Source organism: Sphingobium sp. PNB, assembly GCF_019873065.1.
GTDB classification, from domain to species: Bacteria; Pseudomonadota; Alphaproteobacteria; order Sphingomonadales; family Sphingomonadaceae; genus Sphingobium; species Sphingobium fuliginis.
Genome location: NZ_JAINEZ010000007.1, coordinates 1 through 97,062, shown reverse-complemented (window position 1 = coordinate 97,062; position 97,062 = coordinate 1). Strand labels below are relative to the sequence as shown.

The 97,062-nt window shown below is 64.5% G+C and carries 87 protein-coding genes; 52 read left to right on the top strand and 35 right to left on the bottom strand.

Annotated elements, in window-relative coordinates:
- Positions 1–82: 82 nt before the first annotated feature.
- The 3 genes from K7W03_RS04550 to K7W03_RS04540 form a co-directional block, all read right to left on the bottom strand.
- Positions 83–1,261: a mandelate racemase/muconate lactonizing enzyme family protein gene (locus tag K7W03_RS04550; protein ID WP_222885714.1), complete on the bottom strand. Its 1,179-nt coding sequence runs from the start codon at positions 1,259–1,261 to the stop codon at positions 83–85.
- A complete protein-coding gene (locus K7W03_RS28200) occupies positions 1,258–2,913 on the bottom strand; it encodes a GMC family oxidoreductase (protein WP_222885713.1) in 1,656 nt (551 codons plus the stop codon). The genes K7W03_RS04550 and K7W03_RS28200 overlap by 4 nt, the downstream gene beginning before the upstream one ends.
- 117 nt (positions 2,914–3,030) lie before the next feature.
- A complete protein-coding gene (locus K7W03_RS04540) occupies positions 3,031–3,918 on the bottom strand; it encodes an SMP-30/gluconolactonase/LRE family protein (protein WP_222885712.1) in 888 nt (295 codons plus the stop codon).
- A 231-nt stretch (positions 3,919–4,149) separates the two neighbouring features.
- On the opposite strand from K7W03_RS04540, the gene K7W03_RS04535 reads away from it, so the two are divergent.
- Genes K7W03_RS04535 through K7W03_RS04525 form a run of 3 tightly spaced genes read left to right on the top strand, consistent with a single transcriptional unit; the run spans position 4,150 to position 8,092 of the window.
- Positions 4,150–5,640, top strand: a complete 1,491-nt coding sequence (locus tag K7W03_RS04535; protein ID WP_025551945.1) for an aldehyde dehydrogenase — start codon at positions 4,150–4,152, stop codon at positions 5,638–5,640.
- A gap of 21 nt (positions 5,641–5,661) precedes the next feature.
- On the top strand, positions 5,662–6,408 hold the full coding sequence (locus K7W03_RS04530; RefSeq protein WP_044660641.1) for a cyclase family protein: 747 nt from the start codon (positions 5,662–5,664) through the stop codon (positions 6,406–6,408).
- A complete protein-coding gene (locus K7W03_RS04525; protein ID WP_222885711.1) occupies positions 6,401–8,092 on the top strand; it encodes a thiamine pyrophosphate-binding protein in 1,692 nt (563 codons plus the stop codon). The genes K7W03_RS04530 and K7W03_RS04525 overlap by 8 nt, the downstream gene beginning before the upstream one ends.
- Positions 8,093–8,411: 319 nt before the next feature.
- Here the strand turns inward: K7W03_RS04525 and K7W03_RS04520 are convergent, their stop codons facing one another.
- Positions 8,412–9,350: a LysR substrate-binding domain-containing protein gene (locus K7W03_RS04520; RefSeq protein ID WP_222885710.1), complete on the bottom strand. Its 939-nt coding sequence runs from the start codon at positions 9,348–9,350 to the stop codon at positions 8,412–8,414.
- Positions 9,351–9,557: 207 nt separating this feature from the next.
- On the opposite strand from K7W03_RS04520, the gene tcuA reads away from it, so the two are divergent.
- The 12 genes from tcuA to K7W03_RS04460 all read left to right on the top strand — a co-directional run bounded on the left by tcuA (position 9,558) and on the right by K7W03_RS04460 (position 25,217).
- Positions 9,558–11,087 (top strand): FAD-dependent tricarballylate dehydrogenase TcuA, encoded by a 1,530-nt coding sequence (gene tcuA, locus K7W03_RS04515; protein WP_222885709.1) that lies wholly within the window; start codon positions 9,558–9,560, stop codon positions 11,085–11,087.
- Positions 11,088–11,111: 24 nt separating this feature from the next.
- Positions 11,112–12,518, top strand: coding sequence for an MmgE/PrpD family protein (locus K7W03_RS04510; RefSeq protein WP_222885708.1), 1,407 nt, complete (start codon positions 11,112–11,114; stop codon positions 12,516–12,518).
- A gap of 1 nt (position 12,519) precedes the next feature.
- Positions 12,520–13,941 carry an MmgE/PrpD family protein gene (locus tag K7W03_RS04505; protein WP_222885707.1) on the top strand — a complete coding sequence of 474 codons (1,422 nt, stop codon included), beginning with the start codon at positions 12,520–12,522 and terminating at the stop codon, positions 13,939–13,941.
- Positions 13,938–15,410, top strand: a complete 1,473-nt coding sequence (locus K7W03_RS04500; RefSeq protein ID WP_222885706.1) for an aldehyde dehydrogenase family protein — start codon at positions 13,938–13,940, stop codon at positions 15,408–15,410. Before K7W03_RS04505 ends, K7W03_RS04500 begins: the two co-directional genes overlap by 4 nt.
- 163 nt (positions 15,411–15,573) lie before the next feature.
- A complete protein-coding gene (gene cphA / locus K7W03_RS04495) occupies positions 15,574–18,351 on the top strand; it encodes a cyanophycin synthetase (RefSeq protein ID WP_222885705.1) in 2,778 nt (925 codons plus the stop codon).
- Positions 18,344–19,228, top strand: coding sequence for an isoaspartyl peptidase/L-asparaginase family protein (locus K7W03_RS04490; protein WP_222885704.1), 885 nt, complete (start codon positions 18,344–18,346; stop codon positions 19,226–19,228). The genes cphA and K7W03_RS04490 overlap by 8 nt, the downstream gene beginning before the upstream one ends.
- Entirely contained in the window at positions 19,221–20,045 is an 825-nt protein-coding gene (locus K7W03_RS04485; RefSeq protein ID WP_044660649.1) for a cyanophycinase, read from the top strand. The genes K7W03_RS04490 and K7W03_RS04485 overlap by 8 nt, the downstream gene beginning before the upstream one ends.
- The gene (locus K7W03_RS04480; RefSeq protein WP_226869692.1) at positions 20,038–21,048 is read left to right on the top strand and encodes a methyltransferase; all 1,011 of its coding nucleotides are present in this window, start codon (positions 20,038–20,040) and stop codon (positions 21,046–21,048) included. Before K7W03_RS04485 ends, K7W03_RS04480 begins: the two co-directional genes overlap by 8 nt.
- A 289-nt stretch (positions 21,049–21,337) precedes the next feature.
- Entirely contained in the window at positions 21,338–22,339 is a 1,002-nt protein-coding gene (locus K7W03_RS04475; protein WP_222885703.1) for an SDR family oxidoreductase, read from the top strand.
- 4 nt (positions 22,340–22,343) lie between these two features.
- Positions 22,344–23,258 carry an NAD(P)/FAD-dependent oxidoreductase gene (locus tag K7W03_RS04470; RefSeq protein ID WP_222885702.1) on the top strand — a complete coding sequence of 305 codons (915 nt, stop codon included), beginning with the start codon at positions 22,344–22,346 and terminating at the stop codon, positions 23,256–23,258.
- A gap of 664 nt (positions 23,259–23,922) precedes the next feature.
- On the top strand, positions 23,923–24,474 hold the full coding sequence (locus K7W03_RS04465) for a hypothetical protein (protein ID WP_048577638.1): 552 nt from the start codon (positions 23,923–23,925) through the stop codon (positions 24,472–24,474).
- A gap of 113 nt (positions 24,475–24,587) precedes the next feature.
- Positions 24,588–25,217: a TetR/AcrR family transcriptional regulator gene (locus K7W03_RS04460; protein ID WP_167706830.1), complete on the top strand. Its 630-nt coding sequence runs from the start codon at positions 24,588–24,590 to the stop codon at positions 25,215–25,217.
- Positions 25,218–25,338: 121 nt separating this feature from the next.
- Here K7W03_RS04460 and K7W03_RS04455 read toward each other — a convergent pair whose 3' ends face one another.
- Positions 25,339–26,310 carry a TauD/TfdA dioxygenase family protein gene (locus K7W03_RS04455; RefSeq protein WP_025550697.1) on the bottom strand — a complete coding sequence of 324 codons (972 nt, stop codon included), beginning with the start codon at positions 26,308–26,310 and terminating at the stop codon, positions 25,339–25,341.
- Positions 26,304–28,292, bottom strand: coding sequence for an FAD-dependent oxidoreductase (locus K7W03_RS04450; RefSeq protein WP_061934519.1), 1,989 nt, complete (start codon positions 28,290–28,292; stop codon positions 26,304–26,306). Before K7W03_RS04450 ends, K7W03_RS04455 begins: the two co-directional genes overlap by 7 nt.
- A 104-nt stretch (positions 28,293–28,396) precedes the next feature.
- Between K7W03_RS04450 and K7W03_RS04445 the strand changes: the two genes are divergently transcribed.
- The gene (locus K7W03_RS04445) at positions 28,397–29,296 is read left to right on the top strand and encodes a LysR family transcriptional regulator (protein WP_222885701.1); all 900 of its coding nucleotides are present in this window, start codon (positions 28,397–28,399) and stop codon (positions 29,294–29,296) included.
- A gap of 140 nt (positions 29,297–29,436) precedes the next feature.
- On the opposite strand, the gene K7W03_RS04440 is transcribed toward K7W03_RS04445, so the two are convergent.
- On the bottom strand, positions 29,437–30,279 hold the full coding sequence (locus K7W03_RS04440) for a LysR family transcriptional regulator (protein WP_222885700.1): 843 nt from the start codon (positions 30,277–30,279) through the stop codon (positions 29,437–29,439).
- An 84-nt stretch (positions 30,280–30,363) separates the two neighbouring features.
- On the opposite strand from K7W03_RS04440, the gene K7W03_RS04435 reads away from it, so the two are divergent.
- The 3 genes from K7W03_RS04435 (at position 30,364) to K7W03_RS04425 (ending at position 35,770) form a co-directional block, all read left to right on the top strand.
- On the top strand, positions 30,364–31,218 hold the full coding sequence (locus tag K7W03_RS04435) for a sterol desaturase family protein (RefSeq protein ID WP_137708914.1): 855 nt from the start codon (positions 30,364–30,366) through the stop codon (positions 31,216–31,218).
- A gap of 194 nt (positions 31,219–31,412) precedes the next feature.
- Positions 31,413–32,687 carry a hypothetical protein gene (locus K7W03_RS04430; RefSeq protein ID WP_222885699.1) on the top strand — a complete coding sequence of 425 codons (1,275 nt, stop codon included), beginning with the start codon at positions 31,413–31,415 and terminating at the stop codon, positions 32,685–32,687.
- A gap of 509 nt (positions 32,688–33,196) precedes the next feature.
- Complete coding sequence (locus K7W03_RS04425; RefSeq protein WP_137708916.1) at positions 33,197–35,770, top strand: TonB-dependent receptor; 2,574 nt, start codon at positions 33,197–33,199, stop codon at positions 35,768–35,770.
- Positions 35,771–35,826: 56 nt separating this feature from the next.
- On the opposite strand, the gene K7W03_RS28195 is transcribed toward K7W03_RS04425, so the two are convergent.
- A complete protein-coding gene (locus K7W03_RS28195; protein ID WP_025550599.1) occupies positions 35,827–36,654 on the bottom strand; it encodes a helix-turn-helix domain-containing protein in 828 nt (275 codons plus the stop codon).
- A gap of 420 nt (positions 36,655–37,074) precedes the next feature.
- Between K7W03_RS28195 and K7W03_RS04415 the strand changes: the two genes are divergently transcribed.
- From K7W03_RS04415 to K7W03_RS04385, 7 genes are all read left to right on the top strand, one after another.
- Positions 37,075–37,929: an SDR family NAD(P)-dependent oxidoreductase gene (locus tag K7W03_RS04415; RefSeq protein ID WP_222885698.1), complete on the top strand. Its 855-nt coding sequence runs from the start codon at positions 37,075–37,077 to the stop codon at positions 37,927–37,929.
- A complete protein-coding gene (locus tag K7W03_RS04410; protein WP_061934501.1) occupies positions 37,926–38,357 on the top strand; it encodes a carboxymuconolactone decarboxylase family protein in 432 nt (143 codons plus the stop codon). Before K7W03_RS04415 ends, K7W03_RS04410 begins: the two co-directional genes overlap by 4 nt.
- Before the next feature lie 81 nt (positions 38,358–38,438).
- Positions 38,439–40,763 (top strand): TonB-dependent receptor, encoded by a 2,325-nt coding sequence (locus tag K7W03_RS04405; protein ID WP_222885697.1) that lies wholly within the window; start codon positions 38,439–38,441, stop codon positions 40,761–40,763.
- An 85-nt stretch (positions 40,764–40,848) separates the two neighbouring features.
- A complete protein-coding gene (locus K7W03_RS04400) occupies positions 40,849–41,853 on the top strand; it encodes a phytanoyl-CoA dioxygenase family protein (protein ID WP_222885696.1) in 1,005 nt (334 codons plus the stop codon).
- A gap of 156 nt (positions 41,854–42,009) precedes the next feature.
- A complete protein-coding gene (locus K7W03_RS04395) occupies positions 42,010–42,390 on the top strand; it encodes an SMP-30/gluconolactonase/LRE family protein (RefSeq protein ID WP_222885695.1) in 381 nt (126 codons plus the stop codon).
- 61 nt (positions 42,391–42,451) lie between these two features.
- Positions 42,452–43,063: a TetR/AcrR family transcriptional regulator gene (locus K7W03_RS04390; RefSeq protein WP_222885694.1), complete on the top strand. Its 612-nt coding sequence runs from the start codon at positions 42,452–42,454 to the stop codon at positions 43,061–43,063.
- Positions 43,064–43,342: 279 nt separating this feature from the next.
- Positions 43,343–44,425: a phosphotransferase gene (locus tag K7W03_RS04385; protein ID WP_222885693.1), complete on the top strand. Its 1,083-nt coding sequence runs from the start codon at positions 43,343–43,345 to the stop codon at positions 44,423–44,425.
- Here K7W03_RS04385 and K7W03_RS04380 read toward each other — a convergent pair.
- Positions 44,422–45,360, bottom strand: a complete 939-nt coding sequence (locus tag K7W03_RS04380; RefSeq protein WP_222885692.1) for an SDR family NAD(P)-dependent oxidoreductase — start codon at positions 45,358–45,360, stop codon at positions 44,422–44,424. The two genes, K7W03_RS04385 and K7W03_RS04380, sit on opposite strands and share 4 nt — an antisense overlap.
- Positions 45,361–45,530: 170 nt before the next feature.
- Here K7W03_RS04380 and K7W03_RS04375 point away from each other — a divergent pair, with 170 nt between their 5' ends.
- Positions 45,531–46,433, top strand: coding sequence for an NADP-dependent oxidoreductase (locus K7W03_RS04375; RefSeq protein WP_222885691.1), 903 nt, complete (start codon positions 45,531–45,533; stop codon positions 46,431–46,433).
- Positions 46,434–46,470: 37 nt separating this feature from the next.
- On the opposite strand, the gene K7W03_RS04370 is transcribed toward K7W03_RS04375, so the two are convergent.
- Positions 46,471–47,259, bottom strand: coding sequence for an SDR family oxidoreductase (locus K7W03_RS04370; RefSeq protein WP_222885690.1), 789 nt, complete (start codon positions 47,257–47,259; stop codon positions 46,471–46,473).
- A 130-nt stretch (positions 47,260–47,389) separates the two neighbouring features.
- Entirely contained in the window at positions 47,390–48,019 is a 630-nt protein-coding gene (locus tag K7W03_RS04365) for a TetR/AcrR family transcriptional regulator (protein WP_061934486.1), read from the bottom strand.
- Between the two features lie 83 nt (positions 48,020–48,102).
- Between K7W03_RS04365 and K7W03_RS04360 the strand changes: the two genes are divergently transcribed.
- Both K7W03_RS04360 and K7W03_RS04355 read left to right on the top strand, forming a co-directional pair.
- On the top strand, positions 48,103–48,717 hold the full coding sequence (locus tag K7W03_RS04360; protein WP_222885689.1) for an EthD family reductase: 615 nt from the start codon (positions 48,103–48,105) through the stop codon (positions 48,715–48,717).
- 11 nt (positions 48,718–48,728) lie between these two features.
- Positions 48,729–49,523, top strand: a complete 795-nt coding sequence (locus K7W03_RS04355) for an SDR family NAD(P)-dependent oxidoreductase (protein WP_061934482.1) — start codon at positions 48,729–48,731, stop codon at positions 49,521–49,523.
- Here K7W03_RS04355 and K7W03_RS04350 read toward each other — a convergent pair.
- Complete coding sequence (locus K7W03_RS04350) at positions 49,516–49,689, bottom strand: hypothetical protein (RefSeq protein ID WP_222885688.1); 174 nt, start codon at positions 49,687–49,689, stop codon at positions 49,516–49,518. The two genes, K7W03_RS04355 and K7W03_RS04350, sit on opposite strands and share 8 nt — an antisense overlap.
- On the opposite strand from K7W03_RS04350, the gene K7W03_RS04345 reads away from it, so the two are divergent.
- Positions 49,688–50,662: an SDR family NAD(P)-dependent oxidoreductase gene (locus tag K7W03_RS04345; RefSeq protein WP_025552002.1), complete on the top strand. Its 975-nt coding sequence runs from the start codon at positions 49,688–49,690 to the stop codon at positions 50,660–50,662. The genes K7W03_RS04350 and K7W03_RS04345 overlap by 2 nt on opposite strands.
- A 182-nt stretch (positions 50,663–50,844) precedes the next feature.
- Here the strand turns inward: K7W03_RS04345 and K7W03_RS04340 are convergent, their stop codons facing one another.
- From K7W03_RS04340 to K7W03_RS04310, 7 genes are all read right to left on the bottom strand, one after another.
- Entirely contained in the window at positions 50,845–51,366 is a 522-nt protein-coding gene (locus K7W03_RS04340) for a MarR family winged helix-turn-helix transcriptional regulator (RefSeq protein ID WP_061934563.1), read from the bottom strand.
- A gap of 42 nt (positions 51,367–51,408) precedes the next feature.
- Positions 51,409–52,632 (bottom strand): cytochrome P450, encoded by a 1,224-nt coding sequence (locus K7W03_RS04335; protein ID WP_226869691.1) that lies wholly within the window; start codon positions 52,630–52,632, stop codon positions 51,409–51,411.
- 134 nt (positions 52,633–52,766) lie between these two features.
- Complete coding sequence (locus K7W03_RS04330) at positions 52,767–53,084, bottom strand: 2Fe-2S iron-sulfur cluster-binding protein (RefSeq protein ID WP_099186904.1); 318 nt, start codon at positions 53,082–53,084, stop codon at positions 52,767–52,769.
- Between the two features lie 21 nt (positions 53,085–53,105).
- Positions 53,106–54,347 (bottom strand): cytochrome P450, encoded by a 1,242-nt coding sequence (locus K7W03_RS04325; protein WP_099186903.1) that lies wholly within the window; start codon positions 54,345–54,347, stop codon positions 53,106–53,108.
- Between the two features lie 54 nt (positions 54,348–54,401).
- A complete protein-coding gene (locus K7W03_RS04320; protein WP_025551994.1) occupies positions 54,402–55,016 on the bottom strand; it encodes a TetR/AcrR family transcriptional regulator in 615 nt (204 codons plus the stop codon).
- A gap of 43 nt (positions 55,017–55,059) precedes the next feature.
- Positions 55,060–56,655 (bottom strand): GMC family oxidoreductase, encoded by a 1,596-nt coding sequence (locus K7W03_RS04315; RefSeq protein WP_099186902.1) that lies wholly within the window; start codon positions 56,653–56,655, stop codon positions 55,060–55,062.
- Positions 56,652–57,788, bottom strand: coding sequence for a serine hydrolase domain-containing protein (locus tag K7W03_RS04310; RefSeq protein WP_222885687.1), 1,137 nt, complete (start codon positions 57,786–57,788; stop codon positions 56,652–56,654). Before K7W03_RS04310 ends, K7W03_RS04315 begins: the two co-directional genes overlap by 4 nt.
- A 90-nt stretch (positions 57,789–57,878) precedes the next feature.
- On the opposite strand from K7W03_RS04310, the gene K7W03_RS04305 reads away from it, so the two are divergent.
- The gene (locus K7W03_RS04305) at positions 57,879–58,631 is read left to right on the top strand and encodes an enoyl-CoA hydratase/isomerase family protein (protein ID WP_222885686.1); all 753 of its coding nucleotides are present in this window, start codon (positions 57,879–57,881) and stop codon (positions 58,629–58,631) included.
- A gap of 45 nt (positions 58,632–58,676) precedes the next feature.
- Here the strand turns inward: K7W03_RS04305 and K7W03_RS04300 are convergent, their stop codons facing one another.
- A complete protein-coding gene (locus K7W03_RS04300; protein ID WP_222885685.1) occupies positions 58,677–59,969 on the bottom strand; it encodes a cytochrome P450 in 1,293 nt (430 codons plus the stop codon).
- A 474-nt stretch (positions 59,970–60,443) separates the two neighbouring features.
- Between K7W03_RS04300 and K7W03_RS04295 the strand changes: the two genes are divergently transcribed.
- The 3 genes from K7W03_RS04295 to K7W03_RS04285 all read left to right on the top strand — a co-directional run bounded on the left by K7W03_RS04295 (position 60,444) and on the right by K7W03_RS04285 (position 63,568).
- Positions 60,444–62,201, top strand: a complete 1,758-nt coding sequence (locus tag K7W03_RS04295) for an N-acyl-D-amino-acid deacylase family protein (RefSeq protein WP_222885684.1) — start codon at positions 60,444–60,446, stop codon at positions 62,199–62,201.
- A 69-nt stretch (positions 62,202–62,270) separates the two neighbouring features.
- Positions 62,271–62,819, top strand: a complete 549-nt coding sequence (locus tag K7W03_RS04290) for a nuclear transport factor 2 family protein (protein WP_171009950.1) — start codon at positions 62,271–62,273, stop codon at positions 62,817–62,819.
- Positions 62,820–62,884: 65 nt separating this feature from the next.
- Positions 62,885–63,568 (top strand): SDR family NAD(P)-dependent oxidoreductase, encoded by a 684-nt coding sequence (locus K7W03_RS04285; protein ID WP_222885683.1) that lies wholly within the window; start codon positions 62,885–62,887, stop codon positions 63,566–63,568.
- A gap of 57 nt (positions 63,569–63,625) precedes the next feature.
- Here K7W03_RS04285 and K7W03_RS04280 read toward each other — a convergent pair whose 3' ends face one another.
- Positions 63,626–64,804: an acetyl-CoA C-acyltransferase gene (locus K7W03_RS04280; RefSeq protein ID WP_222885682.1), complete on the bottom strand. Its 1,179-nt coding sequence runs from the start codon at positions 64,802–64,804 to the stop codon at positions 63,626–63,628.
- Between the two features lie 166 nt (positions 64,805–64,970).
- Here K7W03_RS04280 and K7W03_RS04275 point away from each other — a divergent pair, with 166 nt between their 5' ends.
- Genes K7W03_RS04275 through K7W03_RS04265 form a run of 3 tightly spaced genes read left to right on the top strand, consistent with a single transcriptional unit; the run spans position 64,971 to position 67,263 of the window.
- Positions 64,971–65,741, top strand: coding sequence for an enoyl-CoA hydratase/isomerase family protein (locus K7W03_RS04275; RefSeq protein ID WP_222885681.1), 771 nt, complete (start codon positions 64,971–64,973; stop codon positions 65,739–65,741).
- A 5-nt stretch (positions 65,742–65,746) separates the two neighbouring features.
- Positions 65,747–66,106 carry a Zn-ribbon domain-containing OB-fold protein gene (locus tag K7W03_RS04270; protein ID WP_140043478.1) on the top strand — a complete coding sequence of 120 codons (360 nt, stop codon included), beginning with the start codon at positions 65,747–65,749 and terminating at the stop codon, positions 66,104–66,106.
- Positions 66,103–67,263, top strand: coding sequence for a thiolase (locus tag K7W03_RS04265; RefSeq protein ID WP_222885680.1), 1,161 nt, complete (start codon positions 66,103–66,105; stop codon positions 67,261–67,263). The genes K7W03_RS04270 and K7W03_RS04265 overlap by 4 nt, the downstream gene beginning before the upstream one ends.
- A gap of 30 nt (positions 67,264–67,293) precedes the next feature.
- On the opposite strand, the gene K7W03_RS04260 is transcribed toward K7W03_RS04265, so the two are convergent.
- The gene (locus K7W03_RS04260) at positions 67,294–67,929 is read right to left on the bottom strand and encodes a TetR/AcrR family transcriptional regulator (protein ID WP_061934455.1); all 636 of its coding nucleotides are present in this window, start codon (positions 67,927–67,929) and stop codon (positions 67,294–67,296) included.
- A gap of 111 nt (positions 67,930–68,040) precedes the next feature.
- Here K7W03_RS04260 and K7W03_RS04255 point away from each other — a divergent pair, with 111 nt between their 5' ends.
- Positions 68,041–68,901, top strand: coding sequence for a TauD/TfdA dioxygenase family protein (locus K7W03_RS04255; protein WP_222885679.1), 861 nt, complete (start codon positions 68,041–68,043; stop codon positions 68,899–68,901).
- 4 nt (positions 68,902–68,905) lie between these two features.
- Here K7W03_RS04255 and K7W03_RS04250 read toward each other — a convergent pair whose 3' ends face one another.
- Positions 68,906–69,808 (bottom strand): LysR family transcriptional regulator, encoded by a 903-nt coding sequence (locus K7W03_RS04250; protein ID WP_222885678.1) that lies wholly within the window; start codon positions 69,806–69,808, stop codon positions 68,906–68,908.
- Positions 69,809–70,047: 239 nt separating this feature from the next.
- Between K7W03_RS04250 and K7W03_RS04245 the strand changes: the two genes are divergently transcribed.
- Positions 70,048–70,950, top strand: coding sequence for an SDR family NAD(P)-dependent oxidoreductase (locus K7W03_RS04245; RefSeq protein WP_025550271.1), 903 nt, complete (start codon positions 70,048–70,050; stop codon positions 70,948–70,950).
- Entirely contained in the window at positions 70,947–71,597 is a 651-nt protein-coding gene (locus tag K7W03_RS04240; protein WP_222885677.1) for a glutathione S-transferase family protein, read from the top strand. Before K7W03_RS04245 ends, K7W03_RS04240 begins: the two co-directional genes overlap by 4 nt.
- Positions 71,598–71,639: 42 nt before the next feature.
- On the opposite strand, the gene K7W03_RS04235 is transcribed toward K7W03_RS04240, so the two are convergent.
- The 6 genes from K7W03_RS04235 to K7W03_RS04210 form a co-directional block, all read right to left on the bottom strand.
- Positions 71,640–72,383: a 2-oxo acid dehydrogenase subunit E2 gene (locus K7W03_RS04235; RefSeq protein WP_222885676.1), complete on the bottom strand. Its 744-nt coding sequence runs from the start codon at positions 72,381–72,383 to the stop codon at positions 71,640–71,642.
- 6 nt (positions 72,384–72,389) lie between these two features.
- Entirely contained in the window at positions 72,390–72,698 is a 309-nt protein-coding gene (locus tag K7W03_RS04230) for a DUF4286 family protein (protein WP_222885675.1), read from the bottom strand.
- Positions 72,699–72,703: 5 nt separating this feature from the next.
- Positions 72,704–72,934, bottom strand: coding sequence for a biotin/lipoyl-containing protein (locus K7W03_RS04225; RefSeq protein ID WP_025550263.1), 231 nt, complete (start codon positions 72,932–72,934; stop codon positions 72,704–72,706).
- Positions 72,935–72,954: 20 nt separating this feature from the next.
- Positions 72,955–73,980: an alpha-ketoacid dehydrogenase subunit beta gene (locus K7W03_RS04220; protein ID WP_170825573.1), complete on the bottom strand. Its 1,026-nt coding sequence runs from the start codon at positions 73,978–73,980 to the stop codon at positions 72,955–72,957.
- Positions 73,980–74,960: a thiamine pyrophosphate-dependent dehydrogenase E1 component subunit alpha gene (locus tag K7W03_RS04215; RefSeq protein ID WP_222885674.1), complete on the bottom strand. Its 981-nt coding sequence runs from the start codon at positions 74,958–74,960 to the stop codon at positions 73,980–73,982. The genes K7W03_RS04220 and K7W03_RS04215 overlap by 1 nt, the downstream gene beginning before the upstream one ends.
- Before the next feature lie 121 nt (positions 74,961–75,081).
- A complete protein-coding gene (locus K7W03_RS04210) occupies positions 75,082–75,987 on the bottom strand; it encodes a crotonase/enoyl-CoA hydratase family protein (RefSeq protein ID WP_226869690.1) in 906 nt (301 codons plus the stop codon).
- Positions 75,988–76,158: 171 nt separating this feature from the next.
- Here K7W03_RS04210 and K7W03_RS04205 point away from each other — a divergent pair, with 171 nt between their 5' ends.
- From K7W03_RS04205 to K7W03_RS04180, 6 genes are all read left to right on the top strand, one after another.
- Entirely contained in the window at positions 76,159–76,614 is a 456-nt protein-coding gene (locus K7W03_RS04205; protein ID WP_222885672.1) for a PaaI family thioesterase, read from the top strand.
- 10 nt (positions 76,615–76,624) lie between these two features.
- Complete coding sequence (locus K7W03_RS04200) at positions 76,625–77,440, top strand: SDR family NAD(P)-dependent oxidoreductase (RefSeq protein WP_222885671.1); 816 nt, start codon at positions 76,625–76,627, stop codon at positions 77,438–77,440.
- Between the two features lie 164 nt (positions 77,441–77,604).
- On the top strand, positions 77,605–78,948 hold the full coding sequence (locus tag K7W03_RS04195; RefSeq protein WP_222885670.1) for an aromatic ring-hydroxylating dioxygenase subunit alpha: 1,344 nt from the start codon (positions 77,605–77,607) through the stop codon (positions 78,946–78,948).
- A 26-nt stretch (positions 78,949–78,974) separates the two neighbouring features.
- Positions 78,975–79,733: an SDR family NAD(P)-dependent oxidoreductase gene (locus K7W03_RS04190; protein ID WP_222885669.1), complete on the top strand. Its 759-nt coding sequence runs from the start codon at positions 78,975–78,977 to the stop codon at positions 79,731–79,733.
- Between the two features lie 5 nt (positions 79,734–79,738).
- Complete coding sequence (locus tag K7W03_RS04185; RefSeq protein WP_226869688.1) at positions 79,739–80,614, top strand: SDR family NAD(P)-dependent oxidoreductase; 876 nt, start codon at positions 79,739–79,741, stop codon at positions 80,612–80,614.
- The gene (locus K7W03_RS04180) at positions 80,611–81,564 is read left to right on the top strand and encodes an SDR family NAD(P)-dependent oxidoreductase (RefSeq protein ID WP_222885667.1); all 954 of its coding nucleotides are present in this window, start codon (positions 80,611–80,613) and stop codon (positions 81,562–81,564) included. The genes K7W03_RS04185 and K7W03_RS04180 overlap by 4 nt, the downstream gene beginning before the upstream one ends.
- Positions 81,565–81,571: 7 nt before the next feature.
- Here the strand turns inward: K7W03_RS04180 and K7W03_RS04175 are convergent, their stop codons facing one another.
- The 3 genes from K7W03_RS04175 to K7W03_RS04165 form a co-directional block, all read right to left on the bottom strand.
- Positions 81,572–82,450, bottom strand: a complete 879-nt coding sequence (locus tag K7W03_RS04175) for a DMT family transporter (protein WP_222885666.1) — start codon at positions 82,448–82,450, stop codon at positions 81,572–81,574.
- 168 nt (positions 82,451–82,618) lie between these two features.
- Entirely contained in the window at positions 82,619–84,940 is a 2,322-nt protein-coding gene (locus K7W03_RS04170; protein ID WP_222885665.1) for a TonB-dependent receptor, read from the bottom strand.
- Between the two features lie 148 nt (positions 84,941–85,088).
- Entirely contained in the window at positions 85,089–85,907 is an 819-nt protein-coding gene (locus K7W03_RS04165; RefSeq protein WP_025551463.1) for an SDR family NAD(P)-dependent oxidoreductase, read from the bottom strand.
- Between the two features lie 136 nt (positions 85,908–86,043).
- Between K7W03_RS04165 and K7W03_RS04160 the strand changes: the two genes are divergently transcribed.
- On the top strand, positions 86,044–87,012 hold the full coding sequence (locus K7W03_RS04160) for a GlxA family transcriptional regulator (protein ID WP_025551465.1): 969 nt from the start codon (positions 86,044–86,046) through the stop codon (positions 87,010–87,012).
- A 47-nt stretch (positions 87,013–87,059) separates the two neighbouring features.
- Here the strand turns inward: K7W03_RS04160 and K7W03_RS04155 are convergent, their stop codons facing one another.
- The 3 genes from K7W03_RS04155 to K7W03_RS04145 are packed head-to-tail and all read right to left on the bottom strand — an operon-like array spanning position 87,060 to position 91,259.
- Positions 87,060–88,712, bottom strand: coding sequence for an FAD-binding protein (locus K7W03_RS04155; RefSeq protein WP_025551467.1), 1,653 nt, complete (start codon positions 88,710–88,712; stop codon positions 87,060–87,062).
- Positions 88,713–90,053, bottom strand: a complete 1,341-nt coding sequence (locus tag K7W03_RS04150; protein ID WP_222885664.1) for an aromatic ring-hydroxylating oxygenase subunit alpha — start codon at positions 90,051–90,053, stop codon at positions 88,713–88,715.
- A 36-nt stretch (positions 90,054–90,089) separates the two neighbouring features.
- Positions 90,090–91,259 (bottom strand): acyl-CoA dehydrogenase family protein, encoded by a 1,170-nt coding sequence (locus tag K7W03_RS04145; RefSeq protein WP_226869687.1) that lies wholly within the window; start codon positions 91,257–91,259, stop codon positions 90,090–90,092.
- Positions 91,260–91,460: 201 nt separating this feature from the next.
- On the opposite strand from K7W03_RS04145, the gene K7W03_RS04140 reads away from it, so the two are divergent.
- The 5 genes from K7W03_RS04140 (at position 91,461) to K7W03_RS04120 (ending at position 96,981) form a co-directional block, all read left to right on the top strand.
- On the top strand, positions 91,461–93,572 hold the full coding sequence (locus tag K7W03_RS04140) for a 3-hydroxyacyl-CoA dehydrogenase NAD-binding domain-containing protein (protein WP_130029987.1): 2,112 nt from the start codon (positions 91,461–91,463) through the stop codon (positions 93,570–93,572).
- A 40-nt stretch (positions 93,573–93,612) separates the two neighbouring features.
- Complete coding sequence (locus K7W03_RS04135) at positions 93,613–94,446, top strand: enoyl-CoA hydratase/isomerase family protein (protein ID WP_025551473.1); 834 nt, start codon at positions 93,613–93,615, stop codon at positions 94,444–94,446.
- Positions 94,447–94,451: 5 nt separating this feature from the next.
- Positions 94,452–95,414 carry a 3-hydroxyacyl-CoA dehydrogenase NAD-binding domain-containing protein gene (locus tag K7W03_RS04130; RefSeq protein ID WP_025551475.1) on the top strand — a complete coding sequence of 321 codons (963 nt, stop codon included), beginning with the start codon at positions 94,452–94,454 and terminating at the stop codon, positions 95,412–95,414.
- Positions 95,415–95,525: 111 nt separating this feature from the next.
- Entirely contained in the window at positions 95,526–96,512 is a 987-nt protein-coding gene (locus tag K7W03_RS04125; RefSeq protein WP_025551477.1) for a phytanoyl-CoA dioxygenase family protein, read from the top strand.
- Positions 96,513–96,522: 10 nt separating this feature from the next.
- Complete coding sequence (locus K7W03_RS04120; RefSeq protein ID WP_025551479.1) at positions 96,523–96,981, top strand: nuclear transport factor 2 family protein; 459 nt, start codon at positions 96,523–96,525, stop codon at positions 96,979–96,981.
- Positions 96,982–97,062: the final 81 nt, after the last annotated feature.

Sequence of the window (97,062 nt, the reverse complement as noted above, 5' to 3'; positions counted from 1 at the left end):
CAGCCCACCCCCTAACCCCCTCCCGCCTGCGGGAGGGGGAATGTCCGCAATCCAACCCAAATCGGCAGAGGTCGGCGCCGATCTACCCTGTCACTTCCAGCTTCTGGAGCGTCATGCGTTGCAGCGCCGCTTCATCGACGGCAAGGCCCAGGCCCGGCCCCGTCGGAACCGTCACGGCGCCATTCTCTATCGCCATGGCGCCTTCCGCGATCAGGGGATCGTCGCCCAGCACGCCCACGCCGAAGACGAACTCCGCCGCGCCGAAGGTGCGGGCCGCCGGGACCGAGGCGCAGAAATGCGCAGCCGCCGCCGCTTCGAGTTGGGAGGCGACCGCCAGGCCTCCGCAATTGATACCGATGCCATGCGCCTCGCCCAGCGCCGCGATCTTGCGGGCGGGGGTCAGGCCGCCGACCTTGTAGAGCTTGATGCAATATACATCCGCCGCCGCCGCATCCGCGATGCGGGCCGCGTCCTGGAGCGTGAACAGGCTTTCGTCGGCCATGATGGGAACGCCGCCCGCCTTGGCCCGGATCGCGGCCATGGCGCGCAGATCGGCCCGCTCCACCGGCTGTTCGCAATAGCCCACATCCATGTCGCGCAGGGCGTTGAGAGCCGACACCGTGTCCGCCGCCGTCCAGCCGGTATTGGGATCGACGCCGATCATGATGTCCGGCCCGACCGCCGCCCGCACCTGTTCGAAATTGGCGACGTCCGTCCGCCAGCCGCCCTTGCCCGCCGCCTTCAGGCACAGCACCCGGATGCCGAATTCCTCGACGGCGCGGCGGGCGTCCGCGACCATCCGGGCGGGATCGTCATAGAGGCTGACCGACCATTCCAGCGGGATCGCGGCATTGGCCCGCCCGCCGATCAGCGCGTGGACGGGCAGGCCCACCGCCTTGCCGAATGCATCGTGCAGCGCGATGTCGACCAGCGCCCGCGCCGCCGGATTGCCCGCCAGCCGCGATGTCAGCAGGCCGTCGATCGATTCCAGGTCGCACACCCGCTTGCCGATCAGCAGCGGTCCGTAGATGTCCCTGATCGCGCCGATCACGCTATGCACCGTATCGGCGACGAAATGGCCGGGGCTGATCGGACGGATCTGGGCGATGCCGGTCACGCCCTCCGCATGGATCTTGAGCAGGACGGGCTTGCCCAGCAACTGGTCCGAAGGCCCGGTGTCGTAGCTGCCGCTGGAGAAAGTGCGCTTCAGCCGGACCGGCAGTTCGGTGACGTGCAGTTCTATCCTCTCGATGCGCATCATGCGGCCGCCCGGCTGTCGTTGCGCCATTGCGCCAGCACGATGTCGGCGCCCCGTTCCCCGAGCGCGATGGTCGGCGCATTGGTGTTGGACGAGGGAATGGTCGGGAAGATGGAGGAATCGATCACCCGCAAATTGCCGACGCCGCGCACCCGCAGTTGCGGATCGACCACCGCCTCCGCATCGGTCCCCGCCTTGCAGCTTCCGACGATATGCCAGGTGGTCTGCGTCGTTTCCCGGATATAGTCGATGATCTCCTCATCGGTGACGGTGGCGTCGCCGGGCCGCGTCTCCCGCACGATCATCGCCCGCATCGCGGGATGGGAGGCGACGTTCCGCACCGCCTTGATCCCCGCCAGCAGCACGCCGACATCATGCGGATCGTCGCAATATCTGGGGTCGATCTTCGGATAGGCGACGGGATCGGGCGACTGGATATGCGTCCAGCCGCGCGAGCGGGGCCTGAGGCCCATGACGCCCACGGTGAAGCCCGAATGCGCGTCCAGCCCGTCCTGCGGCCTGCGCGCATAGCGATCCTTGCCGGAAAAGGGCTGAAGCTGGAGCTTCAGGTCGGCGCGCGGTTCATCGGGGGAGCTGCGCATCACGATATGCGCCACCGCCGAGCAGATCGACAGCAGCCCCTTGCCGAACAGCGCGAATTTCAGGCCTTCCTTCACCTTCACCGTCGGGCGCTGCAGGGCGTCGTTGATGGTGATCGGCCTGGTGCATTCGAATGTCAGGCGGGTATTGGGATGGTCCAGCAAATTCTCGCCCACGGCGGGCATGTCCCTGATGACGTCTATTCCATATTCGCGCAGCAGCGACGCATTGCCGATGCCGGACAGTTCGAGCAGCTTGGGAGACTGGACCGGGCCTGCCGACAGGATCACTTCCTTGCGGGCGTCGATGCGCGTCAGTTCATTGCCACGCCGGACCTCCACACCCGTAGCCACGCCGTTTTCGATGATCACCCGCGTCACCAGAGCGTCGACCATCACGTCCAGATTGGGACGGCCCCGCGCCGGCTTCAGATAGCCGACCGCCGAAGAGGAGCGGAAACCGCGCCTGGTCGAATATTGCAGATAGGACGCGCCCTCATAATGGCCGTCATTATAATCCTCGACATAGTCGAACCCGGCCTGGCAGCCCGCTTCCACGAAAGCATCGGCCAGCGCGTCGAAATGCTTGAGGCTGGTGACGCCGATCGGCCCGTCATGGCCACGCACCGCCGGATCGCCCTGGCGGTAGCTTTCCATCCGCTTGAAATAGGGCAGCATGTCGGACCAGCCCCAGCCCGGCAGGCCCAGCGCCGCCCAACTGTCGAATTCCGCCGGATCGCCGCGGACATAGACATTGCCGTTGATCGAGCTGGAGCCGCCCAGCACCCGCCCCCGCGTCCATAATTGGGTGCGGTTCTTGAGCGCGGCCTGCGGTTCGGTGATGAAGGGCCAGGTGTGATTGGGGTCCTTCAGCAGGTTCACGACCATCAGCGGTATGTGGATGCTGATGCTGCTGTCGCGCCCGCCCGCCTCGATCAGCAGCACCCGTTCCCGGCCATCCTCCGACAGACGATTGGCAACCGCGCATCCGGCCGACCCGGCACCCACGACGATGAAATCATAAGGCCCTTCGTTCCGGCCAGCCCTTGCGTTCACGCTGCATCCCTCATCGATATTCTGGTTGGCCGGACATTATGGCCGGGTAGCATGCAATACAATATAATCGCAGAGGAGCAGCATATCGTTATCGCATGCCGAAACTGTCGGCGCCGGTCAGGACTGGGGCTTCACCGTCACCGGCGTGCGCCAGATCTCGCCCTTTTCCGCCTCCGTCACGTAGAGATAGCCGTCATGGATGGTGAGGTTCGTCGTCCAGCGGCCGGCTTCCTTCGGCAACTTCATATAGCCGAGCGTGAAGCCGTCCATATCGGCCACGCCCACCGCCCCCGCCAGGAATTCCGCCCAATAGAGCCGCCCGTCCGCGTCCATGGTCATGCCGTCCGGCCCGATCCCGCCATCGGTATGCGCCAGAATATAGGGGCCGCGCTTGCTCTGCGCATTGGCGACCGACGGCATGGTCATGATCGCCTTCGTGCCGTAGAGGCCGATATTGACGAACTTGCCGTCGGGCGTAAGCGCGACGCCATTGGGATAGGGCAGCCTGTCCGCCAATATCCGGGCCGAACGGGTGCCGGGCGCGAAATAGGCGACGCGCCCCACCCGGTCGAGATAATTGGAATTGTCCGCCAGCGTCACATAGATGCCGCCCTGTTCATCGAAGACGAGGTCGTTGGCGACAAAGGATTTGCCTTCCACCCTGTCCGCGAAGACTGTGAGCGACCGGGACCGCGGATCATAGGTCAGGATGCCGCGCGCATTGTCCGTGATGAACAAGCGCCCGTCCTTATGGAAGCGCGCGCCGTTGGGATTGCCCCCCGTGCTGAGCTGGGTGACGCATTGGCCGCCGACGACCTTGACGATTGCGCCGTTGAACAGGCTGACGGCCCAGATGTCGCCATTGCCGTCGAAATTGATCCCTTCCAGGAACTGGCCGCAGGTGACGAGCTTTTCGAACCGGCATTCGCCGCATATGTCCTTCAGGGTCGAAGCCTGCGCGGCCATGGCGCCGGTCATCGCGACGGCGCAGCCCAAGAGCCTCATCAATTTCCGGATTGCCATTCCACCTCTCCCATGCTCCGCTGTCCTGCGCGCATTTCCGATGCGAAATCATCCGGATCGAGGGGATCGAAGGCCAATATCCAAACGGCATTCAGGAGAAGCGCTGCTTATGGTGGAACCGGCGGGCACCATAAGCTTCCGTTATTCTCGCTCACCGGAAACATATTGGAGGGCATAGCGTCGGCGGGCTAGGACTGTGCCAAAGGCGGGAGGATGACATTGGCTGAGCGGCAGGATTACGACCTTTTCATCGGCGGGCAGTGGGTGCCGCCGGAAACGAACGAGCGCTTTCCCACCGTCAATCCGTTCGACCAGAATGTCTGGGCGACAATCTCGCAAGCCGGCCCGTCCGACGTCGCCGCCGCCGTCGCCGCCGCCCGGGATGCCTTCGAACGGCGCTGGCGCGGGGTGCCGGGGGTGGAGCGCGCCCGGCTGATGCACCGCCTGGCCGACCTGATCGAGCGCGACGCCGACCGGCTGGCCAGGCTGGAGTCCACCGACAATGGCAAGGTGATACGCGAAACCCGATCGCAGATGCGCTTCTGCGCGCGGGTCTTCCGCTTCTTCGCGGGCTATGCCGACAAGATATTCGGCAAGGTCATTCCCGTCGACCGGTCCGACATCTTCGACTATGCGACGATGGAGCCGCTGGGGGTGATCGGCGTCATCACGGCATGGAATTCCCCCATCGCGCTGCTGGCGAACAAGGTGCCGGCGGCTCTGGCGGCGGGCAATGCGGTGGTGGTGAAGCCGTCCGAGCATGCGTCCGTCACCACGCTGGAATTCGCGCGGCTGGTGGAGGAGGCGGGATTCCCCAAGGGCGTGTTCAACGTCGTCACGGGGGATGCGCGTACCGGAAGGGCGCTGGTGGAAGGCGGCGGGCTGGACAAGATCAGCTTTACCGGCAGCAGCCATGGCGGGCGGGAAATCGCCGCCGCCGCCGGGCGCAACCTGACGCCCGTGATCCTCGAACTGGGCGGGAAATCGCCCAACATCATCTTCGAGGATGCGGACCTGGGCAAGGCGACCGTGGGCGCGCTGGCGGGCATTTTCGCGGCGACGGGGCAGACCTGCATCGCCGGGTCGCGCCTGCTGGTCCAGCGGTCGGTCCATGACGGCGTGGTGGAGGAACTGGCGCGCCGGGCGGCGAATATCCGGCTGGGCGATCCGCTCGATCCCGCGACGGAGATGGGCACGGCGGCCAACCGGCCGCAGTTCGACCGCATCCTGTCGTTCATCGAGTCCGCGAAGGCGGACGGCGCGCGGCTGATCACCGGGGGCGAAGCGGCGCGCGACGGCATTCTGCGCGACGGGCTGTTCGTCAAGCCCACCATCTTCGCGGACGTCGACAACCGCATGCGCGTGGCGCAGGAGGAGATTTTCGGGCCCGTGCTCTCCATCATCCCCTTCGATACGGAGGAGGAGGCGATCGCCATCGCCAACGACCAGAGCTTTGGCCTGGCGTCGGGCATCTGGACGCAGAGCCTGAACCGCATGCACCGCGTTTCCGCCGCGCTGCGCACCGGCATGGTGTGGGTCAACACCTATCGCGCCGTGGCCGTGCAGACGCCCTTTGGCGGGGTGAAGGACAGCGGCTTCGGCCGCGAGCGCGGCGAAGAGGGGTTGAAGGAATTCCTGACCACGAAGAATGTGATGATCAACCTGTCCGAAAGCGAGCGGGACCCGTTCCAGGTGCAGACCTGAACGGCAGAAGAGGATGAGCCGATGTGCGATCAATGCCCCAAGGCGCCGGATGGCTGGATCGGCTGGCTGGACCTGCCGGCAAGCAGGCCGGTCCAGCCCGCCGGTCCCTGGGTCGACCTGACCCATGATGTCGGCCCGGACATGCCCTGCGCGTCGATCTTTCCGAGGCCCAGCTTCGGCAAGCTGCGTTCGCTGCCCCAGGACCCGTTCAACGTCACCGACATCCACATGGTCGCGCATGCCGGGACGCATGTCGACGCGCCGCTGCATTATTTCGAGGACGCGCCCGACATGGCGTCGATCCCGCCGGAGCGGCTGAGCGGCGAAGGCGTCGTCTGGCGCATCGAAAAGGGGCCGGACCAGATCATCTCCGTCGCGGAGCTTGAGCAATGCCGCCCGCTCCTGCAGGCGGGCGACATATTGGCGGTGGACACCGGCTGGGCCGCCCGCTTCGGCACGCCGGACTATGAACGGCATCCGAGCTTCAGCCCCGAAGCCGCCACATGGCTGCTGGAAAGGCGCATCAAGATGCTGGCCTGCGACTTCGCGACGCCCGACCTTGTCTATCATCTTCGGCAACCCGGTTTCGACTGGCCGGTCCACCGCACGCTGCTCGCCAACGGCATATTGATCTGCGAGCATTTGACCGGGCACGCCGCCTTCGCCGGGGATCGGGTCGAGTTCCTGTTCGGCGCCCTGCCCATCGCCGGAGGCGACGGTTCGCCAGCGCGGGTGCTGGCCCGCAGGATCGCCCGAGCCGGTGTATAGCGGGGACCGGTATCTGGCCGACGCGCTTGCGGCCTGCGGCGCGACTCATTTCTTCCACGTCCCGCTGCTGCTGCCCGGGGCGGTCAAGGCGATGCAGGCTGCTGGCGTCCTGCCCGTCGTCGCCCATGGCGAGAAGGCCGCCGCCTATATGGCGGACGGCTATGCGCGGGCTTCGGGCCGGATCGGCCTGTGCGGGGCGCAGCAGATCGGCGCGGCCAATCTGGCCGCCGGATTGCTGGACGCGCTGATGGCGCGATCCCCGGTGCTGGCGCTGACCGGCGGCAGCACCGCCGCCACCCGCGACCGCAATCAATATCAGGAGGTCGACCAGCAGCCCATTTTCGCCGGGCTGACCAAGATGACGTCGCGCATCGACCTGGTCTCGCGCCTGCCCGACATGCTGGGCCAGGCCATGCGGGTGGCGACCGGCGGTGCGCCCGGCCCGGTCCATCTGGAACTGGCGGGCTTTACCGGCGGGGTGCTGAACGATCCGATGGACCCCGCGCCCCTGCCCGATCCGGCCTTCGCTTCATGCCCGGCGGTCCGCCATGCCGCGCCCGCCGCCGACATCCGCCGCGCCGCCGACCTGCTGCGCCATGCCATGCGTCCCGTCGTCATCGCCGGATCGGGCATCCGCGCGAGCGGCGCGCAGGAAGCGCTGGCGGCCTTCGTGCGGCGGCACAGGCTGCCCCTCGCCACCTCGCTCGACGCCAAGGCGGTGTTGCGGGAAAGCGATCCGCTCTCGCTCGGCGTCTGCGGCATCTATTCGCGGGAAGCCGCCAACCGGGCGGTGAGCGAGGCCGATCTGGTCCTTTTCGTGGGGACCATGGCGGGCAGCATGACGACCACCGGCTGGAAGGTGCCCCAACCCGGCGTCGCCGCGATGCAGATCGACGTGGACGCCCGCGAACTGGGCCGCAACTATCCGTTGCAGGCCGCGCTTTGCGGCGATCCGAAAACCATATTGGAACAATTTTCCGCTGCGCTGACGGACATGCCGGTACGGCGGGACTGGCTGCGGCATGTGGAAGAATTGCGCGCGGACTGGACGCAGGCGGCGGCGCCGGCCGAAATGTTGGACGCCCTGCCGATCCGTCCCGAACGCCTGTGCCGCATCCTGTCGGAAGAACTGCCGGAAGGCGCGCTTCTGGTGGTCGACACCGGCCATGCCGCCGCCTGGGCAGCGCGCCACATCTATCTCGACCGGCGCGGGCAGGGCCTGCTGCGCGCCGCCGGATCGCTCGGCTGGTCCTATCCCGCCTCGCTCGGCGCCAAATGCGCGCAGCCCGATCGGCCCGTCCTGTGCTTCACCGGCGATGGCGGGTTCCTGTACCATATGAGTGAAATGGAGACGGCGCGGCGTTACGGCATCAACACTGTCACGATCGTCTCGAACAATAATGGCCTCAGCCAGGAAAAGCCGGTCTGGGCCGACAATACCGACCATGATCATCACTGGCGCTTCTCCCCGGTCGACTATGCCGCCGCGGCGCGCGCGTTCGGCTGCAAATCCTGTCGGATCGAGCGGCCGGGCGAGTTGGGCCCCGCGCTGCGATCCGCCATCAAGGAGGATGCGCCGGTCATCGTGGAGGTCATGACCGACATATTGGCGCTGCATCCGCCCGCCTGGACGCCCTCCGATCCGGCCCGGTTCTATCAGGGGGATTGGCTGCGTTCGGAATAGGCTGGATGACTGATTTGAGTAGGAATCGGACACCCACTTACCCCTCTCCCTCAAGGGAGAGGGCTGCGCAGACTTGGCAGCTTGCTGCCTAGTCGTAGCCGGGTGAGGGGGTTGCGATCCGTGGGATCGCACGGGCCGCAGGCCCGCTCCCCCTCATCCAGATCAGCCTGGGCTTCCTCGTCGCCAAGGCTTCCCATCCTCCTCCCTCAAGGGAGAAGGAAGGTCCTGAATTGGCCAAATTCTCATCGCCCGAACCCGCTTCCTATCAGCCGCTTGTCCGTTCGAATGCCTTCGCAGAGACATGGTGCGCCGATTGGCTCTAACCCGTCACCGTCTGGAATTCATGCACCGCGCGCCTTACCCGCAAGGGCGTCAGATTCGGCGCGACCGAATGCACGAAGTCCAGCAGGAACGACCGCAAATAGGTATTCCGCCGCAGCACGATCTTGATCGTGCTCGACGGCAACAGATGCGATGCATCCCGCGCCCGAATACCGACATCGCGCTCCGGATCATAAGTCATGGACGCCAATATCCCAATTCCCAGGCCCATCCCAACATAGGTCTTGCAGACATCGGCGTCGATGCCGCTCATCACGATCTTCGGCTCCAGTCCGGCGTCGGAAAAGGCCTTCATCACCTTCCACCGACCACTATAGCGCGTGTCGTAGGTGATGATCGGATAGCGCGCGATCTCCTCCAGCGTCAGCTCCGGCACGGCCAGGATCGGGTGGCCGACGGGCGCGACGATGCAGCGGTGCAGGTCGAAACAGTCGAGCTTCACCAGATTGGGGAAATCCCGCGTCGTTTCCGTGCCGATCGACAGGTCTGCGTCGCCCGCCTCCACCAGCGCGCAGATTTCCTCCGGGTCGCCCTGCTTCAGCACCAGCTTCACGTCGGGATAGCGGGCGACGAATTTCTCCACCACCTTGGGCAGCACATAGCGGGCCTGGGTATGCGTCGTCGCGATGGTGAAGACGCCGCGATTGCCCGAATGCATGTCCTCCTTCAGCGACTTGAGCGCGGCGACGTCCGTCGCGATGCGCTGCGCGATGGAAAAGACGACGCGGCCCGGTTCGGTCAGGTCGATGATCCGGTTGCGGGTGCGCATGAAGATCTCGAAACCCAGTTCCTGCTCCAGCAACTGGATTTGCCGGCTCACCCCGGGCTGCGAGGTGTTGAGGGCATCGGCCGCCGCCGAGAGATGATTGTTATGCCGCACGATTTCAACGACATAGCGGAGCTGTTGCAGCTTCATCCGGCCATCCTCACCATAAATTTTTGATATGGCAGAATGCTATAATATTCCGTGCGCGCATAAAGCAATCCCCTAAAAGTGGCTGGCATGACAGCGGCGGGGCAGCCTTGTGACCGGTCTCACCGGCGTACCCGCCCGCTTGCCTTGGAGGGGAGGGCGGCAGCGCTTTCCTGAGTCAGGGATTGGCCTGGATCAAGAGGGACGGGAATGCCGGAACAGCAACAATCCGATTTCGACATCGTGGTCGTGGGCGGCGGCAATGCCGCGCTCTGCGCCGCGATCAGCGCCGCCAATGAGGGGAGCCGCGTCCTCCTGCTGGAACGTTCCCCGGTGGAGGAGCGGGGCGGGAACTCCGCCTATACCGACGGGCTGATGCGCACCGTCTATGACGGCGCCGACGACATCCGCGCCTATTGCCCGGACCTCACGGACGAGGAAGTCGCGGTCAGCGACTTCGGCACCTATACCGAGGAACAGTTTTTCGACGACATGGGCGAGATCACCCAATATCGCACCGATCCCGACCTGTGCGAAATCCTGGTGAAGCGCAGCCGGGAGACCATCCTGTGGATGCGCGATCAGGGCGTCCGCTTCTTCCCCAATTTCGGGCGGCAGGCCTATCGCGTGAACGGCCGCTTCAAATTCTGGGGCGGCGCCACCATCGCCGTGGCCAGCGGCGGCCCCGGCCTGGTCGATGCGCTGTACAATGCGGCGGAAAAGCGCGGCGTGGAAATCCGCTACAATGCCTGGGTCCGCGATCTGCTGCGCGACGAAAGCGGGATTTCCGGCGTCACGCTGCTTAACGGGCAGGGCGAGATCGAAACCATCCATGCGCGGGCCGTCGTGCTGGCCTGCGGCGGGTTCGAGGCGAATGCCGAATGGCGCGCCCGCTATCTGGGGCCGGGCTGGGATCTGGCGAAGGTTCGCGGTTCGCGCTTCAACACCGGCGACGGCCTGTCCATGGCTCTCGCCGCCGGCGCGCAATCCTATGGGCACTGGTCGGGTTGTCATGCCGTGTCCTGGGAACGCAACGCGCAGGATTTCGGCGATCTCGCACTGACGCCACAATATCAGCGTCATTCCTATCCGCTCTGCATCATGGTCAATCGCGACGGAAAACGATTTGTCGACGAAGGCGCCGACTTCCGTAACTACACCTATGCGAAATATGGGCAGGCGGTATTGCAGCAACCCGGACAGGTGGCATGGCAAGTCTATGACTCCAAGGTCAATCATTTGCTGCGCGACGAATATCGCACGCGCCAGGTCACCAAGGTCGTCGCCCAATCCATCGAGGAGCTGGCCGACAGGATCGGAGAAATAAACAAGGATCAATTCTTGGAAACAGTCGCGGAATTCAACGCATCGGTGAAGACCGACATGCCGTTCGACCCCAATATCAAGGACGGACGCAGCGCCTCCAGCAACGGCGTCGTCCGCAGCAACTGGGCCAACAGCATCGATACCGGGCCGTTCGAAGCCTATGCGGTGACTTGCGGCGTCACCTTCACCTTCGGCGGCATCAGGGTTTCGACGGAAGGGGAGGTGATCGACACCAACGGCCACGCCATCCCCGGCCTGTTCGCGGCGGGGGAGATGGTCGGCGGCATATTCTACTTCAACTATCCCGGCGCGAGCGGCCTGACCAGCGGAGCCGTCTTCGGCCGCCTCGCGGGCGGCAGCGCCGCCGCCTACGCCAAGACAGCCTCGCGGAAGCCCGCGCTGTCCGTCGCCTGATCCCTTATCGAAGAAAGTTCCTCCATGAACGCACCCAGCAAATTCGTCGTCCCCGGCGCAACCCGCGACATCGCGGATTTCGCCGCGACCCTGCAATATCGGGACATTCCCGACGACCTGATCCTGAACGCCAAGCAGTGCATCCGCGACAGCCTGGGCTGCGCCGTATTCGGCGCGCCGACCCCCTGGGTGCAGGCGGTGGTCCGCACCGTCGGCCTTCTGGGCCAGAAGCCCAGCGCCAGCGCCTGGGGCATGAAGGTCAAGGCCGATCCGCTCGGCGCCGCCTTCATCAACGGCACGGCTGCGCAGGGCTATGAGCTGGACGACTGCCACGACCAGTCCATGTCGCATTATGGCGCGGGCGTCGTCCCCGCCGTGATCGCCTGTTCGGAGGGGGCGTTCGGCGCCTTCACCGGCAAGGACATGATCCGCGCCACCGTCGCGGGCTATGAACTGGGCACGCGCATCGGCAACACGGTCAGCCCGTCGGCCTTCCATCGCGGGTTCCATCCCTGCGGCCTTACCAGCACCTTCGGTTCGGCGGCCGCCATCGCCAAGCTGCTGGACCTCGACACCGACCGATATGTGAGCGCGCTGGGCCTGGCGGGCAGCCAGGCGGCGGGGCTGATGGCGTCGCAATTCGGCGCGATGGCCAAGCGCTTCCATTCCGGCAAGGCGTCGCAGAACGGCATCATCGCCGCCCTCTGCGCCCGCGAAGGGCTGACCGGTGTGCGCGACGTGCTGGAGGCGCCCTATGGCGGCTTCTGCTCCACTTACTCCGCCGAATATGATCTGAGCTTCGCCACCGACGGCTTGGGCACCGATTGGGAGATGCGCCGCAACGGCTTCAAGCGCTATTCCTCGCTCGCCAGCAGCCAGACCACAGTGGACGCCCTGCGCGCCATCCGGGAAAAGGCAGGCATCCGGAGCGAGGATGTGGAGAAGGTCCGCGTCGGCACGACCGAGATGGTCTTCGTCCATTGCGGCTGGCCCTATGTCCCCAATGGCGAGACGATCAGCGCGCAGATGAACCTGCCCTATACCGGCGCGGTGACGCTGCTGGAGGGCAATGCCTTCATCGACCAATATACGGACGAAAAGCTGACCGATCCGAAGATCATCGACCTTGCCAACCGGATCGAAGTCTATGTCGATCCCGAACTGGACGCGCGCGAGAAGCACCAGATGCGCGCCGTCCGCGTCACCGTGACGATGAAGGACGGGACCGAGCATTTCCACGAGCAGACCTATCGCAGCGGCCATTGGCGCAATCCGATGTCGGACGAGGTGCTGAAGGAGAAATTCCGCGATCTCGCCAGCCGTCAACTGACCGGGGAAGCCGTGGCCGAGATCGAACGCATCATCGACAATCTGGAAAATGAGGAAGCGCCCGCCATCGCCCTTGGCGCCGCGCTGCAACAGGTCCGCTGACATGACATTATCGCAGACATTCGGTGAATTCGCCGCGCATTTCCCTTCGGCCGGGATGCCGCCCGAAGTGCGGGAGGCGGCGCGCTGGCACATGATCGATTCGATCGGCGTGTCCATCGCCGGGGCCAATCCCAAGGAGGAAAGCGGCGCGGCCTTCGGGCGTCTCGTGGCGCAATGGGCCAAGGGAAAGGGCGATGTGAAGGCCGCCTCCCTCTTCGGCTTCGACGGGCAGGCCCGCGCCGAACTGGCGGCGCTGGTCAACGGATCGCTGGCGCAGGCGCTGGAGATGGACGACAAGCATGGCTCCTCCCTGGCCCGTCCCGGATCGACCGTCGTGCCCGCCGTGCTGGCGGCGGCGGAGGCGGAGGGCCTGTCCCTCGCGGCGGCCGTCGACGCGGCCGTGGTCGGCTATGAGGTGATGATCCGGCTGGGCTTCGTGGCCGGCGACCGCTTCCTGGAGCGCGGCTATCATACCAGTTCGCTGATCGGCTCCTTCGGCGTGGCGGCGGCCATCGGGCGGCTGCGCGGCGCGACGCCGGCGCAGATCGCGGACGCCATGGGCATTGCGGGCACCTTCGCCTCAGGCATTCAGGAATCGACCCGCACCGGCTCGACGTCCAAGATATTGCATGGCGGCTGGGGCGCGCATGCGGGCATGCTCGCCATCGACCTCGCCATGGCGGGGATCACCGGTCCCGACACGGTGTTCGAGGGCAAGTTCGGCTTCTTCGAAACGCACCTCACCCCGATCAGCGGCCAGCTCGACTTCGCCCGCGCTGCCGAGGGGCTGGGCACGCGCTGGTACCTGCCGGAAACCGCCTACAAGCCCTATCCCTGCTGCCAGTTGCTGCACGCCTTCATCGAGGCGTCGAAGCAGGTGCTGGCCGACTTCGCCCGCGATGGGGTGACGGTGGCGGAGATCGAGAGCGTGCATTGCCAGCTCGCGGAGCCGGGCCTGACGCTCGTCACCGAACCCCGCGACCGCAAGAAAGCGCCGAAGACCCCCCATGAAGGCCGGTTCAGCCTGTTCTTCGGGGTCGCGGCGGCTTTGGTCGATGGCGATGTCGGGCTGGAGACCTTCCTGGCCGAGCGGCTGGACGATGATCGCATCCTCACCCTCGCGCAGAAGATCGAGGCGTCGGTCGATCCCGAGTCCGACTATCCGGCCCATTGCCCGGCGCGGCTGACCGTGCAGGCGGCGGGGCGCCGCTATTTCAAGCATGTGCCCTATCATCCCGGATCGCCGGAAGCGGCCCTGTCCCGCGCCGACGTGCTGGCGAAGTTCGAGCGCAACACGCGCTGGCATTTCGGGGATGGCGCCGTGTCGGTGGCCGAAGCCATGGGCGAAACGCCCGAGGCGGAGTCCCTGTCGGACATGCTGCGTCCTATCCGGGCGGTCGAAACGCTGCGTCAGGCGTCATGAGCGTGGAGCGGTTCGACCGGCTGTTCATCGGCGGCGAATGGGTCGCGCCCCGCGCCGCGGGCCGGATCGCGAGCATCGATCCTTCCACCGAGAATGTCTGGGCGGAGGTCGCGTCCGCCGATGCGGCCGATGTCGAGGATGCGGTCGCCGCCGCCCGCGCCGCCATGGCCGGTCCATGGGGCCGCACCGCGCCGACCGAACGCGGCGCGCTGATCGCCCGGTTCGCGGACCTGGTCCGCCGCGACGCCGCCCGGCTGGCCGAGATTGAGAGCCGCGACAATGGCAAGCCGCTGCGCGACACGCTGGGCGAGGTGCAGCGGGCGGCGGACTGGCTGACCTTCTTCGCCGGGGCAGCGGACAAGGTGAATGGGGAGCAGATACCCTATCGGCCCGACGCGCTGGCTTATACCAGGCTGGAGCCGGTCGGCGTGGTGGCGGCGATCCTGCCGTGGAATTCCCCCATTTCGCTCGCCTCATGGAAGCTGGGGCCGGGCCTTGCCGCCGGCAACGCCATGATCCTGAAGCCTGCGGAGCAGACTCCGGCCAGCCTGCTCGCTCTGGCGGCGCTGGCGGAAGAAGCGGGCTTCCCCGCCGGCGTCGTCAATGTGCTGCCGGGCGACGGCGCCGTGGGCGCGGCGCTTTCCGCCCATCCCGGCGTCGCGAAGGTCAGCTTCACCGGATCGCATGAAACCGCGATCCGCATCATGCAGGGCGCGAGCGCGAACCTGAAGCGCTGCTCCTTCGAATGCGGCGGCAAGTCTCCGTTCATCGTCTTTGCCGATGCGGATTTCGACAGGGCGCTGTCCGTCGCGACGCACAGCGCCTTCCGCTCGACCGGGCAGTCCTGCTCCACCGCATCGCGCATCTTCGTGGAGCGGCCGATCTATGAACGTTTCGCGGCCGGCCTGGCCGAGCGGGCGAAGCGGATACGTCCCGGCCCGCCCTTCGATCCCCGCACCCATATCGGGCCACAGACCTCCGCCGAACAGCGGGACAAGACTGAAGCCTATATCGGTCTGGGACATGAAAGCGGCGCGCGCCTGCTGGCGGGAGGAGGACGGCCGGAGGGCCTTTCAAGAGGCTATTTCGTCCAGCCCACCGTCTTTGCCGATGTCGACAACCGGTCGCGTCTGGCGCAGGAGGAGATATTCGGGCCGGTGACGGCGGTCATGCCGTTCGATGGCGAGGAAGAAGCCGTCTCCCTGGCCAACGACACGCGCTATGGGCTGGTCGGCGGCTTGTGGACCAGGGATGTGTCCCGCGCCCATCGCGTCGCCGCCCGCATCGAAAGCGGCCTCGTATCGGTCAACACTTTCCGCCCCGTGCACTTCATGCTGCCCTATGGCGGGTATAAGATGAGCGGGATCGGGCGCGAAAACGGGTTCGACGCAATCCGGGAGTTCACCGAGACCAAGACGGTCGTCATCGATCTGTCCCACGCGATTCCACCTGATCCATTTGCGGATTGAGGACCACCGAGACCCGAGGGCAAGTCGATGGACAGTTGTCGGTCCCGGGAAATCGACATGACATAAGTTAAACCTGCCCTTCATCCCCAATTCCGCTGGAACGGAAGTCGGCCGAGCCCGTTGGATCGGAGCTGCCGGCCAGGTAGCCCAGTGGAGCTTCTTCATGAATGAGATATTCCAGCACGCGACCGCCGATCCCGGTGCGGTCGCGTCGGGACCCTGCCTGACCGTTGTCGAGCGCAGCCTGTATCGCGGCGCCCATATCTTCGGCATGCGGCCGATGGTGCGCATTCAGGTGGACCTTGGCAGGCTGGAGGCATGGCCGACCGACCGCCTGCCGCTTTTCACCGAACAGTTGCTGGCTCGCCTGCCCGGCCTCGCCAATCATGGTTGCAGCTATAGGCAGGCCGGCGGTTTCGTCCGGCGGCTGCATCAGGGGACATGGCTCGGCCATGTGATCGAACATGTGGCGCTGGAACTCCAGACCATGGCGGGAAGCCCGGTGAGCCGGGGCAAGACGCGCTCCGTCAGGGGGAAGCCGGGGTTCTACAACATCCTTTTCACCTATGGCGACGAACAGGCCGGCATGGCGGCGGGCGCCTTCGCCATCGCACTGGTCGCTTCGCTGCTGCCGGAAGGTCTGGGCGAGGTGAAGGGGCTGGAGAAGCTGGGCGTTCAGATGCCCGCCGATCCGCAGGATGCCGAAGCCCTGATCCGGTCCTTGCGGGAGATATTGCGCCGGAACGCGCTGGGTCCGACCACGGCCTCGCTTGTGGCGGCCGCCCGGCGCAGGGGCATCCCGGTCACGCGCCTCAACGAGCAGAGCCTGATCCAGTTCGGCTATGGCAGCAGGCAGAAGCGCATCCGCGCAAGCATCACTGGCGACACGTCGCAGATCGCCGTCGACATCGCAGGCGACAAGAGCCTGACCAAGAAGCTGCTGGACGAGGCCGGCCTGCCGGTCCCCAGGGGCGTGGTCGTGCGTTCCGAGGAAGAAGCCGTCGGCGCGGCGCGGCGGCTGCGCATGCCTCTGGTGGTGAAGCCGCTCGACGGCAATCATGGACGCGGCGTCACCACGCAGGTCCGGGACGAGGCCGCGCTTCGCGCCGCGGTGATGCGCGCCCGGCAGCATGGCCGCCGGGTCATCGTGGAGGAGCAGCTGCCCGGCGACGATCACCGCATCCTGGTGGTGGCCGGGAAGGTCGTCGCCGTGGCGCAGCGCATGCCCGCCGAAGTCGTGGGTGACGGCTTCAGCACCATCGGCCAGCTTATCGACCGGGTGAACGACGATCCGCGGCGGGGGCGGGGGCATGAAAATGCGCTGACCCGTATCGTCGCGGACGATGCGATGATCGCCCTGCTCGCCAAAGACGGCATGACGCTTGGAACGGTGCCGGGCGCTGGCAAGAGGGTTCGCCTGCGCGACACGGCGAACCTTTCCACCGGCGGAACGGCGGTGGACCGGACCGACGACATTCATCCGGACAATCGCCTGATCGCCGAGCAGGCGGCTGCCGCCGCCGGACTGGACATTTGCGGGATCGATTTCCTGTCGCCCGACATAGCCCGCTCCGTGCGGGAGACGGGCGGCGGCATCGTGGAGCTGAACGCCGCGCCGGGTTTCCGCATGCACCTCGAACCATCGAGCGGCAGGGCCCGCGACGTGGCCGGTCCGGTGATCGACGCCCTCTTTCCACGTGGCCGCTCCAGCCGCATCCCGATCTTCTCCATCACCGGGACGAACGGCAAGTCGACCACGGTGCGCATGGTCGGGCGGATCCTCTGCCAGCATGGCCTGAACGTCGGCATGACGACCACGTCTGGCGTCTATTTCAACGGCCATCTGCTGAAGAAGGCTGACGCCAGCGGCCCGCGCAGCGCGCGCATGGTCCTGCGCAACCCCTCCGTCGATGTGGCGGTGCTGGAAACGGCGCGCGGCGGCATATTGCGGGAGGGGCTGGGCTATGACGGGGCGGATGTCGGCGCCGTGCTCAACGTCACCGCCGATCATCTGGGCCTGAAGGGCATCGATACCGTGGAAGCGCTGGCCGACGTCAAGGGCGTCGTGGTGGAGAATGTCGCCCGCAGGGGATTTTCGATCCTGAACGCCGACGATCCCATGTGCCGGCGCATCGCCCGCCATGCGCGGGGACGGATCGTCTGGTTCTCGCTCGAAGGCGGCGCGCGCATGGCGGAAATGCTGCGCCGTCACCTGCTGGCGGGCGGCCTAGCGGTCACCCGCGATCCGGACGAGACGGGCGGCACCATCGTCATCCATCGCGGCGAGGAGCGGATCGCCCTGATGCCCGCCTCGGAAATCCCGGCGACGCTGGGCGGCATAGCGGAATTCAACATCGCCAATGCGCTGGCGGCGGTGGCGATGTGCTTCGCCCATGGCGTCCCGCTGGACGCGATCCGCGAAGGGCTGCGCGCCTTCACCTCCAGCTTCGAGGAGTCGCCGGGGCGGCTCAACATGATGGAGCGGGACGGCATCCGCATCATCGTCGACTATGCCCATAATCCTGCCGGCCTGATCGCCCTGGGGCAGGTGGTCGACCGGCTGCGCGGCGCCCATGGACGCGCGGTGGGGATGGTGAGCATTCCCGGCGACCGGCGCGACTGCGACATTGTCGAGATGGGGCAGATCGCGGCCGGCGTCTTCGACGAGATCATATTCCGCGAGGCGCCGGACGGACGCGGCCGGCCCCGGGGGGAGACCAATGCCCTGTTGTCCCAGGGCGCGTTGAGGGCCGGCATGCCGAACGAGCGCATCCACCGGATCGTGGATGAGTTCGAGGCGGTCGAGGCCGTGCTGTGCAAGGGCCGGCCCGGCGACCTGCTGGTGATCCTGCCCACATCGGTCGAAAAGGTCTGGCGACAGGTACAGCAATTCGGGTCGCCGGCGGCGGCCGGAGAGCAGATGGTGCCGGCCCATGTCTGAATGGGCCCTCATCGTCCATGGCGGGGCGAAGACGATCGACGTCGCGCTGCACGACCGTAACCGCGAAGGGTGCCGGGCGGCGGCCGCGGCGGGCGCGATCGTGCTGCAATTCGGCGGCTGCGCCGTCGCGGCGGTCGAGGCCGCCATTCGCGTCCTTGAAAATGACAGCATCTTCAACGCCGGCTTCGGCTCCGTCCTGAACGCTGACGGCGCGGTCGAGATGGACGCGGCGATCATGGACGGCCGCGACCTTTCGGTGGGGGCGGTCGCGGGCGTCCGCCGCATCCGCAATCCGATCGTCGCCGCGCGTGCTCTGATCCCGGCCCGATCGGTGCTGCTGGCCGGAGAGGGGGCGGAACGCTTTGCGGAGGAGCAGCAGATAGCGCTGTGCGATCCCGCCGAGATGATCGCGCCCGACCGCATGGCATCGGAATATGCCAAGGCCCATGATACCGTCGGCTGCGTCGCGATCGACATGCAGGGGCATATCGCGGCCGGGACATCGACCGGGGGTTTGCCGGGCAAGCATCCGGGCCGGATCGGGGACTCGCCGCTTCCCGGTTGCGGACTTTATGCCGATGACGGCATTGGCGGCGTGTCCCTTTCCGGTGACGGCGAAATGATCATCCGCACGACCATCGCCGCGCATGTCATGCACGCGCTGCAAGCCGGACCGCTCTGCGCCGCCGCCGAAACCGGCCTTGCGCAGCTCGACCGCGTGGGCGGGGAAGGGGGCGCGATCCTGATCGACCGCCACGGGCGTTTCGGAGTCGCGCATAACAGCGACCATTTCGCGGTCGCGATCCACGGCAGCCGCCTTGCCGAGCCGCATGGCGCTGTCCACCGACAGGAACTGGAGGGTCTGCTTGATGGCTGAGGAAGGAGGCCCGCTGATCATCATCGGCGGGCGCGAAGACAAGGAAGGCGAAAAGCGCATCCTGAAGGAAGTGGCCGAGCGGGTGAAGGATGGGAAACTGGTGATCGCCACGGTGGCGAGCCACCAGCCCGACGGCTATTTCGAATCCTACCGGAAGGCCTTTGGCGATCTGGGCCTTGACGATCTGGTGGAACTTTACGTGCATGAACGGGGCGAAACGCTGGAATCCAGCGCGGCGACCCTGTTCGAAAATGCCAAGGGCATTTTCTTCACCGGCGGGGATCAACTGCGCATTTCCAGCCAGATCGGCGACACGCCGGTGGAGAAGATGGTCCGGCAGATTCATCTGGAAGGCGGCGTGGTGGCGGGAACGTCCGCCGGCGCATCGGTGATGAGCGAGACCATGCTGGTCAAGGGCAGCAGCCAGGAATCGCACCGCATCGGCGACCTGCACATGGCCCCCGGCCTGGGTCTGATCCGCGATGTCATCATCGACCAGCATTTCGCGGAGCGCGGGCGCATCGGCCGCCTGATGGGAGCGGTGGCGCAAAATCCGCGCGTGCTGGGCATCGGCATCGATGAGGATACCGCCATCCTGGTTCAGGGGCACCGTTTCTGCGTGATCGGTTCCGGGGCGGTCTATATCGTCGACGGCTCCGGCGTCACCCACTCCAATATTGCCGAAGCGAGTCCGGAGCGCACCCTGTCCATGCATGACGTCCGCCTGCATGTCCTGAGCCAGGGCGACTGCTTCGACCTCAAGCGGCGCTGCCCCGAAGCGCCAGGTTCCAATCAGGCAGGGGTTCGGCATGCATGATCTCTTTGCCTTCCGGAAGGCTGAAATTCCCCCTCCCGCCATGCTGGCGCGCAAGCCGGAAGATGCGGCCATGGAGGAAGAAGCGCTGCGCGAACTCCTGCTGCTTCTGAAGAAGCGGCGCTATGCCTTTGTAACGCCGACGCCTCTTTCCCATTCGCGCATATTGGCGCGCGACGCCGCCCGTCCGGCGCGTGACCTGCGCGATGTGTTCGGGTGGAACCGGCCCTTCTCTCCCGACCTTCTCGATCGCTCCGTAATGGATTGCCTGAAGCGGGCGGAAATGGTCGAGCACCGGGCGGACGGGATGATGAGGAGCCGCGTGCGGGTTTCCTCGCTGGACGACGATCTGTTCCTTCATTCCAGCTACCCCACGGTGGATCGCGATGCCGTGTTCTTCGGCCCGGACAGTTACCGGTTCGCGCGCTTGATCCGTCAGGAGCTTGCGATGCGCCCGGCGCGGCGAGGGGCGCGGATCGCGGATATGGGCGCCGGTACCGGAGTCGGCGCCATCGTCGCTGCCCGCTCATGCCCCCAGGCCTGCATTGTCATGACCGACGTCAACGCATCCGCCCTGCGTTTCGCGCGGATCAATGCGGGCGTGGCCGGGTTCGGCGCCGGCTATGTGCTGGCCGACACGCTGGACCCGGTGGCGGGCGATTTCGACCTGATCGTGGCGAATCCGCCCTATATCAGGGATCGGCAAGGCCGCGCCTATCGCGACGGCGGGGACGGGCATGGCGCAGCCGTGGCCTGGAGGATGGCCGAAAGCGCCTTGTCCCGGCTGAAGCGGGAGGGTCGCCTGCTGCTCTACACCGGCAGCGCCATCGTCGGCGGGGCGGACGCCCTGCGCGCAAGGCTGTCGGCGCTGGCGGAAAGCCGGGATTGCACCCTGTGCTATAGCGAAATCGACCCGGACATATTCGGGGAAGAGTTGGAAAGCCCGGCCTATCGCGATGTCGAACGCATCGCGCTGGTCGCCGCCATCTTCACGAGGCGCAACTGACGCGCCCCGCAACTGGCCATTTCCCCACATTCCGAATTCGTCCACGCGGCCTAGAGCAATCGACATTCAGAAGATGACGAGCCGAAAATGGTGGTTTTCCGTGACCCGGAGCGCAGCGTACTCAAAGTACGTGAGCACCGGAAGCACGGAAAAGCGTCATTTGCAGGCCGTCAGGGCTGAATGTCGATTGGCTCTAACCCATGGCAAGGAAAATCGGCTTTCGGAACCAGGATCAGGAACGGGAGTCCCGTTCTCGCGCTTATCGGTGAACAGGCTGACAGGAGCGATCATGAACAAGAGCCGCGGGGGCACGCGAACGCCCTGCACCCATATCGTCATCACGGGCGCGTCGAGCGGCATAGGCCAGGCCACGGCGCAGGCGTTCGCAGCCCGGGGAGGAAAGCTGGTCCTCGCGGCACGGGATGGCGAGGCGCTGGAAGCCGTGGCGGAGACGTGCCGCAGGGCCGGGGCGGAGGTGTTGGTCGTACCGCTCGACGTGGCGGATGCGGATGCAGTGCGTCAGCTCGCCCGGTCGGCGCGCGATTTTTGCGGGTCGATCGACCTCTGGTTCAGCAATGTCGGCGTCGGAGCCGTCGGCAAGTTCGTGGACGTCCCGATCGAGGTGCACGAACGGACGATCCGTTCCAACCTCATCGGCCATATGAACGACGCCCATGCGGTGCTGCCGATCTTCATGGCCCAGCGGCACGGCATTTTCGTCAACATGATCTCGCTAGGCGGATTGACCGGCACGCCCTATGCCGCCGCCTATGGGGCGAGCAAATTCGGCCTGCGCGGCTTTTCGGAGGCATTGCGCGCGGAAATGACCGAATGGCCGGACATCCATATTTGCGACGTCTATCCGGCCTTCGTCGATACGCCCGCTCTACGCCACGCCGGCAATTATACCGGCAAGGCGCTGACCGCCCCGCCGCCCATACTCGATCCAAGGAGGGTGGCGGCCGCCGTGGTGCGCCTGGCGGACCGGCCCCGCGACAGCCTGCTGCTGGGGACGCCGACCTGGGCCGTGCGGTTCGCCCATCCATTTGCGCCCTCGCTGCTCAGCCGGATCGGGAATCTGGCCTTCGGGCGCTATTTTGCCTCTGCGGAACGCGCGCCGGTCACGCGCGGCAATCTGTTCGATCCGCCACGGGACAGCGGCGGTATCGACGGCGGGTTCCGTAAACCCGCGACGAAACGGCGGAAGGCCGCCCTGGCCACCGGCGTGGGTGTGGCGGCCGGGGTTCTGCTACTCGGCCTGCTGATGCCGCGCCGGCAGCCCGGGCGTTAGCGGAATGACGAAGCCCCTGGATTGCCTCGTCGTGGGCGCAGGCCCCGCCGGCCTTACGGCGGCCATCTATCTGGCCCGCTTCCATTTGAGGATCAGGATCGTGGACGCGGGCAACAGCCGCGCTGCGCTGATCCCGCATACCCGCAATCATGCAGGCTATCCCGGCGGCATATCGGGCCGGGAGCTGCTCGCGCTCATGCGCCGGCAGGCGGCGGAATTCGGCGGTGAGGTGACGGAAGGGCTGGTGACGGGACTGGAGAAGGACGGCGATATTTTCCTGGCGCATATCGGGACCGAGACATGGCAGGCGCGCAGCGTCCTGCTGGCGACCGGCGTGGTGAACAATGCGCCGCCCATATCGCCCGATGTGCACGATGCCGCGCTTCGGCAGGGGCTGTTGCGCTATTGTCCGATCTGCGACGGCTACGAAGTCACCGACCGGCGTATCGCCGTCATCGGAACGGGCGCGCGGGGGACGAACGAAGCGATGTTCCTGCGCACCTATTCCGCCGACATCAGCTTGATTTCACCTGAGGGCGATCATGAACTGTCCGCCGACCAGCGGGTAAGACTGGAGGAGGCGGGCATCGCCCTGGTGAACGGCCCTTGCGAACCGCTGCGCATCGACGGCGAAAGCATATCGGTGCCGACGCCGAATGGGGCGCAAGCTTATGACACGGTTTATCCGGCGCTTGGATCGATCATCCGGTCGGAACTGGCGATGATGCTGGAGGCCGAAGCGACGGACGACGGCTGCCTCATCGTCGACGACCATCAGCGAACGAGCGTGCCGGGCCTTTATGCGGCCGGCGACGTGGCCAAGGGCCTGGACCAGATCAGCCACGCCATGGGGGAGGGGGGCGTCGCCGCCACGACGATCCGCAACGATCTGGCGGCGAAGATTTCGCTCTTCCGATAAGGCGCGTTATCGCCCGGACCCATTTTGCGCCGCGGAGGAACCTGAAGATCCCTGTGTTGCCGTGGGACTGTCGCTGGCGGAAACGGCGCCCCGCGTGCTGGTCTCGCCATCCGTCATGGCGCTGCCGGGGCCTTCGCCGGGAATGCCGTCGGGCACCGTGCCTGCGGTCGTGTTGCTCGGCGCGAAAGTGGAATCACCGGAATCGCCCTGATCGGAAGGCGCGCATGCGGCCAGTGCGACAATGAGAAACGCGGGAGCCATTTTCATAACATCTTCACCCCTGATGGCTGGTTTATTCTGCAACGACCCGATTTCACGGCCGTTCCGGCAAATCCGTTATCGCGTAAAACTATATTAGATCATCGTGCAGAAAAGCTGTCGCGAACCTGTCGAAGAATGGGAACCGCGCTGAATGACATGTGTGACACTTTACCGAATTCGCGCGCGGGAGATTAAGTGTCACGGCTGATTTTTCGGAAAGGAAGAGCATTCTTCGCGGCGCCGGACAGGTCACGACCATTGGCCGTTCAGATCGAGCCGCAGGAAATGGCAATGGACCGCGAAATCCCACGCGCTTGCCGGGTAAAGTGTCATCCGTGCTTTTTGTTGGAAGATCGCCGCAGAGGGGGATTCACACGGACTCAGCATGTGCTAGATTCCACATATGTTCCACCAGCCTGATCTCTTCGAGCAATCACCGGCGGCGTCCCGGCCGCCATCGCTGCCCGTGACGTCCGCGCTTCCCGATCTTGTGGAACGCATATCGACGGTGTCGAAGCGGCCCCGCTATGCATTGCTGGTGTTGAAGCTGATCGCTCAGGAAGCGGGTTCCAACGACAGCGTGGGACCTTATGTCGGCAGCGGCAAGGGGAGGGTGCCGGTCCGTGACTGGCTTTGCCAGGCGCTGGCGCCTCTCGCGCAACGGGATTGTCGGCGTCGCGCCATGATCGATGCGGTTCACGCCGATCTGATGTCGCGTCCGGGCAATATGGCCGATCCCGAAGAGGTGGAACGGCAGCTCGAACAGGAAGTTCAGTCGCGAATATTGCGATCGGGACGGACGAATGTGAGCCGGGTCGTATCGGACCTGGTCCGCGCCGGCCTTTTGCGCCGCCACTATCAGGGGTATCGGGTCGATCACCCCAACCGCGGGGCGCAGCGCGAAGCGGTCTACACCATCACGCCAGAGGCCAAGCGCGCGCTCCAACGCCATTGAAGGGCGCCGATACTGGTGGCGCTTCCCACAGGAGCGATTTCGCGAACCGGCGCGGACTGCCCCTTGGTTTGCGCGGCGCGCCGGGTTATCCGCGCAGGATGAGCGGCGAGACCATGACGACAGGACAGGCAGGGAAGCGCTGGCAGGGCGGTCGGCTGCCGCGCGCAGAGGTCGACCGGCGCATCGACCGGCTGCTCGACATCGCGCTGGAGGAATTCGCGTTGACGGGCTTCGGCGGCACCAGCCTGGACCGGCTGGTCGAGCGTTCGGGTGTCAGCAAGACCACCATCTATCGCCGTTTCGGCAGCAAGGAAGGGCTGTTCACCGCGCTGATCCATCGCAGCATGGAAGCGGTGCGGTCCGGTCTTTGGGCGCTGGAACTGGATGTGGCCGACCCCTTGGGAACGATAGAGCGGTTCGTCGCCACCTATACGGAGGTCGCGATATGCCGCCCCATGGGGCGGACCCTGCTCCAGATCGCGGTGGCGGAACGGCGCGACTTTCCTCATCTGGGCGCGATGCTGCTTGCCAATGCCTATGAGGGCTTCCGGCCGATCAGCGATTATTTCGAACGGCTGATGACGGACGGCGTGCTGCGCCCGGGCGATCCGCAGGACGCCGCCTTCGACCTGCAAGGCCTCATCACCCAGGGATTTCGGGTGATGGTCGATGATATTGGCTTCGTCCACCGCGAAGGGCGGGCGCGGGAAATCGCCGGAAGGTTCCTCCGCGGCTGGTCCTGATGCCGTTCGGCATTCCTTCGTCCGGCGGATAGATCATATCCATGATGCATGGCCATCGTCGCTGACCGGCATCGTCGCTGACCGGCATCGTCGCGCCGGTCAGCAACGGCTCCGCCATTGTTCAGTCCACCAGCCGCTTCACTTCGCGGTCCCGATCGAGTGTTGGGTCGAGATAGCGCCCGACCTTATAGTCGCCGGCAATGGTCGTGCGCCGGGCGCTGCGCTTGCAGTCAAGCGGAACGCCATTGGCGGAATGCACGATCCGCCAATTGTCCCAGACGACCATGTCGTTTTCCTGCCATTTGTGGAAATAGGCATGGGCTGGATCACCCAGATGCGCCGCCAGCTCTGTCAGCAGCGCATCGCTTTCCGCCCTTTCCATGCCCAGCACATAGCGGGCATGCATGGGCGAGAGTTTCAGCACCTTCCGGCCCGTTTCCATCTGGGTGATCACCAGCGGATGGACGACAGGCGGGAAATTGTAATGCGATCCTGGCTTGACCGTCGCGCCGACGTCAAGGCGTTCTATGTCGGTGGGGAAGCCGAATTGACCGGAACAGAAATCGGGGTTGAATTCGTAAACGACCTCCAGCCCCTCGATGCGTTTCTGCATGTCGGGCGACAGCCGGTCATAAGCCTGGATCGCGTCGATGAAGCCGGTTTCCCCCATGGTGCGGGCCGGTTCCGTCATGCGCAGCACGGCGCCGCGCACGATTGTGGGCATGAAGCTCTGATCCCAATGCCAGCCCAGCCAGCCTGCGCGATCGATGCCATCCACGCGATAGAAGGGGTTGGGGCGGCCCGAGGGGTCCTGCGGATCATAGGCCAGCGTCATCATGAACTGATTGACGGGATCGTTCAGATCGGCCGTGGCGGCGGGTTCCATTTCCCCGAAGATGGTGCTGAGGCGCATCTGCGCCATGTCGTCGTTGCGGACGTCGCGGAAGAGCAGGATTCCCGCGTCGATCCATGCATCATGGATCGCCTTCCGGGTCGCGCCGTCCAGATCGCGGGTCAGGTCCGCGCCGACGATTTCCAGTCCGAAAGGTGCATCGAGCGGGCGGCGTTCTATGGTGGTGGCGATGTTCAGCATGCGATCGGCTCCGGTTGCAGGATGAGGCGGCGCAGATCCTGCACCGCGCGATAGGCGTCGCGCACCGCTTCACCGATCCGCGCAACCTGCGCGGCGTCACCGATGCGGATCATCGGAATGTCGAGACCGGTGAGAGCGTCCGGCAATTCGCTGTCGGGCACCAGGCCATGGGCCAGCAGCAGGGCCGCCGCCGGCTGATCCGTCAGCGCGCCATCGCCGGAGAGCGTGACATGCTCGCCATCGACGGCATGCAGCGTCGTGTTGTCGAGGATGCGGATGGCCGCATTGCCATGCAGCCGCTGCAACAGCGCGCCGCGGTAAAGCACTTCGGCGTTGCGGGCGAGGAACTTGGCGTCGGAACGGGTGACAAGCAGCACATGATGCCCGTCCTGCGCCAGATATTCCGCTGTCTCCGTTCCCGTTTCACCTCCGCCATAGATGACGATCGGCCGTTCAGGGGTCGATGGCGGGACATCCGTTTCGCCCATCAGCACTTCATAGGCCGGCGCGGTCGGCAAATTGCCCCAGCTCGCAAGGTCAAGCGGCGCCAGCCGCGAACCATTGGCGAGGATCAGGACGTCTGGCTGGTCCTCTTCAATCACCTCCCGCGTCGCCTGCGTCCCGACGCGCACGGTGATGGTGCTGCGTTCGACCCGGTTCAGCAGGAATTTATGATACCAGAACAGCTTGTCCTTTCCGGGAGGAACGGCCGAGGTGATAAGATTGCCGCCCAGACGCTGGCGCTTTTCATACAGGGTGACGGCAAAGCCGACCTGATCAAGAAGCAGGGCCGCGGCCATGCCGCCCGGACCCGCGCCGATCACCGCCGCCTTCAGGCCATTGGCGAAACGCTCCAGTTCCGCTTCCGTCTCCTTGCCGCAACGGGGGTTTTCCGCGCAGGCGACCGACCGACTTTGCGCCAGTTCGCGAATGCACCAGTTGCAGGAGGTGCATGGCCGGATGTCGTCGACCAATCCGCGCTGCGCCTTGATCGGCCACATCGGATCGGCCAGCAGCGCGCGACCCAGCGACACGATGTCGGTGTCGCCATTGATCACTGCCTGCTCGCATTTGTCGGGCCAGCGCATCACGCCTGCGGTGATTACCGGCTTGCCGGTCGCTTCCCGGATGCGGCGGGCATAGGGCAGGCGATCCCCTTCCTCGACCGACATCGGCTCCAGGATGAGATGGGCGCTTTCCAGAAAGCCCCAGCTGATGTCGACGGCATCCACACCGGCTTCGCAAAGACGCGGCGCAATCTTCTCGCTGTCCTCGATGGTGATGCCGCCTTCAACGCCGTCCACCACGGACATCCGGTACATCAGCGGCTTGTTCCCGATCTGCGCCTTCACCGCCTTGATGACTTCGGTGGGAAAGCGCAGCCGGCGTTCGAAATCGCCGCCCCATTCATCGTCACGATGGTTCATCAGCGGGGAAAGGAATTGCTGGATCAGATAGCCATGGGCGCCATGCAGCATCACGCCGTCATAGCCCGCGAGCATGGCGAGCCGCGCCGTATTCGCATAACGCCCGATGATGTGGTGGATTTCCTCATCCTCCAGCGGTCGGGGCACGGCGTTCATATAGATGCTGTTAAGAGGAATCGCGCTGGATGAGACCGGCTGGCGGCCGATCACGCTTTCCTTGGTCTGTCGCCCCGCGTGCGAAATCTGGATGACCGCCTTCGCTCCGGCCGCGTGAATGGCGGCGACCAGTCGCGCGTGACCGGCCTTGAACCGGTCATTGTCCAACCGCAATTGCGGCACGTTGGAACTGAAGCCGGTTTCCGCGTCGACGCAGGTGAATTCCGTGATGATAAGGCCGGCGCCGCCCCGCGCCCTCTCGCGGTAATAGGCGATGATCGCTTCGTTCACGCCGCCGTCGGGTTCGCCCAGATGTGTTTCCATCGGGGCCATGGCGATGCGATTCTTGAGCGTCAGATTGCCGATCCGGAACGGATCGAACAGGCGCGGATAGGCCATGCTTCCTCTCAGCTTATTATTGAAGTCGCCTCCTTTCTAGCATTGCTATCCGAGCGGATAATCACCACAGTTCGAGACGTATTATGCAATGATGAGAGATAATCATGGATCGGCTGACGGGTTTGGAAGTATTCGTGGCGATCGTGGATTCAGGCAGCTTCGTCCGTGCCGCGGAGCGGCTGGCTCTTTCCCCGACCATGGTTTCCACCCATCTGGCCCGGCTGGAAGACCGGCTGAGCGCGCGGTTGATCCACCGGACGACACGCCGCTTCGCCCTCACCCCTCAGGGCCATTTGTTTCTGGAAGAAGCGCGATCCATTCTGGAAGCCGTGGAACAGGCCGAAAGCCGGATGCGGATGAGCGACATGGGCCCTAGTGGCCGCGTCGCGCTGGACGCGCCGGGCGCGATCGGCCTGCGCTTCGTCGTGCCGGCCCTGTCGCAGTTGCGCGCCCTTCATCCTCGCATCGTCCTTGACCTTAGCGTCGGGGACCGCAGCATGATGTTCCGGCCCGAAGCGTTCGACCTGCTCATCCGCGTCGGCGTACCGGCAGAAGGGAAGGGGGAAGTCGTCAATCTGGGCCGTACCCGTTTCGTGCAGGTGGCTTCGCCCGACTATCTGGCGCGTCGCGGCGAACCGGTGACGCCTGACGATCTTCACGATCATGATTGCGTGCTTTACGCCACGGTCGATCGGCCGGTTGGTCAATGGCGATTCGTTCGCGGAAAGGAGCGGCGGTCGCTACGCCCAGCCAGCGTCGCCACCTTCAATCATGGTGACGCCATAGCCGCCGCAGCGGTCGCCGGAGTCGGCATAGCCCAGACGCTGGAAATGCTGGTCGCTCCCGAACTGGCATCGGGTCTGCTGAAGCCGGTATTGACGGAGTGGAACCAGGAAAGCGTCGACGTCCAGCTCTTCATTCCCCAGGATCGCACGAAGCGTCAGGCCGTCCGCGCCGTGGCGGAGTTCCTGCAAAGCCGGGTCGACTGGGGCAGTTCCGCCTAGAGCCAATCGACATTCAGAAGATGACGAGCCGAAAATGGTGGTTTTCCGTGACCCGGAGCGCAGCCTACTCAAAGTAGGTGAGCACCGGAAGCACGGAAAAGCGTCATTTGCAGGCCGTCAGGGCTGAATGTCGATTGGCTCTACGCCGATCGGTGTCGCAGGGCCGCGACGATCAGATCGATCAGCAACAGCGCCTGGACCGATAATGTACGTCGAGCGAGGGATGCCACCACCAACTCCAGCGGCTGCGCGACCGGCAGACCGTTAATAAGCGCGTATCGGTCGTCGGCCAAAGCCTCCGCCGTGATCCAGACAGCGTCGCTTGCCAGCGTAACCAGGCCCGCAATCTCGAAATTGTCGCAACTGATCGTGGGCGCGTAGATCGGGCTGCCGCCTGTTCCGCCGATGATGGGATAGCCTGAGATGTCCTCCTCCCCCACCGTGCGGCCGGCAAGGGGATGGCCGCGCCGCACCAACGCGCCCAACCGCGTCCGGCCAATGCGCCTGAAGCTGAGGTCAGGCCGGTCTTCCACAAGGACATGGGCCAGGACGGCAAAGTCCAGTTCCCCTTCCTGGAGCAACGCCTGGAGTTCCCCGACATCGCCCAATTTCGTCCGCACCCTCAGGCCGCCATGATCGCGGGCGACATGGGACAGCATGCTCTCCAACAGCAATGCAGCGGCGAGGGGGCCGAAACCGCAACATACTTCCCCCGACCCGCGGTCGGAAAGCAGCGCCATATTGCGTTCAAGATTCTCCATCTGACGGAGCAGCGGCACCGCGTCAGCCAACAGCGCTTCGCCGGCGCGCGTCGGATATACGCCGTCGCGCCCGCGGTCGAACAGGCGCAGGCCGATTTCCGCCTCGGCCGCCTGGATGCTGCGCGTTAGAGCCGATTGCGTCACGCCAAGGCGGTCTGCGGCCAGGCCGAAGTGCCGTTCCTGACTCAATGCGACGATATGGCGAAGTTTACGGATGTCCATGTGCTGAACTCATCGAAATCACACTGTCAATGAATTGGAAGCCTCCCCGAAGCCAGCCTAAATTGCCGGACAAGGAGAGAAACAATGTCCTATTATGGTCCGGTGCTTGCCGTGACGGCGATCGTCCTGGCAACGGAAATTCTCATGGGCCGCCATCGCGGCATTTATCGTCGCGACGATATATTGGTGCTTGGCCTGTGCGCCCTGCTCAATCCGCTGGTCACGCGAATATTGGCCGGGCTGTTGATCGCTGGCGCGGCCGCGCTGCTGCTGCCGCAGGGGAAGGGTGCGCTCGCCCACCTTCCCTTGCTGCCCTCCTATGTCAGCCTGTTCCTGCTGGTGGAATTCGCCTTCTACTGGGGACATCGGTGGGCGCATGAGGGGCAGCGCCGACCGACGCTTCGCTGGTTATGGAAGATACACCGGACACATCATGCGGGGCGGTACATGAACGTGCTGGTGACACAGCGCATCAATCTGTTCTGGTCGTTCGTCGTGCCGACCGCATGGATTACGGGCTTTGCGGTCTATCTGGGGCAGGGGATCGCGGTGGGCCTCGTCATTCTCACCATCTTCTGCTGGAACCTCATCACCCACAGCCATTTTCGCTGGGATGACGCCATCCGGCGACATCCGCGTTTCGGCACCTTGTTTCGCGCGATCGAGCATCTGCTGATCAGCCCGGGCATGCATCATAGCCATCATGGCTATGGCAAGGACGGCGCATCCTATCGCAACTATGCAGTCACCTTCGCTTTTCTCGACTGGATTTTCGGAACGCTGCACATTCCGCAGGGGCGGCCCTGGCGCTATGGTGTGCCCGGTGCGCAGCCCCATTGGGCGGAGGAGGTGTTCTATCCGCTGGTGCGCATGCCCGCCAAGGCGAAGGAAAGCGGAGAACCGCATGCGGCGGATGCGGGGGAGGGGGCAGTGGCCTGAGCAGCCACAGGATGCGTCGGGTCCGAAGATATTGGCGTCGCGCCCCGCAGTGAAGCCAGAGCTTGACGGAACTAGTTTACCAAGTGCATCATATCTTCATAAATTGGCGGCTTAAAACCAGATATAAGAACGATCGTTCTATATGACGGTCGATCCGGTTGGTGATAGCCGGGCCTGCATGGGAGAAGGATGTGATGCCCCTCGACACTGGCGATTATTTTCTGTCCGCCGCCAATCCGGTGGCCAATGTCGACCAGCGCGATCTCGAGAGGCTCGCCATGCGGCTGTTCGAGCGGCCGGACGTCAGGGCGGCTCGCGCCCGTGCGGAGATCATGTGGCGGCGCGTGACGGACAGGCTCATGCCTGCCGACCAGATGGCGCTGTTCGACGACCATGTTTCCGATTATTGTTTCAAATGCACGCTGGTTGCCGCCAATACGGATGCCAATCATCCCCGCATATTGCGTCTATATAGTGAAGGCGGCCAATGGTTCGGACATAAGGTGCCCGGCGCGAAATGGGGTGGAGACAATCCCAACAACGCCTATCGCATCATTCCCGTCGCGGCAGGCGGACGCTATGAACTGACGGGGCAAAGGCAGGTCGAACCGTCCACTTACGTCACCTTCCAACTGGTCAGCAACAGCACCACGTCCGCGACGCTGGCATCGCTCGAACAACTTGACATGGAGATTGACGAGGACGGTCGGTACAGGCTCACCCTGGATGATATGCCTGTCGGGAAACGGCGGAATCATCTCCAGATACCGGCAGGGACGCTCTACCTCTTCATCCGCGATTCCATGGGGGATTGGGAACGGCAGCAGCCCGATGCGTTGCAGGTGCGCAGGCTCGACCCGCCGACGCGACCCCCGCTGACGGAAGATGAACTGGCCGCTACAGCCATTCGCAATATCCTGTCCGATGTATTCTATGCCTATTATGCCCAGCGTCTGTTCTTCAACGGCCCACAGATGATGACGCCGCCCGAGCGAGCGGGGTCTGTGGGCGGACTGGTGACCCAGCAGGGCAGCCTGGGCCACTTCACGTTGCGCGAGGATGAAGCGGTCATCATCACGGCCAATGCGGCGGGCGCAACCTATCGCGACATCGTCCTGCATGACCTGTGGTTGCGCAGCCTGCCCAATCGCGACAGGCAGATCAGCCTGACCAATGCGCAAATGGCGCCGGATGCGGACGGACGCTTCACCTATGTCCTCTCCATGGCGGACCCGGGCGTGCATAATTGGCTGAATCCATGCGGGCTGCATGATGTGCTGGTCCTGCACCGTTGGCAGGGCTTCCCCGATCCCGATGCGGAAGCCCCGTCGATCGAAAGCCGGAAAGTGGCGTTGGCGCGGCTTGAGGAGGCTTTGCCGCCAGCGGTTGCGAAGGTGACGCCCCGGCAAAGGCAGGCACAGATCGCGCGCCGCCAGGCTGCTTATGACCGGCGCTTCGCGGTCGATTGAGCGGAAGGTCGCAGGGTCTTCACAGATCATTCAGCCTGATCATCGCAGATGCGCTTTGAGCCGCCACTTGTTGGTGCCCAACCGCTGTAAAAACTCGATCGAGCCTTGAACCGGCTTTTCCCATCCGATTCCCTGGTCGGAGAGATCACAAATACGATCTATGTAGGCGCACTTGCATGCAATATGCGCCGTAATTAGCTTTGCACCGTTCTGGCACTGATATGCCGGATCAAGGACAGGCGGTTGAAGCCGCCGGCATCCAGACCGCGAGAACGGCGGATGTTCTGTCCGAAGGGGAGGGACGATGCGATCTGCGCGGCGCCTGGCCACATTTCCGGACATGATCCGCCTGCTTCATCATTTGCGATGCGGGCAGGTGCTTTCTTTGTCTCGGCATGATTCCGCCTGCTCCGGATCACCCGCGCCGGGTTCCCATGCATCCTTGGAACCGTTCGGGAGGCGCATTCGCATCGCTCGCTCATAGAACAAAATCATAGGGAGAGACGTCCATGAAAAAGCAGCTTCTTTTCGCCAGTGCGGCCCTGTCCGCCCTGTCCATGCCCTCTCTTGCCAGCGCGCAGGATCAGGGCGGCCGCGCCACGGCTGGAGATGCAGACATCGTCGTGACCGCCACACGGCGCGAACAGCGACTGCAGGAAGTGCCGCTTGCCGTCACCGCGCTGAGTGGAGACACGCTGCGCAGCCGGGGTATCGAAAATCTCAACGATCTGGGGCCGGGCAAGATCGCCGGTCTTACTTCCTATCCGCTCAACGGGACTGAGACCGGGGTAGCGCTCCAGATGCGCGGCTATGGGACATCGGACGCGTCCCAGGGCACGCAGGACAATGCCGTGGCCTTCTATATCGACGGCATCAACATTCCGCGAGCCCAGGGCGGCGCGCTCGACCTTATTACGCCTGAACGCATCGAGGTGCTGCGTGGGCCGCAGGGACAGTTGTTCGGCCGCAATGCGGAGGCGGGCGTTGTGCAGATCGTTTCCCGCCGGCCAAGCGGCGTGCTGGGAGGAGACTTCCGCGCCGGCATCGGCAATTTCGATGCCTATGAGCTCAAGGGGCGTCTAGACATGCCGGAAATCGCGGGATTCCGTATTCAGTTGTCGGGCATGTACCGCAAGCGGGGTGGGTATTTCCGGAACGTCAAGAGCGCTCTCCTGCAAAACATAACCCCCGTTTCAAGCCCTTATTCATCCTTTCACTGGAAGACTGGAGATTATGACAGGGATTTCCGCCAGCTCAAGACCTATGGCGGCAGGGTTGCGGTGGAACGCGATTTCGGCGATCTCAACATCTTCTATGCCTATGACAATGTCTGGGCAAAGGACGATCAGGCCTTTCCGCAAATCCTGGTATCTCCCAATATCGGCACGATCGAGAACCCCAATGGCGGCATCACCGTGCCGCCCACAGGCCCGGCTACGATCTTCACGACCGATGGAGGACGCTATCAGCAGTTTCCGCTCGATCTCGACAAATATCCCGACAGAGCGCCCTTCGCGATTCCCTCGCTCTATTTCATCACGAAGAATCGCGGTCATGTGCTGAACCTGACCTATGGCGCCAGCGACGCGCTGACGCTGAAGTCGATCACCGGATTGCGTCGCTCCATCAACTATGGCGGGGCGGTTACGTCATTGGGAACGTCGCCCGTGCAGGCATGGGCCAGCAATTATCTGGATTCCAAGGTTTTCAGCCAGGAACTTCAGGCGATCTACACGACGTCCAGCTTCAACGTCACGGTCGGCGGCATCTATTTCTACGAAGATGTGCAGGATGAGCGTGATTCCGGCTTTTCCACCAATTGTCCGGCGGGCATAGCGGGCGCGCCCTGCACGCCGGGCGGCGGCCCCAGCCGCGCGCCCTATTACAGTCCTTTCGCGCCCAATGGCGGCTTCATCCGCCAATTTTCCAAGACGAACGCCTATGCGGCCTACGGTCAGGCAAGCTGGACGCCACCCATATTGGAAGAGCGGCTGGAACTGACCGCGGGCCTGCGTTACAGCGACGACACCAAGAGGGCCCGGCGCGACATCTTCAACGGCGTGATCCTGCCGACGCAGTTGCGCAACGAGGCGAAGGAAAAGCGCGTCGATCCCGCCTTCACGGCCAAGGTCAAGCTGACCGAGGACATGAACACCTATGTCCGCTATGCCTCCGGCTTCCGGGATGGCGGCGCCAATGTTCGTTCGCAGGTGTTCACCGCCTATGGCACCGAAGTTTTGAAGTCCTGGGAAATCGGCATGAAGTCCCAATGGTTCGACAGGCGCGTGACCTTGAACATCGCGGCCTTCAAATATAAGGTCGAGGATCAGCAACAATCCATTCAGACCAGCCCGGCAACGAACCCCAGCATTTCCGACACGTTCAACGTCACCGTTCCCTACAGGGCAAAGGGGCTGGAAGTGGAATTGAGCGCCCGGATCGTGCCGGGGCTGAGCCTGGCGGCGAACTATACCTATGTCGACAGCAACAAGCGGTTGATCGGGATCGATCCGCGGACACTGACCACGTTCAAACCCAATGGGACGAGCATCCTGTCGTCGGGTCCGTGCGCGGCGGCCCCGGCCGGCAATTGTGCCGGCGCCCTGGTCGTATCGCCCGCCGATATGGCGGCCCACCCCGGCGCATCCTTCCTCCAACTGCTGGGCGTAGGCGCGGCCAAACATGCCGGCTCCGTTTCCGTGGACTTCAGCCGGCCGCTCGACCCCGGCGTCTTCAACATCCATTTCGACTGGACGCGCAGCTCGAAAATGACATGTTGCGCGCCCTACAAGCTGCTGACGGTGGTCAATTCGACCGGAACCGCTGCTTCGCCTTCGCCGCGCTATAATCCCGGCGTTTTCACCAACCGCATCAATATGCGCACGGGCATCTCCGAAATCCCGCTTGGCAACGGGGTGAAGGGCGAACTGGCCTTCTGGGTCAAGAACCTGCTGAACCATGTCGATCTGGGCCAGCTATTCCCGGCGGGCAATGCGCTCAATGCGTCGCAGCCCTATCCCCAGGCAGCGACCTATCTGCAACCGCCAAGGACGATGGGCGGCGAATTCCGCGTCCAGTTCTGATCGATCGGGGGATCGGCCATCTGCCGGTCCCCCATTCGCACGCATTATCCGCAGCTTCAGCACAATATCAGTGGCATCGCGAAATCGGAGCCGCCCACCGCGCCGGATGGGGAGGGAAGCGGATCGCCGCCGTTCCGGACGAGGGCGCGATAATGGCTCGCACTCATCCCGCTATGGTGGCGGAACGCCTGCTGGAAGGATTTGAGATCGTTATAGCCGATCAGCGTCGCGATCTGCGAAACCGGGCGATCGGTATCGCGTAGCTGCGACTGCGCGCTGCGCATCCGCACCAGCCGCAGATAGTCCCGCGGCGTCATGCCCAGCTTCGCGCGGAACCGGCGGATCAGTGTCTGCGGGCTCACCGCAAGATGCGTCGCGAGCATGCCGATATGCAGCCCGCGCGACGCCCGTTCGGAAAGCCACATCTGCGCCGCTGCGACCAGGGGATCGTCCGACAGGCCGGGCCGGTCCGATTCCATGCCCATCGCGTCCGCCAGCGTCCCTGCCATGGTCGGTGACAACAGCCTGCCGATCAGGCGGGTGAGCAGGCTCATTTCGTGCGTCATCCCGCGGGCCATCATGATCCGGTCGACTTCGGCAATGGGGTCCGTCGTGTTGACGCGGATATGCGGATAACGCCTGCGGAATTCCGCGGCTGCGCCTCGCGTCACCGGCACGGGCCCATTGCCCGTCAGCCCGGCCTCCGCCAACAATTCTATTCCCCGCCCAGTGGCGGACAGATGCGCGCCGCCTGCATATTGACTGCGGAGCCAGTCGATTACGGAATGGAGTTTGGCAAGATATTCCGGCGTCTCTTCCTCCGGACAATAGAAGTCGGGCACGTGGATATAGAGATGGGGCCTTGCCTCCAGCCCATCTTCCACTTGCAACTTCCATCCGCCCAGGACCTGAATTGGCCTTGGGCTTGGTCCCAACAATTTGGCGCGTGTGTGCATGCCGATGTCGTCTCTTGTTCGAAACTGATCGGCCACGCGCAGGCGCATCTGGCCGAACAGATCCAGGAACAAGCCGACACTGGCGAGACATGCGCCGTCAAATCCGATCACTGCAATATCGCGAGCCATACAGGATGGTAATTTACCCCCGTCATGATGTCAAAACCACACCTGACGCCAGTGCCAGGAGAGTCGCATGATGCATGCATAGAAAATAGGCCATGGACTTGGCCATTGGGAGAGTTTCGCATGATCGAGCAAATGGCCGGGCGCGCAACAGGCGCGCCCGAGACGGCATTTTCATGTCTTCCGACACGTGATCGGCCCGGGCAGGACCGGGCCTGATCCATGCCGCAACCCACTAAATTCTATCCACGCCTCAAGGGGCGTTCGGCCATCGTCACGGGCGCGGGAACCCAGGGCGACGGCATCGGCACCGGCCGCGCCATCGCGATGCTGCTGGCGGGGGAGGGCGCGCATGTCGCGCTGGTCGACCGCGACAGGGAAAGCGCGGAGGAAACGCGCCGCCGCATCGATGCTGCCGGTGGACAGACCTTCACGCTGGCCGGCGATGTCACGGTCGATGCCGACTGCCGCCATTTCGTGGAGCAGGCGGTCGCGCATACCGGGCGGCTCGACATATTGGTCAATAATGTCGGCATATCCGATCCCGTTGCATTGGACGCGGCGGACGAGAGCGGCTGGACGCGGGTCATCGACGTCAACCTCAAAAGCGCGATGCTGATGATCCGTCATGCCGTACCGGCCATGAAGGCGGCGGGCGGGGGATCGATCGTCAACATTTCCTCCATCGCAGGGATGCGGGCCCATGGATCGATAGCCTATGGCCCGTCGAAGGCGGCGATGGCGCAACTTGCCGCCGAAATCGCCGTCCTGCATGGCCGCGATGGCATCCGCGTCAACACGGTTGCGCCCGGCCATATCATGACGCCCCATGCCATGCATGTTCTGCCCGAAGGTCTGCGTACATTGCGCCGGGCCATCGCGCCGCTGGGCATCGAAGGGGATGCCTGGGACATCGCCAGGGCGGTGGCTTTTCTGGCGAGCGACGATGCGCGCTTCATCACCGGCGTTCTGCTGCCCGTGGACGGTGGCGTCACACGGATCGGCCCCATTGCCGCGCATTTCATGGCCGAAGCGGAACTGGCGGCCGACGCGGGAACAGAAGGACCGAATCAATGAGCCAACTGGATGAAAAACAGGAATCGGGCGTCGCCTTCATCACTGGCGTCATGGGCGAACGCTTCGGCGGCGTCTTCAACGAAGCCGCGACATCGGACCGTTTCGGGTCGGATATTACCCGCATGGCGGCAGGCTGGGCCTTTCACGATGCCTGGCGGCATGAAGGCATCAACCGCAAGGAAAAGAGCATAGCCGTCATCTCCGCGCTGATCGCGTCGCGTCAATCGCTGGAGCTGAAAAACCATGTCAAGATCGGCCTGGCCAATGGCCTGACGGTGGAGGAACTGGAAGGGCTGCTGGTCCAACTGACGCCCTATGTCGGTTTCCCTTGCATCGCCTCTGCCCAGACAGCGGTGATCATGGCCATGCGCGAGGCCGGCATATCGCCCGAAGATCTGCCGACGTCGGAGGAACGCGGCCTGCTGTGACGCGGCAACCGACCGGCCCGGCGGCGAGGCGGTCACGATTTCACAACAAAAGCGAACATCAATGTTTCAGGGGAGGTTGTCATGAAAATTTCGAGTTTCTGGATGTCGTCCTGTGCCTGCCTGCTTTCGGCGGCTCCGGCAATTGCATCGGCGCAGGCGGCGCCCGAACAGGAACTCCAGCATGCGCAGGCCGCCTTCGGCAGTGACGACATCGTCGTAACGGCACGGCGGCGCGAGGAACGGTTGCAGGATGTGCCGCTCTCCGTCAGTGCGGTGTCAGGCGCTACGCTGGAGCGCGCCAATATTTCGAATGTCGCGGGCCTCAGCCGCGTGGTCCCCAGCCTTGTGTCGGTTCCCGGACAGGGCGGCAGCCGTTCGCTGCCCAATTTCGCGATCCGTGGCCTCAGCCAGCAGGAACTAACCCTGCTCGCGGACCAGTCCGTTTCCACCTATATGGGCGACATCGTGCTTGCGCGCACGCAGGGGGTCAATGGCGCGCTGTTCGACATAGGATCGGTGGAAGTGCTGCGCGGGCCGCAGGGCACCCTGTTCGGCCGCAACACGACCGGCGGCGCGATCATCATCCGTCCCAACCGGCCGACCGAAAATTTCGAAGGCCGCGTCGGCGTCACTTACGGCAATCTGGACACCTTCATCGTGGAGGGCATGCTGAACGTGCCCCTGTCGCCCAATATACTGGTGCGCGTCGCCGGCCAGCGTCAGCGCGACGACGGCTTCGTCTATGACGAGATATTGGGCCGCAACGTCAACGACACCGCGCAGGAGGGCGTGCGCGCCTCCGTGCTGATGAAGAACGACAGCGGCGTCGAATCGCTGACCGTCTATAATTATTTCCACGAAGACGATGGCGGCACGGCAAGCTTTCTCGCCAAGGTCCGTTCCACCGGATCGCTGAACGGCGCCGCCGTCCGCGCGGCGCGTGGCTATCGCCCGCTGGAGCAGTTGCTGGCCGAACAGCAGGCGCGGGGCCCCTATCGCATCGCCAATGGATCGAACATCTTCACCAAGGTGGAGACGCACGACATCGCCAACACTACGACCGTTCCGCTCAACGACATGCTGACGGTCAAGAACATCGTCGGCTATCGTCACGTCAAGGACAACATCTTCGACGATATGGATGGAAGCATGAATTCGTTGCATCCACAGCAGCGGATAGACTGGACCGCGCAGTTTTCGGAAGAGCTGCAACTGCTGGGCGAAACCGAAAACTTCAACTGGATCACCGGCCTTTATTATTTCTGGGAAAAGGGTCGCAACCAGGGTCTTTCCACGGTTGGCAGCGTCGATCCGGGCCTGGTCGAGCCGGAAGATATTTTCGGCTATCCCACCGCTGCGTTCAGCAACACCGATGTGGCGGGCCGCAACCGCAGCTTCGCTGCTTTCGCGCAGGGCACCTATCGTTTCAACGACAGCCTGAGCCTGACGGCCGGCGTTCGCTACAATCGAGACAAGCGCGAGGCGACGATCCGCAATCGCACGGCCACCGCATGCCGTTTCACCCGCGACCTCGACAATAATCCCGCGACGCCGGAAACCGCCGTGCCGCTTTCGCAGTGCGAGTTGAACGTGGGCGACAGCTTTTCCGAAGTCACCTACAATCTCAGCCTGGAATATAAGATCGCGCAGGACAAGCTGATCTACCTTGCGCACCGGCATGGCTACCGCACCGGCGGCTTCGGCGCCCGCGCCTCGACCGAGGCCGGGCTGCGCCGGACCTTCAGGCCGGAAACGGTGGACGATGTCGAATTGGGGGTGAAGGCCGACTGGCGCATGGGCGGCATGTTCCTGCGCACCAATCTGGCCGCCTATTACGCCAAATATAACGACATCCAGCGGTTGCTGACCGATCCGCTGGCCTTGCCCCCCACCACTGTCACGACCAATGCGGGCAAGGCGCGCATCTGGGGCATCGAAGCGGACATATTGTTCCGTCCGGTGTCCATGTTGGAACTGTCGGCCAACTATGCCTATACCAACGCGAAGTTCACGAAGTTCATCTATCCGGACGGCAGCGACCACAGCAACGATCCCTTCGCCCGCGCGCCGCGCAATGTCTACACGCTGGGCGCGCGGCTGCTCGCACCGCTGGACAGTTCTCAGGGCGATGCGTCCATCGGGATCAGCTATTATCATACCGACGATTATGTCGGGAACGATACGGTTGTGCCGGGCTATACGGATGCAGAGGGCTATAATCTGGTGAATCTGGACGCGAGCTGGAACCGGGTCATGGGATCGGGCTTCGACCTCGCCCTCTATGTCAACAACCTGACCAAGAAGAAATATGACTTCCTGCTCATCAACCTCGACAGCCTGGGCTACACCAGCCACACGCCCGGCCTGCCGCGGACTTATGGCGTGACCCTGCGCTATCATTTCTGAAAAAGGGGGCGGCTGCCCCGCATCCGTCCTGTTTCGCGGGACGGATGCGGGTCGGCCTGGCCCGACGTTTATGGGAAGACCGGACATGGCCGACATGATTACTTCCACCTCGCCTGATACGCCGCCGATGCGCGAGCTCAGGACCGCCAATCATCTGCTGGGCGATCGCGCGGCGCTGGATGCGGCATGGGATCGGGACGGCTACTGGTTCTTCCGCGACGTGCTGGACAAGGATGCTGTCGGCCGGTTGCGCGCCGTCTACCTGGATGTCTTGCGCGACCTGGGAGTCGTCGACCCAGCGCGCGACGACGCGGCCGTGTATAATGGCGCACCGCTCGACGATTTTCCGATCCGGAACGACGGCACGCCGGCCACCGATCCGCTGCTGGCCCGCTATCCGCGGGATCAATTCGTCGCGGAGCCCGCGATCCGCGCCTTTTTCGAGGAGCTGTTCGGGGAAGAGGTCTTCTGGGTGCCCAATACCGAATATCACGCGCTGCCGCCGGGCACGGGTCGGCCGGACTCGCGGTTCAACTTCGTCCATTGCGATGGCCCCAACAACAAGGGGCTGCCACTGAAAATCTGCTGGATGCCGCTCGCTCCAATCGATGAGGAGACGGGCGGCCTGGCTGTTGCCGAAGGGTTGCACCGTCCCCGGATGAATGATTTTCCCCGGCCGCCCCAGGGCATAGGCGACGATGTGATCCCGGCCGATGCCTGGTGCCGCGCCCTCTACCAACCCGGCGACCTGCTGGTGTTCAGCCTGGAAACGCCCCATAGCGGACTTGCCAACCGGTCCGACCGCCATTTCCGCCTGTCGATGGATATTCGCGGCATGCCGAAATCGGGCAATATCCCGACCGTCGGCACGGTCGCCGCGCTCGACGCCTGCGCCATCGCCGTGGAAACGAAGGAGGGGGAACAGCGCACCTTCCGCATCGATGAGGACAGTTTCTGCCGGATAACCCGAGGACGGCTGACGGGCATGCCGCTGGCGCTGGAGGAAATCCCGCAACTGGTGAAGATCGGTGATCCCGTTTATGTCGCATCCGACCACGGCACCGCCATGTTCATCCGTCCGCAGCACTGAAACATCCGGCGGGAACAGCAGGAACATCCTGGCGGCATAAGGCCGGTCGTACGGACTTGTGATGCATTGTCGGCGCCTGTGTGAAAGCCGTTGCCCGAACGGGATCGATCCTCTCTACCTGACTGTCGAACAGGGCAGCAGGCATGGGAGAGGTTCATGGAGGTCATGGCAAGCGGCCTTCTGATTCCGGAAGGGCCGGTGGCGCTTTCCGATGGATCTGCGCTGGTGGTGGAATTGGGCGATGTACGCCTCAGCGGCGAAGTCGCCGCCACGGCGTCGGGCCACATCATGCCGGACAGCTTCGCGGTGGAGGCGGGCGGGCATGTCTGCATCGGCTCCATTGGGCGAGGCGGTATCACCATCGTCGATCCCGCCATCGGCCTGCGCGGCGACATGCCGATCGATGATCGCATGGTGACGAACATCGCCTTCGGCGCCGAGAATGGCCGGGATGTCTGGATCACGGCAGCCGGAACGGGCCGGTTGCTGCGCGGCCGTTCGCCCCGGCCGGGCCTGCCGCTCGCTTTCGCGGCATGAGGGACGAGCGCCGATCATGACCCATCCGGCAAGACTTCGACCCCGATCTGACCCAGCTGCCGTGACGGCCGACGATGATGCGATGGTCGGGCGTGTCATGCCCCCGCAACTGGATGTGCTGGACGCTCGCTCCCGCATTCTCGACGCCGCGGCGCATCTGTTTCGGCGGGAGGGTTTTTCCGGCACGTCGATGGACGCCATTGCCGCGCTGGCGCGCATGTCGAAAAGGACGCTCTATGCCGGCTTTCCGGACAAGCGCGCGGTTCTCGAAGCGGTTCTGGAGCAGTTCATCGCCCGCCGTTTCGCCATGATCGAGCGGATCGGCCGCGAAGCCGCGAGCGACGAGGCTATATTGACCCGCATGGTCGGCGCCCTCAACGCGATGGCCACGGACGAGGATGCGCTCGCCATGTACCGGTTGCTGGTGGCGGAGGCGACAAATCTGCCTGCGCTGGCACTGGCGGCGAACCGGAACGGGCTGACGCAGGCGCAGGCCATGCTGCGCCAGCCTCTCCTCAATTGCGGTGTACGCGATCCGGATAGGGCCGCCTGCTTCCTCTACGACCTCGCCGTGCTGGCGCCGATGCATCGCCTGTTGGTGGGTACGGACAATCTGCACATGGACGTCGCCGCCATCGTCAGACTGGTTCTTCAGGGCGTGAAGGGAATGTGAAGCAGGGTCTTGCTCCGATCGCGGATGGCCGGGAACGGCTGTGGCCGGCACCGGGCGCGTCGGCGGCCGACCCTCAGCCCTGGACGGGATTTCTTAGGCTATGTTGCGATCTGCCGGACCATCCCATGCGAACCTTATTTTCCGCCGGGGTCAAGCGCTCCATGGACGCCGAATTCCCCGCCGGCGCTGCGATGACGGGGAAGGGCATGTCTTGCTGCAAACGCTCGTCGGTCATCTGGTCGCCTGCCTGTTATCGAAGCTGCATATGGAGGAGGCTGCATGAAAGAACCCTGGTTGCCGTTGGTCCCTGAAGACGTCACCGCCTCCTGGCTGGGCGACGCGCTGGCACCGCGCTATCCCGGAACGCGGGTCGAGAGGCTCGACGTCCACGAAATCCTTTGGGGCACGGGCACCAAGATGATGGTGACGGCGACCTATAATGACGCCGGGCGGGGCCATGGCCTGCCGCGGGCCTTGTGCATCAAGGCGGGTCTTGCCGAGCATCGGGAGCTGGTGAAATTCTGCTACCAGACGGAGGCGCGCTTTTTCGCGGAGCTGGCGCCGCGCCTGCTGCTGGGGCTGCCGCAAATCCTCTACGCCGCGGCGAATGCCGATCAGGGGATGGTGGTCATGGAGGATCTGCGACCGACCGGCGCCCATATCTGCCGCGTGCAGCAGCCGCTGACCCGCGATCAGGCCGCCGCTTTCCTGGACGACATGGCCGCGTTGCACGCGCGCTGGTGGAACAGTCCCGCGCTGGAGGACGATGGCGATCTTGGCTGGCTGATGCGCCATGATCCATTGCCGGACGAAGCCTGGGGCGATTTCGGGCGCGGTCAGCTCCAGCCCGAAACATGGGCGCATTATATGGGACTGCCCCGGTCGCTCGGCATTCCGGCGGCTTGCCGCGACCGGGAAGGGGTTCATGCGGCGCTGCAGGAATTGCGCCTTTTCGGGGAGCAGGGTCCGCGTTGCGTCATCCATGGCGACGCGCATCTGGGCAATATGTATCTCACCCGCGAGGGGCGGCCGGGCTTCCTCGACTGGCAGACCACGCGTCGCGGCCATTGGGCGCAGGACGTGACCTATTTCTACATCTCCGCGCTCGATCCGCTGGACCGGCGGGCTTGGGAGAAGGATCTGGTCGCGGGCTATCTTGCCGCGCTGGCCCGCCATGGCGTGGCCCATCCGCCGTCCGAGGAAGAGGCATGGCGCGCCATCCGCGCCCATATCGTCTATGGCCTGTTCTACTGGATGGTGAATCCGGTCGAATGGCAGGCGGAGGAGAATAACGCCGCCACCGCGCCGCGTTTCGGCTGGGCGGCGGTCGATCATGCCGCCCCGCCACTTGGTCCGCTTTAAACCGGATCAGGCGTCCGCACGAACCGGTTCTGGATCGAGCCGAACAGATAGTCGCGGTTCGCCTGCTCGTCGAACGCATCCAGCGTCCAGCCGCCGGGATGGATGCTGGTGCGGATCGCTTCAGGTTCGGGGATCAGGGCCACTTCGTCGCCCTGGATGTAGAAGTCCCGCCCGCTGACATGGGCGGCGGCGTCGGTGCACAGCCATACGATCAGCGCCGCGACATGGGCGGGCAGGGCGGTCATGCGCGGCTGCGCCATCGGCTTGTTCCACAGCAGCGGAATGCCAAGTCGCGCCGATTCAGCGATGGTCTCGTCGATTTCCGGCGTATGCGTGCCCGTCAGATGCGACACCGGGCGGATCAGATTGGCGCGAATGCCGAATTCCCCCAGGTCGCGCGCAATGGTGCGGGTGAAGCCCAGAAGGCCTTCCTTGGCGGCGGAATAATTGGCCATGCCCCAATGGCCGAAGCCCGATGGCGACCCCGTATTGACGATTACGCCGGACCGCTGCGCGATCATATGCGCCGCCGCCGCACGGCAGGTGTAGAAGCTCGACGTCAGGCTGACGTCCATGCAGAGGTTCCAGTCCTGGTCCGTCATCCGGTCTATCCGCGCCGGGCGGACGATCCCCGCATTGTTGACCAGAATGTCGATCCGGCCGAAGGCATCGATGGCCGCCTGCACCGCCGCCTCGCCGCCCTCGCGGGTCGCCACGCTGGAACATTGGCCAATTGCCTCGCCGCCCGCGTCGCGTATCTCCTGCGCCACGGCTTCGGCCAGCGACGCGTCGCCGCTCTCCGTGCCATAGGGGCCGCCGCCCAGATCGTTGACCACGACCTTCGCGCCCTGCTCCGCCAGCAGCATCGCTTCGGCCCGGCCGATATTGCGGCCCGCGCCGGTCACGACGGCGACCTTGCCCTTCAGTCTCTGCATATTCCAGCTCCCGTTAATTGTGCCGGGAGAGTAGCCGCTGGCATCCTTAGACCCTAATCACTGACGTGATGATTGCGCCTGACGCGCTTCCCGACGATGCCCGGCTTCGCCACAAGATCAGCGCCAACGGAGCGCGGCGATGATCCTGACCAAATGAAGGAGATGCAAGGGTGAAGGCGATCGTGATCAACCGCCATGGCGGCCCGGAGGTGTTGGAGCCTGCCGATCTGCCGTCGCCGCAACCTCAGCCGGGGGAGGCGCTGCTACGCATCCTGACGGCGGCCGTCAATCCGGCGGACGGCAAATGGCGGGCGGGCCTGTTCGAAAGCTTCGCGCCTGTCGGTTTCCCTCATATTCTGGGCTATGACGTGGCGGGCGAAGTCATCGGCGGGGAGGGCTTTGCGCCCGGCGCCCGCGTCTTCGGCATGCTCGATCCGTTCCGCAAGGGCGGCTATGCCGAACAGGTCGCCGTGGCCGCCGATCATCTGGCGCTGGTGCCCGATGGCCTCGATCTGCCGACCGCCGCCGCGATCCCGACCGCTGGTCTGACCGGCTTGCAGATGGTCGAACGCGGGTTGGACCTTCAGGCCGGTCAGAGGCTGATGCTGACGGGCGCGCTGGGCGCCGTCGGCCGTTTCGCCCTGTTTGCGGCGAAGGAGCGGGGCGTCCATGTGACCGTCGCCGTCCGCGCCGCCCATGTCGAGGCTGTGCGCGCTCTGGGTGCTGACGATGTGATCGCCCTGGGCGAGGAGGATTGGAGCGGCGCGTCCTTCGATCATGTCATCGACACTGTGGGCGGCGAAGCAGTCGGCGCGCTTTGCCGGCACCTGAAGCCCGGCGGCCGGGTGCTGACCGCCGCCACCACGCCGATCCCGAGCGACGGATTGCCGTTTGCGCCAGAATTTTTCGCGGTCGTCCCCAGCGGTCCCGACGCCGCCCGTCTGGCCGCCGCCGTCGCGCAGGGCAGGATCGCCGTGCCCATCGCCCGCATCCTGCCGCTCGATCAGGCGGCGGAAGCGCAGCGGCTGGTCGATGCGGGCGGATTGAACGGCAAGGTCATCCTGACGAACTGAAAATCCTTGCGATAGCGCAGTCTTCCGCGCCGCATCGTCAACCGGCCAACGCAGCCAGCACCGATGCCTTTTGCGCCAGCGCTCCGCGCATATCCCCGCCCACCGGCAGGCGCAGGGGCAGCGTTTCGCCGTCGAGCGCCGCCAATATCGCCTCCGCCACCGCTTCCGGCGGGCGGGCGGCGGTGGCGTAATAGCCGTCCAGCACCGTCTTGCCCTGCCCCGACAGAAAGCCGTAATCGGCAATGCGGAGCTGCGCCTCGCGGGTGCCATGGCTGATGAAGCGGGTGGCGATCGCGCCCGGCTCGACCAACATGGTGCGAATGCCCAGGGCTGCAACCTCCAGCGCCAGCGTTTCGGTCAAGCCTTCCAGCGCGAATTTGCTCGCGCAGTAAGCGCCGAGGCCGGGCGTGCCGTTCAGACCGCAGCCCGACGACAATTGAACGATCGTGCCCGATCCGCGCGAGCGGAAATGCGGCAGCAGCGCCTGGGTCAATGCCCAGGGACCGAAGAAATTGACCTCGAACAGCCCGCGCGCATCATCCAGATCGACCTCCTCGACCGCGCCGAACAGGCTCTGCCCGGCATTGTTGACCAATATGTCCACATGCCCGGCCGCCAGCGCTTCGCATGCAAGCCTCAAAACCTGCCTGGGATCGCTCATGTCCGCGACGATTCCCCTGGTGCGGCCTGCGCCCTCCGCTTCGAATGCGCTGATCGCTTGCGCGTCGCGGGCGGCGCCAGTGACATGGTCGCCCCGCGCCAGAGCGGCTTTCGCCAACGCCGCGCCGATGCCGCTCGAAATGCCTGTGATCAGCCAGCGCCTCATATCCCGTCTCCTCGACCACTCGCCCCCAGGCGTCTCAGAAAAGCGCGAGGTCGACAATCGGAGGGAGGAGAAGCGCGTAAACAATGCATGCTTGATGCATGTTCCTATCGACATGGATGCCGTCTGCCGCTCAGCGCTCTATCCCTCGCAGGAACAATGCGACCACGCGGGTCGCCCATTGCTGCCGAAACGCCTCGTCCGTGAAGTCGTCGGTCAGGAGGAAACGCAGCCCGCCATTGGCCAGATTGATGAAGTGCTGGGCCAGTTGGGCGGGATCGTCGATCTCGTACCCCGCCTCCCGCAAATGGGTGAGATAGGCGGTTATCGGCGCCACCGTATCAGCGATATGGCCGTGCAGCCGCTTGGCTATGTCGGGGAAGCGTTCCTTCGCGGCGATGGCGAGACGAAGCAGGGCGATCCGCTCCGCCTCCGCCACTTCGCCGGTGATGCGAAGGGCGAAGTCCGTCAGCACCCCGGCGGGTTCCCGTCCCTCGGTCGCGATGCTTCGCACATCGCTGCGCATGGACGCGACGCTGTGGAGGGCGACGGCCTCGAACAGCGCGGCCTTGTTGTTGAAGCGGGCATAGATTGTCGCCTTGCTGACCCTGGCGACGGCGGCGATATGGTCCATGCTCGCGCCGGCATAGCCGTGCATCAGAAAGGCGCGCGCCGCTGCCTCGATCAGTTCGGCCTCGCGCACCGGCGCATCCGCATTGGTCGGCCTCCCCCGGCGCGGTCTTGTGATGTCTTCGCCGGGCACGCTTGCTCCATCGAAATAAAACTATACCGTTTATTTTATTAAATGCGAGTCGGTCGCGCAAGAGCGATCAGGGAGAGGGCAAGATGAAGCGGGTCATCCTTTTGCGCGGACCGCGATCCGTCATGGCCGCATCCGCGCCCGAATGGGCCGCGGCGCAGACCTGGGCCAAGGCGGCCGAGCGGATCGTCGTGCATAAGGGGCTGAATGCTCCGGCTGAGCCCGGCGGTGTTCCGACGCCGCCGGTTTACGATGCGGTGATCGAACTTTGGTCCGACGCCGCGCTCGATGCCCACAGCATCCGCTCCGATTGGAAAGAGGTGGAGGTGCGCTCCTCCGCCCAGGTCGTCGGCAAGGCAGCGGCTGCGCCCTTGCCGACCGGCATCACGCCGGGCCTTTCCCAGCTTTCCTTCATCCGCGCCATCGAAGCTTTGCCGCGACAGGATGTGGAACGGCACTGGGACGAACATATCCCGCTCGCCTGCGAAATCCATGTCGGCATGAACCGCTATGTGCAGGATCGTTTTTCGCCGGCGGTTCCCTGGTTCGGCATGGCCCATCTTCATTTTCCAAGCGAAGCGGCGCTGCGCGACGGGTTGTTCAGAAGCCCGGAGGACATCGCCGTCATTACGGCGGACGTGGCCGAGTTCGTCAGCGATTACGCGACCATGATCGCCATCGAGCATATCGTGAAAGCATAGGAGAGACAGGCATGGACCTTGGACTGGCAGGCAGGCGCGCGCTGGTGACGGGCAGCAGTTCCGGCATCGGCGCGGGCATAGCCCGACTATTGGCGGCGGAAGGCTGCGCCGTGATTGTGCATGGCCGCGATGCGGAAAAGGCGCGTGCCGTGGCGGATTCGATTGGCCCCGGCGCCTGCGTGGCGATTGGCGATCTTTCCACCGATGCTGGGGCGGATGCGGTGGCGAAGGCAGCCGGGGAGGTCGACATATTGGTGAACAATGCCGGCGGCGCCGTGGGCACCTCTGCCATGCATTGGACGGAGGTGGACGAAGAGGGTTGGGAGGGTACCTATCAGCTCAACGCCATTGCCGCCGCGCGGTTGATCCGGCGGCTTCTGCCCGCGATGCAGGCGAAAGGATGGGGCCGCATCATCAACATCGCCAGTGCCGCGGCCACGCAGCCCATTGCCTTCGGCCCGGATTATGGCGCGGCCAAGGCGGCCATGCTGAACATGACCGTCAGCCTGGCGAAGGCACTGGGACCCTGCGGCGTCACCGCGAACAGTGTCAGCCCCGGCATGATCCTCACTCCGGCGGTCGAGGCATGGCTCGGCAATCTCAAGCGGAACATGGGCTGGGGCGACATTTCTCTGGAGGAAGCAGAAGCCCGCGCCGCTCGCGAGTTGACGCCGATCCCCGTCGGCCGCATCGGCCGGGTCGAGGAGATCGCCCATGTCGTCTGCATGATCGCGAGCCCGCATGCCGGATACATGACCGGCGCCAATGTCCGCGTGGACGGCGGTCAGGTCCAGAGCGTCAACTGAGTGCCCTGACGCCTGTTTTCATCGAATAGCCGATCTTTCTTGCCCATGCTGGCGCCGATCCGGCGAAGGGATAGGATCGCCCCGGCTGCCGCTCGCCGTGGATGACCGCCTGTTCGCGCGTGACGAACGCATGGGCCGAAAGAGAATGGAAGAAGAGGATGGACATGACCGATTTGCGTTTCGACGGCCGCGTGGCGATCATCACCGGCGCGGGCAACGGTTTGGGCAAGGATTACGCGCTGGAGCTTGCCCGGCGCGGCGCGAAGGTCGTCGTGAACGATCTGGGAGGCAGCGGATCGGGGCAGGGACAATCGCATAATGCGGCGGACCTGGTGGTCCAGGAAATTCGCGGCAAGGGCGGCGAAGCGGTCGCCAATTACGACAGCGTGTCGACGCGACAGGGAGGTGCAGCCATTGTCCAGACCGCGCTCGATGCCTTCGGCAAGGTCGACATCTGCATCAACAATGCAGGCTTCCTGCGCAATGGCCGGTTCGAAGATCTGACCGATGAGCAGATCGACGCGATCATCGACGTGCATCTGAAAGGGGCCATCTATGTCGCCCAGCCCGCCTATCGCGCAATGCGTCGAAACGGCTACGGCCGGTTCCTTTTCACCGGTTCGGCATCCGCCATGTTCGGCCACGCCTGGCAGGCCAATTACGCGGCGGCAAAAGGCGGCCTCATGGGCCTCAGCCATATCGTCGCCATCGAGGGATCGGCCTATGGCATCACGTCGAACCTGCTGCTGCCCACCGCGCAATCCCGGCTGGCAGCGGAAATGGACGCTGGTTTCATGGAAATCCCCGCCTTTGCGGAGGCGGTGCAAGGCGCCGATTACGCCGCGAGCGAGGGCCGTATCGAAGTGGCGTTCAATACGCCGCTGGCAGTCTATCTGGTCAGCGAACAATGCACTTCCACCCACGGCATCTATTCGCAGAATAGCGGCCGTTACGCGAAGGTGCGCATCTGCGCCGCCGATGGCTGGGTTGCGCCGATGGGGCCTATGCCGCCCAGCGTGGAGGATATTGCCGCTCACTGGGGCAGCGTCACGGACGACGCCATCGTTCATGAACCTCTGACCGTCTATGATGAATTCACCGCCGTTGCCAAAGCGGCGCGCCGCCAAGGCCTGATCTGACCGGAACATGCCTCGCCGGTCGCTGGCGGACCGGGCATCGGGCTAAAGCATCGGGCGGAAAAGCCTGTTCTGAGCCTGTCGAAGGGCGAGAACCGGTTTTCCGCCCGAAAGGATGCGGAAACGGAATTTGGAGCGCGCGACCTGCGTCCGATTCAGTGCAGCGCGCTCCAGACCTGGCGGTGCTACAGCCCGCCGATGAATTCGCGGTCGAACCGCTGGTGCAGGTCGCCCAGCAGCCGGGACAAGGTCTGCCGGTCGGTGGGGCTGAGTTGGCGGAAGAAGCGGACCAGCTTCGACTGCGCGGCAATGTCGACAATGGCTCGCTCGATGAGCGCGCGTCCCGGCGGCGTCAGCGCCAGGTCGAAAACCCGTCGGTCCTCCGGGTTGCGCTGGCGCTTCAGCAAGCCCGCCTTTTCCAGGCGCGCGATCCTGGTCGAGATCACGGCATTGGATATATGGAGGGTGGAGGCGAGATCGGTCGCCCGGTGCGGCATGTCCTGATCGATCGCCAGCGTGCCGAGAAGGTCGAGATCAGCGAAACTATATCCCAGCTTGCCCGCGATGCCGTCCAGATCGGTCGTGACCAGATGCCCGACCGTGAACAGATGCCAGAGCGGCCCGAAATGCTCGCTCTCCATCTCGGGCATGCGCTGTGCATAGAAGGAACGGCCGGCGTTGAGTTGGTCCAGAGGCTTGCGAGGCATGTTCGCGCTGCCCTCCACCGGCATGGAGCTATCGACGGCGGCTCAGGGCCAGCACAGGTCCAGACTGAGCACACCGTTGACCATGCCCGTCGCCAGTACCGGCTTCGTCCCCGGCTTGATGCGGAAATCCGGAATGCGGCTCAGCCATTCCTGGAGGAAAATGCGAATTTCCCGCCGCGCCAGCACTGCGCCCGGACAGGCATGGGCTCCGTTTCCGAACGCCGCGTGCACCGGCTTTTCACGGCTGAAATCCACCACCAGCGGATCTGCGTTCACCCGGTCGTCCGTACCGACCCAGAGATTGGCGGGCAATATGCGGTCGCCCGCCTGGAAATATACGCCCTTATATTCGAGGTTCTCGGTGATCACGCGGGACGTATTGGCCAGACCGTGGCGACGAATCATCTCCTCAATCGCATGCTTGATGAAATCCTCATCATCCAGCCGCTCGACCAACTGACGGCGATGACCTGGATTCAGCGCCAGGAAACGGGCGATGAAACCAATCATGCCGGCCACGGTGTCGAGCCCGCCGAACAACACCAGCGTTGCGTAACTGACGGCCTCCATCTCGGAAATCCGACCTTCACCGACATTGACGTTGACCAGCTTGCTCAGCAAATCCTCTCCGGGATTGTCGCGACGGGCGCGAATTTCATCCATCAGATAACCGCCCATTTCCTGCTGCGCCTGCAACCGTATTTCGGCGGTGTGGCCGCGCACCGAACGTTCCGCGATCGGCAACAGGCGATGCTTGTCGGAGATCGGCAGATCGACCAGTTCCAGGAAGACGTGGATGGGGAGGATCTTGGCGAAATCCTCGATGAACTCGCATTCGCCCCGCGGCAGCACGCGCTCTATCGCCTCCACCGCGACATCGCGCACCTTGCTCTCCAGTTCGGAGACCACGGCAGGCATCAGCGACTGCATCAGCGGGCGCCGGTATCGCGCATGTTCGGGTGGGTCCATCTCCAGCGGGATCTGGCGTGGCGTGCCTTCCGGCATCGGGGGCAGGACGATGTGCTTGTGCGAGAAATGATGATAGTCGCGCTGCATCGCGATGATGTCGTCGCTGCGGGTTGCAACCCAGTGACCGCCATTATGGGGGGTCCAGAATATATCGGGATTGGCCTGCTGGATCGCGGCATAGGCCGCCTGCACATCCTCTGCCGACCCCGGAATATCGTAGATGTTGAAATCGCGCACCAGCGCGGCCGGTACATGGTCGGGACGCGGTGCCAGCTCGCCTTCAGCCACGCTTGTCATGTCAGCGCTCATTCTCTGTTTTCCCTCTCCGAAACTGTCTTGACCCAGGGGGCAGGCGAGGCAAGGGCCGCGTCTGCGGATGGGTCAGGATTTCACAGATGCGATGGATCGCGGCTCCTGCCGGTCGCCGCCCCTCAATCCTCCGGCGCAATCGCGACGCGCAGGCCGTCCAGCTCCGCCGTGAGAGGAATCTGGCAGGACAATCGCGAATATTCGTCGCGATGTTCGGAACTGTCCAGCAGGTCGCTTTCATCCTCGCTGACCGTCGGCAACAGCCCGAAGAAGGCCGGGTCGACCTTCACATGGCAGGTCGCGCAGGAACAGCATCCTCCGCAAAGCGCCAGCATCTCGTCGATCCCGGCATCGCGGATCGCTTCCATCAAGGACAGTCCAGTTTCGGCGGCAATTTCCCTTTCCGCGCCATCGCGGGTGGTGACGATCACATTTGGCATATTGGGTCCCCTGGATGAAGATCAGTCGCCGAAGCGGACATGGAGATGCCTGGGCACGCGCATCATCGAACCGCGTATCTCGGGCCGCGGCTTGTCGGGGTCGAAGCGCAGATTGGGCAGATGATCCAGTACCGCATGCAGCGCGCGGGTCATCTCCACCCGCGCCAGATGCTGGCCGACGCAGATATGCGGTCCGCGCGAGAAGGAGAAGTGCGCCTTGCGCTCGCGGAAGATGTCGAACTTGTCGGGATCGGGGAAGATCGCCGGGTCGCGATTGGCGGCGCCCGCCACCACGTCGAGCAGCGATCCGGCCGGAATTTCGACGCCGGCAAGCACCACATCCTGTTTCGCCATGCGAAGCTGCACGGCGACGGGGCCGTCCCAGCGCAGCGCCTCCTCGATCGCGACGGGAATGAGCTTTCGGTCCTCCCGGATGGCGTCGAGCTGGTCGGGATTTTCCAGCAGCGCGGTCAGCAGCACGCTGGTCCCGCGATAGGTGGTGTCGCCCGCCGCGTTCATCAATTGCCGCAGGAAGGAGATCAGCACCAGCGGCGGCAGATAATCGCCGTCCACTTCGGTATTGGCGAGCAGGCTGACCAGATCGTCGCCCGGATTGCGCCGCCGTTCGTCCACCAGCGCGGTGAAATATTCGCCCAGCTTGCGCGATGCCTCCTGCGCCTTGTCGATGTGCATATAGTCGGTCTGGCCAATGGCCAGCCGCTGGAAGGTGCGTACATCCGATTCCGGGAGATCGAGCTGCTGATAGATCACCTCGAAAGGATAAAGCAGGGTGAATTGTTCGATGAGGTCGGCGCGGCCGGTGCCCATGAACCTGCCCATCAATTTATGAACCACCGGATCGACGATGGTTTCACCCCATGTTTTCACATATTGGGGCAGGAATATTTTCTGGAAGATCTTCCGCCAGCGGCCATGTTCGGGATTGTCCATGACGCTGATGCTGCCCTGGCCGAAGGTTTCCCCGATGTTGAACCTGTAGCCATGGTTGGAAAAGCTGTCGGTGTCGGTCAGGACCGTCAATATCTCGTCCGAACCGACGATCGTGAACATTTTGCGATCCGGGTAAGTGGCGGATTGCAGGCCCATTTTGGGGCGGTAATCGCCTTCCAGCACCGGGGTCTGCGCCCGCCATTTCGCGATCTTCGCATAGGGATCGAGCGTGTCCCCGAAATTGATGTCGTCCGCGCTGAACGGATCGTAGCTCGGATCGTCATATTCCTGAATTCTGACGGCGGGTTCCATGGCCGGAATCTCTCCTATGAAGCATATGCTACATAAGTCCGGCCGGTCGGGCTGTCAATCGATGGGCGGCCCCACCAGCGACTGGGCGATCAGTTGCTCCAGCACGTCCAACACGGCCTCACGGCCCGGCGGATCGGGAAAGAGCGCGTCGCGCAGGATCACGCTGGCGGCGATCATGCCGAAGCCCAGCCGCACGCCGATGCCAAGGTCGAAGGGCGGATCGATTCCCGCCAGCGCATAGCGTTGACGGACCTGATCGACCGACTGCTGGAAAAAGGGGGCCAGGCCGCGCAAGCCGGGCGCCGCATCCTCGCCGCCGCTTGGCGGTCCGGCGAGCAGGGCGCGGAACATCGCCTCATTGCCTTCGAACAATTCATAGACCTGTCGGGTGAAGCGGCGCGTTTCCGCCTGTCGGGGGAATGGCGCGGTGGGATCGGGATGGAGTTCGACGAAGTCGGCCATCAGCGCGTCGAACGGCGCGATCACCACTTCATTGAACAGTCCCGCCTTGTCGCCATAATAGCGGAACAGCAGGGTTTCGCTGACGTCGGCCAGACGCGCGATCTCCCGCGTGGTGGTGCCGCCATAGCCGCGCTCCGCGAACAATTGCCGCGCTGCGTCGCAGATGCGCTGGACCACATCCTCGCGCGTGCGCCGCCGCCGCCGCATGCGCCCGCCATCTTCGGCGGAGGCGGTTTCGTCTGTCAGGATTTTAGCGATTGCGCCCCTCCAAGATAATGTCGGCCGCATTCCATGCCGACGCCATGATCGGCCCGTTGGTATTGGCCGAAACCATCATAGGCATGATCGATCCATCCATGACGCGCAAGCCGTCGACACCCTTCACGCGCAGTTTTTCGTCGAGCACCGCATCGTCGAAATCGCCCATGCGGCAGGTGCCGCAGGCGTGATAGCCCGCCTGGCCGATCTGGCGGAAGGCCGAGAGGATTTCATCGTCGGTCCGGAGCGATCGGGTCGGCTCGCGCTCCCCCGCGATCATCGGCGCGATGGCGGGACGGGACATCCAGTCGCGCAGATAGCGGTGCATCGCGACCGTGACCGCGCAATCATAGGGATCGGTCAGATAGCCCGCGCGGATCTTCGCCGGAGCCATGGGATCGGCCGCCGTGATCCGCACGGACCCTTCGCTGCGCGAGCGCAACGGATAGCCGAACAGGGTGATGCTGTGCGCCGCATCCGCGACCATATTGCCCTTGGCGTCCGGCGCCGCGACGGCAGGGGAAAGCAGGATTTCGACGTCCGGCGTCTCCGATTCCGGCAGGACGGTCGCGAAGGCGCCGACATTGCCGTAGCCCGCCGCCATCGGCCCGGTGCGGGTGAGATAATAGCGCAGCACATTGCCGACCAGTTTCAGGCCGGCCAGTTCCTTGTTCTGGCTGTGCGGAACGGCAAGGTCGTAGACCATGGAGAGCAGGCGGTGTTCCAGCATATGTTCGCCCACGCCCGGACTGTCGGCCACGACGGGAATGCCCAGGTCGCGCAACAGTTCGGCCGCCCCGATGCCGGAGCGCTGAAGGATTTGCGGCGACATCAGCGCGCCCGCGCTGACGATGATGTCGCGGCCGCTGGCGAAGTCCCGGGCGACGCCGTTCACATGGGCGCGGACGCCGGTTGCGCGCTGGCCGGTGAACAAGACCTTGTCGACGATCGCGCCGGTGACGATGCGCAGATTGGATCGGCCCCGCGCCCGTTTCAGAAAGGTCTGGGCCGCGCTCTGCCGCTTGCCCTTCCAGATGGTGCGCGGCGTATAGCCCACGCCGGCCCGGCCCGACCGGTTGAGATCGTCGACGCGGGGCACGCCCATCTGCTCGCCCGCCGCGATGAAGGCTTCGGTCAGCGGATCGCGCATCGGTTCCACCGAGATGCGCAGCGGCCCGTCGCCCCCGCGCAGCGCGTCGCCGCCCAGCTCATGCCCCTCCATGGCGCGGAACGCCGCGCCGATCCGGTTCCATCCCCAGCCTTTCGCGCCCAGCGCTTCCCAGCCGTCATAATCTTCGGGCTGGCCGCGGAAATACATCATGCCGTTGACGGAAGAGGAGCCGCCCAGCATCTTGCCGCGTATCCAGGTTTCGGCGGGAATGCCCTCATGCTCCTCGGTCTGGAAATACCAGACATGGCGGGGGTCGGTGTAGAGCTTTGCGGCGCCGCGCGGCATGTGGATGAAAGGGTTGCGGTCCTCCGGCCCCGCCTCCAGCAGCAGCACGCCGTTAGCCGGATTTTCCGACAGGCGGTCGGCCAGCACGCATCCGGCGGAGCCGCCGCCGACGATGATATAATCATAGGTCATCGGAGCGCCGCCCGGATGGCGTCGCCAATGATGGTGCGGCTGTCTTCCGCAATATCGACCGTATCGAACATGCGGTTGTGGCAGATGCCGACCGCCAGCTTCAGGTCGGGGTCGGCCCAGCCGATATTGCCGCCCATGCCCGGATGGCACAGCGCCCGCATGTTGCGAGGGGCGGATACGGGCGGATTTTCCGCGCCGCCCAGCCAGAAGCCGGACCAGGCGATCGGCACGACCATGCCGAAGAAGACGGGATCGGCGTCCTTGAAATGCGGGCGCGGCGCGGCGAAGCTGGCGACGCGTTCCTCCGACAGCAGGCGGACGCCGTTGAACTGCCCGCCATTGGCCAGCATCGCCCAGAAACGGGCGTTGCTCCGCGCGTTGAAGATGCCGCCGACCGCCGGAATGCAGGCGCGGCGCACATAGGGGCGTTCGAACGGATCGGGCATCAGGTCGACGATCAGGGGCTGCGCCTCCCGCATCATATTATTGTCCGGGGCGACATAGACGGCGGCGGCGTCCAGCCTGGCGATGCGGGGTTCGACGGCATCGGCTATGCCCATCCACAGATCGGCGGCGCCCAGCGGGTCCGCTATCTCCTCCTTGATGAACTGGCCGAAGGGGCGGCGTTTCGGATCGGTCCGGCGCACCACTTCGCCCACCATCCAGCCGAAGGTCATCGACTGGTAGGAGGAGCGGCTGCCGGCGGGATAGACCCCCTCCATCTCCGCGATGCGGCGGCACATCCAGTCCCAGTTGGTCATCAGTTCGGGCGTCACATCGGGCGGCATGCGCAGCACGCCAGACACATGGGAAAGGACGTGGCGGAGGGTGACGTCGCCCTTTCCGGCCTGGGCGAATTCGGGCCAGTAGGCGGCGACGGGCGCATCATATTCGACCAGGCCCCGTTCGGCCTGGATATGCAGGGCGGTGGCGGTCACCGCCTTCGACACGGAATAGACGTTGAACAGCGTGTCGCCGTCGACCGGCCTGCCCGTGGCGGCATCGGCAAGGCCCGCCCAGCAGTCGACAATCTGCTCCTCGCCCAGCCAGGCGCTGACCTGAATGCCGATTTCCTTGCCCTCCGCGACAAGCCGGTCCAGCACGTCCTGAACCGCGTCGTTGACCTTCGTCATCCTTCCAATCGCCTTTCCTGCTTGCCATGGCGTCGGCGCCAGTTATCAAGTATGCACTTGATAGCACGGAAAAGGACGAGGGGAAGAGCGATGGGCAAGGCGTTCGACAATATCATAATGACGCAGGATGACGGGATCGTCGAATTGCGCATCCACCATCGCGGCGGCCCGGCCAAATGGGCGCTCTGGGGCGGGTTGCACAGGGAATTGGGCATCGCTTTCGCGCAGGTCGCGGCCGATCCCGACGCGCGCGTGCTGCTGATCACCGGCACGGGCGACAGCTTCTGCGCGGAGTTCGACATGGACTGCGACATGCCGCAAATGAGCGCGGCGACGTGGGATGTGATCTTCCGCGAGGGCAGGGCGCTGCTCAACAATCTGCTGGCGATCGAGATACCGGTGCTGGCTGCCGTCAACGGACCCGCCTTCATCCACGCGGAGATCGCGCTGCTGGCCGATGTCGTGCTGGCGGCCGAAGGGGCCGCCTTTGCGGACAGGCCGCACGCGCTGGCCGGCGTGGTGCCGGGTGACGGCGTGCACAGCATCTGGCCGATGCTGCTGGGGCCGAACCGTGGGCGCTATTTCCTGATGACGGGGCAGGAGATTGGCGCGGCCGAAGCCCTGTCGCTGGGCCTGGTGGGGGAGGTGCTGTCGCCCGAAGCCCTGATGCCCCGCGCGTGGGAACTGGCCCGCACGATTGCCGCGCGACCCGCCATTGCCAACCGCTATACCCGCATGCTGCTTACGCGTGAGATCAAGGGGCGGCTGGCCGCGGAACTGGATCAGGGACTGGCCATGGAGGGCATGGCGATCCTTGCGGGGATGCAGGGACAGGCGCGATGATCGCCGCACCGTGTCCATCGCCATTCAGTCCACGAAAAGAGGTGATCAGTCCCAGGCGACAGGCAGTTCGCGTTGTCCCCAATAGATCCAGCTATCGATCCGCTCGGGACTTCCCGTCAGACGCAGATCGGGCAGGCGTTCGACCAGCTTCCGCAAGCCGACCTGCGCCTCCAGGCGGGCGATGGGCGCGCCCAGGCAGAAATGAACGCCATAGCCGAAGGACAAATGCCGCTTCACCTGGTTGAGCGGCCGATCCATGATGAAGCTGTCGGGATCGGGGAAGATGTCCGGATCGCGATTGGCCCCCATCATCGAGAACATGAGCTTGCTGCGTTCGGGCAGCTCCGCGCCATGCATCTGTATCGGGCACAGGCTGGTGCGGAAATGGGAATTGATCGGCGGGTCGAAGCGCAGGCTTTCCTCGATCACATTTTCCACCAGATGCGGCTCGGCCTTCAACCGCTCCCACCGTTCGGGGGCTTCCAGCAGCCGCCAGACCACATTGGTGAGCAGGCTGGTGGTCGTTTCCTGCCCTCCGGTCAATAGCGCGGTGCAGATCTGGAACAATTCCATGTCGTTGAAGCGCCGCCCCTCCACGCGGCTGACGAGACCGAGCGAGATATAGTCGAACGGCAGCACCGTTCCCCAATGTTCATGGGTCGGTTCATCGATGCCCGCGTCGCGCAACAATTGCCTGCGCGCTTCGATCAGGCCCATGAAATGTGGCTGGATTTCCGCGATAAGCGTCTGTTCGGCGTCCGGATTCCTGTCGTTGAACAGCAGCGACTGCAATTCATCCGCCCAGCGCTTGTAATCGGCATGGAGCGCCTGGTCAGCCCCCAGCATGAAACACATGGTCCGGGCAGGCAGCGGGAGGCAGAAGAGATCGTGGAAATTGCCCTGCTTGTCCGCCCGACTTTCCAGTCCGGAGACCAGATCTTCCGCAATCGCCTCCACCTCCGGCAGATAATAGCGCATGCGGGCCGGCGTCATCCCCCTGCGCAGGGCGGCGATATATTCGAGGTGGAAGGGGGGATCGGTCAATATCCCGAAATCGCTGAACGCTTCCCAATCCATGGGTGCATCGCCCCATTTGAACGACCATATGGGATTGTCGGACAGGATCTTGTCGCGAATTTCCTTGTAATCGCTGGTGATGTAGAACTGATATTCCTCTCCCTTATAGTGATAAAAGGGACATTGGGCGGCAAGCGCCGAATAGGCGGGGCCAGGATTGCGGATCGTTTCCGGGTCCAAAGGATCGAAGACATGATCGACCGCAGTCTTCAGCCGCCGTTCCTTGGGCTCCTGTGTCTTCGCCCTGGTGATTTCAGTCATCCCATCCTCCGTCATGATGCCGGACGGAAGCATAAGGGGTGCTGTTCCGGGATTGAACGAAAAGTCCTTTAGGGGCCTAACTATCGGTGGAGTCCTCCGGGCGGCCATTGGTGGGACAGCGCTTAGTCCTTGTGTCGAGGATAGCGGCCCATCATCAGGTAAACGCAGCCCGCCGCCATGAAGCTGGGCAGGACGAACAGGCTGGAAGCGGCCGCAATTTGATTTAACATAAGATATATTATCGTACTTTCGTGGATTTTGGCGTTGCTTCCTTCCTTCTTCCTCCTCCTCCATCGGCCGTGCAGGTATCGCTTATCTGAAATGTGGCGCGGTGCGGGACGAGACGGCTTGGCACATGGGCGGCTATAAGTCAGGCTTCCGTGCTGACAGGATGCAATGGCCGCGATGCAGGCTTTGCGATCGAACTGCTCAATCAGATCACAGGCCCGAAGGCCAAGTTGAGAGGAAGCATTCATGCCCGACTATGATCTCATCATCCGGGGGGGTAGCATATATGACGGCAGCGGCGGAGACCCGTTCGTTGCGGATGTCGCCGTCAAGGACGGGTTGATCGCGGCGGTGGGCGATGTCCAGGGCATCGCGCGGGAAGAGATCGACGCCGCCGGCCGCATCGTCACGCCGGGTTTCGTCGACGTGCATACCCATTATGACGGGCAGATCACCTGGGAGAACAGGTTGGCCCCCTCCTCCGATCACGGTGTGACGACGGTGGTCATGGGCAATTGCGGCGTCGGCTTCGCTCCCTCCCGTCCCGAGCATCGCAGGTTGATGATCAAGCTGATGGAAGGCGTAGAGGACATTCCCGAAGTCGTCATGGCCGAAGGCGTGCCGTTCAACTGGGAAACCTTCCCCGAATATCTGGATGCGCTGGAGAAGCGCGAAAGCGACATCGATTTCGCCGCGCAATTGCCGCACAGTCCTCTGCGCGTCTATGTGATGGGCGAACGCGGCGCCAATCTGGAACCGCCGACGCCAGAGGATCTGGCGGAAATGCGCCGCCTTACTGCGGAGGCGATCCACGCCGGCGCCCTGGGCGTCACCACGTCGCGCAGCTATGCGCACCAGTTCCGCGACGGTCGCCCCGCCCCTTCGGTCAAGAGCGAGGACCAGGAAGTGCTGGCGCTGGCCGAGGGCCTGCGCGACGCCGGCAAGGGCGTGTTCCAGATGGTGCCCAGCTATGACGTGACGGCGGCCGAGCGCATGGACCTGCTGGACGACATTGCGCGGACGTCGGGCCGCCCGGTTTCCTTCACCTTCATGCAGACGCCCAAGGGCGAAGGCGACTGGCAGGAAATGGTCGCCCGGCTGGAAGCCTCCAAGCAGCAAGGCCTGGAAGTGCGCGGCCAGATCATCCCGCGTCCGACCGGCGCGCTGCTGGGCCTTGAACTGTCGATGCACCCCTTCTCCTTCAACCCCAGCTTCCGCGCTATCGAGCATCTGCCGCTGGAGGAGAAGGTGGAACGGATGCGCGATCCGGAATTCCGCAAGAAGCTGATCGCGGAGGAGCCGGACGATCCGCAGGCCTTCTTCGTCTATGTCATCTCCGATCTCGACGCCATGTTCGTGCTCGGCAACCCGCCCAACTACAATCCCCGCAGCGACGAGAGCATCGGCGCCCGCGCCCGCGCCATGGGCGTCGATCCCAAGGAATTGATCTACGACGCGCTGCTCCAGCGCGACGGGCGGGAAGTGCTCTATCGTCCTCTCGGCAATTCGGAAGGCGAGAAGTTCGAAAGCTCCGGCCGCAACCTGGTGAAGAACGACAGGACCTTCCCGGCGCTGGGGGATGGCGGCGCGCATTACAGCATGATCTGCGACGCCGCCTATACCACCTACTTCCTGACCTATTGGGTGCGCGACGCCAAGGGCGACAGGAAGGTCGACCTGCCCTACGCCGTGCGCAAGCTGACCTATGAGCCGGCCCATGCCGTCGGTCTGCACGATCGCGGCCTGATCAGGCCGGGGTACAAGGCGGACCTCAACATCATCGACATGGAAAGGCTGCACCTCTACGCCCCGCATGTCGTCTATAATCTGCCGACGGGCGGACGCCGCCTGCAACAGCGCGCGGACGGTTATGACGCGACGATCGTGAGCGGCGTGGTCACCTATCGCAACGGCCGCTCCACGGGCGCGCTGCCCGGCCGCCTCGTGCGCGGGGGCAAGGAAGCGCCGGAAACCGCGCCCGAAAAGAGCCTGCAGCCGGCCTGAGGGATCAGGGCGGGCGAAGCGGACCGGCCGCCTCGCCCGCCCATGCACCGACAGCGCAAAGGGATTGCCATGACCGAACTCACGCCCGACCTCATCGCCTTCCTTCAGGAGATGAAGGACCGCACCGCCATCCACGACTGCCTGCTGCGCTATACGCGCGGCGTCGACCGGCACGACCGCGAACTGATGCTGTCGGCCTACTGGCCCGACGCTTTCGACGATCATGGCGTTGCGGAAGGCTATGCCGCCGATTTCGTCGACTGGGCGATCGGATGGCATGGCGAATTCCAGACCAGGCATCATCACGCGATCAGCAACCACACGGTCGAGATCGACGGCGACACGGCGCATGGGGAAACCTATTATACTTTCTGGGGCGAGAATAAGGGCGCACCGCCCCAGCTCAGCTTCGGCCGCTATGTGGACCGGTTCGAAAGGCGCAACGGCGAGTGGCGCATTGCCGACAGGGTCTGCGTCAATGAAATGACGGCGACGCTGACGGCGGCCGAAATTCCCGACGAATGGAAGGCGCGCATCTTCAGCACCGGCCCCAACCGGCGTGACAAGAGCGACATCTCCTATGTCCGGCCGCTGGTGCGCAAGGCCGCGGCGGGCTGATTTGCCCGCTCCACTTGCCGAATATATGGATATGACAGGTTCAACATCTGACCAGAGGATATTGCATGACCGCACGAACTGTCGTCGTCACCGGCGCTTTCGGGATATTGGGCGGCGCCGTCGCTTCTGCCTTCGCGGCAGCAGGAGACAGGGTGGCGCGGGTCGATTACGCCCCTGCCCCGGCGGAGACTCCGGCGGGCTGCCTCGACATGGGCGGCGTCGATCTGACCGACTTCTCCGCAACGCAGAAGCTGGTGGCGGACATCGTGGAAGCGCTGGGATCGATCGACGTGCTGGTCAATGTCGCGGGAGGCTTCATATGGGAGACGCTGGCGGATGGAGGCAGCGCGACATGGAACCGCATGTTCGCGATGAACGCCACCACCTGCGTCAACATGACCAAGGCGGCCCTGCCGGAACTGGAGAAGGCGGCGCAAGCCCGCATCGTCAACATCGGCGCGGGGGGCGCCGTCGTCGCCGCAGCGGGCATGGGCGGCTATGCCGCATCGAAAATGGCCGTGCATAAATTGACCGAGAGCCTGGCGGCCGAACTGGTGGGCAAGGACATCACGGTGAACGCGATCCTGCCCAGCATTATCGACACGCCGACCAATCGCGCCGACATGCCGGATGCCGACTTCAGCCAATGGGTGCAACCGGCCGCGATTGCCGAGGTCATCCAGTTCCTTGCCTCGCCGGCGGCACGCGCCGTCAGTGGAGCGCTGATTCCGGTGACGAAGGGCGGTTGAACGTCCCCGCCCTGCCGCAAAGGAAGCGGCAAGCGGGCGCGATCGCCCGCCTGGCCGTCAAATGATTTCGAACAGCGCGGCGGCGCCCATGCCGCCGCCGATGCACATGGTGACGACGGCGTTCTTCGCGCCCAGCCGCTTGCCGGCCAGCAGGGCATGGCCGGTCATGCGCGATCCGGTCATGCCGAACGGGTGTCCGATCGAAATGGCGCCGCCGTCGACATTGACCCTGGCCCGGTCGATGCCCAGCCGGTCGATGCAGTAGAGCGCCTGGCTGGCATAAGCCTCGTTCAGTTCCCAAATGTCGATGTCGGATACCGAAAGCCCGGCCCGGTCGAGCAGCTTCGGCACGGCGAAGACCGGCCCGATGCCCATTTCGTCCGGCTCGCATCCAGCCACCTGCATGCCCTTGTAGAGACCCAGGATCGGCAGACCGCGCCGTGCCGCTTCGTCCGCGTCCATGATGACGCAGGCGCTGGAGCCGTCCGACAACTGGCTGCAATTGCCCGCCGTCACCGAACCGCCTTCGAACAAGGGCTTCAGCTTGGCGAGCCCCTCCATGTCCGTGCCGGGCCGGTTGCATTCGTCCTGCGTCAGCGTGACCTTTTCCTGACCCGTGACGGCCAGCGCCTTGTCCACGACATTCTTCGTCGTGGCGACCGGCACGATCTCCTCGTCGAACCAGCCTTTGTCCTGGGCTTTCGCGGTGCGAGACTGGCTCGTCACGGCGAATGCATCCTGCGATTCGCGGCTGATGCCGTAGCGGCGGGCCACGATGTCGCCGGTCAGGTTCATCGCCATGTAGATTTCGGGCTTATGGTCCAGCAGCCATTCGTCCTTGCTGCGAAATAGGTTGCGATGCGGGTCGACCAGGCTGACGGTTTCCACGCCGCCGGCCACATAGACGCCCCCCTCCCCGCTGCGGATGCGCTGCGCGGCGATGGCGATGGTCTGGAGGCCGGAGGAGCATTTTCGATCCAGCGTCATGCCGCACACGCTGATCGGCAGGCCCGCGCGCAACGCAGCCTGGCGCGCGACGTTGGAACCCACAGCGCCTTCGCACCGCGCCGATCCCAGCAGGACGTCATCGATCTCCGCCGGATCGATTCCGGCACGTTCCACGGCGGCGCGGATGGAGTGCGCCGCCAGCGTCGCGCCATGGATATTGTTGAGAGCGCCCCGGTGCGCCTTTCCGATCGGCGTGCGCGCGGTGGCGACGATGGCCGCATCCTTCATGCTTCGAAATCTCCCGTCAGAAGCTGGGGCGCAGATAGGGGCTGATGGCGTGGCTTTCCATAAAGGCGCTTGCCTCATCACGTCTTTGATGAAGCCGCGCGCCATTCTTGACCCGGACCATGCCGGTCCACAAAGCAGGTTTGACAAGAAACAGGGAGCGCTCCCCATGACCATCATCGTCGAAAAGCAGGGTCCGGTCGCGATCGTGACGCTTGACCGCCCGCAGACCAAGAATGCGATCACCCAGGAGATGCGCGGCCAGCTATATGGCGCGTTCGAGGACATCGCGATGGATCAGGACGTGCGCGCGGTCATCCTGACCGGAGCAGGTGGCGACTTCTGTTCGGGCATGGACGTATCGGGCATGCGCAAGGGCGGCGTCACCGGATCGATGGACCGGATGTACACGCTCAACCGCATCGCGAAGGCCATATATTCGCTCAAGAAGCCGACCATTGCAGCCGTGCCGGGCATATGCGTGGGTGTGGGCTTTTCCTACGCGCTGGCCTGCGACATCGTGCTGGCGGGCGAACAGGCCCGCTTTGCCGCGATATTCCGCAACATCGCATTGGCGCCCGATGGCGGCCTTGTCTGGCACCTGCGCCAGTCGCTGGGCGTGCAGAAGGCCAAGGAACTGGTCTATTCCGGCCGGATCGTCCGTGCCGACGAAGCGGTGGCCATGGGCATCGCTTATGAGAAGGTCGCCCAGGATGCATTGATGGACCGGGCGATGGAGCTGGCGGAAAGCTTCGCGTCCGGCCCCAGCATCGCCATGGGCATGGCAAAGCGCCAGTTCGATCTGAGCTGGAACAGCGGGTTCGAGCAATATCTGGAGCTGGAGGCCGCGATCCAGCCGCTGATGAGCCGCACCGAAGACCATGAGGAAGGCCTGGCCGCCTTCCGCGAAAAGCGCAAGCCGCTGTTCCGGGGCGAGTGACGCGGATGCTCCAGCCCGAAGCGGAATGGCGCGCGCACCTGGCCGAGGGGCGTTTCATGATCCAGCGCAGCCGGTCGACCGGCGGCCATGTTTTCTACCCCCGCGTCATGGAGCCGGGCACGGGCGCGGAGGATCTGGAATGGGTGAGCGCATCCGGCGCGGCCACGGTGCATGCCGTCACCATCGTGCGCAAGAAGGACCCGGCCGACAGCTACAGCGTCGTTCTGGTCGACCTGGCCGAAGGACCGCGCCTCATGAGCCGCGTCGATGGCGTGCCGGTCGATGACATCCATATCGGCATGGCCGTCAGGGCCAGCATCATCCAGGAGGGGGACAAGCCTTTGCTCGTCTTCGTGCCCGCATGAGCATGGGCAATGGATTTCCGCGCGGGCGCGCCGCGATCGTGGGCGCGTCGACCTATGGCATCGGCCAATGCCCCGGCCTGTCCGCCGTGGACATGGCGGCGAAGGCCGCGCTGCTGGCGCTGGCCGATGCGGGCATTGCCCTGTCGGAAGTGGATGCGCTCTACACCTCCGCGCCCTATGAGGCGCTGGGCGGCATGGAACTGGCCGAATATCTGGGCCTGACGCCGAAGGTCACCGACTGCAACCGCACCGGAGGTTCGGCTTTCGAGGTCTATGTGCAGCAGGCGGCGCTCGCGCTGGAGGCGGGGCTGATCGACTGCGCGCTGATCGCCTATGGCTCCAACCCGGCGAGCAACCCGCCGCCCGGCGTCGGCATGACGCGCCAGAGCCCGTGGGAAGCGCCGTACAATCCGCTCGCTCCCCTCTCCTCCTATGCGCTGGCGGCGAGCCGGCACATGCATCTCTACGGCACCACCCGCGAGCAACTGGCCGAAGTGGCGGTGGCGGCGCGGCAATGGGCGCAATTGAATCCGGAAGCGGCGGTGCGCGATCCGCTGAGCATCGAGGATGTGCTGAAGGCGCGGATGGTGTCCGATCCGCTGACCGTGCGCGATTGCTGCCTGTTCAACGACGGCGCGGCCGCCGTGGTGATGGTGCGCGCCGACCGGGCGAAGGATTGCGCCAGGGCGCCGGTCCATGTGCTGGGCGCGGCCCATGCCGTCACCCATCGCGAAATCAGCTCCATGCCCGACCTCACCGTGACGGGGGCGGCGATTTCCGGTCCGCAGGCCTTTGCGCAGGCCGGGGTCAAGCCTGCCGACATGGACGTGGCGATGCTCTATGATGCGTTCACCATCACGCCCATCCTGTTCCTGGAGGATCTGGGTTTCTGCCCCAAGGGGGAAGGCGGACGCTTCGTCTCGGGCGGCCATGTCGCGCCGGGCGGCGGGTTGGCGCTCAACACCAATGGCGGCGGCCTGTCCTGCGTGCATCCGGGCATGTATGGCCTGTTCCTGCTGGTGGAAGCCACGCGCCAGCTTCGCGGCGAATGCGGCGAACGGCAGGTCGGGAACGCCCGCCTTGCCGTCGCGCATGGCAATGGCGGCGTGTTGTCGAGCGAAGCGACGGTCGTGCTGGGAACCGCCGAAACCGTATAGCAGGGCGGAATGGGCGCGCCCTGCCCTCCTTCAGGCGGGTGCGCTCAACACCAGCCGCGCCAGTTTCTCGACATCGGTGAGCAGTGTCTCCATCTCCAGCGCGGGCTGCTCCTCGCCAAAGCCATGCTTGTCGAACAGCGCCACCGCATTCCACATCATCGCCCCCGCCAGCGCGATGCGGGCCCGGCCCAGTTGCGGCGGCAGCCAGGCCAGCGCGGCGTGCAACCGCTCCAGCAGGGCCGCGATGCTGGGTGCGCCGGGCCGCGGGATGCGCGCATCGAACGGATCGCTGAGCAGGCCCGCCGCGCTCATGTGCATCATGAACCGGATATGGGCATGCGGCGTCTGTTCATCGTCGAGGAGGAAATAGGGCCGCATCATGCAGCGCCAGGCGGTGAAGGCGTCAACATCCTCCAGCGAGGGACCGCTTTCCCGGATCATCCGTGCGCGCTCCGCCTCCGTATCGCGAAGCCGCATGTCGATGACGGCGCGCAGCAGTTCCTCCACGCTGCCGAAATGATAGCTGACGGCGGCGGTGTTCTTCTGCCCGGCGGCAATCGCGACGGCGCGCAGCGTCGCCACGCCGATCCCCGATTGCGCCACCAATGTCTCTGCCGCGAGGCAAAGCTGCCGGCGGGTGGTTTCGCTGCGGGAAGTGGAGGCCATGGCGATGCTTGTAGCTGGCCCGCAAAGGATGGCCAGACCTCATATTAAAGCATTTGCTTTATTTCTGTCTGAGCCTATGATGCCTCCCAGGAAATTGAGAGGATTCCCCCCATGATCATCAGCGCCATGCCCGGTCCCTTCGGCGCCATCGTCGAAGGCGTCGACCTTTCCGTCCCCCAGAGCGACGAGACCTTGCGCGCCTTGATCGCGGCGCTGCACGAACATCAAATTCTCGCGATACGCGGGCAGCGGCTGACCGATGCGGACTATGTCGCCTTTGGCCATCAATGGGGCGACCCGCTGATGTTCCACCTGCCGTCGCACAGAAAGAATGACTTTCCGGAGATGATCCGGATCACCAATGCCGCCGCCACGCCCGAGCGCTATCGCGACGGCGCCAAATTCTGGCATCAGGACAGCAGCTATGAAGCGGTGCCCGCCAGCGTGACCATGCTCTATGGTGTGGAAACGCCCGATGAAGGCGGCGAAACGCTGATCGCCAGCACGGTCATGGCCTATGATGCGCTGGACGAGGACATGAAGGCCAGGATCGACGGGCTCATCGGATTGCACTGCCTGGGCGGGTCCCCGGCCCTGCCGGGTGAGAAGATCCCCTTCATTCCGGAAAATACCGCACGGCACGGCATCGTTTCGCATCCGTTGGTGATGCGTCATCCGGTGACGGGACGAAAGGCGCTCTATCTGTCCGGTTCGGCCTTCGGCGCGGAGGGGCTGGACGTTGACGAGGCGCGCGCGCTGATCGACCGGTTGCGCGCCTATTGCACCCAGCCCCGGTTCGTCACGCGCTACAAGGTCGAGGCCGGCGACATCTTCCTGTGGGACAATTTCCAGGTGCTGCACAGCGCCACGCCGATCGAATATTCCGACGAACCCGGCAAGCGGCGGCTGCTCTACCGGATCAGCACCAAGGGCACGCCCGCGCTGTGCAGGCCGGCCGATCTGGCGGCCTGATAGCTCAGCCGGGGTCGAGGCGCCAGTCGATCCGATCGGTCAGGAAGGCGAGCGCGGCCTGCACATGCGGCAGGGCGATACGATCCGGGGCGCCCATCAGCACGACAGGCAGCCGGGGCCAGTTCGCTTCCGGCAGCAGCGGGATCAGGCGACCGGCGCGGATATGGTCGCGGGCCAGCATTTCCAGCGTCTGGCCGACGCCCAGACCGGCGAGGGTTGCGGACAATATCGCCGCGCCGTCGTTGAATGTGAAGGCCGTCGGTGGTCGCACGCGGACGGTGCGGTCGCCGTGCCGCAATTGAAGCGGATTGCCGCCCGGCATTTCCACGCTGGCATAGAGTATGGCGCGATGCTGCGTCAGGTCATCGGCTTCCGACGGCTGGCCGTGCTGTGCGATATAGTCAGGCGATGCCAGGCAGATCAGCCTTGTCGTGCCGAGCGTCAGGGTCTTCCATCCCGTGGGCGGCGCTTCGCCCGCGCGGATGACCAGGTCGAAGCCGTCGACGCGAAAGAAAGTCCCTCGATCGCCTAGCGTCAGGTCGAGGATCAGCTGCGGATGGGCCCGTTGGAATTCGGCCAGTGCTGGCATGATGAACGCCTGCCCCATGGAGGCCGGGGCATCCAGCCGCACGCGCCCCGCTATGCCTGCCCCCGGCCGCACCGCCATGTCGGCCGTGGCCACGGCGTCCAGCGCAGCCTGCGCATAGGTCAGATAATGGCCCCCTTCGGCGGTCAGGTCGACGCGGCGGGTCGAGCGGTTGAACAGCCGCACGCCCAGATGTTCCTCCAGCCGCCTGACATGCAGGGTGACCATGGGCGTCGAGATGTTGAGGCGCAGCGCGGCGCGGGTGAAGGAACCGGCCTCAGCCACGGCGACGAAGGCCTCCATCGCGGTCAGTCGATCCATCTTCTGCTCCTGCCGCGGTCAGCGCCGGTCCAGAGCCGCAGGCGGACCGGAATAGGGAAATGCGAGGAAGCGTTCGGCAAGGCTGTGGAAGTTCCGGATGGTCGAGCCGTGCATCCTACATCGGAATGCCGCGCGGCATAGGCTTCCTCCCCATCTCATCGGCCTTTTGATGTCTGCCGCGGCGTCCTTGCCGCATTGCATGCAACCCTGCAACAACATGATCCGGAGAGGAGTCCTGGATGAGCGGTTTTCTGGACGAACGCGCCAATCTGGCCGGCAAAGTGGCGGCCGTCATCGGCGGCGGAGGCGGCATTGGGGCAGGCATATCGCTGGCGCTGGCCAAGGCGGGGGTGGACCTTGCGATCTGCGACATCGATGCGGCTGCGCTGGCGGGGACGGAGGAAGCGGTCAGGTCCATGGGCCGCCAGGTCACGGCCATGGTCGTCGATGCCACCGACGAAGCTGCGCTCGACGCCTTTTACGACGAGGTCGAACGCGCCTGCCCACGTCTCGACATAGTGGTGAACGTGGCGGGCGGAACGAAGCGGCAATTGCTGTCCGAAGCCAGCCGGGCCGACATCGCCCGGGACATCCATCGCAACTATGGCTATGTCGTCCAGTCGGTGCAGCGCGCCGTGCCGCTGATCAAGCGTTCCGGCGATGGCGGCAGCATCGTCAATTTCACCACCATAGAGGCGCATCGCGGCGCCGCCAGCTTTTCGGTCTATGCGGGCGCCAAGGCGGCGACGACGAACTTCACCCGTTCGATGGCGGTGGAACTGGGCAAGGACAGGATTCGCGTCAGTTGCATCGCGCCGGACACGACATTGAGCCGGGGCAATATGGCCGCCATGCCCCCCTCCTTCGCGGAGGGTTTTGCCAGGCTGCCCGCTCACGCCCAGGGCAAGGGCCTGGAAATGTACATCCCCAGGGGCGAACAGCCGCCGGTCGATGCGCTGGCCGATGCCGTGCTGTTCCTGGGTTCGGACCTGTCCACCTTCGTGTCGGGCATGACGCTGCATGTCGACGGCGGCACCATGGCGGCGGCGGGTATGCTGGACTGGCCCTTTGGCGACGGTTTCGTGCCGACGCCGCTCGCAGGCACGCTGGCGCGCCTCTACCGCGATGGAGATGAGGCATGATCCTCTATGCCGTCACCCTTTCGCCCTTCGCCGCCCGCGTGCGGCTGGCGCTGCGCGTCAAGACGCTGGACTATGCCATGCAGCCTCCGCCGGGCGGCGGCACGCGGTCGCCCGAATTTCTGGCGATCAATCCGATCGGGAAATTGCCGGTGCTGGTGACGGACGACGGGCTGGCGATTGCCGAATCGGAGACCATCATCGACTATCTGGACGAGCGCTTCCCTGCTCCATCCCTATTGCCCGCCGATACGGGCGAACGGGTGCGGATGCGCAACATCATCCGCAGTTTCGAACTCTATGCCACGCCTGCCATGTCGCGTTTGTTCAAGCAGATGGACCCTTTGACCCGCGACGAGGCGACGGTCGCGGCCGAGATCGCCAATTGGCGGAACGGGCTGGCGCTCACCGACCGGTTCACGGCAGACGCCGCTTTCGCCGCGGGCGGCGCCATCAGCAAGGCGGACTGCATATTGCTGCCCAGCCTGTTGCTGTGCGAGGTGGTGGCCCAAATCTTCGGCCTCGACGATCCTCTCGCGGACTGCCCCAATCTGGCGGGCTATGGGGCGAAAGCGCGCCGGCATCCGGACATGGGCGCGATCTGGACGGAGACGGCGGACGCGCTCGCGGCCATGAGAGCGGGAAAATGATCCGCCGAAAGACGAGACGTCCCCAGAACCGCATTTCGGCTTTCAGGCGAAGAGGTCGGCCGCCGCCAGCCGGTCGGCGATGAAGCGGGAAAAACGCGCTGCATCCGCACCATTGATCACGCGATGATCATAGCTGAGCGACAGAGGCAGCATCTGCCGCCACGCAATCCCGCCGTCATCCCCCGGAACCGGCACCGGCCGGGCGCGCGTGACGCCCAGAATGGCGACTTCGGGCGCGTTGACGATTGGCGTGAAGCCGGTCCCGCCAATATGCCCCAATGATGTCAGGGTGATGCAGCCGCCGGACATTTCCGCCATCGACAGGCCCTTGGTCCGCGCCTTGTCGGAAAGGGCGGCAACCTCCTCCGCGATCTGCGTCGCGGATTTGCGGTCGCAGTCCCGGATGACCGGCACCAGCAGGCCGCCCGGCGTGTCCACCGCCACGCCCACATGCACATATTTCTTGAGCGTCAGCATGCCGCTCGCCGGATCGAGCGAGGCGTTGAATTGCGGAAAGGCGGCCAGGCCGTCGGCCAGCGCCTTCACCAGCAGCGGCACGGCGGTCAGCTTCGTGCCGCCCGCCGCGTTATGCGCCTTGCGCCGTTCCTCCAATTGCGTGATGTCCGCATCGTCCTGATGGGTGACGTGCGGAATGGCGACCCAGTTGCGGCCCAGAAAGGCCGCGACGAATTTCTGGATCTTGCTAAGGGGCCGTTGCTCGACCTCCCCAAAGACGGAGAAGTCGCCCGTGGGCCAGGGGGCAAGACCTGCCAGGAGATCGCTCATAGGGGTTCAGTCCTTGGCCGGCTTGAGGAATGTGAAGCGCGGGCTTTCCATGTCGATGGAATCCGTCAGCCGCATGGTCGGGGCGGCCGCGAACACGCTCTCCAGCAGGGCAGCGGGATTGTCCGTCTCAACCTCATAATCGGCAACGAACAGGCCGGTTTCGGTTCCGGTCATGTCCAGTTCCCTGTAGCGGGTACAGGACAGGATGCCCGGCAACCGGCACATCTCGACCGAATGGACCTCATCATACCAGCGGTCATATTCGGCCTCGCGCCCGGCCACCGCGCGCGAGGTGACATGCAGGATGTAGCGCATCGGGCTTAGCCGATGGTCGCCAGAAGGGTGCCGACCTCATAGGTTTCCCCGATCTGGGCGATGATCCTGAGGGTGCCGCTGGCGGGGCTTTCCACTTCCTGCGTCGATTTTTCCGATTCCAGCGCATAGAGCGGCTGGCCTTCGACGGCCTGGCCGCCATCTTCCACCAGCCATTCGGCCAGCGTGCCTTCATTCATGGAAAAGCCGATCTTGGGCAGCAATACTTCAACAGCCATTGGGAACTCCCGGAGCGATATTAGGATTTGACGAGGGCCTCTGCCGCCGCGACGATGTCGGCGGTTTGCGGGGCGAAGGCGGTTTCCAGCGGTTTGGAGAAGGGAACCGGGCAGAAAGCGCCGCCCAGCCGCCGGACCGGGGCCTTGAGCCTGCCGAACAGTTCCTCGTTCAGCACCGCCGCGATTTCCGCGCCGGCGCCGAAGGGCGTAACCGCCTCATGCACGATGATGGCGCGGCCGGTCCTGGCGACCGACTTCACCACCGTTTCCCTGTCCCACGGCGCGATGGTGCGCAGGTCGATGAGTTCGGCGGAAATGCCCGCTTCCTTCAGCTTGGCGACGGCGGGCATCGCCTCCTGGATCATGCGGGCGTAGGCGATGATGGTGACGTCGCTGCCCTCGCTCAGCACATTCGCCTTGCCGATGGGCACGCGATGGCCTTTTTCCGGCGCTTCGGCGGGCGACCAGTAGGTGGGCAGATTCTCGATGAACAGCACCGGATCGGGATCGTCGATGGCGCTGCGCATCAGGCCATAGGCGTCCTTCGGGCTGGAGGGCGCGACCACCTTGATCCCCGCCGTATGCGCGAACCAGGCTTCCAGATAGTCGCAATGCTGCCCGCCGCTGGCGAAACCCGTCCCGGTCATGGTGCGGATGACGATGGGCACATGGGTCTGCCCGCCCGACATGAAGCGCAGCTTCGCCGCATGGTTGACGATCATGTCCATCGCCACGGTCGTGAAGTTCATCAACATGATCTCGGCAATGGGCTTGAAGCCCACCAGACTGGCGCCGATGGCCGCGCCGATGATCGCCTGTTCGGAAATGGGCGTGGAGCGCACGCGATGCTCGCCAAAGCGCGACGACAGCCCCTTGGTGACGCCGCAGACGCCGCCTTCCTCCGGATCGGCCAGGTCTTCGCCCAGCGCGATGACATTCTCATCCTCCTCCATGGCGTCCGCGATGGCGGCGTTGATGCCCTGGAGGATATTCGCCTTGGCGGCCTTCACAATATTTGCGGGGGCCATTGGGGTCTCGGCGTTCATCAGGCCATCTCCTCCGCGAACACATCGCGCTTCAGTTCCTCCACGCCGGGGAAGTCGCTTGCCAGCGCGAATTCGACCGCTTCGTCGATCTCCTTCTCTATGGCGGCTTCCATTTCGGCCAATTGCTCCTCCGTCGCGACGCCGGTTTCGATGAGCTGCGCGCGGAAGCGCGGGACGGGGTCGTTCGCCATCGCATCGGCCTTGCGCGCCTTGTCCATATAGGCGTCGGCATCGCCGAAGACGTGGCCGAAGAAGCGATAGGTCATCGCCTCGATCAGCGTCGGCCCCTCTCCGGCGCGGGCGCGGGCGATCGCCTCCTGCGCCACGGCGTACATTTCGAACGGGTCGTTGCCGTCCACCCGCACGCCCGGCATGCCATAAGCGGCGGCGCGATCCGCGACCTTGACGTTGCTGGTCTTGTCATAGGCGGTGTGCTCGCCCCATTCATTGTTCTGGCACACGAAGATCACCGGCAGCTTCCAGACGGCGGCCAGATTGAGCGATTCATGGAAGGCGCCGATATTGGCCGCGCCATCCCCGAAGGAGGCGACCGTCACGCGCCCATCGCCGCGCAGCTGCGATCCCCAGGCAAGGCCGTTGGCGATGGGCATGGTGGACCCGACGATGCCGGTCGTCACCATGATGCCCTTGGCGGGATAGGTGACGTGCATCGGACCGCCCTTCCCCTTGCAGGTGCCGGTGGTGCGGCCGGCGACCTCCGCCCACAGATCCTTGAGCGGCAGGCCCTTTGCTAGCTGGTCGTGGCTGCCGCGATAGATGGTGCAGATATAATCCTGGTCGGTCAGATTTACCGAAATGGCGCTGGGGATCACTTCCTGACCGCGCGGGCTGTAATAGGGCATGACCAGCCGCCCGTTCATGATGACCTTGCGCGACCGTTCGTCATTCGCCTTGATCAGCGCCATGCGGCGGTAGATCTCTAACTGGGTCGCCGCATCGGGGGTTGCCCTGTTGCTCATTTCAGACGTCCTTTCGAAAGGCCGGATTTTCGCTATACGCCGTCCAGCATCTGCCATGTTTTGGCGGGCAGGAAAGCCCCGCCCCTGCCATATCGCAATTGTGAAGGATGAGGCGGCGTCCCTATTCCGGCCGGGGACGGCGGGCGCGAAGCTCTATCCGCCCCTTGCCGAACGGCGCGTCGCGATTGGCAAGCGCTTCCTTCAATCCCTTTTCCGCCATGTCCTTGCGGAACCGGCTGCGGCGCGGGCCGGTGCTGAGATGGGCGCGGGCGTCGAGTTCGGCGGCATAGCGCAGGGATTGTTTCGCCCCCGCCAACTCCATCTGCGCATTGACGACGCGCTTGTGCGTGGCGAGTATTTCCGCGTCGACGCTGCCGATGCGGCGCACCATCTCATCCGCCTCGAAATCCAGTTCCTCGGCCGGATAGGCTTCCAGCACCATGCCGATGCGCGCCGCGTCGATGCCGCTGATCGTGTCGCCGGTGAACAGCATGCGCTTGGTCCACTGCGGACCGCAATGATAGAACCACAGGTTCGTCGGCGGCGTGCCGTTGGCGCGGGCGGCGGGGAAGCCGATCTTCGCGTCGTCGGCGGCAAGCACGATGTCACAGGAGAAAGCGAGGTCGGTGCCGCCCGCCAGGCAATTGCCCTGCACCTTCGCCACGATCGGCTTGTGCAGGTCCAGCATGATGGAGGTCAGCTCCTGCTGCCGCTCCAGATTCCAGATGTCGTCGTCGATGGTCCCCGCGCGGCTGCGATAGGCGGCGGGATCATATTCCGTCGCCGCGTCGGCCGCGCCGCCATAGCTGTCCGTCAGGTCGTAGCCCGCGCAGAAATCCCTGCCCTCGCCCGAAAGCAGGATGACATTGGCGTCCCGCCGGTCGTCCGCTTCCAGCAGCGCCTGATGCAATTCCTTCAGCATCTGGCCCGACAGGGCGTTGCGCTTTTCGGGGCGGTTCAGGGTGATGCGGGCCACATTGTCGCGCACCGCGAAGCTGATGCAGTCCGTCGATTTCAGCCATTTCATGCCCATGTTCCGCTCTCCAAATCCCTATCGCGCCAGCATAGCGCGCCCCGCGCCGCGCTGGCGAGGCTGGCCCCGCCGCCTATCGGCCATGTGATCCTTGCACCCTCCCTGTCTTGCCCCGTCCGGGCGGAGGGGGCAGTCCTGCCGCTTATGCAAAATGCAAAGGCGAGGATGGCGGACGTGCCGGCGGGCTTTCACCGGCTCGACCGGATGGATGATGTGATGGGCGGCTTCGACCCGGTTTACATCCGCCGGGAAGCGGACGGCCATGTGACGCTGGGCTTTCATGTCGGACAGCAGCACTGCAACCCGCGCGGCCATTGTCATGGCGGCACCTGGGCCACGATGGCCGATGTGGTCATGGGCGTGAATGTCGGGTTCGTGACCGGACTGAGCGGGCCCACCGTCTCGATGAGCATCGACTTCCTGAGCGCGGCGGCGGAAGGCCAATGGGTGGAAGGACGGGCGGAGGTTCTGCGCTGGACGCCCAACCTTGGCTTCGCGCAATGCCACTTCAGCGCGGACGGCGAGGTAGCGCTGCGCGCCAATGCGGTCTTCCGCCGCAAATTCCCGCCCCATCGCGACTTTGAATCGCTGATCGCGCGGTCGTCGGAACAGAATGGATAAGGAGAGCATCATGGGCCGTCTGTCAGGCAAGGTCGCTGTGATCATGGGCGCAACGCGGGAAGGCAATATGGGACAAGCGATCGCCCATCGCTTCCTGGAGGAAGGCGCGCATGTCGTCGTGTCCGGTCGCGGCCAGAAAGGGCTGGACGCGTTCGCCGCCGCGACCGGAGCCACCGCCATTCCGTGCGACATCCGCAGCCGCGACCAGATCCAGTCGCTGGCGGACGCGGTGCTGGCGCGGCATGGCGCGATCGACATCGCCGTCAATGCGGCGGCCATCGGCTTCCTCGCGCCCTTCGAGGAGGAGACGGAGGAGCAGATCGATTCGATCCTCTCCGTCATCTTCAAGGGCGGGCTGTTCTTCATGCAGGTGATGGTCGGCGCGATGAAGCGGGAACGGCCGGACGGAAGGGGCGGCGCGATCGTCAACATCTCTTCCGCCGTGGCCGACATCATGTCCGACGATCATTGCAGCTATATGGGCGCCAAGGCCGCGCTCAACCAGATGACGCGCTTTGTCGCCTATGAATATGGCAGGCATGGCATCCGCGCGAACATCCTGGCGCCGGGCCTCACCATCACGCCGATGCTGGGCGGGTTCAACGTGCCCGGCATGGTGGAGGCCTATGCGAAGGAATATCCGCTGGGCCGGATCACCACGGTGGAAGACATCGCCAATGCGGCGCTGTTCATGGCCAGCGACGAATGTTTCATGACAGGCCAGACCTTCCATGTGACGGGGGGGCTGACGCTGCGCCGCAATCCCACCACGGAGGAGATCATGGCCTCCATCGCCGCCCATGACGGCGCGTCGCCGCAGATGTGAGCCTGCTATGGCCGTTTGTTGCCGAACGGTTGGCGGTAAATCCATCCGATCGGGCGGGCAGGGATCAGACTGGCGATGATCCGGGCCGCGTGGACCCGCGACATTGACTTGCGCCATGTGGGCGCGGGAAGCTGATGGCAAGGTCTCAGGAGAGGGCAGGAATCGTGAACCAGCCAACCGCCGCGCTACAGCCGAAGATCACCCGCAGGAAAAAGGCAGGTCCAGAGGATTTCATCCCGAAGGAAGATTATGTCAGCCGCGATTTCGCGCGGCTGGAACAACGGCGGCTCTGGCCCCGCACCTGGCAGATGGCCTGCCGCGAGGAGGAGATTCCCCGCGTCGGGGATTATGTGACCTACGACGTGCTGGATGAATCCATCATCGTCGTGCGTGTCGCCGCGGACCGGATCGCGGCCTATCATAATGCGTGCCAGCATCGCGGCCGCCGCCTGACGGAAGGGTGCGGCCATGCCGCCCGCCTGTACTGTCGTTTTCATGGCTGGTCCTGGAAGCTGGACGGCACCATCGCCCATGTGGTCGACCGCGATAATTGGGACGGCAGCCTGAAGGACGAGGACATCGCCCTGCCGCAAGTCCGGGTCGATCGCTGGGGCGGATTCGTCTTCATCTGCATGGACGGGGATGCCGAACCGCTGCTCGACTTCCTGTCGCCCATTCCGGATGTTTTCCGCAATTATCCGTTCGAGAAGATGCGCTATCGCTGGTACAAGCGCACGGGCATCGACTGCAACTGGAAGACCGCGCTGGAAGCCTTCAACGAAGGCTATCACGTCCAGACGACCCATACCCAATTGCTGCCGGTCCACGATGACGAGGCCCTGTCCTTTGCCGAGGGACGCCATGGCAGTTACCAGCTCGCGCCGGGGCGCATTTCGCTGGGCGAGCGCTCCCCCCGGCTTGCCAGCACGCAGGTCGACTATCGCCGCAACGTCCGCGACTTCGTCCTGATGCTGGAGGAGGATCTGAAAGCCTCGATCCCGCCGCACATGGCGGAACTGGCGGACCGGCTTGTCGATGAACTGCCGGAGGACGCCTCCCTGCTCGACGTGCTGATGAAATATGGCCAGATCGCCTTCGAGGCGGCGCAGGAACGCGGCATCCCCTTCCCGTCGCTGACGCCGGAGGAGATCGGGCGAGCCGGGGCGGACTGGCACCTGTTCCCGAACATGGTCTTCCTGCCCGCGCCCGATGCGATGCTCGCCTATCGCGCGCGTCCCGACCGCAATGATCCGGAACGGTGCATCTTCGAAGTCTATTCGCTGGTCCTCTATCCCGAAGGACAGGAGCCGCCGCTGGAACGGCAGGAATTCAAGGATTGGCGCGATCATGACGCTTGGGGCCTGATCCTGACGCAGGATTTCGAGAATATGACCGAAGTGCAGCGGGGCATGCGCTCCACGGGCTTCACCGGATCGCGCACCAATCCCGTGCAGGAACGGAGCGTGTCGAATTTCCACCGGGCGCTGCGCGAGTTCATCGGCGCCTGACCCCAAAAGATTCAAAAGGAGAGAATATGGCTGGCAGATTGAGCGGCAAGGTCGCGATCGTCACCGGCGGCGGCCAGGGCGTGGGTCTGGGCATCGCGCAGGTTTTCCTGCGGGAAGGCGCGAAGGTGCTGATCACCGGCCGCACGCCCGACAAGCTGGAAGCGGCGGTCGCCGGCTTGAAGGCGGAGGGCGGCGAAGCGGCGTGGATCGCGGGGACCGCCGGCGTGCGCGCCGATGCGGAGGCCGCCGTCGCCAGGGCGGTCCACCTGTTCGGCGGGCTCGACATATTGGTCAACAACGCCCAGACGTCCAAACCCGGCACCATGTTCGAGGATACGGACGACGCGCTGTTCGCGCTGACGATCGAATCCGGCCTCTATGGAACGTTCCAGCATATGCAGGCGGCTGTCCCGCATATGAAGGAAAAGGGCGGATCGATCATCAATTTCGGTTCCTATGAGGGGATTCATGGCGGCGTCGGATTCGCCGCCTATGCCGCGACCAAGGAGGCCATTCGCGGCCTGTCCCGCACCGCCGCGCGGGAACTGGGCAAATATAAAGTCCGCGTCAATGTGATCTGCCCGGCCGCGCTCAGCCCCATTGCCGAACAATGGGTGAAGGACTTCCCGGAAGAAGCGGAGAAGGTCATGAAGCTGGTCGCGCTCGGCTATCTGGGCGATTGCGCAGAGGACATCGGCCCTGCCGTGCTGTTCCTGGGGAGCGAGGACAGCCGTTATGTGACGGGCCAGACGATCAATGTCGACGGCGGGCAGATGATGTTGTGAGCGGGATGCTCGACCTTTTGGGCCGCACCGCCATCGTCACCGGCGCCGCCAAGGGGCTGGGCCGCGCCTATGCGCATTGGCTCGCCGCCCATGGTTGCGCCGTGGTCGTGAGCAACCGCCCGGCGCCGGACGGCTCATCCTCGGCGCGGGCCGTCGTGGAGGAGATCGTGGCGGCAGGCGGCCGGGCGGTCGCGCATGACGGGCCTGTGCAGATGCCGCAGGCCGCCGCCGAAATGGTGCGGATCGCCGGGCGGCATTTCGGCGCGCCCGACATTTTCGTCAGCAATGCGGGTGTTCAGGCGTTCCGCGATTTCGGCACGGTGATGCTGGAGGAAATGGATGCGTTGCTCGACATCAACCTGCGCGGCGTGCTGGTGGGGCTGAAGGCCGTGTGGCCCGCCATGGTGAAAGCGGGCTATGGGCGGATCGTGCTGACCGGCTCCAGCGCCGGACTGTGGGGACAGGTCGGATCGGCCGATTATGCGGCCTCCAAGGCGGCGATGGTGGGCATCGCGCGTTCCCTGGCGATCGATGTCCCGGCTGGCGCGGACCTGTGCGTCAATGTCGTCGCTCCCGCAGCCTATACGCCTATGTCCTCGGGCAGCATTCCGGCGGAATGGGCCGACTATGCCTCGCCCGATCATGTCGCGCCGGTCGTTGGCTGGCTATGCAGCGACAGATGTTCGACCTCGGGCGGCATCTATCATGCGGGCGCAGGCCATGTCCGCCGCGTCCAGATATTGGAAGGGCCGGTTCGCCAATTGTCGGAAGGCGACATCGACAGCGTGATGCGGGGCCTGACCGCGCAGCCCGAATGGACCAGCTCTTTTGCGTCCGGCGCGGAGATCATGCCGGAACTGGTGAAGGCGATGACAGCATGACCATCGATTTTTCCGGCCAGACGGCCATCGTGACGGGAGCAGGCGGTGGCATGGGGCGCGCCTATGCGCTGGAACTGGCGCGGCGCGGCGCGGCGGTCGTCGTCAACGACTATGGCGGCGGGGTTCTAGGCGAACAGGATGGCAGTTCCGCTCCAGCCGAAGCGGTGGTCGCGGAAATCACGGCGGCGGGTGGGCAGGCGATCGCCAATGGTCTGGCGGTCGGCACGGCGGCGAATGCGCGAGCCATCGTCCAGGCGGCCCTGACTGCCTTTGGACGGATCGACATTCTGGTCAACAATGCCGGCACGGGCATTGCCGGACCCTTCACCGCGCATGAAGACGAGGCGATCGAGCGCCATTATGCGACGAACCTGATCGGGGGCCACCATCTGATGCGCGCCACCTGGCCGCATATGGCGGCGCAGCGTCATGGTCGCATCCTCAACGTCAGTTCCAACGGCGCGCTTGGCGTCGGCGGCAATGCCCCCTATGCTGCGGCCAAGGCGGGCATGCTGGGCCTGACGCTGGACGCCGCGATCGAGGGCAGGCCGCTGGGCATATCGGTGAATGCCGTGATGCCGACATCCTATTCCCGGCTGATCGAGCAGATACCCGATCCCTCCACGGTCGCCTGGTTCCGCGACAATCTGCCGCCTGAGAAGGTGGCGGCGGCAATGGCCTGGTTCCTGAGCCGCGACTGCACCGAGACCGGCCGCATCCTGCTGACGGGCGGCGGTCGCCTGTCGAGCCTGATCTTCGCGGAAACAGGGGAGATTTTCGACGCGGAGATCAGCGCCGAGCGGGTCGCCCAAAGGATCGGGGAGATCGGGGACGAAAGCCTGCTCACGCCCGTGCACAATCAGGCGGAAGCAGGCGCGCGCTATTTCCGCCATCTGCCCTGGACGGCCGCCGACACGCCGGATTTCGGCCCGGACGTGGAAAGAGGCTAAGCGAGGATCAAGCGCGCCGCCGCCCGTGCAGGGTGATGTAGATGGCGGTGCCTATGATCAGCGCCGATCCCACATAGGTGCCGGGCTGCGGCCATTCGCTGAACAGCATATATCCCAGCGCCGTGGTGAAAAGGATGCGGACATAGTCGAGCGGCCCCATCAGGCTCGCTTCTCCCAAGGTCATGCCGCGAATGTAGCAGGCCTGGGACACGACGCCGAGCACGCCCATGGCGGCCAGCAGCAGCGCATCCCCGGCCGTGGGCATGCGCCAGCTGCTCCAGGCCAGCGGTGCGGTGAAGATGAGGCCCAGCAATGTCGACCAGGTGAGAAGCGACAGGTCGCTATGATCGCGCGTCATCTGCTTCACGCTGATCACCGACCAGGAGACGAGCAGCGCGGCCAGCAGCCCCTGGGCCGCCGGCCAGCCGATCAGCGAATGGGCGGAGCCGGGCGCGATGATGATCAGCACCCCGGCAAAGCCCGCCAGCGTGGCGAAGAGCCTTTGCCGATCCAGCTTTTCGCCCAGCAGCAGGGCGGCAAGCGGCACGAGGAACAGGGTGCGGGTGAAGGACAGGGCGTTCGCTTCCGCCAGTCCCAACAGGTGAAAGCTGTTGAAGGCAAGGATGATCGACAGGCTGGTGGCCGCACAGCGCAGGATCATCAGCATCGGCCGGCGCAGCATGAAAGCGCTGCGGGGCCGCCGCAGGATGAAGGGCGCCAATGCGATCAGGCCGACGCCCTGCCGCACGAAATTCTGCGTTGCCGACGAATAGTCGTCGCCCAGCAGCTTCACCAGCGCCATGGCGATGCTGTAGGCAAAGCCGGAGGCCAGCATCCACAGCGCCCCGCGCGCATTGTCGTGATACCCTTGTCCGCCACCGTTCATCCCGCCCCGTTAGACGCACTCGGGACGCGAGGATAGATTATTCGGCAAGTATCGGTTCGGTGATTGGCGATGTGTGATGTACCGGGATTGGATGTCGAAGCGGCTTGGCCATGCCCGCCTTCAATCATCGGCGCCGGACTCCAAAGTCCGGCGCCGGTGACGCTTCGATCAGAATTTGTAGGACAATTCCATCCCATAGGTGCGCGGTTCGCCATAGACGGAGGAGATGTAGCCGGCCTCGTTGTAGATGCCGATCACGCCCACCCGATAATAGCTTTTGGTCAGGTTGTTGACGAAGGCCGCCGCGCCCAGTCCGGTACCGAAGATATTGTCCCAACCCGCGCGCAGGTTGACCAGTTCATATCCCGGTTCGGTCGCCAGCACGTCATTCTTGTCGAGATGCTGTTTGGTGCGATAGCTGACATTGGCGTTGAGGTTGATCGCGCCCGCATTGCCCGACAGGGGGATTTCATAGCTGACATTCGCGCCCATCTGATGATGGGGCGAACCGACCAGCGCGAATTCGCCCGGCTGGCGGCCTTGGCTGATCTCCACGCCGACATAGGAATAGAAGGCGCTGATGTTGAGCGGACCCGCGATGAGGCCCAGTTCCAGCTCGCCGCCATAATTTTTCTGCCGGGCGGTGTTGTCGATGATCGTGTTGACATTGCCCGCGCTGTCGATGGACGATGTCTGCTTCTGGACGTTCTTATAGTCCTGATAGAAGATGGCGAGACTGCTGGTCAGCGTGGCGCCGCCCAGCGGATGGCGCGTCTTGAGCCCCACCTCATATTCCTGCACGGTTTCCGGATCGAAGGGCTGCAATTCTTCGGTCGACGCCGCCCGCAGCGAGAAACCGCCGGAGCGGAAACCGCGCCGGGTCGAGATATAGGTCGTCAGATTCGCGTTCGGTTCATATTGCAGCGTGACGTCCCAGGTGAAGGCGTCCCATTTCTTGCTGTTGGTCTGCGGGCAGTCGGCCAGCGTCGCGGGGACGAAAGAGGTCGTGCCGGTGTCCACGCGGAACAGGCATGTGCCCAGATTGGGGTAATAGGCGAAAATCCGCGCATTGCGCTTGTCGGTCGTGTAGCGGATGCCCGCCGAAACCTTGAACTGGTCGGTAAAGGCATAGGTGCCCGCCGCGAACAGCGCGAAAGTCTTCGCCTTGCCGCTGCCCGCATAGGCATTGAGGAAAGTCGCGGCCGGAGTGTTGAGCGGCAATCCCGAGCCGGCTATCGCCAGTTCCGGGAACTGGCTGGACGTGGAACCATCCTTCCCCTTCTCGACGAAATAATAGGCGCCCAATACATAATCCAGCCGGTTCTCGATCGCTTTGCCCTGGATCTGGAATTCCTCGCTGAACTGTTCGATGCTGCGATAGCGATTTGAATTGATGAGATAGGCGGGCACGCCGTCCAGGTCCATGACCTGGTCGAAGTCCAGCTTGCGATAGCCGACGATATTCTTGAAGGTGATGGTGTCGAGGCTGTAGGTGGTGCGGTTCGTGACGCCCCGGTTCTTCAGCCGTTCAAAAGGCTGGGTCTGATAGGCGTCGAGCGTGCCGCCCGTTCCCGATCCCGATGCGAAGCGATAATGCGGCCGCGCCTGCTGCGCAGCGAACTGGCCGACGACGTCCGATACCGGAATGCCGAAGCCGCGCAGCGTCGCATATCCGGCGATGGCGGGCGCCGCGGGATTGGCGGCGGTGCCGACCAGCGCCGTGCCATGTTCGTTCGTCTTGATATAATCGACGATCGTATTGGATTCGAATTCAGGCGTCGGCGCGAAGCGGATCGAGGTTCGGAAAGTCTGGTAATCCTGATCGTCATAGTCGCGACCGGTCAGAACATCCCTGGTGAAGCCGTCCCGCTTCCTGATCTTGCCCGCGAAACGCACGCCGAGACCTTCCGTAAGGGGCAGGTTCACCATGCCGTAAATGTCGCGCATGTCGTAATTGCCGATCTGGCCGCGCAATTCGGCATGAAAATCGTCCACCGGCTTGTTGGGTTCGATCAGCACCGCGCCGCCGGTCATGTTGCGGCCGAACAACGTGCCCTGCACGCCCTTCAGCACCTGGGTCGATTGCAGGTCGTAGAGCGCGTAGGCGAAGCCGACGCTGCGGGCCTGGACCACTTCAGCGAAATAGGTGCCGACCGGCGGATCGGTGAGCAGTTGCGATTCCTGGGTGCGCTGACCGCGAATGGCGAAGCCCAGCTCGTTCCGGCTGGTGCCCTGGTTGGTGAGGCTGAGCGAGGGCACGCGGCTTTGCAGCCCCAGCGCGTCGCTGACGCCGCTTCGCGCAAGAGAGTCGCCGCTGACGGCGGTGATCGAAATCGGCACGTCCTGCAACGCCTCCTCGCGCCGGCGGGCGGTCACGATGATGTCGGACGCCTGGGCCATGCCCGAGTCCTGCGGTGCGGCGTCCTGCGCGGCGGCTGCGGTGGCGAAGAGCGATGTGGCGGCAAGCAATGCGGACCGGAACATGGTCATCCTTCCTCTCCTGATCGTCCGGCACTGGCGCCGGTCTGGCCGCTGTTGCGGCTCTGGGGAACGATCATGTCGAAAGGATATTTTTACTCAATCGTCCCGAGCGTCGGGACGAGATTGATCGCAGTCATGATATTTGCCCGCGACCCCGTCAGCTTTCCGCGATGAAGCCATGGCCTGCGAGCGGTCCGATCCCCACGACGCCGCCATCGACCGCCAGTTCGACGCCGTTGACGAAGCGGGCCTCGTCGCTGGCGAGGAACAGCACCGCCTGCGCCACGTCCCAGGCGTCGCCCTCAATGCCGAGGGGGCTTACCTTCCGCCGCATCTCGCGCATCTCCTCGGACATGTAACGCGCTGCATGGGGCGTCATGACATGGCCGGGCGCCACGGTGTTCACGCGGATGCCGTCGCGGCCATGCAGCACGCCGATCTCGCGGGAAAGCTGCGCCATCGCCGCCTTGGACGGGCCATAGGCGATCGCCCCCATCGCCCTTATGCCCGCCAGCGAGGAGATGTTGACGATCGATCCCCCGCCGCCGCGCACCATAAGGGGAATGGCCGCCTGGCTCATCAGCATCACGCTGGTCAGATTGGTGGTCAGCGTCCGGTTCCACTGGTCCAGCGTCATGGTTTCGAGCGTGGCCGGTCCCGAAATGCCGACATTGTTGACCAATATGTCGAGCCTGCCGAATGCCGCAACGGCCGCATCGACCAGCTTTCCGCAGACGTCCGGGTCACCGACATCGCCTCCAGCCGCAACGGCGCACCCACCATCGGCTTTGATCCGTTCCACCGTTGTCTGCGCCCGCGCCGGGTCCAGATCGGCGCAAACAAGTCGTGCGCCTTCCGCTGCCATGAGCAGGGCGATGGAACGACCGATACCGACATCATCCCCTTCCGCTCCAGCGCCGGTGACGATCGCCACCTTTCCGGCAAGGCGGTCATAATGGCGGATCGGTTCGGGCATGCGGGCTCTCTCCTCGTCGGTCGCGCAGATGGACCCAAGCGCGTGATCCGTCCAGCGTGCAAGACCTGCTGTTCGCCCAGGGCGAGGCAGATTGACAGGGAGTATTTGCGCATATACCGGCTATTTTCTCTCAGTCATGGCCTTTGATTTCGCCCTTGTCGCGCTGCCCGGCGCCTATTTCAGCAGCATCGGCGCGCTCGTGGACAGCTTCCTGATCGCCCGCGACCGGGTGGAGCATGTTTTCGCCGGCGAAGACCAGATGCGCATGGAAACGAAGCTGCATATCCTCTCCGCCGACGGCGGGCCGGTCGTGCTGGGCGACGGCCGATCCTTTCCGGTCGACGGCCCCGCGAACCGGGATGAACCGATGGCTTTCATCTGGCTGCCCGCCTTCCGCGCCGGGGGGCGCGAGCCATTGGAACGCCGCCTGGCGGAGGCAGGTCCGCTGCTCGACTGGCTCCGCCGCCAATCGGCGATGGGCGCGGTGATCGGCGCCAGCGGAGCGGCTTCCACCCTGTTGATGGCGGGCGGTTTCACCGCCGATCTTGCGGTTCCGGTGGCGCGGGCGATGCAGCCGCTGACCCGCATGCTTTTCCCCCGCCAGCCGTTCGAGGAGCGGTTTGGGTTGGTGGATCACGGCCATCTGCTGATCGGCAACGGCATGGGCAACGACCTGCAACTGATCATCCGGGTGCTGGAGCGGATGATCTCCCCCGACATTGCCCGATGGCTCTCCTCGATCGTGGGGCAGGACTATGAGGAGAAGGAACTGCTGGCGCCCGACCCTTTGGTCGCCCGCGCGCAATTGTGGATCGAGCAGCGTTTCACCGGGCCGATCAACATGGCCGAACTGGCGGGGCATCTGTCGACCAGCCCGGCGACGCTCAACCGCCGCTTTCACAAGGCGCTGGGCCTGTCGCCCAAGGCCTATGTCGGGCAGCTTCGCTTTCAGGCGGCGGTGCGCATGCTCGAAAAATCCACGCGATCGGTGGACCGCATCGCGCAACTGGTCGGCTATTCGGACAGCCGACTGTTTCGGGCGATGTTCCGCCAGCATGCCGGCATGACCGCTAGCGAATGGCGGGCGAAACCGCGGCGAAAATGAAGCCTGACTGACAGGCCCCGCCCTGTTCGGGAGGGGCCTGGCCCCGATCAGCCATTGCCGCCTACGGCATGGTGGGCGGCGATCCATCCGAAAATGAAGGACGCGCCGATGCTCGCGCCCGCCGCCGGGTAGCAGCGGCCCATCACCGAAGCCGTGGAATTGCCGGTGGCGTAGAGACCCTCGATCACCGATCCGTCAGCGCGCAGGACACGGGCATTCTCGTCGGTCACGACACCGCCCGACGTGCCGACGTCGCCGGGCACGATCTCCATGACGTAGAAGGGCGGCTTGTCGATCTTGCCCAGATTGGGGTTCGGTTTGACCGTCGGATCGCCAAAGCAATTGTCATAGCCGCGCCCGCCCCGGTTGAAGTCCAGATCCTTGCCGGTCTCGCAATAACCGTTGAACTTCTCGATCTCCGCGTTCAGCCCGGCGGGATCGATGCCGGTGATGCGCGCCAGTTCCTCGATCGAATCCGCCTTCTTCATCATGCCGCTGTCCAGCCAGGACTGCGGCGTCTTGCCGGGCGGATAATAGCCCCAGGCGTAGCGCTTGCGGTGGCGGCTATCCAGGATGACATAGGCAGGCACGTCATTGCGGTACAGCCGCTGGCCATTCTCCATATAGGAGCCGCTTTCGTTCAGGATGCGGCGGCCATGGCGGTTGACGATGATGCAATGCGGCTTGGAAATGTCCGTATTATGCATGTTCGCCGGTCCGCCTTCGGGCACGACCGTGCCGGGAACCCACCAGGCCTGGTCCATCAGGTCCAGTGCGGCGCCATGTCTTTCGGCAATCTGGATCAGCTCTCCGGTGTCGCCGGGATTGGCGTTGGTCCATTCCACCGAACTGGGTTGAGGACCATATTGCTTGCGCATCTCCGCATTGCGGGAAAAACCGCCCGCATTGATCAGCACGCCATCGCGGGCGCCGATGCGCAATGTCCTGCCGCCATGCTCCGCGATGACGCCGACGATCCTGCCGTCTTCCTCGATCAGCTCGGTGACGCCATGCTCCGTGCGCATGTCGACGCCGGCCTTGTCCGCCAGCATCAGCAGACGCCCCTGCAATGCGCCACCGAAGCTGAGTATCGGTTTTCCGCGCCTGGCGACGACACGCATGCGCCATAGCAGCTTCAGCCCCTCCCACATGCCGCGGGGGGTCCGCGTGGCGAGGCCGATAATACCCGCCTTGTCCGTCGGCAGCGGCATCACCATCGGCCCGAGCCGCAGCTTGTCGAACAGCGGCCCCATCTCCCGCGCATCCAGCATCGGCGCGCCGATGGAGCGGCTGCGCGTCACGCCGCCGGGCCGGTCGTCATAATAGTCCGACCAGCCTTCGGTGTGCAGCCACTTCATGCCCTGATCTTCCAGCCATTTCAGCATGACCGGCCCGTTGCGCAGATAGGCCTCCTTGCGCTCCGGCGTGGCGCCCGGCCCGCCATCGTTGCCGACGGTCGCATCCATATAGGTGCGGGCCATCTCATGGCTGTCCTTGATGCCCTTGGCCCTGATGATGTGATTGTTGGGCACCCACAGCACGCCCCCGGACATGGCGGTGGAACCACCCAGCCTGTCGGTCTTCTCCAGGATCAGCGGCGTTTTGCCGATGGACTTCAGGTACAGCCCCGCCGCCATCGACCCGCCGCCCGAACCGATGATGACGAAGTCGGCAACCTCGTCGAACTTCGTCTCGTCCATTCAGTCCGCCTTCCCCATATAGTCATGATAGACGTGGTGGAAATTGCTGATCTCCACCTCCTGAACGGGATTGGTCCGGGCGGTCCTGAAGGCCTGCGACTTCATGCCCTTCTGCACTTCCTCCATATTCTGGAAGTCCTGCTCCAGGACGAGGCCCCAATTGAGGGCGCGCCATTGGCCGTCGCTGCCGTCGCCGCCGTCTTCCACCTCGACCTTGGGCTCGGCGCCCGGCGCGTAACGCTCCAGCACATTGACTTCGAAGATGCACTTGTCCGGGTCGTCGCCATAGGGGCGGGCGCGATAGAAGAGCACATTGGTCGCCTGTTGCAGGAAGACGAGGTTGGGGAAGATGTTCCAGTCGGTCCCCGCCTTCATCAACTGCTCCCCGCTGATCGCCGGAAAGGGACGGCCGCTCCTGGCCGATTCCTCCGCATGGAACTGGGCGAAGGCGCCGTAGAGCGCGAAGGGATCGACGCCCTCGGGCAATTCCATCAGGCGCTTGCCCGCCGCCAGCATTTCCTGCGTGGTGGTCGCCTGGAGCGTGTCCCAGATTTCCTTGTTGAACTCGTAGAAACCCTTGCGGATGTCGCCGCTCTGGTCGCTGACGCGCGGGCTGGGCAGGCCGAACAGCGCGGTCGGCGCATAGCCGAACATCGCATGTTTCCCATAGGCCTTGGAATAGGTGTAATCGTCCTGGTAGGCGAGCAGCTGGCGGTGCGTCGTCTGCACATGATAGCCCTCCATGAAGGCCTCCTGCGCGGTCTTCCAGTTGCAGGGCATGATGATGCGCTTGCGCCAGGCATAGCGCATATGCTCGATCTCGAACGGGTCGAGGATCGTCTTGGCCTCGCCCAGGAAATCCTCCAGGCTTTCGCTGTCCGGGTCCATGTTGATGAAGACCCAGCCGCCCCATTGCCCGACCTTCACCCTTTGCAGGGCAACGTCCTCGTCCGGCAGGGCATCGCCCCAGTCGTGGCGGTCGACAATCTCTGTCGGTTTGCCGTCCAGGCTCCACTGCCAGCCATGATATTTGCAGTGGAACTTGCCCATCCGGCCGCAGCCTTCCGTCAGGCGGCGGCCCCGGTGGGGGCAGACGTTGAAATAGGCGGCGATGGTCCCGTCCTTCTGGCGGACGACCGCGATCGATTCATCCGCGATGTCGTAGGTGTAGAAATCGCCGGGATTGGGAATCTCTTCGGCGCGGCAGGCGACCTGCCATATCTTGGGCCAGAGCCGTTCCTTTTCCAGCCGCACATAGTCGCGCGAAATATAGGCGTCGACCGGGATGCGATCGGCCGTCACCGCGACTTTCTGCCTCGAAACGCTGATCATTTCGTTCATTGTCCGATCCTCTCCTTGGCGGGACGCTTCAGCCTTTCAGCCTTTTGCGGGGCCCTGGGGGAAACGCATGTCGAATACGCCTTCCGCAATACGGTTGAGCAGCACTTCTATCGCGCCGCCTGCAATCATCCACCCCCGCGTGCGGCGCAGGCAATATTCGACCAGGCTGTCCTGGCTGTAGCCCGCGCCGCCCATGATCTGGATCGCCTCATTGGCGCATTCGAAACCGGCGCGGTTGCACGCGACCTTGGCAATGGCGGTCTCTTCCGGCGAAGGCAGGCCCGCGTCGGCATTGGTCGCCGCACGATACAGCAGCAACTGGGCCGCATCGAGTTTCAGCTTCATTTCCGCAAATTTCCACTGCAACCCCTGAAATTCGCACAGCGCCTTGCCGAACTGTCTGCGCGTCTTGGCATGCTCGACCGCCGCGTTGAAGGCGTAGCGGCCGAGCGCAAGGCTGCGCGCCGTGTTGCCGATGCGTTCGACGTTGAAGCCCGACATCTGCTTCTTGAAGCCGCCCGGCCCCAGCAGTACCTTGTCCTTGGGCACATAGACATTGTCGAAGAACAGCGGGTTCCATTCCTCGCCCGACAGGAAACGGATCGGCTTGCCGAAGCTGAAGCCTTCCTGGCCGCGCTCGATCAGCACCGATCCGATATTGCCGGTGCCCGGCCCATAGCGGACATAGACCAGGAACACGGTGGCATGGGTGCCGTGGGTCGTGAAGATCTTCTGCCCGGTGATGCGGTAGCCATCGCCATCCTCCACTGCCGTGGTGGTCAGCTCTGTCACGGCGGAACCGGCATTCGGCTCCGTCATGGCGACCGAAATCAGCCCCTCGCCGCGTAGCAGGGGGGCCAGATATTGTTCCTTCTGCGCGTCGGTGGCGAACTGGGCGAAAGTGCGGATCGCCCCGAAATTGCCCGCCTGCACGACATCCGCAGACCGGGGGCACACCGACGCGATCGTCTCGATCGCGATGACCGCGTCCATCAGGCTTCCGCCCAGACCGCCCTTGTCCTCCGGCACGGTGATGCCGATCAGGCCCTGTTCGGCCATCATCCTGGCCACGTCCCACGGATAATCGTCGCTATGCGCGCGCTCCAGCGCTCCGGCGGCCAGATGGCGCTGCGCGAAGGCGGCTACCGCGTCGCGGAACATGGTCTGCTCTTCATTCAGGTCGAACTGCATTCGATCGCTTCCCATAGGGCGGCTCATATGCCGCGGATAAACTGCTATCCTCGACCTAATCGGGGATGATCGCGATGCGAAGATTACCGCTGCGATCCTTCACATTTACGATGCATCGCCGCCGCCCGCCGCCCCAGCTTGACAGTTATGACCGGCAAATAGCTTGTGGGGACAGGTTTCAGACGCATTTTCAAGACAGGGCCCCTCGATCCAGCCATGACCCAGATCAATGACAAGATCTCCACCCGCATCGAAGGCGATATAGGTTTCATCGTCAGCGACAATCCGCCTGTGAACGCGCTGGGCATCGGCGTCCGGCAGGGACTGGTCGGCGCGCTGGAAGAACTGAACGCCGACCCGGGCGTGAAGGCTATCGTGCTTTATTGCGCGGGACGGACCTTCTTCGCGGGCGCCGACATCACCGAATTCGGCAAGCCGCGCCAGTCGCCCACCCTGCAGGACATCATCGCCGCGCTGGAAAGCTCAGCCAGGCCGGTGGTCGCCGCGATCCACGGCACCGCGCTGGGCGGCGGGCTGGAGACGGCGCTGGGCTGCGCCTTCCGCGTCGCGATCCCTTCCGCCCGGATGGGCCTGCCCGAAATCAACCTGGGCCTGTTCGCAGGCGGCGGCGGCACGCAGCGGCTGCCGCGCCTGATCGGTCCGGAAAAAGCGCTGGAGCATGTGCTGTCCGGCAAGCCGGTGGGCGCCAGGCAGGCATTGGAGCTGGGCATTGTCGATGCCGTGGAGGAAGGCGATCCCGCCGTCATCGGCGCCGCCTTCGCCCGCCGCGTGATCGACGAAAACATCCCTGCCGTGCCGGTGCGCGACCGCGACGAGAAGCTGGCGGCGACCCGCGCCGATCCTTCGGCCTTCGACGCGCTGGCGAAGAAGCTGACGGCGCGCAGCAAGGGCCAGGCCGCGCCGCAGGCCAATATCGATTCGATCCGCCGCTCCTTCACCATGAGCCTGGACGAAGCGCTGGCGATCGACGCCGCCGCCAATCGGGAACTGATGGCGGGCAGCCAGTCGCGCGCTCTGCGTCACCTTTTCTTTGCCGAACGGGAAGCCGCCCGCATCCCCGGCCTGCCGGAAACCGCAAAGGCGCGGCCCGTGCAGAAAGCCGCGATCATCGGCGCGGGCACCATGGGCGGCGGCATCGCCATGTGCTTTGCCGGGGCCGGGGTGCCCGTCACCGTGGTCGACACGACGCAGGAAGCGCTGGATCGTGGTCTGGAGCGGGTGAAGGGCAATTACGCCACCTCGGTCAAGCGCGGGTCCATCGGTCAGGCGCAGATGGACGAGCGCCTTGCGCTGATCGCGGGCGCCACCGACCGCGCGGCGGCGGCCGACGCGGACATCGTGATCGAGGCGGTGTTCGAGGATATGGACGTCAAGAAGGAGATTTTCACCGATCTGGAAAAGCGGGTGAAGCCCGGCACCATCCTTGCCTCCAACACCTCGGCGCTCGACGTGGATGAGATCGCGTCGGTGCTGGAGCGTCCGCAGGATTTCGTCGGCATGCATTTCTTCTCGCCCGCCAATGTCATGAAGCTGCTGGAGGTCGTGGTGGCCCGGCACAGCAGCCCCGAGGCGATCCTGACCGCGATGGCGGTGGGCAAGACGATCGGCAAGGTGCCGGTCTGGTCGGGCAATTGCGACGGCTTCATCGGCAACCGCATGGTCGCCAAGCGCTCCGCACAGGCCGAACGGCTGTTGCAGCAGGGGGCCTTCCCGCAACAAGTCGACGCCGCCCTCACCAATCTGGGCTTCCCGATGGGGCCGCTGACCACGAACGACATGTCCGGCCTGGACATCGGTTATTCGATCCGCAAGCGCCGCGGCACCCCCTTCCCTATTGCCGACGCCATCGTCGAGAGCGGGCGGCTGGGACAAAAGACGGGCGCAGGCTATTATCGCTACGAACCGGGCGACCGCACGCCCCATCCCAGTCCGGAGACGGAGGCGCTCATCATCGCGACATCGGAAAAGCTGGGCATCACCCGCCGCGACATAGCGGAGGAGGAAATGGTGCAGCGGCTGCTGTTCCCGCTGATCAACGAAGGCGCGCGCATCCTGGAAGAAGGCATCGCGCTGCGGGCGTCCGACGTCGATCTGGTGTGGATCAACGGATATGGCTGGCCCCGGCATCTGGGTGGGCCCATGTTCTATGCGGACGAAACCGGCCTGGCGACGATCGTCGCCAAGCTGCGCGAGATGGCGGCCGAAACGCCGGGCGATCCGTCGCTGCAACCCGCCGCGCTTCTGGTAGAGCTGGCGGACGGGGGCCAGAACTTCGCCGACTGGCAGAAAAGCCGCGCCGCGGCCTGAACGAGACAGAGAATATTACAGGGATTTTTCGGAGACGATTATGAGCGACAACGAGTTTCAGCGCGACATCGACTATAGCGAGTTCGACTTCTTCAAGGTCGAAATCGCCGAGGACGGCGTCACCACCGTCACGATGAACGATCCCGACAAGCTGAATGCGGTGGGACCGCATAATCATTGGCAGTTGGAGGATATCTGGCTGAAGCTGGCGCGCGACGAGCGCGTCAAGGTCATCGTGCTGACCGGCGCGGGCAAGGCCTTTTCCGCTGGCGGGGACATCAAGCTGATGGCCGAACGCGCCCAGACCGAATATGGCCTGAAATATGCGTTGCGCGTGCCGATCAACACGCTGCGCATCTGGGACCAGATATTGATGACGCCGCAGCCGATCATCGCGGCGGTCAATGGCGACGCCATCGGCCTTGGCACGTCGCTGTTCGCCTTCTGCGACATGAGCATCGTCGCGGAGGATGCGAAACTGGGCGACACCCATGTGCGCGTCGGCTTGGTGACGGGCGACGGCGGATCGGTGATGTGGCCGCTGCTGGTCGGGCCGCAAAAGGCCAAGGAATATCTGATGCGCGGCAAGCTGCTGAACGGCAGGAAGGCCGAGGAGATCGGCCTGGTCAACTATGCCTTCCCCAAGGAGCAGGTGCTGGAGGAAGCGCTGAAGATCGCGCGCGAGATCGCCGGACAGCCGATGTGGGCGGTCCGCTGGTCCAAGGCGGCGGTCAACAAGTGCATCCGCGATCAGGTGAACCTGACGGGCGAATTGTCCATCGCCTATGAAGCGATGACGATGCTGACGCAGGATTACAAGGAAGCGACGACCGCCTTCGCCAACAAGGAAAAGCCGGTCTTCAAGGGATATTGATCGCCATGGCCGCCTATCGCGACGCGGACAGCATAAGCACCGTCGCCGCGATCGGCGGCGGCGTGATCGGCAATGGCTGGGTCGCTGCCTTTCTGGGCAGCGGCCGGGCCGTGCGCCTTTACGATCCGATGCCCGGCGCGGGCGAACGCACCCGCGCCCATGTTGCGGGCGCATGGGACCAGATGGTCGAACTTGGGTTGGCCCAGGCCGACGACGACTGGTCTGTGCGCCTTTCGGTCCACGACACGGTGGCCGACGCGCTCGCAGGCGCGGATTTCGTCCAGGAAAGCACCCCCGAACGCACCGAGGTCAAGCAGGCGCTGTTCGCTGATCTCGACCGGCTGGCGCCCGCGGATGTGCTGATCGCCAGCAGCACGTCGAGCCTGCCCGTCACCGAGTTGCAGGCCGGCCTTGCGACCGCCGATCGTTTCGTGCTGGGCCATCCGTTCAATCCGGTGCACCTGATCCCGCTGGTCGAAGTGGGCGGCGGCGAATGGACCGCAGAAGAAGCGGTCGACACCGCCTTCGCCCTCTATGCCGCCATGGGCAAGCAGCCGATCCGGCTGAAGCGCGAGATATTCGGCCATATCGGCAACCGGCTGACCGCCGCCATGTTCCGGGAGGCGGTGCGGCTGGTGGCGGAGGGTTATGCCAGCGTCGGTGACATCGACAAGGCGATGAAACACAGCTTCGCGCTCAAATGGGCGATCCAGGGGCAGTTCACCACCTTCCACACATCGGGCGGCGCGGGCGGTCTGGCCGAATTCCTTCCCAAATTCGGGCCGGGCATCGTCAGGCGCTGGGAAAGCATGGCCGATCCGCCGCTGGCCGACCCGGCCTTGCAGGCGATGCTGGTCGAGCAGATGGAGGAAGCCGCTGCCGGGCGAAGCGTGGCGGAAATCGCCGCCCGGCAGGATGAGAAGCTGATGCAGATGCTGAAGCTGCTGGCGCCGGACAATGAGCAATAATAGCCGAAAGTAGACGAAAATCATCCCACCCTACCGATCCCGGCCATGATAATATGGTCCCGTCCCGGCGCCTCCAAAGGTTGGCCGGTCCGAGTGGAGAGGAAGGAAGAGATGACCGTCGATGTGATCAATCGCCCGGAAGCCGAAGACCTGCATGTGCAGGATGTCGTCGCGGCGGGCGAACTGGAAAGCTGCAACCATCTGCTGGACGACCCGGAAGCGCTCAACCGCTTCTACGAGGAGAAGGGCTATATCCTGCTGCGCGGCGTGTTCGATAGGGATACGGTGGCGCGCGCGCGGGATGAAATGCTCGCGGTCGCTGCTCAGATGGGGCTGGTCGAGCCGGGCGATCCCACTGGCAAGTGGACGGGCAAGCCTTCGGTCGGCGGCATGGAGGAAAGCGATCTCTATGCCGGGATCGCCGCCCGTCTGATCGAGGACCCGGCCAATCAGGCGGTGATGGAAAAGGTGCTGGGTGAACCGGCCTGCTCCGTCCCGATCGTGCAATATCGGACCTATCCGCCCCAGAGCAAGCTGGGCACCGTGCATCAGGACGGCTTCTACAGCCCCGGCATTCAGGATTATCGCCCGGTCTGGGTGTCGCTGACCCCCTGCACCCGCGACATGGGCGGGCTGGCGCTGGCGGTTGGCCAGAACAAGCGCGGCTATTTCCACAATGTCGGCAAGCCCAATCCCTTTCCGATCCCGCGCGACGCGATCCCGGCGGAAAGCTGGGCGACGACCGACTATATGCCGGGGGACGTGCTGGTCGTGCATCCGTGCACGCCGCATTGCGGCCTTCCCAATAATAGCGACCGGCTGCGCGTCTCCTTCGACTCGCGGGTGCAGTCCGCCGCCAACCCCAGCGCCATCGCGGCCACCGTCAAGTCCTTCACGCCCACGACCGTCACCGTGGATGCGGATCGCGTCGGGGAGATCACGCTGAATATCGACAAGGACAGCTATTTGCGCCCCATCGATCCGGGCGTGCGCGAGAGCTTCGATGGCTTCGTCACCTATATGAAGCCCGGCATGCGGCTGGTCGTGGTGCGGGATGGCGACCGCGCCGTCATGCTGCGCAAGGCGGCGGAGGGATAAGGGCAAGGCGATGAACGATGCCGTGAAGCTGTTGACGCGCATGTTCGGCTTCACGGAAGAAGGCCGGCACCGTCCCGACATCTTTCCTGTCGGAGGCGAAAGCCGGCCGTCGCCGGCGGACTATTTCCATCCCGATGTCGTGCACAGCCTGTTCGGCCCCAGCGGCACGAAGGAGACGCTGGTCGGGCGCGACGCCTTTCTCGCATTCGCGGCCTCCTGCGCGGAGGCTCTGGCGGAAAGGCGGGACGAGATCATCGCCATCACCTGCGTCGACCGGCAATGCGCCTTCGTCCACGCCCGCGCCTACCGCAAAAGCGCGGCGAATGGCGAGGACATCCATTATGAATGGGCCATGCTCTACCGCGTGGAGCAGGGCCTGATCACCTATGGCGCCGACATGCTGGATGCCCCCGCGCAGGCCTTTTGGGGGCGAGTCCGTCAGAGGCCTAATCCCAGTTCGACTTTCTAGGCGGCGTGGACAAATTCAGGACTCGCTGAACTGAGTAATTTGGGTGGAATCAGGACATTCCCCCTCCCGCAGGCGGGAGGG

Bases quoted from the DNA above. Each gene is read 5' to 3' on its own strand.
- K7W03_RS04325 (WP_099186903.1), bottom strand. From the start codon at position 54,347: ATGGAACCCGCCGTCAGAATTCAGGAATATGACGATCCGAGCTACGAT.
- K7W03_RS04160 (WP_025551465.1), top strand. From the start codon at position 86,044: ATGGCCTTTGATTTCGCCCTTGTCGCGCTGCCCGGCGCCTATTTCAGC.
- K7W03_RS04305 (WP_222885686.1), top strand. From the start codon at position 57,879: ATGGGCAAGGCGTTCGACAATATCATAATGACGCAGGATGACGGGATC.
- K7W03_RS04410 (WP_061934501.1), top strand. From the start codon at position 37,926: ATGAGCCAACTGGATGAAAAACAGGAATCGGGCGTCGCCTTCATCACT.
- K7W03_RS04540 (WP_222885712.1), bottom strand. From the start codon at position 3,918: ATGAGGCTCTTGGGCTGCGCCGTCGCGATGACCGGCGCCATGGCCGCG.
- K7W03_RS04250 (WP_222885678.1), bottom strand. From the start codon at position 69,808: ATGGATCGACTGACCGCGATGGAGGCCTTCGTCGCCGTGGCTGAGGCC.
- K7W03_RS04440 (WP_222885700.1), bottom strand. From the start codon at position 30,279: ATGGACATCCGTAAACTTCGCCATATCGTCGCATTGAGTCAGGAACGG.
- K7W03_RS04450 (WP_061934519.1), bottom strand. From the start codon at position 28,292: ATGGCCTATCCGCGCCTGTTCGATCCGTTCCGGATCGGCAATCTGACG.
- K7W03_RS04175 (WP_222885666.1), bottom strand. From the start codon at position 82,450: ATGAACGGTGGCGGACAAGGGTATCACGACAATGCGCGCGGGGCGCTG.
- tcuA (WP_222885709.1), top strand. From the start codon at position 9,558: ATGCCGGAACAGCAACAATCCGATTTCGACATCGTGGTCGTGGGCGGC.
- K7W03_RS04330 (WP_099186904.1), bottom strand. From the start codon at position 53,084: ATGCCAAATGTGATCGTCACCACCCGCGATGGCGCGGAAAGGGAAATT.
- K7W03_RS04120 (WP_025551479.1), top strand. From the start codon at position 96,523: ATGAACGATGCCGTGAAGCTGTTGACGCGCATGTTCGGCTTCACGGAA.
- K7W03_RS04170 (WP_222885665.1), bottom strand. From the start codon at position 84,940: ATGACCATGTTCCGGTCCGCATTGCTTGCCGCCACATCGCTCTTCGCC.
- K7W03_RS04510 (WP_222885708.1), top strand. From the start codon at position 11,112: ATGAACGCACCCAGCAAATTCGTCGTCCCCGGCGCAACCCGCGACATC.
- K7W03_RS04230 (WP_222885675.1), bottom strand. From the start codon at position 72,698: ATGCGCTACATCCTGCATGTCACCTCGCGCGCGGTGGCCGGGCGCGAG.
- K7W03_RS04255 (WP_222885679.1), top strand. From the start codon at position 68,041: ATGATCATCAGCGCCATGCCCGGTCCCTTCGGCGCCATCGTCGAAGGC.
- K7W03_RS04300 (WP_222885685.1), bottom strand. From the start codon at position 59,969: ATGACTGAAATCACCAGGGCGAAGACACAGGAGCCCAAGGAACGGCGG.
- K7W03_RS04550 (WP_222885714.1), bottom strand. From the start codon at position 1,261: ATGATGCGCATCGAGAGGATAGAACTGCACGTCACCGAACTGCCGGTC.
- K7W03_RS04320 (WP_025551994.1), bottom strand. From the start codon at position 55,016: ATGCGGCGGCGGCGGCGCACGCGCGAGGATGTGGTCCAGCGCATCTGC.
- K7W03_RS04530 (WP_044660641.1), top strand. From the start codon at position 5,662: ATGTGCGATCAATGCCCCAAGGCGCCGGATGGCTGGATCGGCTGGCTG.
- K7W03_RS04400 (WP_222885696.1), top strand. From the start codon at position 40,849: ATGGCCGACATGATTACTTCCACCTCGCCTGATACGCCGCCGATGCGC.
- K7W03_RS04205 (WP_222885672.1), top strand. From the start codon at position 76,159: ATGGCGGACGTGCCGGCGGGCTTTCACCGGCTCGACCGGATGGATGAT.
- K7W03_RS04350 (WP_222885688.1), bottom strand. From the start codon at position 49,689: ATGTCCATCCTCTTCTTCCATTCTCTTTCGGCCCATGCGTTCGTCACG.
- K7W03_RS04445 (WP_222885701.1), top strand. From the start codon at position 28,397: ATGGATCGGCTGACGGGTTTGGAAGTATTCGTGGCGATCGTGGATTCA.
- K7W03_RS04335 (WP_226869691.1), bottom strand. From the start codon at position 52,632: ATGACAAGCGTGGCTGAAGGCGAGCTGGCACCGCGTCCCGACCATGTA.
- K7W03_RS04480 (WP_226869692.1), top strand. From the start codon at position 20,038: ATGCATGATCTCTTTGCCTTCCGGAAGGCTGAAATTCCCCCTCCCGCC.
- K7W03_RS04265 (WP_222885680.1), top strand. From the start codon at position 66,103: ATGAGCATGGGCAATGGATTTCCGCGCGGGCGCGCCGCGATCGTGGGC.
- K7W03_RS04455 (WP_025550697.1), bottom strand. From the start codon at position 26,310: ATGCTGAACATCGCCACCACCATAGAACGCCGCCCGCTCGATGCACCT.
- K7W03_RS04345 (WP_025552002.1), top strand. From the start codon at position 49,688: ATGACCGATTTGCGTTTCGACGGCCGCGTGGCGATCATCACCGGCGCG.
- K7W03_RS04520 (WP_222885710.1), bottom strand. From the start codon at position 9,350: ATGAAGCTGCAACAGCTCCGCTATGTCGTTGAAATCGTGCGGCATAAC.
- K7W03_RS04290 (WP_171009950.1), top strand. From the start codon at position 62,271: ATGACCGAACTCACGCCCGACCTCATCGCCTTCCTTCAGGAGATGAAG.
- K7W03_RS04490 (WP_222885704.1), top strand. From the start codon at position 18,344: ATGTCTGAATGGGCCCTCATCGTCCATGGCGGGGCGAAGACGATCGAC.
- K7W03_RS04385 (WP_222885693.1), top strand. From the start codon at position 43,343: ATGAAAGAACCCTGGTTGCCGTTGGTCCCTGAAGACGTCACCGCCTCC.
- K7W03_RS04470 (WP_222885702.1), top strand. From the start codon at position 22,344: ATGACGAAGCCCCTGGATTGCCTCGTCGTGGGCGCAGGCCCCGCCGGC.
- K7W03_RS04140 (WP_130029987.1), top strand. From the start codon at position 91,461: ATGACCCAGATCAATGACAAGATCTCCACCCGCATCGAAGGCGATATA.
- K7W03_RS04285 (WP_222885683.1), top strand. From the start codon at position 62,885: ATGACCGCACGAACTGTCGTCGTCACCGGCGCTTTCGGGATATTGGGC.
- K7W03_RS04315 (WP_099186902.1), bottom strand. From the start codon at position 56,655: ATGACCTATGATTATATCATCGTCGGCGGCGGCTCCGCCGGATGCGTG.
- K7W03_RS04340 (WP_061934563.1), bottom strand. From the start codon at position 51,366: ATGCCTCGCAAGCCTCTGGACCAACTCAACGCCGGCCGTTCCTTCTAT.
- K7W03_RS04475 (WP_222885703.1), top strand. From the start codon at position 21,338: ATGAACAAGAGCCGCGGGGGCACGCGAACGCCCTGCACCCATATCGTC.
- K7W03_RS04355 (WP_061934482.1), top strand. From the start codon at position 48,729: ATGGACCTTGGACTGGCAGGCAGGCGCGCGCTGGTGACGGGCAGCAGT.
- K7W03_RS04535 (WP_025551945.1), top strand. From the start codon at position 4,150: ATGACATTGGCTGAGCGGCAGGATTACGACCTTTTCATCGGCGGGCAG.
- K7W03_RS04260 (WP_061934455.1), bottom strand. From the start codon at position 67,929: ATGGCCTCCACTTCCCGCAGCGAAACCACCCGCCGGCAGCTTTGCCTC.
- K7W03_RS04165 (WP_025551463.1), bottom strand. From the start codon at position 85,907: ATGCCCGAACCGATCCGCCATTATGACCGCCTTGCCGGAAAGGTGGCG.
- K7W03_RS04130 (WP_025551475.1), top strand. From the start codon at position 94,452: ATGGCCGCCTATCGCGACGCGGACAGCATAAGCACCGTCGCCGCGATC.
- K7W03_RS04405 (WP_222885697.1), top strand. From the start codon at position 38,439: ATGAAAATTTCGAGTTTCTGGATGTCGTCCTGTGCCTGCCTGCTTTCG.
- K7W03_RS04155 (WP_025551467.1), bottom strand. From the start codon at position 88,712: ATGGACGAGACGAAGTTCGACGAGGTTGCCGACTTCGTCATCATCGGT.
- K7W03_RS04485 (WP_044660649.1), top strand. From the start codon at position 19,221: ATGGCTGAGGAAGGAGGCCCGCTGATCATCATCGGCGGGCGCGAAGAC.
- K7W03_RS04310 (WP_222885687.1), bottom strand. From the start codon at position 57,788: ATGACGAAGGTCAACGACGCGGTTCAGGACGTGCTGGACCGGCTTGTC.
- K7W03_RS04380 (WP_222885692.1), bottom strand. From the start codon at position 45,360: ATGCAGAGACTGAAGGGCAAGGTCGCCGTCGTGACCGGCGCGGGCCGC.
- K7W03_RS04125 (WP_025551477.1), top strand. From the start codon at position 95,526: ATGACCGTCGATGTGATCAATCGCCCGGAAGCCGAAGACCTGCATGTG.
- K7W03_RS04210 (WP_226869690.1), bottom strand. From the start codon at position 75,987: ATGAAATGGCTGAAATCGACGGACTGCATCAGCTTCGCGGTGCGCGAC.
- K7W03_RS04235 (WP_222885676.1), bottom strand. From the start codon at position 72,383: ATGAGCGATCTCCTGGCAGGTCTTGCCCCCTGGCCCACGGGCGACTTC.
- K7W03_RS04415 (WP_222885698.1), top strand. From the start codon at position 37,075: ATGCCGCAACCCACTAAATTCTATCCACGCCTCAAGGGGCGTTCGGCC.
- K7W03_RS04360 (WP_222885689.1), top strand. From the start codon at position 48,103: ATGAAGCGGGTCATCCTTTTGCGCGGACCGCGATCCGTCATGGCCGCA.
- K7W03_RS04425 (WP_137708916.1), top strand. From the start codon at position 33,197: ATGAAAAAGCAGCTTCTTTTCGCCAGTGCGGCCCTGTCCGCCCTGTCC.
- K7W03_RS04295 (WP_222885684.1), top strand. From the start codon at position 60,444: ATGCCCGACTATGATCTCATCATCCGGGGGGGTAGCATATATGACGGC.
- K7W03_RS04145 (WP_226869687.1), bottom strand. From the start codon at position 91,259: ATGGGAAGCGATCGAATGCAGTTCGACCTGAATGAAGAGCAGACCATG.
- K7W03_RS04280 (WP_222885682.1), bottom strand. From the start codon at position 64,804: ATGAAGGATGCGGCCATCGTCGCCACCGCGCGCACGCCGATCGGAAAG.
- K7W03_RS04460 (WP_167706830.1), top strand. From the start codon at position 24,588: ATGACGACAGGACAGGCAGGGAAGCGCTGGCAGGGCGGTCGGCTGCCG.
- K7W03_RS04245 (WP_025550271.1), top strand. From the start codon at position 70,048: ATGAGCGGTTTTCTGGACGAACGCGCCAATCTGGCCGGCAAAGTGGCG.
- K7W03_RS04215 (WP_222885674.1), bottom strand. From the start codon at position 74,960: ATGAGCAACAGGGCAACCCCCGATGCGGCGACCCAGTTAGAGATCTAC.
- K7W03_RS04185 (WP_226869688.1), top strand. From the start codon at position 79,739: ATGCTCGACCTTTTGGGCCGCACCGCCATCGTCACCGGCGCCGCCAAG.
- K7W03_RS04180 (WP_222885667.1), top strand. From the start codon at position 80,611: ATGACCATCGATTTTTCCGGCCAGACGGCCATCGTGACGGGAGCAGGC.
- K7W03_RS04370 (WP_222885690.1), bottom strand. From the start codon at position 47,259: ATGAGGCGCTGGCTGATCACAGGCATTTCGAGCGGCATCGGCGCGGCG.
- cphA (WP_222885705.1), top strand. From the start codon at position 15,574: ATGAATGAGATATTCCAGCACGCGACCGCCGATCCCGGTGCGGTCGCG.
- K7W03_RS04190 (WP_222885669.1), top strand. From the start codon at position 78,975: ATGGCTGGCAGATTGAGCGGCAAGGTCGCGATCGTCACCGGCGGCGGC.
- K7W03_RS04500 (WP_222885706.1), top strand. From the start codon at position 13,938: ATGAGCGTGGAGCGGTTCGACCGGCTGTTCATCGGCGGCGAATGGGTC.
- K7W03_RS04275 (WP_222885681.1), top strand. From the start codon at position 64,971: ATGACCATCATCGTCGAAAAGCAGGGTCCGGTCGCGATCGTGACGCTT.
- K7W03_RS04505 (WP_222885707.1), top strand. From the start codon at position 12,520: ATGACATTATCGCAGACATTCGGTGAATTCGCCGCGCATTTCCCTTCG.
- K7W03_RS04430 (WP_222885699.1), top strand. From the start codon at position 31,413: ATGCCCCTCGACACTGGCGATTATTTTCTGTCCGCCGCCAATCCGGTG.
- K7W03_RS04200 (WP_222885671.1), top strand. From the start codon at position 76,625: ATGGGCCGTCTGTCAGGCAAGGTCGCTGTGATCATGGGCGCAACGCGG.
- K7W03_RS04150 (WP_222885664.1), bottom strand. From the start codon at position 90,053: ATGAACGAAATGATCAGCGTTTCGAGGCAGAAAGTCGCGGTGACGGCC.
- K7W03_RS04465 (WP_048577638.1), top strand. From the start codon at position 23,923: ATGTTCCACCAGCCTGATCTCTTCGAGCAATCACCGGCGGCGTCCCGG.
- K7W03_RS04220 (WP_170825573.1), bottom strand. From the start codon at position 73,980: ATGAACGCCGAGACCCCAATGGCCCCCGCAAATATTGTGAAGGCCGCC.
- K7W03_RS04435 (WP_137708914.1), top strand. From the start codon at position 30,364: ATGTCCTATTATGGTCCGGTGCTTGCCGTGACGGCGATCGTCCTGGCA.
- K7W03_RS04395 (WP_222885695.1), top strand. From the start codon at position 42,010: ATGGAGGTCATGGCAAGCGGCCTTCTGATTCCGGAAGGGCCGGTGGCG.
- K7W03_RS04135 (WP_025551473.1), top strand. From the start codon at position 93,613: ATGAGCGACAACGAGTTTCAGCGCGACATCGACTATAGCGAGTTCGAC.
- K7W03_RS04240 (WP_222885677.1), top strand. From the start codon at position 70,947: ATGATCCTCTATGCCGTCACCCTTTCGCCCTTCGCCGCCCGCGTGCGG.
- K7W03_RS04270 (WP_140043478.1), top strand. From the start codon at position 65,747: ATGCTCCAGCCCGAAGCGGAATGGCGCGCGCACCTGGCCGAGGGGCGT.
- K7W03_RS04225 (WP_025550263.1), bottom strand. From the start codon at position 72,934: ATGGCTGTTGAAGTATTGCTGCCCAAGATCGGCTTTTCCATGAATGAA.